The organism is Pseudomonas sp. H2_D02, assembly GCF_054677635.1.
Genome location: NZ_CP162816.1, coordinates 4,084,984 through 4,200,326, shown reverse-complemented (window position 1 = coordinate 4,200,326; position 115,343 = coordinate 4,084,984). Strand labels below are relative to the sequence as shown.

The following is a 115,343-nucleotide window of genomic DNA, read 5'->3' as shown; positions in this document are numbered from 1 at the left end:
GCCACAGCTCGATATCCGGTTGCGGGTTGAGCCGCACGTTGGGGTCCAGGCTGATCAGGCGCTTGCCGCTTTCCCGTTGCACGAGCGCCAGCAGCGTGTCGGCCACCGGTTGCACTACCAGGGAAAACGAGCCGACATGCAGGCCGCGCACCTCGGGACCTAGCGCCGGCAGATGTGCCAGGCTCAGTTGTCGGTCGGCGCAGCCTTCGCCACGAAAGCTGTAGTGCGGCGAACCATTGGCCCCGACGGCGACCATGGCCAAGGTCGTTGGCGCGTCGAAATCGTGGGCAAATTGTGTGTTGACGCCTTCATTGACGAGCACTTGCTGCAAGCGACGCCCCAGATAGTCCGTGGAAAGCCCGGTAAATAGCGCCGACTCGACCCCCAGCCGACGCAACCCCACCGCCACGTTGAACGGCGAGCCACCCGCGATCGCCTTGTAATTCACTTGCGACGCTGGCGCTCCAGCATCGTTTGCGCTGAAAAAATCAAACAGCGCCTCACCACACACCAAATACATAATTGCCTGCTCTCAAAGGGTTGCGACGTGTTGCCGGTAACGTTCGTAGGCGTGTTGCGACGCCGTGACATGTTCGGTGACGGGCCGGGTTTCGCTGGCCGGATCGAGCTTGACGCAGCGCTGGCACAACTCAGCCAGGGATTCTTGTGCATTGCCATGACACCACGCTGCCTGGATCGCGCCGCCGAGGGCGGCGGCCTCGCTCTGCTCGGTGCAGATGACCGTGGTGTCCATGATGTCGGCGACGATCTGCCGCCATACCGCACTCTTCGAGCCGCCGCCGATCAGGCGGATGCTCTCGGCCTTGAGCCCGTTGGCGCGTAGCAGGTCGAGGCCATAGCGCAGGCCGAAGGTCGTGCCTTCGACGACTGCGCGGCACAGATTGGCCCGAGTCAGGTTGGTGGTCGTCAGGCCGAGGAGGCTGCCGGTGGCATGGGGCAGGGCGGGGACGCGCTCGCCATTGAGGAATGGCAGCATGCAGACGCCCTCGGCGCCGATCGGTGCCTGGGTCACCAGGGTGTTGAAGCTATCGATATCCAATTCCAGCAGCTCGCGCACGGCCCCGGTGGCATTGGTCAGGTTCATGGTGCAGATCAGCGGCAACCAGCCGCCGCTCGAAGAACAGAACGTTGCCACCGACGCTTGCGGGCTGACGGTGGGATCCGCTGCATAGGCATACACGGTGCCGGAGGAGCCGAGGCTCATGGTGATGACGCCGGGCTGGATGTTGCCGGTGCCGATGGCGCCCATCATGTTGTCACCGCCACCGCTGGACACCACGGCTTCGGGGTTGAGGCCCAGGTGCGCGGCGATTTCGGGCAGGATCCTGCCGACGGGCTGGTGAGCCTCGATCAGTTCGGGCAGCGCCGATTGCAGCCGGCCGCTGGGGTCGATATGCCGTAGCAGTTCCATGTCCCATTGGCGGGTGCGCACGTTGAAATAGCCGGTGCCCGAGGCGTCGCCGTATTCGCTGCAATGGCGGCCGGTGAGCCAGTAATTGAGGTAATCGTGGGGCAACAGGACGCTGGCGATACGGTCGAAAATTTGCGGATGCTGCTCTTGGGTCCACAGCAGTTTGGACACGGTGTAGCCGGGCGCGATGACCACGCCGAGGCGTTCAAGGGCGCCGCCTTCGCCGCCGAGGTGCGCCAACAGACGGTCGTTTTCCGCCGTGGTCTCGGTGTCGCACCACAACTTGGCCGGGCGCAGCACCTCGCCTTGGTCATCCAGCAGCACCAGCCCGTGCTGTTGGCCGGACACCCCGATGCCAAGGATCGCGTTTCCATCGACCCCGGCGGCATTCAAGGCCTGATGAGTCGCCTGGGTGAAAGCGTCGAGCCACTGCTGGGTGTCCTGTTCACGGCGACCGTTGGCACCGCTGATCATGCTGTGGCCAGCGGCGCCCTGGCCGAGTACCTCGCCGCTGATCGCATCGAGGATCAGCGCCTTGGTGCCTTGGGTGCCGCAGTCGATACCCAGGAACAATTGTTGGTTTGCCATGGAAATCCTCGGGTCAAAAGAGCAAAACACAGAACCTGCGGTTAACGGCTTTACCTGTGGCGAGGGAGCAAGCTCCCTCGCCACAAAAGCGGATCGTACCTAGCCTTGGTCAGCCAGCACTCGCTCAAGCGTTCTCGTCACCCCATGCTCGCGCAAGCTGTTGCAGCACCACTCGAAGGCTGCCACGAATTCGGGTGAACGGGGAATCGCCGTGCCAAAAATTTCTTCCACGTCCAGCATCCGCTGGGTCACCAGCACATCGTCGGCCACCAACGCCTGGCAGAACGCCGCCCGTGGGTCGGGGATCGAATAGGTTGTGCCATTTTCATCCACGCCCTTCAGGTACACGGCCCAGGCCGCGACGACCAGTGCGGCACGGCGGGTCTCGCCCCCGTCGGCAATCAGCCGATTGATCGTCGGTACGGTGAATTTCGGGAATTTCGACGAACCGTCCGAACAGACCCGTTCCAGCTGGTCGGCGATGGCCTGGTTCGAGAAGCGCTCCACCAGGGTGTCCTTGTATTCCGTCAGGTCGATGCCGGGCACGGGCGCCAGTTGCGGCGTCACATCCAGGTCCATGTAGGCGCGGATATAGCGCACGAACAGCGGGTCATTCATGGTTTCGTGGACGAAGCGATAGCCCTTGAGGAAGCCCAGGTAGGTCAGGGCGAGGTGGCTGCCGTTGAGCAGCTTGATCTTCATCTCTTCATAGGGCGATACGTCGTCGGTGAACTGCACGCCGACTTTCTCCCAGGCCGGGCGACCGTTGACGAACTTGTCTTCCAATACCCACTGCACGAACGGTTCGCAGACCACCGGCCAAGCGTCATCGACGCCGTGCTCGTCATGCAATTGCAGACGATGGGCGCTGCTGGTCATCGGGGTGATGCGATCGACCATGGCGTTGGGAAAACCCACGTTCTGGCCGATCCATTGCCCCAGATCGGGGTCGCGCAACGCGGCAAAGGCGAGCAGTGCCTTGCGCGCGACGGCGCCGTTGTGGGGCAGGTTGTCGCAAGACATCAGGGTGAACGCCGGGATGCCCGCCGCGCGACGCTTGGCCAGGGCGGCGCAAAGAAAGCCGAACACGGTTTTCGGTTCGTCGGGGTGGCTCAGGTCGTGCTGGATCTGCGGCAGATGGGCCATGAACTCGCCGTTGCTGTCGTCGATGCAATAGCCACCCTCGGTGATGGTCAGCGAGACGATGCGAATCTGCGGGTCGGCCAGTTTGTCGATCAGCGCCTGGGCGCCGTCTTCGGCCAGCAGCATGTCGGTGATGGCGCCGATCACGCGGACTTCGGTGTCGTCGGTGTCGCCCAATTCATACAGGGTGAACAGGTAGTCCTGGCCGGCCAGGTCATCCCGGGCGCGGCGATCTTCGGCGCGCAGGCCTACGCCGCAAATGGCCCAGTCGAGACCTTCTCCAGTGTTCATCAGCGCATCGGTGTAGTACGCCTGGTGCGCCCGGTGGAAACCGCCGACGCCGATGTGGGCGATGCCTTGGCGACGGTCGCCCAGGTTGTAGGCGGGCAGGACGACCTCGGCGTTGAGGTTGTGCAGGTTCTGTCGGTTGAGTTTCATCGCAAAAAATCTCGGCAATCAGGCGGCGGCGCGCAGCGCGCGGGAAACCGCAACGCCCTCGGCATCGAATAAGTGGCAGTGTTCGGCGTCCAGGTGCAGGTCCAGTTGCTCGCCGAAACGGCTCGCCAGGTCGCCACGCACCCGCATGGTCAAGGCTTCGCCGGACGCGGTGACGACGTGGCAGAAGGTGTCGCTGCCCAGGCGCTCGCTGACATCGGCGGTGACGCGTAGCGTGCAGTCGCCCGGCTGGGCCAGGTTCAGGTGTTCAGGGCGGATGCCGAGGGTCACGGCACCGCCAACGCTCAGGTTGGCGCCACTGCGCGGCAGGTTGATGCGCGTGCCGGCATCCAGCAGCACTTCACAACCCTGGCTGTCCAGAGCAGTGACCTTGCCTTTGAGAAAACCCATCTTCGGCGTGCCGAGGAACCCGGCGACGAACAGATTGGCGGGCTGGTGGTACAGCTCCAGCGGCGAGCCGACCTGTTCGATGCGCCCGCCGTTGAGCACCACTACCTTGTCGGCCAGGGTCATGGCTTCGACCTGGTCGTGGGTCACGTAGATCATCGTCGCTTGCAGTTCCTTGTGCAGGCGCGCCAGTTCCAGGCGCATCTGCACCCGCAGGGCGGCGTCGAGGTTGGACAACGGCTCGTCGAACAGGAAAATCTTCGGATTGCGCACGATGGCCCGGCCGATCGCCACGCGCTGGCGCTGACCACCTGACAGTTGCTTGGGCTTGCGCTCCAGCATCGGCCCCAGTTCGAGGATGCGCGCCGCTTCGTTGACCTTCTTCTCGACGTCGGCCTTGGGCACGCCGGCCAGATCGAGGGCGAAGGACATGTTCTTGCGCACGCTCATGTGCGGGTACAAGGCGTAGGTCTGGAACACCATCGCCAGGTCGCGCTTGGCCGGGCTGACTTCGGTGATGTCGCGGCCGTCCAGTTCGATGGTGCCGTCGCTGACCTCTTCCAGGCCGGCAATCAGCCGCAGCAACGTGGACTTGCCGCAGCCCGATGGGCCGACAAAGACCACGAATTCACGGTCGTTCACCTCAAGGTCGATGCCCTTGATGATGGAAAATCCTTCGAAGCCTTTTTGCAGATTCTTGATTTTCAGGTTGGCCATGATGATGGGCCTCCACTTCTGATAATGGTATAGGGCGCGTTACTTCACCGCGCCGAAGGACAAACCGCGCACCAGCTGTTTCTGGCTGATCCAGCCGAAAATCAGGATCGGCGCGCAGGCCAGGGTCGAGACGGCGGACAACTTGGCCCAGAACAAACCCTCGGGGCTGGAATATGAGGCGATCAACGCCGTCAGCGGCGCGGCCTTGGAGGAGGTGAGGTTCAGCGACCAGAACGCCTCGTTCCAGCACAGGATCAGCGAAAGCAACACGGTGGAGGCCAGGCCGCCCTTGGCAATCGGCAGCAGCACGCGGACCATTTCCTGCCACAGGGTGGCACCGTCCAGGCGCGCAGCTTCGAGGATGTCGCGCGGGATGTCCTTGAAGTAGGTGTAAATCATCCAGACCACGATCGGCAGGTTGATCAGCGTGTAGATGATGATCAGCGCAATCCGGGTGTCCAGCAGGCCAAACTGCTTGGCGAGCAAGTAGATCGGCATCAGCACGCCCACCGGTGGCAGCATCTTGGTGGAGAGCATCCACAGCAGGGTGCCTTTGGTGCGCTGGGTTTCATAGAACGCCATGGAGTAGGCCGCTGCGGCACCGCGATCAGCAGGCAAAGGGCGGTGGCGCTGAAGGAAATCACCACCGAGTTCCAGGCGAAGCTGAAGTAGTTGCTGCGCTCGTTGATGTGCAGGTAGTTCTCCAGCGTCGGCGCGAAAATGAACTGCGGCGGCGTGGCGAAGGCGTCGATTTCGGTCTTGAAACTGGTCAGCACCATCCAGAAGATCGGAAAGAAGATCACGATCGCGATGGCCCAAGCCAGCGTGCCCAACAGCAGGCTTTGCAGGCGACGGGATTGTTGAAGAGTCATGGCGACGGCCTCAATGCTTGTCGGTGAGGTTTTTGCCGATCATCCGGACCAGGATGATGGCAGCGATGTTGGCGATCACCACGGCGATCAGGCCACCGGCCGACGCCATGCCGACGTCGAACTGCACCAGCGCCTGGTTGTAGATCAAGTAGGCGAGGTTAGTGGAGGCGTAGCCGGGGCCGCCGTTGGTGGTGGTGAAGATTTCGGCGAACACCGACAGCAGGAAAATGGTCTCGATCATCACCACCACGGCAATCGGGCGGGCCAGGTGCGGCAGGGTCAGGTGCCAGAAAATCGCTATGGGGCCGGCACCGTCGAGGCGGGCGGCTTCTTTCTGTTCCTGGTCGAGAGACTGCATGGCGGTCATCAGGATCAGGATCGCGAACGGCAGCCATTGCCACGACACGATGATAATGATCGACAGCAGCGGGTAATGGGCCAGCCAGTCCACCGGCTGCGCACCGAAGAGCTTCCACACCGAGGCGAGGATCCCGGAGACCGGATGGAAAATCAGGTTTTTCCAGATCAGCGCGCCGACGGTTGGCATGATGAAGAACGGCGAGATCAGCAGCACACGGACGATGCCGCGACCGAAGAATTCACTGGCTTCCAGCAGCGCGCTGATCAGTACGCCGAGGACGATGCTGATCAACAGCACGCTGCCCACCAGCAGCAATGTATTGGTGGCGCCGGGCATGAACCCCGAGTCGGTCAGGAAATAAGTGAAGTTCTCCAGCCCGACGAATTCGTTTTCGCCGGGATAGAGCAGGTTGTAGCGGATCATCGAGAAATAGACGGTCATGCCCAGCGGCACGATCATCCACAGCAGCAACAAGGCGACCGAAGGGCTGACCAGGAACCAGCCGGGGTTGGCCAGGCGGATCTTGCGGGCTGGCGGGGCTATTTCGATGGGGGCTTTGACTGTCGTTGTTGAAGTATTCATGGCATTGAACCGATTTAGACAGGCCTACGAAAATCCACTGTGGGAGCGAGCTTGCTCCCGATGGCGGAGCGTCAGGCAACAAAAATGTTGATTGTGCCGAACTCATCGCGAGCAAGCTCGCTCCCACATAAAGGCGAAAAGCGGATTACTTGGGATACCCAGCGCGCTTCATCTCGCGTTCAGTGGTGGACTGCGCGGCGGTCAAGGCCTGGTCCACGGTCTGCTGGCCGGTCAGCGCGCCCGAGAAGAATTTGCCCACCTGGGTGCCGATGGCCTGGAACTCGGGGATGGTCACCAACTGGATGCCGATGTAGGGCACGGGCTTGAGGGTCGGGGCTTTCGGGTCAGCAACTTTCAACGATTCCAGCGTCACCTTGGCAAACGGTGCGGCCTTCATGTATTCGTCGCTGTAGGTCGAGGTGCGGGTACCCGGTGGGACGTTGGCAATGCCGTCGGTCTTGGCGACCAACTGACCGTACTCCTTGGACGTTGCCCAAGTGGTGAAGACCTTGGCCGCATCCTTGGCTTTGGAGCTGGTCGGAATCGCCAGGGACCAGGAGTACATCCACGAGGTGCCCTTGTCGGTTTTCTCGTGGGGCGCGAAGGTGAACCCAACGTGATCGGCCACCTTGCTCTGGGTCTTGTCGGTCACGAACGAACCGGCGACGCTGGCATCGACCCAGACCGCGCACTTGCCGCTGTTGAACAGCGCCAAGTTCTCGTTGAAACCGTTGCTGGACGCGCCCGGCGGGCCGGATTTCTTCATGTTGTCGACGTAGAAGTTCAGCGCATCCTTCCACTCGGGTCCATTGAACTGCGGCTGCCACTTCTCATCGAACCAGCGCGCACCAAAGCCGTTGGCGAGGGTGGTGATCAGCGCCATGTTCTCGCCCCAACCGGCCTTGCCCCGCAGGCACAGGCCATATTGTTCCTTGGATTTGTCGGTGAGTTTTTCCGCGAACTCGCCAATCTGGGTCCAGGTCGGGTGTTCGGGCATGGTCAGCCCGGCATCCTTGAACAGGTCCGTGCGGTAATAGGTGATCGAACTCTCGGCATAGAACGGCAGGGCGTACAGCGAGCCCTTGACCGACAAACCATCGCGCACGGAAGGGAAGACGTCCTCCAGGTCGTAGGAAGCCGGCAGGTCTTTCATGGGTTCCAACCAGCCCTTGGCGCCCCAGAGTGCAGCTTCGTACATGCCAATGGTCAGCACGTCGAATTGCCCGCCCTGGGTGGCGATGTCGGTGGTCAGGCGCTGGCGCAGGACGTTTTCTTCGAGCACCACCCAGTTCAGCTTGATGTCCGGGTGCTCGGCCTCGAAGGTCTTCGAGAGCTTTTGCATGCGGATCATGTCGCTGTTGTTGACGGTGGCAATGGTCAGGGTTTGTGCGCCGAAACTGACGCTGCTGAGGGTCATGCAGGTGGAGACAAGCAGAGCTTTTACCGAAGGTTTCATCGCGCACTCCTTTTCCGCGCCCACGGGCTGCAGAAGGACAGTTATTGTTTTTGTGTCTTCCGGATGAGTGGAAGAATGTGCGCTGATTACAGCCCTCAATGAACGGTGTGACAAATCATCCGTCACACTTTTACTGATACTTTTTTGCACTGCTGGGCTGATGGGATTCATTTGTGGCGAGGGGATTTATCCCCGCTGGGGCGCGAAGCGGCCCCCGAGTCCTGTCTGATACAACGCACTGGCAGACATACATGGGGCTGCTGCGCAGCCCAGCGGGGCGGTGCGACGTTTCGCTAAATCCCCTCGCCACGGGAGCTGTCCCAGGGTGTTCAGCCCTGGTTCTGCTCGGTCAACCGTTGCACCGCCAGCCGCCGGTAATGAGAAGGGGTCATGCCCTTGAGTTGCTGGAAGCGCCGGTTGAAATTGGAAATATTGTTGAAACCCGATTCAAAGCACACGTCCGTCACCGGTTTGTCGCCATCGGCCAGCAGCTCGCAGGATTTGCTGATGCGCAGGCGATTGACGAACTCGATGAAGCAGCGCCCGGTGGCTTGCTTGAAAACCCGGCTGAAATAGGTGGGTTTCATGCCCAGGTGCTCGGCCACTTCCTCCAGGGGCAATTCGCGGGCGTAGTGGGCGAAAATGTAATCCACCGCGCGGTTGGTACGGTCAATGCTGTGCTCGTCCGCCGCCTGCGTGGAGGTGGCGCCTGAAAGCAATTGGTAGTCGTCGCAGCTCGCCAGCAATTCCATGAGGATGAAAAAATAGCCCAGTCGGCTCATGCCCTGGGAATCGGCAATGCGCTGCATAAGTATCATCGCCTGGCGGACTGTGCGCTTGCAGCGGAACTCGATGCCGTATTGAGCCCGTTCCAGCAGCGGCGCCAGGGTCTTGAGTTCGGCAAATACCTGGTTGCCGCTTTCGAACAGCTCATCGGTGAAATTCACCAGCATGTCACGCTTGGGCACCACTTCATCCTCCTCCACCTGGCTGATCCAGTTGTGGGGCAGGTTGGGGCCGGTGAGGAACAGCGACTGCGGGGAAAAGTTGCCGATGTAATCGCCGATGAAGACCTTGCCCGAACTCGCGACGATCAGGTGCAGCTCGTATTCCTTGTGGAAATGCCAGCGTACCAGCGGGCAGGGGAAACCGTGCTGGCGGTAGATGATGGACAGGCCGTTATGATCGTCCATCAACTCGTAGGAAGGGTCGGTGACTCTGGCTGTGCGGGTCATGTGCCTGGCGCTTTTGTTGTTATCGCCGCTGGATAATGCCCCCTTCGCCGTCCGGGTTCCAGCCCTGGCGAACGAAGGCTGGCTCAGCTGTTGCGGTTCTTTTCCTCGATCCATTGGGACATGTACTGGGTGCTCTTGTGCTGATGGTGGCGCAGCATGCTGCCGAGGAAGTTGTCCCGGCGGCGTCGTGCCAGGTCGGCGCGGCAGGCGTTGAGGCTGTCGATCAGCGCAGGAGCGTGGACCTGCCGACGGAAACGCTCCGCCAGCAAGGCCAGCCCCGCCTCTTGGGCATGGGCCCAGCGGGCCGGGTCGGTATACAACTGCACGGCGGCGTTGGCGATGTCCTCGGCGCTCTGTGCGATCTCACCGGGCCAGGGCATTGCGCCATGCATGGCTTCGGCGCCGATGGGCGTGGTGACGCTGGGTGTGCCGCAGAGCATGGCTTCGATCAGCTTGCCCTTGATGCCGGCGCCGAAACGCAGCGGCGCCAGGCAGATACGCGCCGCGGACATGACCTGCAAGGCATCCTCGGCCCAGTTCATGATATGAAAGCCCTGGGTCGGGTTGTGCAGCGCTGCGGCCTTGGGCGGCGTGTAGGCGCCGTAGAGATGCAGCTGGGCGCCGGGCAACCGTTGGCGAATCAATGGCCACACTGCGTTTTTCATCCAGAGCACGGCGTCCCAGTTCGGTGCGTGGCGGAAATTGCCGATGCTGAGGAAATGCGCCCGATCATCGAAGGGCACGAACGGTTCGGTGGGCAGGTCCAGCATCAACGGACACCAGAGCAGCAACTCGCGGGGCACCTTGAAGTGTTCAACCAGCAAATCGATCTCGAATTCGGAAACCATCAGGTTCAAGTCGCAACGCAACAGGGCGGCGATCTCACGCTTGGCCATGTCAGTGTCGGCCATCAGCTCGAACTCCTCGCGCAGGGCCGGGGCGAACAGATCGCGGAAATCCTGGCAGGCCTCGTCGACTTTCAAGCGATCCTTCAGGCGCTGATGCCGGGCATGACGCAGGCTCTGCAAGTCCGATGTTTCCAGCACTCGCAGGGCGTCGGGGCAGTGTTTTTCCACCCGCCAGCCAAACTGTTCTTCCATCATGAACTGATCGAACAGGACGATATCTGGCGCCAGCTCGTTGATGAAAGCGTCGAAACTGCTGTTGTTGAGCTCGATCGGTACTTCCCGGATGCCCAGGCCGATCAGGTCGGCGCGGTTTTCACCGGGCTTGGCGGGGCTGCTGAAGGTGATGTCCCAGCCTTGTCCGACAAAGGCTTCCAGCAGTTGCATGACATGCCCACCCGCCGCCGATGAGCGTGGCTCGGGCCAGACATAGCCGATAACCAGGACTTTGGTGGTGGGGTGAGGCATGGCGGGTAATCCTTGGAGCGTTTCAGGCGCAGTCGGCGCGCGGGGCGCCGATAGTGACCAAGAATGCGCCTGGGCTCAAGAAAGAATCCTTTTGACCTTGTCGCGCAATTGATCAATGGAGAACGGTTTGCCAATCACGTTCATGCCTTCCGGCACGTCGATGCTTTCGGCGTAGCCGCTGGCGAACAGGATAGGAAGGCCGGGGCGTACGCTGCGTGCTTCTTTGGCGAGTTCGCGACCGTCCATGATCGGCATGTTGACGTCGGTCATCATCAGGTCGATGGAGCGGTCCGTATCTTTCAACAGCGCCAGCGCCTTTTCGCAACCTTCTGCCTCCAACACCTTGTATTCCAGCTCTTCCAGAACATCGACAATCAACATGCGCACGATGCTGTCGTCTTCGACTACCAGAATGGTGGGAGGGGTGACAGGAGCGGGGACGGACATAATAGACTTCTCGGAAGATGGAATCGGGAGGGCGTGGCAAAGAACCGGCCGTATGCATGAGTAAGTCGCGAGGCGGCACAAGTTCCCGAACTTGTACAAGAAAGGATCTATAGTACAAGAGCTGACAAGGATAGTCGCATCCTTGAGACCCAGGCGAACGGCCCGGGGATTTGCGTCCTGGACTTGTCGGAAGTGTGGATCCAACCCGTGTTTTTGGGCAAACTCCACGGTTTTCAACTATTCACCAGGGCCATTTCCAATGCCTCTTTCGTCTTCGGTCGACGAGCACAGTTTTCGCAAGCTCCTGAGCCGCAATATCAGCCTGCCCCTGGGCATGGGCGCCCTCAGCGCCGTGTTTTTCATTGCGTTGATCACGTACCTGCTGTCGGTGATCCAGTGGGTCGGGCACACCGATCGGGTCCTCAACAACGTCAACGACGCCATGAAGCTGAGCGTGGACCTTGAAACCGGCATGCGCGGCTATTTGTTGAGCGGCGACGAGCACTTTCTCGATCCCTACGAGGTGGCCAAGCCGCGCATCGCGGTGGCACTGGATACATTGTTGGAACTGACAGCCGACAATCCCGTGCAGACTGACCGTCTGCACAAGATCCAGGCGCTCCAGGTGGAATGGGGCAACTACGCCCAGAGCATGATCGATCTGCAACGCAGCAGCGGTGATTACCGGGGCGCTGTAAAGGCCGGACGCGGCAAGCGATTGACCGACGAGATACGCAAGACCTTCGAGGACGTCGTCGAAACCGAACAGCAACTGCGCGCCCAGCGCAACGAGCAAGTGCGCACCACGACGGTCTGGAGTATCTCGCTGTACTTGCTGTTTGTCGTGGCCGTCAGTGGGCTATTGGCCTACGTTGGTCGCCGGGACCTGTTGAACCTGTCGCGCAGCTATAGCGCGACCCTCCAGGTCCAGCAGCAGAGCGCCGCCCACCTGGAAAAACAAGCGTGGCTGCGCAACGGGCAGACTCAGTTGGCCGAGCAGGTCCTGGGGCAACTGACCCTGAACCTGCTCGGCCGCAACATCCTGCAGTTCTGCGCGCAATACCTGGACACCGTGGTCGCGGCACTTTATGCGCGAGAAGAAAACGGCGTCCTCCGGCGCGTCGCTACCTACGGCATGTCCCGGGAGGATGACGAGCAGCAACAGGTCATCATCGACGGCGAAGGCATCGTCGGACAGGCCGTGCGGCAAGGCCGCGTCATTCGTCTTGATGATGTCCCGGGCGACTACCTGAAAGTCAGTTCCGGGCTCGGCAAGGGGCGACCCAACTGCGTGCTGGTGGTGCCGACCCGTGACGACGACCGGATCAATGGTGTCGTCGAGTTGGGCTTCCTGCGACCCTTGACCGAGCGGGACATCGAATTGCTGGAGCTGGTGGCCGGCAACATTGGCACCTCCATCGAAGCGGCTCGTTATCGCCAGCGCCTGCAAGAAGTATTGGCCGAGACCCAGCAGTTGAACGAAGAGCTGCAAGTGCAGCAGGAAGAGCTCAAGACCGCGAACGAGGAATTGGAAGAGCAGTCGCGCATCCTCAAGGAATCCCAGGCGCACCTGGAAGCCCAGCAACAGGAGTTGGAACAGACCAACGAGCAGTTGGCCGAACAGCGCGACGCCATGGATCAGAAGAACAGCGAGCTGAACCTGGCCCAGATCCAGTTGCAGGAGCGCGCCGAAGAGCTGCAGCGTTCGAGCAAGTACAAGTCCGAGTTCCTGGCCAACATGTCCCATGAACTGCGCACCCCGCTGAACAGCTCGTTGATCTTGTCCAAGTTGCTGGCGGAAAACCCCCACAAGAACCTCAGCGAAGAGCAGGTCAAGTTCGCTGAGTCGATCTACTCCGCCGACAATGACCTGCTGAATCTGATCAACGACATTCTCGATATCTCCAAGGTCGAGGCCGGAAAGCTGGAGGTGCGCCCGGAAAACACCGGCGTTGCGCGCCTGGTGGAAGGGCTGCGCGATCTGTTCACGCCGTTGGCGAGGGAGAAAGGCCTGGACTTCGACGTGCAGGTGCAGCCCGATGCGCCGGCGATGCTGTACACCGATCGCCAGCGCCTGGAACAGGTGCTCAAGAACCTATTGTCGAATGCGGTGAAGTTCACCGAACACGGCTCTGTCCGGCTCAACGTGGCGGGCCAGCCGGGTGGCGGCATCGCGTTCATGGTCCGCGACTCGGGGATTGGTATCGCCGCCGACCAGCAGCAGAGCATCTTCGAGGCGTTCCGCCAGGCCGACGGCACCACCAATCGCCGTTACGGCGGCACGGGGCTGGGGCTGTCGATTTCCCGGGACCTGGCGACGTTGCTGGGCGGTTCCATCTCGGTGACCAGCGCGCCAGGGCAGGGCAGTGAGTTCACGCTGGCAATGCCTGGGCGCTACGTTGAACCCGGGGACAACCCTATCGCGCCGATGACGTTCAGCCCGCTCGGCAGCGTCGCCGACACCGGTCCAGGCGCCCGCACCCGCGCCGGCGCCGTTGGTCGCCGAGGTGGAGGCGCCTGTCCCGCAATTCGCTGATGACCGCGAAAAGGCGCCTTTCGACAGCCGTTGCATCCTGGTCATCGAAGACGAGCCCAAGTTTGCCCGGATCCTGTTCGACCTGGCCCACGAGCTCGGCTATCAATGCCTGGTGGCCCACGGTGCCGACGAAGGGTTTGACCTGGCCTCACGGCTCAGCCCCGACGCGATCCTGCTGGACATGCGCCTGCCGGACCATTCCGGGCTGACGGTGCTGCAACGCCTCAAGGAACAGGCTGCCACCCGGCACATCCCTGTGCATGTCATTTCCGTCGAGGACCGCGTCGAAGCCGCAATGCACATGGGCGCCATCGGTTACGCGGTCAAGCCGACCACCCGCGAGGAGCTCAAGGACGTGTTCGCGCGCCTGGAGGCCAAGCTGACCCAGAAGGTCAAGCGGGTGCTGCTGGTGGAAGACGATGACCTGCAGCGCGACAGCATTACTCGCCTGATCGGCGACGAAGACATCGAGATCACCGCCGTCGGCCTCGCCCAGCAAGCCCTGGATCTGCTGCGCGACAACGTCTATGACTGCATGATCATCGACCTCAAGCTGCCAGACATGCTCGGTAACGATCTGCTCAAGCGCATGTCCAGCGAAGAGATCTGTTCGTTCCCGCCCGTGATCGTCTACACCGGGCGCAACCTGACGCGCGATGAAGAAGCCGAGCTGCGCAAGTATTCGCGCTCGATCATCATCAAGGGCGCACGTTCGCCGGAGCGCCTGCTGGACGAAGTGACACTCTTTCTGCACAAAGTCGAATCCAGGCTGTCACATGAACGGCAGCGGATGCTTCAGACTGCCCGCAGCCGCGACAAGGTTTTCGAAGGCCGCAAGGTGCTGTTGGTGGATGACGATGTGCGCAACATCTTTGCCCTGACCAGCGCCCTGGAGGCGAAAGGCGCGATCGTGGTCATCGGTCGTAACGGCTACGAGGCGATCGAACGCCTGAATGAAGTCGAGGACATCGACCTGGTGCTGATGGACGTGATGATGCCCGAGATGGATGGCTTTGAAGCCACCACGCTGATCCGCAAGGACCCGCGCTGGCAGAAACTGCCCATCATCGCGGTGACGGCCAAGGCCATGAAAGATGACCAGGAGCGGTGCCTGGCGGCCGGCTCCAACGATTACCTGGCCAAGCCGATCGACCTGGATCGCCTGTTTTCACTGATTCGCGTGTGGTTGCCGAATATGGAAAGAATTTAGTGGAACGTAACACTGACATTGAACTTCGTCTGTTGATCGAAGCGATCTACCTGAAGTACAGCTACGACTTCCGTGATTACTCCGGCGCTTCCATCAAGCGCCGGGTCCTGCATGCGTTGAGCCAGTTCGATTGCAAGACCATCTCGGCGCTGCAGGAGCGGGTGCTGCATGATCCGGGGGCCTTCATGCAATTGCTGCAATTGCTGACGATCCCCGTCAGCGAGATGTTCCGCGACCCCTCGCATTTCCTGGCGATCCGCGAGGAAGTGGTGCCGCTGCTCAAGACCTATCCCTCGATCAAGATCTGGATCGCCGGCTGCAGCACCGGGGAAGAGGTCTACTCCATGGCGATCCTGCTGCGCGAGGAGGGGCTGCTGGAGCGCACGCTCATCTACGCGACGGACATCAATCCGCGGTCGTTGGAAAAGGCCAAGCAAGGCATTTTCTCCTTGGAAAACGTCAGGGCCTACACGCAAAACTATCAGCGGGCGGGAGGCCGGCAGTCATTTGCCGATTACTACACCGCCGCCTACGATTACGCCATGTTCGATAAAACCTTGTGCCAGAACGTGACGTTTGCCGACCACAGCCTGGCGACCGATAGCGTTTTCTCGGAAACACAGTTAATTTCCTGTCGTAACGTATTGATATATTTCAATAAAAAACTGCAAGATCGTGCCTTCGGCTTGTTCCACGAATCCCTCTGCCATCGTGGTTTCCTGGTGTTGGGCAGCAAGGAAACACTGGATTTTTCGGTGTTTGGCAAGCAATTCGAACCGTTGGTCAAACAGGAACGGATCTATCGCAAGTTATGAAATCAATGACGGACAGGCCCAGGCCCGTGATCGAGGCCATTGTCGTCGGCGCGTCTGCCGCACGGCGTCGAAGCGCTGCTGAAAGTGTTCAGCCGATTGCGCCCAGGATTCAGCTTGCCGATCCTGGTGGTGTTGCATCTGCCGGACGAGCGTCATAGCCAACTGGCCCAAGTATTCGGTCATCGCCTCGCGGTACCGGTGGAGGAAGCCCGGGACAAACAGGACATCGTGCCCGGAACCTTATACGTTGCGACGCCCGGTTATCATCTGTCGATCGAGGCTGACCGTAGCCTGTCCTTGAGCCTGGAAGAACCGGTGCACCACTCTCGCCCCTCCATTGATGTGTTGTTCGAGTCGGCCGCCGATGTCTATGGCGGTCATTTGCTGGCAGTCGTGCTGACCGGTGCCAATAGCGATGGTGCACGGGGCCTGGCCAAGGTCAAGGCGCTGGGTGGCATCACGGTTGTCCAGGACCCGGAGGAGGCGCAGGTCCCAACCATGCCCGAAGCGGCACTTACCTTGCACGAGCCCGACCACATCCTCACTTTGCAGGGCATCGGCCAATTGCTGGCCGGCCTGGAATGAATCACATGCCAAGAGATATTCAAGCCAAACTGCTGATCGTCGATGATCTGCCTGAGAATCTGTTGGCCCTGGAAGCGTTGATCAAACGCGACGACCGTCAGGTCTATAAAGCGTTGTCGGCGGACGAAGCATTGTCCCTGCTGTTGCAACATGATTTTGCCCTGGCAATCATCGACGTACAGATGCCGGGCATGAACGGTTTCGAACTGGCCGAGCTGATGCGCGGCACGGAAAAGACCCGCAGTATCCCGATCATCTTCGTCAGCGCCGCCGGCCGCGAGCGCAACTACGCCTTCACTGGCTACGAGAATGGCGCGGTAGATTTCCTGCACAAGCCACTGGACAACCATGCGGTCAAAAGCAAGGTCAACGTATTCGTCGAGCTTTATCGCCAGCGCAAGGCGATGAAGGAGCAGGTGATTGCCCTCGAGCAGAGCCGTCGGGAGCAGGAGCAGTTGCTTCAGCAACTGCAAGCCACCCGCAGCGAGCTCGAACAGGCGGTGCGCATGCGTGACGACTTCATGTCGATCGTCGCCCATGAGGTGCGTACGCCGCTCAACGGGCTGATCCTGGAAACGCAGTTGCGCAAGATGCACCTGGCCCGGGACAACGCCGCGGCGTTCACGCTGGACAAGGTGAAGGCGATGGTCGAGCGTGACGAGCGCCAGATCAAGAGCCTGATCCGCTTGATCGAAGACATGCTGGACGTGTCGCGGATTCGCACCGGCAAACTGTCCATCCGTCCGACTCGCTTCAACTTGACGGCGCTGGTGCAGAACCTGCTGCATAACTTCCAGCCGCAGATCGCCGCCGCCGAATGCACGGTGACCTGTACCGCCGAATCATCGGTGGAAGGGCATTGGGATGAGTTTCGCATCGAGCAGGTGGTTTCGAACCTTTTGACCAACGCGTTGCGCTATGGCAGCAAGAGTCCGATCGAGGTGCGGGTCTACCAGACGCCCGATCATGCCTGCGTCGAAGTCCAGGACCATGGCATCGGCATCAGCGAAGAGAACCAGGCGCGCATTTTCCAGCAATTCGAACGGGTGTCATCCAAGGCTGCCGCGACGGGCCTGGGGTTGGGGCTGTTCATCTCCGAGCAGATCGTCACCGCCCACGGCGGTATCATCACGGTCAATAGTCGCCTCAACGAAGGGGCGTTATTCCGCGTTTGTCTGCCTTTTCAGAAAACTGGCGAACGGACGCAACCTCTGAGCGACCCCAAGGTCGTATCAGCAGCTATTGATCCAACAAAGGCTTCTCATGAGTGAAGATGCGCAAGACGTTGTACTGATCGTCGAGGATGACCCATCGATCCTGATGGTGCTGTCGGCCTACTTGTCCGGCGAGGGTTATCGGGTGTTGCAAGCCGAAAACGGTGAGCAGGCGTTCGAGATCCTGGCGAGCAAGCCTCATCTGGACATGATGATCACTGACTTCCGCTTGCCCGGTGGCATTTCCGGGGTGCAGATTGCTGAGCCTGCGGTGAGGTTGCGTCCGGACTTGAAGGTTATTTTCATCAGTGGTTATGCGCAGGAAGTGCGTGAGACTGACAGTCCGATTACGCGCAAGGCGCCGATTTTGGACAAGCCGTTTGATTTGGATGTGTTGCAGGGCATTATGCAGGGGATGTTGTCTTAGTTCTTTTGGTGCGGGTTGCGTATAGCCATTTCTGCGGTAACAGCTGATTGAGTACATATCCGTTTCTGCGGTAACGGCCGCTGGCGGTTCCGCCCTTACGGCGGGTCACTTTTTTCAGACGCCAAAAAAGTAACCAAAAAGGCTTTGCCCCACCACTCGGTGCCTCGCCTAGGCTCGGCATGCCCTCACTCCGGCCTTGCTCCGTGGGCCCGCCGCGATGGGCCATCCATGGCCCTGCGCGGCTATCCCGGCATCCATGCCGGGATGCCCACTCCACAAGGCCTGCGTTCGGCCAGCGTGGTTTTACGGGGCGCCAAGATCAAGATCAAGATCAAGATCAAGATCAAGATCAAGATCAAGATCAAGATCAAGATCAAGATCAAAAGCAAAGCAAGTCCGCTTCCACACTGGATTTCCAGCAGCCACAGCACTGATGTGGACCAGATTCCCTGTGGGAGCGAGCTTGCTCGCGAAGAGGCCAGCACATCCAACATCATTATCGACTGTTCCATCGCCTTCGCGAGCAGGCTCGCTCCCACAGGGGGGGACGCGATCATCAAAGAGCCCGGCCGGCCTCAAACCTTGATCATCTCCCGCACCTTCGCCGTCAGCAGATCAAACGTAAACGGCTTGGTGATCATCTGCATGCCCGAATCCAGGAAGCCACCGCGCACCGCCGCGTGTTCAGCGTAACCGGTGATGAACAGCACCTTGAGATCGGGGCGGATCTGGCGGCCGATTTCCGCCAGTTGCCGGCCATTCATGCCAGGCAAGCCCACGTCGCTGATCAGCAGGTCGATGCGCTGGCTAGACTGCAGGATCGGCATCGCGCCGTTGGCATCGCCGGCTTCGACGAAGGCGTAGCCCAACTCGCTCAGCACCGCGCTGACCAGGACACGCACCGCCGGATCGTCTTCGACGATCAGCACGGTTTCGCCATCTTGCGCATAAGGCGCCTGTTGGGCGTGGACCAGCGGTTCGTCTATCTCTTCGCCAATGAAGCGCGGCAAGTAGAGATTCACGGTCGTGCCTTTACCGACCTCGCTGTCGATGGTCACGTGGCCGCGTGACTGTTTGCTGAAACCATAGATCATCGACAGCCCCAGCCCGGTGCCCTGGCCGATGGGTTTGGTGGTGAAGAACGGGTCGAATGCACGATTGATCACCGCTTCGGGCATGCCGCAACCGGTGTCCTGCACGCTCAGCACGACGTAGTCACCGGGCTCCAGGTTGGTATAGGCGTCGGTGAAGCCGGTGTCCAGGTATTGATTGAAGGTCTGCACCACCAGTTTGCCGCCGTCGGGCATGGCGTCGCGGGCGTTGAGGACCAGGTTGAGCAGGGCGCTTTCCAGTTGGTTGGGGTCGGCTTCGGCGATCCAGAGTTGTTCGTCCAGGCGCATTTCCAGGCCGATGCTCTCATTGAGGCTGCGTTGCAGCAGCTCGCCCATGGACAGCACCAGGGTATTCATCTGCACGGCCTTGGAGTCCAGCGATTGCCGCCGGGAGAATGCCAGCAGTCGGTGGGTCAGGCCGGCCGCCCGATTCGCCGACGTCACGCCCAGGTCGATCAGGCTGTCGAGGTCTTCGGTGCGACCGCGGGCCAGGCGTCGGCGCAGCAGTTCGAGACTGCCGATGATGCCGGTGAGCATGTTGTTGAAGTCATGGGCGATGCCGCCGGTGAGCTGGCCGACCGCTTCCATTTTCTGCGATTGGCGCAAGGCTTCCTCGTTGTGACGCAATTGGGCGGTGCGCTCCTCGACTTGCTGCTCAAGGGTTTCAAGGGTGTTCTGCAGGCGCAGCTCACTGTTGCTGAGGTCGATCAGGCGGTCCCGTGCGTCATATTGCCTTCGACGCCCGCGCAAGGCCGTGGTGACCAGGCTGACCAGCGTCACCGGGTGGAAGGGCCGTTCCAGGAACGTCACGTTGCCCAACTGGGTGCCGATGCGTGCCACCGGGTTTTGCTCCGGTCCGCCATGATGCGTCAGCAGGACGATGGGCAGATCGGACCAGGCCGGTTGCTGTTCGATGTACTGGAACAGGGTTTCCAGGTCCGGCCCGACCAGGGCCTCCGAGGAAATCACCAGCAGGCCTGCGCCGTGCTCCAATTCCTCACACAAATGCCCCAAGTGACTGCAGACAAGGCCGCTGAAACCGGCTTCCTTGAGAATCATCAGGGCAATCTGGCTGTCCCGTCCCAGCGGCGCGAGAATCAGCGCCCGCTCGAACAAGGGTTCGGCCGACGTCACTGGGAATCATCCTCGAGCAGCGGATTATCCGCTCCCATATAAGTCGGTACTCCACGCAATACACCCTGGAATGCTTCCAGCGGCTCGCCAATGGTCATCCCCAGCTTGCTGATGCGGTATTCACGAATCGTCGATTCATGGCTGCCGGTCCGTTTCTTGATGATGGAAACCGCTCGGCGAACCTTGCCCAGCGCCTCGAAGTAGCGCAACAGGATGACGGTGTCGGCCAGGTAGGTGATATCCACCGGCGCCTGCATGTCGCCTACCAACCCGTGCTGCGCAACCGTCATGAACGTCGCCGCGCCCTTGCGGTTCAGGTAAAGCAGCAGCTCATGCATGTGCAGGACCAGGGCGTTTTCTTCCGGCATGGCGGCCTGGTAGCCGTTGATGCTGTCGATGACGACGGTCTTGATGTTCGCGTCATTGACGCAACGCCGTACCCGATGGGAGAACTCACCGGGAGACAGCTCGGCGGCGTCGACTTGCTCGATCAGCAAGTTGCCGGTCTTTTGCAGCTCCAGCAGGTCGATGCCGATATTCTTCATCCGCTCGAACAGCAAACCCAGCTCTTCATCGAAAATGAACAGCGCGGCTTTTTCGCCGCGATGTACTGCCGCCGCCGCGAAGATAAGGGAAATCAATGATTTGCCGGTACCGGCCGGGCCCAGGATCAGCGTGCTTGAGCCGGTCTCGATACCGCCACCCAAGAGGGCGTCCATTTCCGCGATGCCGCTGGAGAGTTGTTGGCGAACGTATTGGCCTCGATGTTCGGCGGCCACCAGGCGAGGGAAGACATGCACGCCGTCGCCCATGATCGTGAAGTCATGGTAGCCGCCCCGGTATTTCTGCCCGCGGTATTTCACCACCCGGAGTCGGCGTCGTTCGGCACCGTAGTTCGGGGTCAGTTCTTCGAGGCGGATGACACCGTGAGCCACGCTGTGCACGGTCTTGTCGAGGGACTCGGTGGTCAGGTCATCGAGCAGGAGCACGGTAGCGTCGTAGCGCACGAAGTAATGCTTGATCGCGAGGATCTGTCGGCGATAGCGCAGGGAGCTTTGCGCCAGGAGACGGATCTCCGAGAGGCTGTCCAGCACGACTCGAGTCGGCTTGAATCGCTCGACCACTTCGAAGATCTGCCGGGTCGCTTCTCCCAGCTCCAGGTCCGAGGAGTACAGCAGGCTTTGCTGGTGTTCGGCGTTGAGCAGGCTCTCGGGTGGGGTCAGCTCGAAAATGTGGATATTTTCATCCAACGTCCAACCGTGGGAGGCTGCGCCCTGGCGCAATTCACGCTCGGTTTCCGACAGCGTGATGTACAACGAGCGCTCGCCGGCTTCGGCGCCGGCCAGCAGGAAGTGCAACGCGACCGTGGTCTTGCCAGTGCCCGGTTCTCCCTCAAGGAGGAACACGTGGCCTCGGGACAAACCACCGGAAAGAACATCGTCCAGTCCTTCGATACCGGTGGCGGCTTTTGCGCTGATCAACTCGTTAGATGTAGTCAAAAATAACCCTCTCATGACTAGGGAAGTGGGCAGCAGGCGGGGGAGCGCCTGAAATGAAACTGCCTGAACACTTGACCTTTGACAGTGATGGCGGTTCCGCTTTCTTTGACAGAACGTGTACTGCTGCACAACTTTCCGAGCGCGCTTCCTTGGCTATAAACCCTGCTGTATCGCCGGGTCATCAGGGTTCAATTGTTCCAGCTGGGCCAACAGGACCTGGACGTGCTGCAACTGACCGGTTTCCTTCCAATAATTGATCAGCAACACCCGCGCGTTGCGGTCGGCGGGGTTGCGCTGGACGATTTCCTGCAGTTGTTTCTGCGCGGCTTCCACTTCCTGCTCGGCGTGCAGGGTGGTCGCCAAGTCGTAGCGATATTGCCTGTTGTCAGGTTCCAGTTCCACGGCCTTCGCCAAGCCTAGCACTGCATATTCACTCTGGCCGTGCTGCAGCAGCCACATCCCCAGCGCATGTTGCAGGTAAGCCGATGCGGGTTGGGTTTGCAACTCCCGGGCGAGCAATCGACGTGCAGCTTCCCCCTGGCCTTGTTTGTCCAGCACGTCGACCTGCATGACCAGCGCCGGCAGGTTGCCCGGTTGTAACTTCAGCACCTGTTCCAGCGCCTGCTGGGCTTTTTTCAGCTCGGCGTTGTGCGCATACAGCCGGGCGAGCTGATAGAGGGATTCGGGGGAGGGTGGATCGTCGTTCAATACCTGCTTCCAAGTATCGACGGCGATCTGCATCGCCCCGAAATACAGGCCCAGTTCGTCGGGCGACAGGCCCAGCAATGCGTTCACGGCGGCGAATCGGACGTCCGGCTCGTTGTCATCCAGGAGCGGGCCTAGCAACAGGCTGCGCTGGGCGTTTGGCACCAGTCCGACGATGCTGCCGATGGCCGCGCGGCGCACGTCCGGCGATTCGCTTTGCAGATCCGCCTGGGCCAGTTTCAACGCCTGGGGGCTTGGGTAGTTGGACAGTTCCGCGTGCAGCCGGACACGGCGCTTGGGCGACAAGTCCGGCCGTCCCAATTGCTGATACAACATTCGCGCGGCACCAGGCTGGCCATTGCGGGCGTGTTCCAGGGCTTCGCTGTAGCCGCGCTTGATGGCCTCGGGGATCTGCGGTGTGGTGCTGCGCAGCCATATCGCGACGAGACCGATCGCCAATACAACGGCAAGACTGAAAAGCACATAGCGGCGAGACGAAGGCATGCAGGTAATCCATAACCAGAAGCGCGAAATGTCGCAAGCTTCGGTCAGGCGGCGGCTTGAGTCAAACCTTGTAACAGCAGTCATGAACCTGTGGGAGCGAGCTTGCTCGCGATGGCGTCGGATCAGTGAGGTAGATATTGACTGACACACTGCTATCGCGAGCAAGCTCGCTCCCACAAAGGGCGTTTCCACAGCGGGCCTTGGGCGATAAACAAAAAAAGCCCCGCGTCCGAATGAGACGCGGGGCAAACATTTGGCTGGTTGCGGCCAACCAAAGGAGCTCGGTTGGGAAGGGGGTTATCAGTTGCTGGCGACGGTTTCCGGTTGCCAGCCGCCGCCCAGGGCCTTGTAGATCGCGACGATGCCGCGATACAGGTCCACTTCGGCCTGGGCCTGGCTGTCTTCGGCGGCCAGGCGTTCACGTTGGGCGTCGAGCAGCACGAGGAAGTCCTCGGTGCCTTCGCGGTAGCGAATCTCGGCCAGGTCTGCGGCGGCGCGGCTCGATTCGCTCTGGCGGATCAGCGAGATCAAGCGTTGCTGACGTTTGCCGTAATCGCTGAAGGCGTTTTCCGATTCTTCCAGGGCCAGCAGCACTTGCTGTTCATAGTTCGCCAGGGCGCCATCCGCTTCGGCGTTGGCACCGCGCAAGCGAGCCCGCACGCTGCCCAGGTCGAAAGCGGCCCAGGTGATGCTCGGGCCCAGCGCCCAGGCATTGGCCGCCGAAGAGCCGATCTGCGAGCCGCGTCCGGCGGTAAAACCGAGGAAACCGCTCAGGCTGACCCGCGGGAACAGGTCGGCCTTGGCCACGCCGATGCGCGCCGTGGCCGCAGCCAGTTGACGCTCGGCACTGAGGATGTCGGGACGGCGTTGCAACAATTGTCCCGGATCGCCAATGGGCAGAGCCTTGGCAATGGCCGGCAGCTGTCTAGGGCTCAAATCCACCGTCAACTTGTCCGGGCGCTCGCCCAGCAAGGTCGCGATGCGGTTGCGTTGACGGGCCTGTTCGGCCTGCAATTGCGGCACGCTGGCTTCCACCGCGGCCAGGCGGGCATCGGCGCGCACCACGTCGAGCTGATCGCCGACGCCGGCTTCGCGCAGGCTTTCGGTGATCTTGCGCGACTCCTGCTGGTTCTGCAGGTTCGCCAGGGCGATTTTCTCCCGCAGTTGCGCGCCGCGCAGTTGGCCGTAGGCGTCCACCAGCTCGGCGATCATGGTCACCTGCAGTTGGTAGAGATCGGCCTCGGCGGCTTGCTGGTCGGCATCGGTCGCTTCCAGGTTGCGCCGGATGCGTCCGAACAAGTCCAGTTCCCAGGCCATGTCCAGGCCCAGGTCGTAACGCTCGGAGTTGACCCGGTCGTCCGTCTGGCCCATCGGGTTCTGGCCTTTGCCGATGTTGCTGCTGGCGCGGCTGGTAATGGTCGGCATGACGTCGTTGCTGGCGTCGTCGCGAATCGCCCGGGCGGCCCGCAGACGGGCGAAGGCCACGCGCAACTCGCGGTTGCCTTCCAGCGAACGGGTCACCAGCGCATTGAGGGTCGGGTCGTCGAATTGCTGCCACCAGACGCCTTCGAAGCGGGCGCGGTCGAAGTTCTTCTGGCCGGCGGCGCCGTCGGTAGCGGTGGTGACGTTCGCCGCCTCCGTTTGTGGCGCCTTGTAGTCCGGGCCCACGGCACAGGCGCTTAACGCCAACACCAGCAAGCTCGGCAGGAACGCTTTCACACTCATTGTTGCGCCTCCAGTTTCAAGGCACGGGCCGCCTTGCGGGCCTCGCTGCGCTCGACGAAGTTACGGATCAAGACGTAGAACACTGGGGTGAGCAGCAGGCCGAAGAAGGTTACGCCAAGCATCCCGGAGAACACCGCGACACCCATGGCATGGCGCATTTCGGCACCGGCGCCGCTGGAGAACACCAAGGGCACCACGCCCATGATGAAGGCGAACGACGTCATCAGGATCGGCCGCAGACGCAGGCGGCAAGCTTCCAATACGGCTGCCAGCGGGTTCAGGCCTTCAAGCTGCTTGTCCTTGGCGAACTCGACGATGAGGATCGCGTTCTTGCAGGCAAGTCCCACCAGTACGATCAAGCCGATCTGGGTAAAGATGTTGTTGTCGCCACCGGACAGAATCACCCCGGTGATCGCCGACAACAGGGTCATCGGCACGATCAGAATCACCGCCAACGGCAGGCTCCAGCTTTCGTATTGCGCCGCGAGCACCAGGAACGCCAGCAATACGCAGAGCGGGAACACGAACAGCGCGGTGTTGCCCGAGAGAATCTGCTGGTAGGTCAGGTCGGTCCACTCATAGGTCATGCCGTTGGGCAGTTCGTCCTTGAGCAGTTTCTCGATGGCTTTCTCGGCCTGGCCGGAGCTGTAGCCCGGGGCGGCGGCACCGTTGATTTCAGCGGTGATGAAGCCGTTGTAGTGCATCACGCGGTCCGGGCCCGAGGTGTCGCTGACCTTGATGAAGGTCGCCAGCGGGATCATCTCGCCACGGTTGTTGCGCACCTTGAGCTGGCCGATCTGGTCCGATTCGAGACGGAACTGCTGCTCGGCCTGGACGTTGACCTGGTAGGTACGGCCAAAGCGGTTGAAGTCGTTGGCATACAGCGAACCCAGGTAAATCTGCAGGGTGTCGAAGATGTCGCTGACGGCCACGCCGTGGGTCTTGGCTTTTTCACGGTCGATGGCGGCATCGACCTGCGGCACGTTCACGGTGTAGCTGGTGAACAAACCGGCCAGTTCCGGCACGCTGCGGCTCTTGGTGATGATGTTCATGGTTTCTTTGTACAGCTCGTCGTAGCCCAGGTTGCCCCGGTCTTCGATTTGCAGGCGGAAACCACCGATCGTGCCCAGTCCTTGTACCGGCGGCGGCGGGAAGATCGCCATGTAGGCTTCCTGGATTTCCGAATATTTGCCGTTCAACGCACCGGCGATGGCGCCGGCCGACATGCTCGGGTCCTTGCGCTCGTCAAAGGGCTTGAGGGTGACGAACACGATGCCGGCGTTCGGGCTGTTGGTGAAACCGTTGATCGACAGGCCCGGGAAGGCCACCGCGCTTTCAACACCCGGTTGCTTGAGGGCCAGGTCCGACATGCGCTTGATCACGTCTTCGGTGCGGTCCAGGCTCGCGGCGTCCGGCAGTTGGGCGAAGGCCACCAGGTACTGCTTGTCCTGGCCGGGCACGAAGCCGGTCGGCGTGGTGGAGAAACCGAAGAAGGTCAGCACCATCAGGCCAGCGTAGAGCACCAGGGCGATGCCGCTGCTGCGGATCACCCGAGCGACCGTGCCCACGTAGCCATGGCTGGCACGTTCGAAGAAACGGTTGAACGGACGGAACAGCCAGCCACCAAAAATCTTGTCCAGGAACTTGGAGAAACGGTCCTTGGGCGCGTCATGGCCTTTGAGCAACACCGCGGCCAGGGCCGGCGACAGGGTCAGGGAATTGACTGCCGAGATCACCGTGGAGATGGCAATGGTCAGGGCGAACTGTTTATAGAACTGACCCGTCAGGCCACTGATGAACGCCGCCGGAACGAAGACCGCGCACAGCACCAGGGCGGTGGCGATGATCGGGCCGGTCACTTCGCCCATGGCGCGCTTGGTCGCCTCCACGGGGGTGAGTCCCAATTCGATATTTCGCTCGACGTTCTCCACCACCACGATGGCGTCGTCCACCACGATACCGATCGCCAGTACCAGGCCGAACAGCGACAAGGCGTTCAATGAGAAGCCGAACAAGTGCATGACCGCGAATGTACCGATCAGCGACACCGGTACGGCGACCAGCGGGATGATCGAGGCGCGCCAGGTCTGCAGGAACAGGATGACCACCAGCACGACGAGGATCAGCGCTTCGAACAGGGTGTGGACCACCGCTTCGATGGAGCCACGAACGAAGATCGTCGGGTCATAGACGATGCTGTAGTCCATGCCGGCCGGGAAGCCTTTCTTCAGCTCGTCCATTTTCGCGCGCACATCGTTGGAAATCTGGATGGCGTTGGAGCCTGGACGCTGGAAGATCGGGATTGCCACTGCCGGCTGATTATCGAGCAGCGAGCGCAGGGCGTATTGGCTGGAGCCCAGCTCTACCCGTGCGATGTCCTTCAGGCGGGTGATTTCACCGTTGGCGCCGGAACGAATGATGATGTTCTCGAACTCTTCTTCGTTTACCAGGCGACCCTGGGTGTTGACCGACAGCTGGAACGCCGTGGCGTTAGGGGCTGGCGGCGCACCCAGGGCACCGGCGGCAACCTGGCGGTTCTGCTCGCGGATCGCCGTGACCACGTCGGTGGCGGTCAGGTTGCGCGAAGCGGTCTTGTTCGGATCAAGCCAGACCCGCAGGGAGTAATCGCCCATGCCGAACAGCTGCACGTCACCCACGCCACCCAGGCGCGCCAGCTCATCCTTGATATTGAGCAAGGCGTAGTTGGACAGGTAGAGCATGTCGTAGCGTTTGTCCGGCGAGGTCAAGTGCACGACCATGGTCAGGTCGGGCGATGCCTTGTCCACCGTGATACCGATGCGGGTCACTTCCTCCGGCAACTTGGGCTCGGTGCGGGTGACGCGGTTCTGCACTTGCACCTGGGCGTTGTCCAGGTCGGTGCCCAGGGCAAAGGTGATGGTCAGGGTGATCTTGCCGTCAGCAGTCGACTGCGAGGACATGTACAGCATGTTCTCGACGCCGGTGATGGCTTGTTCCAGGGGCGCGGCAACGGTTTCGCCGATGACCTTGGGGTTGGCGCCCGGGAAGTTGGCGCGCACGACCACGGTCGGCGGCACGACTTCCGGGTATTCGCTGATCGGCAACTGGAACAGCGAAATGGCGCCGGCGATCAGGATCAACAGCGAGAGCACCGCTGCGAAGATCGGCCGCGAAATGAAGAACTGGGAAAATTTCATCTTGGATTCAGTCCCTTAACCGCGTGGGGACGCAGAGGCCAGTTTGCCTGCCGAGCTGGACGCTGCCTTGGACGGCGCGACTTGTGGCAGGTTGCTGGCTTCGAGCGCTTTACGTTGTTGTGCCAGGGCGGCGAGGGTTTGCTCGCTGGCCATCGGCACGGTTTCAGGCGTGACCGGCGAACCCGGACGGGCCCGTTGCAGCCCCTTGACGATGATGGTGTCGTCCTTGTTCAAGCCGTTGCGAACGATGCGCAGGCCTTCGATCTTCGGACCCAGCTCGACGGCGCGGTAGGCAGGCTTGTTCTCGGCGTCCATCACCAGGACGAATTTCTTGCCCAAGTCGGTGCCCACGGCTTCGTCGTTGATCAGCACGGCGGAATAGGTGCCGCTGCCCACCAGTTTCAACCGAGCGTAGAGGCCAGGGGTGTAGGCGCCGTCCTTGTTGTCGAACACCGCGCGACCACGGATGGTGCCGGTTTGCGGGTTGACCTGGTTGTCGACGAAGTTCATCTGGCCCAGGTGCGGGTTGCCCTCTTCGTTGGACAGGCCCATGTAGACCGGCGTGGCCTGGCCGCGCTGGCCCTGGCGGGCGAGTTGGGTGTACTTGAGGAACACGCGTTCGTCGGCGTCGAAATAGGCGTAGACCTTGTCGGTGGACACCACGCTGGTCAGCGGCGTGACATCGGCGGTCACCAGGTTGCCAGCGGTGATTTCCGCCCGGCTGACACGACCGTTGATGGGCGAGGTGACCCGGGTAAAGCTCAGGTTCAGCTTGGCCAGGTCCAACTGCGCCTGGATGCCCGCCACGGCAGCGCGGGCTTCCTGGGCGGAGGTGGTGCGCGAATCCGCCAATTCAGCGGAAATCGCATTGCTCAAGCGCAGGCGTTCGCCACGCTGGGCTTCGTTCTCGCTGCGAGTCGCGGTGGCGCGGGCCTGGGCCAGTTGGGCTTCGAGACGACGCACTTCAGCCTGGAAGGGGCGAGGGTCGATCTGGAACAGCAGGTCGCCTTTCTTGACCAGCGCGCCTTCGGTGAAGGCGACTTCATCGATCTGCCCCGAGACACGTGGGCGAATCTCGACGGTTTCCGGTGCTTCGAGGCGCCCGGTGAACTCATCCCATTCGTTGACGGGCTGCTCCAGTACCTTGGCCACACTGACTTTGGCCGCCGGCATGGAAGCTGCCGTTTCGGGGGTCTTGCCGCAAGCGCTGATCACCAGCACCGCCAACAGTGCGAGGGGAAAGCGCAATTTAGAAAGTGAATGTTCCATGGATAGCATCCGCCAAGTGTATTGAGATGGGCGGATGATGCGTGTCGAGGCGCAGAGGAACGAATCGAATGAAACAAAGGTAACTATCATTCGGAATGATATAAGCCATCGATGAGCCCTCTAGTCCGGGGCTTTCGTTAGTAGGCTATCAATTTGGCTGATGTCTCGTCAGGTTGGCCTTGTCATTTGTCACGGCAAGTAAATGTCATGGATTCGCTTGATTTCGCCTTCTTTGCGAAGGGCCTCCACGGCCCCCCGCAAGTCTTCGACGATTTTGGGCGAGCACTGCCGTGAACAGGCGAGGTAAAGCTCGGCGCTGCTGCCAACCGAACTCATCAGCAATTTGCGCTTGGACACTTTCGGCCAGATATAGCGGCTCTCGGGAACACCGTTGAACCAGGCATCGATACGCCCCATCAGCAGCAGTTGAGCGGGATTGTCGCCAATGGCCAGGGGGTAGATCTGCTCATCGCTGAAGCCCTCGGCACGCAGGATATCCTCTTGCGCGCTGCCGAGGCCGACCCCGATCTTGCGGTAGGTTTCTCTCGCTTGGGCGAAGCTGTTCACTCGCCGGTCAAGGCTGAAGAAGGCACGCTCCATGGGCATGATCGAAGCGATCCAGGTGAAACGATCCTCACGGGAGGGAATGCGCGAAAGAGGGGTGATCAGGTAGTCATGTTCCTCGCTGACGTGCTTTTGCGCCCGGGCCCAGGGCAATACATGGATTTTGACCGCGTAGCCGGCCTTGGCCATGGCCGCCACGGCAACATCGCCAGCAATCCCGTGGCCCCTGGGGTCGTCGACGAATGTCAGCGGAGGCGCATCGGGGATATGCAGCTCCAGCTCCAACGGCTCACCGCCCGCATGAGTCATGACCAACAGCGGCATCAATAGACAAAGCCCGCATAGCGCTTTGATGGGCAGATTCGAAACGCGCTTGCTTGGGGTCATGATGGGGACTTCAGGCATTGAAAAATAATGTGCCCATTCTACGGGGCGGCGCCGTAAACAGGTGCTTCAGGCCTATGTTATGTGATGCAGCACACCCAAAAGTGGTTCGCCGCGTTCGTTTCGTCCGGACACGTCATCTGTTACGTCGGCCTGACTGCGTGTCTATGAAAGGTATAGATCATTTGGGCGACAAAAGCCTGGGCCTTTGTGATCGGTCTTTCAAAATGGAGACCTCGAAGAATGTTTAAAGTCGCGTTGTTCCTAATCTCGCGTCTGTAATTCTTTTCCTACATAAGTTTTTTGTTGGAGTATTGCGCGTTCATTTCGCGTTCATTTCGCGTTTTTTGTAAGTTTTTTCTGTAGGGCCCCGTCCGCCTTTTTGTGAGCCTATTCCTTTTTATTCAAAGGGGTGGATTTAAGCTATCCGGCGTTGTATTTCGTCGCTACATTAAGACGGCGAAAAGCGTGAATGCAGGATGCGGGATGCAGGGTGAAGAGCAACGAAGATGTTCAATCATTGCCTGCCAACATTTCAAAGGAGCAAGTATGGCATCGTACAGTTTTCAAAATGAAGTGCCCAAAAGCAGGGTCAATATCAAACTCGATCTACACACTGGGGGCGCACAGAAAAAAGTTGAATTGCCGCTGAAGCTGATGGTGATGGGGGACTACAGTAACGGCAAGGAGCAGCGCCCGTTATCGGAGAGGGGGAAGGTCAATATCGATAAACACAACGTCGACAACGTCCTTGAGGAATTCTCCCCCCGCCTGGCATTCGCTGCGCGCAACACGCTGACGGGTGATGGGGCGGATATGTCGGTTGAACTGAGTTTTCAACGGATGAAGGATTTTGAGCCGGAGCAAGTGGCCCGCCAGATTCCGCAGTTACGGGCGCTGTTGGCCATGCGCAACCTGTTACGCGACCTTAAGTCGAACCTGCTGGACAACATGACCTTCCGTCACGAATTGGAGCGCATCCTCCAGGATGAAGCCCTCAGTGATGAACTCCGAACTGAGCTGGCGGCATTGGCGCCAAAAGAAGTCCGCTAATTCATTTCGCCGGCAGGCCATAAGAGTAACTATATATGTCTACTGAAAGTTCTAACGTGCAATCGCGCGGCGCTACAGTGTTGGCTGAAGATAAGGGCGTTTATGCGGCGCTGTTCAGCAAGATAAATTTGAACCCTGTCGCTGAGCTGGGAAGTATCGAAACTTTCCAGCACGCCGAGGCGTTGTCCGAGGCATCGGTTGATGAACGGGTCACTGCCGCTGTCAGTGTGTTCCTGAAGTTGCTCAAGGAATCACCGCAGAAAGTGGAGCGATTGGACAAAGTGCTCCTCGACGAGCATATCGCTTCGCTGGACACGCAGATCAGTCGTCAACTCGATGCGGTCATGCATCACCCGGACTTCCAACGCGTCGAATCAACCTGGCGCGGCGTCAAGTCCTTGATCGACCAGACGGATTTTCGCCAGAACGTGCGCATCGAATTGCTGGATATCAGCAAGACTGACCTGGTGCGGGATTTTGAAGACGCCCCCGAAATCGCCCAGAGCGGTTTGTACCTGCACACCTACACCCGCGAATACGACACGCCAGGCGGGGAGCCAATCGCGGCCGCCATTTCCAATTACGAATTCGATCGCAGCCCGCAGGACATTGCCTTGCTGCGCAATATTTCGAAAGTGGCCGCGGCGGCGCACATGCCCTTTATCGGTTCGGTGGGGCCGGCATTCTTTGGCAAGCAATCCATGGAGGAGGTGGCCGCCATCAAGGACATCGGCAATTACTTCGATCGAGCCGAGTACATCAAGTGGAAGGCCTTCCGTGACAGTGACGATGCGCGTTACGTCGGCCTGACCATGCCGCGGGTCCTGGGGCGCCTGCCCTATGGGCCGGATACGATTCCCGTGCGCAGCTTCAACTACGTCGAAAGCGTCAAGGGCCCTGATCACGACAAGTATTTGTGGACCAACGCGTCCTTCGCGTTTGCCGCCAACATGGTCAAAAGCTTTATCGCCAATGGTTGGTGCGTGCAGATTCGTGGGCCTCAGTCGGGGGGCGCGGTCACGGACCTGCCGATCCACTTGTATGACCTGGGTACCGGCAACCAGGTCAAGATTCCTTCGGAGGTGATGATCCCGGAAACCCGCGAGTTCGAATTCGCCAATCTCGGCTTCATTCCCCTGTCGTATTACAAGAACCGCGACTACGCCTGTTTCTTCTCCGCCAGTTCAGCCCAGAAGCCTGCGTTGTACGACACGCCGGATGCCACCGCCAACAGCCGCATCAATGCGCGCCTGCCCTATATCTTCCTGCTCTCGCGCATTGCCCATTACCTGAAATTGATCCAGCGCGAAAACATCGGGACCACCAAGGACCGTCGCTTGCTGGAGTTGGAACTCAATAAATGGATCGGCGGGCTGGTGACCGAAATGACCGATCCCGGCGATGCCCTGCAGGCCTCGCACCCCCTGCGTGATGCCAAGGTGACGGTGGAAGACATCGAGGACAACCCCGGTTTCTTCCGGGTCAAGTTGTACGCCGTGCCGCATTTTCAGGTGGAGGGCATGGACGTCAACCTGTCGCTGGTTTCGCAAATGCCCAAGGCGAAAGCCTGACTTAATCCCGAGGAAACGACGCCATGAAAATCGATCGTCCCTTGTGGACGTCCGGCACCCTATTGTCTGCGCAACAGTTTCAGCAACAAGCGCGCTGGGAAGCGTGGGTCAACGAGCAGCTCGCCAGCCTGGCCTTGGCCCACCCTTGGGGCGTGAAGGCTGTTGAGTTCGACACCGATGCATTGCGCCTGGGCAAGCTCAAGGCTACCCGCCTGAGCGTGCGCATGGCCGACGGCAGCCTGCTCGACAGTGAACGGGTGGATCGCCTGCCGCCGGGGCTGGAGTTGTCGCGGTTGATGAGCGACGACGCCGGGCAGGCGCTCGTGCTGCTGGCCTTGCCCTTGGAACAGGCCAACGGCAACAACTGCCTGATGCAGGAGGGCCGGGCTGACCGGCCAACCCGCTATCGCCAGGACTGGCGGCCGGTCCAGGATCTGTATGCAGACGAAGTCCAGTCGATCGCCGTGCTGGAACACGCGCTGACGCTGCGCCTGGATACGGACGACAACGGCGACTACCTGACCTGTCCCATCGCGCGCCTGGTGCGTGAAGGGCAGGGCAGGTGGAGTCTTGATCCGACCTATGTGCCGCCGCTGCTCAGTTTTGCCGCGCATCCGGGGCTGCTGGTCCAACTGGACAATCTGTTGACGCAGTTGTCCGCCAAGCGACAGCGCCTCATGGGCATGCGTCGGGAAAGCAACCAGCGCATGGCCGATTTCGCCGTCGCCGATGTGTCGTTGTTCTGGTTGCTCAATGCCTTGAACACCTACCAGCCGGTTCTGGCCGATCTCAAGGCATATCCGCAACGCCACCCCGAGCAGGTCTATCTGGAGCTGGCCAAGCTGGCCGGCAGCCTGCTGACGTTTTCGCTGGAACACGACATCGACAAGATTCCAGCCTATCGCCATGAACACCTGGAAACGGTGTTCCCGCCGCTGATGCGCTGTATCGCTACGTTGCTGGAAGCGAGCCTGCCGTCGCGCGTCATCGCCCTGGCGCTGGAGCACAGCGCCAATCGCTGGCAAGTGACGCTCAACGATGCTCGGCTTCGTGAGCCCGACGGGGCTGACTTCTACCTGTCGGTGCGCTGCCAGTTACCGGCGGCACAGCTTCAGGATCAGTTTCCTCGCCTATGCAAAATCGGCGCGCCGCAGCGGATGTCGACGAACTGATCAACGCGGCGCTCGATGGCGTCCCGCTGAAACCCCTCAACCATGTGCCGGCGGCCATCCCGCTGCGCCTGGAAAACCAATACTTCGCCCTCGACCTTGGCCATCCCAAGGGGCAAGCCATGCTGACTTCGGGGACTTTCGCTTGCTACGTGCCCAGCACCTTGTCGCAAGTCCAACTTGAACTGTTTGCGGTGCTACGCACATGACTCTGAATTTCTCGAAAAAACCAGGCGCACTGACGACGGATATCGACGCCTTGCTCCAGGACAGCTATCTGCTGGTGGTCCAGCTACGCCAGGGCCTGTCGGTGCCAGACACCAAGGCCCTGCAACAACTTTGCCTGAACCAGGTCGAGCAGGTCCGGGAGCAGCTTGAACAGATCGCCATGGACCCGCGCGACATCGAGCACATCAACCACGCCCAATGCGCACTGCTGGATGAGGCGGTGCTCCTCTGTACCAAGGGCGAGGTACGGACTGAATGGACCTGTGAACCGCTGCAGGCCAAGTTGTTCAACCGGCATCAGGCCGGTGAGTCCCTCTACGAGGAGATTCGCCTGGTGTTGCGCGAATTGTCACCGGATCCGCGGGTGCTGACGGTGTTTCATCGAGTCCTGATGCTGGGTTTCAAAGGTCGTTACGCGGACCTTGCCGACCCTGGGCGCGAGCAAATATTGGAGGCCCTTGAAGCACGGGTCACCTCGCTGAAAATCAGCGCAAACCTGGTGACCCGAAAGGGCGGTCGCCTGGCCCGGTACCGATCCCCCTGGATGCACGGCATGGCGGTGGCGCTACTGCTCGCCGGCGCCTGGTGGACGATGGACCGCTGGCTGACCGGCGTGGTTGCTTCCCTCATGCCCGGCCAGGCGTGAGGCGCCTTATGACAATCCAGTTGCAACGAGTCCTTTGGCTATGGGCCGGGATCCTTGTCCTGGCATTGCTGCTCATGCTCCCGCTTGCCACATGGATACGCGTGGTCGTCATGCTGGGCATGGTGAGTGTTACGGCGGTGGGTTGGGTCGTGGCCAACCGGCGTGTCGCGCGTTTGCGTGAATCGGTGAAACTCGCCGCCAACGTGTCCGTGCCCCCAGCCTCGTTTCGTCGGCCTGTGGTGCTGGTCTGCGGCGATGGCCTGGACGGTTTGTTCGGCAGTATCCCCGAACTGGAGTTGGTCGTACGGGTGACCCATCAAGGTTGCTATGTACGTGTACCAGGGCTCGATCAGCTCCCCAATGTGACCGAGAGCATCCTGGCGTTGCGTCCGGGATGGGGCGCTCAGCTCAGCGTCATGTTCATCATCAACCCCGCGGCACACAGCGATGAAGCTGAACTGGCGGGGCGGATACGGACGTTTCGTCATCAAGTCACGCTGGCGGGTCAGGGGACGTCAATGCCGCTGACGATGGTGAGCTATTTCCATGCACCGCGGGGCGAGGCTCCGTGGTTCTGTTGGACGGGTGGCCAGCCGAGTCCTCGCGTTCTTGATGCCGGAGCCAGCGTCGACCTGGCCTATTGGCTCCGGCAGCCCACCGACTCAGCCTTGCGGGCGATGCGGATGCAGGTCGGCGTGCAGTTGAACAACGCAGTGCAATGGCTGCACGAGAGTGTGCTGCCGCACTTCAATGCACGTGCCGTCGGTGCTGATCGAGGCTCGGCGGTGTGCTGGGTCATCAGGCCGGTACCCGCATCGACTGGGGGTGTGGAAGGGAATCTGTGGGAGCAGCGGCTACGCGACAAGGTGGCGCTGGTCGACCCCAGGCGAGCCATCACGAAGGCGGTGTTGCCGTTTCCGGATCCTGTGCTGAGCCTGATTCCATTGCGTGCCCAGCGTACGTCTCGACAGCACGCCAGCATCCTTGCGATGTGGATGTTCGGAATCGCTGGCGCGGTCGCCCTGGTCAATTCGGCATGGCAGAACACCTTGCTGGTGCGTCAAGTGACTGATGACCTGCGTCGTTATGCGCCGCTCCTGGCGGTGGAGTCGCAACTGCAACGAACCTCCCATCGGCGTCAGGAAGCCGAGGCCGTCCTCGGTGAAGCCGCGCATCGCCTGGACACCTATCACCGACATGGCGAGCCCCTGTCGTTGGGCCTGGGGCTGTATCGCGGTGCCCCTCTGCGTGAGCCGTTGCTGGCGGTTCTTTCCCATCGCCGGACGTCGTCCGGGCCCATGGCTTTGCCGGCTTCCCAGCCGGTAAGACTGGACAGCTTGTCGCTGTTCAGTCCGGGCAGCGCGCGGCTCAAGCCGGACTCCACCAAGGTGCTGATCAATGCGCTGGTCGGGATCAAGGCCCAGCCCGGCTGGTTGATCGTCATCGCCGGGCACACCGATGCCACGGGCGATGCCGCGCAGAACCTGCGGTTGTCCCGCGAGCGTGCTGCCGCCGTGCATGAATGGATGCTGCAGGTGGGCGGCATTCCCGACAGCTGTTTTGCCGTGCAGGGGTTCGGCGCCAGCCAACCGATTGCCGGCAATGATACCGAGGCGGGGCGCGCAGCCAACCGTCGCGTCGATATCCGTCTGGTACCTGAGGTGGGCGCTTGCGTATTCCCCACGACAGGGCCGGACAGTCACCCCCCGTCGCATCCCGCGACGATCTATGAAAAGGAGCTTCACATGGCAATTCCCGTTTACCTCTGGCTGCAAGATGACGGCGGCGCAGAGATCAAGGGTTCGGTGGATGTGCAAAAGCGCGAGGGCAGCATTGAAGTCATCGCCCAGGACCACAGCCTGTACATCCCGACCGACAACAGCACCGGCAAGCTGACGGGCGCGCGGGTTCACACGCCGTTCCTGTTTTCCAAGGAAATCGACGCTTCCAGTCCCTACCTCTACAAGGCCGTGACGACCGGCCAGACCCTCAAGAGCGCCGAGTTCAAGTGGTACCGCATCGATGATGCCGGGCAGGAAGTCGAGTATTTCATCACCAAGCTGGAGAACGTCAAGGTGGTGAAAGTCGCGCCAAAAATGCACGACGTCAAGGACCCGACCAAAGAGAAACACAACCACCTGGAACAGATTGAGTTGCGCTACGAGAAGGTCACCTGGACCTACAAGGACGGCAACATCATCCATTCCGATTCCTGGAGCGAGCGCCAAAGCGCCTGACGCGCGGGCATCGACAGGCCGCCTGCGCCTGTCGATTGCCGGTGTGCTGGGTTGAGCGTCCGTTCGCGGGCGCTCAGCCAAGCACATCCGTTTTTCGCCCATCGCTGCCCGATCACTACCGAAACCCGCACAAGGATGCCACCCATGGTACAGAGCCCCACGCGTCTGCTTCGCCGTCTGAATCCCTATTGCGCCCAAGCCCTGAGCGACGCGGCGTCGCTGTGCCAGAGCCGGGCCCATGCGCACATCACCATCGAGCATTGGCTGCTCAAGCTGCTGGGGCAGGGCGAGGGCGACCTGACCGTCATCGCGCGCCGTCACGAATTGGACCTGGAGGCGCTTTGGTGTGGCTTGCTCAGCCACCTCGATAACCTGCCGCGCAGCGTCCAGGCCAAGCCGCAGCTATCGGAGCCGTTGCAACAGTTGATCAAGAATGCCTGGCTGCGCGCCTCGCTGGATGATGACAACGAGCGGCTGCGTTCCGCCCATCTGCTGGGGGCGTTGATGGACGCGCCCGGCCTGCTGGCCTGTGAAGCGGCCTGGCCCTTGCTCAGCCTTGGCGAGCCGCAGTTGCAGCGGTTGTCCGGGTTGCTGGATCACATCTCCGAAGAGCGTCCCGATGCGCAAGCGCTCGTCGTCGGGACGGACGGGGCGTTGAGCGAGTCTGCCGCCGACGCTACCGCGATGCCCGACGCACGGCGGGCGCTGTTGGACAGATTCACCCAGGACCTCACCGCCCGGGCCGGGGAAGGGCAGATCGATCCGGTGTTCGGTCGCGATGATGAAATACGCCAGGTCATCGACATCTTGAGTCGCCGACGCAAGAACAATCCGATCCTGGTGGGCGAGCCCGGCGTGGGCAAAACCGCGCTGGTCGAAGGGCTGGCGCTGCGCATCGCCCAAGGCGACGTGCCTGACAGCCTCAAGTCGGTCAGCGTGCGGGCGTTGGACTTGGGCTTGTTGCAGGCCGGTGCCGGGGTCAAAGGTGAGTTCGAACAGCGCCTCAAGAGCGTGATCGATGCGGTGCAGCACTCTGAAACCCCGATCCTGCTGTTTATCGATGAAGCCCATACGCTGATCGGCGCCGAGCAACCAGGCGGGGGGCGCGGATGCGGCAAACCTGCTCAAGCCCGCCTTGGCCCGTGGCGAGTTGCGCACCATCGCCGCCACCACCTGGAGTGAATACAAGCAATACTTCGAACGAGATGCGGCATTGGAGCGACGCTTCCAGCAGGTCAAGGTCGACGAGCCGGATGACGCCAATGCCTGCCTGATGTTGCGCGGGCTCAAGGCCCGGTATGCCAGCCACCACGGTGTGCACATCCAGGATGCGGCGGTGCAGGCTGCCGTCAGCCTGTCGCGGCGCTACCTCACGGGACGCCAGTTGCCGGACAAAGCCGTCGACCTGCTGGACACTGCCTGCGCACGGGTGCGCATGAGTGTCGATTGCGAACCCCAGGCGCTGGTCCGGATCAAGGCGCGACAAGTCGCCCTCGAACTGGAGCGCCAGGCCCTGGACGCGGACCAAGGCCTGGGCGGTAGCGTCGACACCGAACGGCTGATGCAAATCGCTGCGCAACACGCCGAGCTGGAACACGCTCGGGTCGAGCTGGAGTGTCAATACAGCCAAGTGCTTAAGTTGTCCCAACAGCTGCTCGACGCTCGCGAGGCCGAGCCCATGCAACGGGCCGAGTGCGCGCGGTTGCAGCGGCAACTGGATGCAATCCAGGGCAGGCAACCTTTGTTGTTCCTCGACGTCGATGCCCGCAGCGTGGCTGAAGTCATCGCTGATTGGACCGGTGTGCCCCTGGGCAGCCTGCTCAAGGATGAACAAACCAACCTGCTGGAGCTGGAACAACAATTGGCCGAGCGCGTCATTGGCCAAGCCCCGGCACTCAATGCGCTGGCCCAGCGCCTGCGGGCGGCGAAGACAGGGCTCACCGATGACAAGGGGCCCCTGGGCGTCTTCCTGTTGGTGGGCACCAGCGGCGTCGGCAAGACCGAAACCGCCCTGGCCCTGGCCGACAGCCTGTTCGGCGGGGAAAAAGCGCTCATCACGCTCAACCTTTCCGAATATCAGGAAGCCCACACTGTCAGTCAGCTCAAAGGCTCGCCGCCCGGTTACGTGGGGTATGGGCAGGGCGGTGTGCTGACCGAAGCCGTGCGCCAACGGCCTTACAGCGTCGTGCTGCTCGACGAGGTGGAAAAAGCCCACCACGACGTGCTCAACCTGTTCTACCAGGTGTTCGATCGCGGTTTCATGCGTGACGGGGAAGGGCGCGAGATCGACTTTCGCAACACCGTCATCCTCATGACCTCCAACCTGGGCAGCGACGCACTGCAAGCCTGTCTGCAGGGGCAACCCGACGCACCGGACAGCACGCTGCATGAACTCATGCGGCCGATCCTGCGCGAACACTTCCAGCCGGCCCTGCTGGCACGCTTCCAGACGCTCATCTATCGCCCGCTGCACGTCGACGCCCTGCAATGCATCGTCGCCATCAAGCTCGACCAGGTGGCCAAGCGTTTGCAGCGCCACTACGGCTTGGCCTGTGACATCGATGACGCCCTGAGCGAGGCCTTGGTTGCGGCTTGCCTGCTGCCCGACACCGGGGCGCGCAACATCGACAGCCTGCTCAACGAACAGATCCTGCCGGTGCTGAGCCAACAATTGCTGCAACGTCGGGCCGCGCAGTTGCGCACACGCGGGGTGCACCTGGGTTATTGCCAGGAGGAGGGGATTACCCTGCGCTTCGTCGATGGCGCAGACGCCGCCGAGACTGTCGTCAAGGAGCCTGCGCAATGAACATGCCCATGCCGACCTTCTTCGACCACAGCCGCCACACCCTGCGAATCTCGGGCCTCGACGCTCACCTCGACGTCCTGGCCTTCACCGGCGAGGAGCACCTGAGTCGTCCCTACCTCTACCGCATCGAATTCACCTGCACCGAGCGCGACCTGGCGGCCACCGACGTGCTCAACCGGTGGGGTTATTTCAACCTGTACGCCGTGCCGCCACCGCCGACGCCCAAGGGTTTCACGCCGCCGGTCATCAAGCCGTTGCGCGCCTTTCATGGGGTGATCTCAGGCTTCAAGCGCCTGTCCGGCTCCAACGACGAAGCCCGCTATGAAATCACCTTGCAACCGCGTTTCGCGCGGCTTGGGCGCGGCAAACAGTTTCGCATCTACCAGCAGCAGTCGGTGCCCGAGATCGTCGAGCACATCCTGCGCACGCGCCACGATTTTCGTGGCGAGGAGTTCTATTTCAACCTGGTGCGCCAGTACCCCCGGCGCGAACAGGTCATGCAATACGACGAGAGCGACCTGGCCTTCGTCGAGCGCCTGCTGGCCGAGGTCGGCATCTGGTACCGCGTCACCAGCGACGATCGCCTGAACATCGACGTGGTGGAATTTCACGACGACCAGCGGCACTACCAGCGCGGCGTCACGTTGCCGTGCCGCCCGCCGTCGGGCTTGTCCGCCGATGGGCAGGATGCCGTCTGGAACCTGCAGACCGCCCACCGGATGGTCGAGCAAAGCATCAGCTTTCGCGCCTACCATCACCGCGAGGCCCACGCCTTCCTGGACGGCGAAGTCGACCACACCCGAGGCGCCAAGGGCACCTACGGCGAGGCCTATCACTACGGCGAACCCTACACGGTGCTGGGCGAGCGCTACGCCCTGGACGAGGACCTGCAAAGCGAAAGCGGTTTCTTCTACGCCCGCCTGCGCCACGAGCTCTACCTCAACGACCAAACCCGCCTCAGCGGCACCACCAGCAGCGCCATCCTGGCCCCGGCGCAGCGCCTCGACATCACCGGCGGCCCGCCGAAGGCCTTCGAGTCCGGCGCGGTGATCGTCAGCCTGCGCACCGAAGCGGCCCGCGACCGCAGCTTCGTCGCCCACTTCCAAGCCATTCCCTACTCGGAAACCGTGTGCTTTCGCCCCGCGCTGCTGCCCAAGCCGCGCATGAGCGGCACCATCCCCGCCCGCGTCAGCCACCCGGTCGTCAACCCGCCGTACGCCGACCTCGACTTCGAAGGCCGCTACAAAGTGCGCTTCCTGTTCGACCGCGACACCTGGCAACCCGGCCGCGAAAGCGCCTGGCTGCGCCTGGCCCGACCCTACGGCGGCGACACCCACGGCCTGCACCTCCCGCTGCAGGCCGGCACCGAAGTGGCGATCGCCTTCGAACACGGCGACCCCGACCGCCCCTACATCGCCCACGCCCTGCACGATGACCGCCACCCCGACCCGGTCACCGCCCGCAACGAACGCCGCAACGTCCTGCGCACCCCGACCAACAACAAACTGCGCCTGGACGACACCCGCGGCCAGGAGCACATCAAGCTCAGCACCGAACACAGCGGCAAGAGCCAGTTGAACCTGGGGCATCTGGTGGACGCCGCGCGCAAGAAACGTGGGGAAGGGTTTGAGTTGCGCACCGATGGCTGGGGGGCGATTCGGGGTGGCAGGGGGGTGTTTATCAGTGCGGATGAGCAGCCCCGCGCCCAAGGCCAGGTGCTCGATATGAGCGAGGCGACAGGTCGCTTGCAACAGGCCGCCGATCAGTTGGAAAGCCTTTCCAATGACGCGCAGGCGAGTCGGGCCGACCCCGCCGACGTGCAGGCGCAACTGGCCTTGCTCAGGCAAGACCTCGAACAGCTCAAGACTTCCGTCCTGCTGCTCAGCGCTCCGCAAGGCATCGCGCTGACCAGCGGCAAGCACCTGCAACTCGCTGCGCAACACAACCTGATGCTCAACGCGGGCGGCCAAGCCGACCTCAGCGTGGTCAAGCGCCTTTTTGTCGGCGTGGGCCAAGGGCTGAGCCTGTTCGTGCGCAAGCTGGGGCTCAAGTTGATTGCCAACCAGGGGCCGGTGATCGTGCAAGCGCAGAACGACAAGCTGGAACTGATGGCGCGTCATGGGCTGGACATCAGCAGCACCGAGGACGAGATCCGCATCGTCGCGAAAAAGAAAATCACCCTTAACGCAGGCGGCAGCTACATCACCCTGGATGAGGGCCTCATCGAGTCGGGGACGCTGGGGGATTTTGTCGTCAGGTCAGCGAATTTCGAATATGTGCAAGGCGCTGCCAGCATGAAGGCCGCACACCCGGACTACCCGCAGCGCTTGTTCAAACAACCGCTGCGCCTGCGCCTACCGCAAACGCCCAATGCATCGGGTCAAGGTTGGGCGGGCATGCCTTACACACTCAAGGCCGATGGCATACCGGTCCAGCAAGGCGTACTCGATGGCAGTGGGCAACTCATGATCGACCATCAAGTCGTCACCCGTGGCTACCGACTGACGTTGGTCAACGGCGTGAGCTACCAATTGCCGGTGCCCACCGAGTACCGCAACGCCGAGCAGGCGCACTTGGCCAATAGTGGTCTGCATAACCACCCCGTACAGACCAATGCCGAAGTGACTGTGCCCTCTGCGCACACGGACCACCGTGCGCTATACGCCGTCCTGACGAATGACCCCAACCATAACAAGGAAGAGACAGAGCAATGATGCAACCCGACATCGTGGTACCCATTTGCTTAAAGTACACCAACGAAGCCGTCTGCACCCCGCCCTGGTACGTCCACAACACTGAATACCATCCGGTGATCGCCAGCTATCAAGCGCTGGTCAATGGCGAGGAAACCTTCACCGCCGTGCACCAGGCCATTGCCCAGGCCCAAAAGAGCATCGACATCATCTGCTGGGGCTTCCAGCCGTCGATGTATTTCATCCGCGACGGCATGGCGCCGAGCATTGGCGAACTGCTCATGGCCAAGGCCCGGGAAGGCGTCGAGGTACGGTTGCTGGGCTGGGAAATGCCGTTCAATACCGCCGGCTTTGGCGGTGAGGCCAATTTGCCCGGCAAGGGCTCGATCCGCCTCATGGACCGGGTGATGCAACGCACCACCGAAGAACAATACGCCTTTGATCGCCAATGGTTTGCGACGTGCGCAGTCGCGGACCACGAGGCCGCGCAACGCACCGCCAGCGGACTGCCAGTGTTTGTCAGTCGCGGCTTCAACCTGGATGAAAGGGGGGAGATCGCCCATTGGGTGAAATACGCGAGCCTCGACAGCGAAATCAGCACCAAGATGCGCCAAACGCTGAGATGGACGGCCACCCACCACCAGAAAAGCGTGCTGGTCGACTATGAGTTACCGGACTGCGCGGTCGGTTTCATCATGGGCCACAACATGCTCGACGAGTACTGGGACACGGACAAGCATTCGGCACTGAACCGAAGCCAGGACAGCAAACCCGCCCCCAACCGTGGCCCACGCGGCGATACGCCGCGCCAGGACATTTCCTGCCGGCTCAGCGGGCCGATCCTGGAACACCTGCATCACAACTTCGCCGCTGCCTGGCGCAAGGAAACCGGCGAAGACCTGCTCGCCTCGCGCCAATCCATGAAGGTCGGGCCGCAACTGCGCACCCACGGCATGCCGCAAATGGCGCAGATCCTGCGCACCCAACCCCAGGCGGGCAAGCGCGACATCGAGCGGCTCTACATGCAAGCCGTCAACAACGCGACGCAGTTCATCTACATCGAAAACCAGTATTTCCGCTGGCCACCGCTGGCCGAGTTCATCAAGTCGGTCGCCGCCACCCAGACCCAGGGCGGGCGCGATCCCGGCCTGCACGGCGCATTGCACCTGTTCGTGATCACCAACGCCACCGACGATGGCATCGGCGCCGGCACCGTGAACACCCAGCGCATGCTCGAAAGCCTCGGGCGCGCCAACACCATCCCCGGCGTTACCAAGCTGCGGCGCATTCAAAAAATGGAAAAGGAATTCCCGCCCATGCCCCGCGCCGACCCGAAGGACCGTATCGGCCAAATGGAACAGGCCCAATGGAAGGCCGAGCTCGAACGCAAAAAACAGGAGATCCTCGACAGCACCGTTGTGCCCGAGGAAATACCCGGCTTGAAGGTGCACATATGCTCCCTGGTCGCCCCCGATTCACCGGCGGGCAAACCCTGGATGCCGGTGTACATCCACTCCAAGTTGATGATCATCAACGACGTATTCACCACCCATGGCTCGGCCAACATCAACACCCGGAGCATGCAGGTGGATAGCGAGCTGAACATTGCCCATGAATGGGAGAGCGTGACCCAGAAGTTGCGGCGGCGGTTGTGGGATCTGCATACGGATAAGAAGGGGGCGCAGGATGATGCGGGGGAAGCGTTTAAGGCTTGGCAGGAGATCATCGATAGAAACAAAAAACTTCAAACAGATAAGCGAGACGGGACGCCTTACGCCCCCTTAGTCGAGTTTTATTACGACAAAGCCATCTTGAAGGACCTCGATTGATGCGCCGGACTCTTGTGCTGTCCTGCCTGTTGCTGGTCGCTTGTGGCACCGGCGGCAGTTTTAATTTCCCAAAGAAGGACCCTTCCGTGAAGCCTTTAACCGAGATCAAGGCCAAGCTGGCCTTTACCTGCAAACACGAAACGATCCCTGCACCGTCCGCCGAGAGTGATGTGCTGTTCCAATACGCGCGCTGGTTGCAAAAGAACAACCAGCTCAAGCAGGACAAAACCGCTGACCTAGAGATTGAGCGGCTGTATCGCATCGCCGCCGAGAACGGCCATTACAAGGCCAATATCAATTTGCAGAACGGTGCTATGCGCGGTCGTTTCGAGCTGAGTGGCGCCCAACACTTGCGCATGAGCCAAATCTTGATCGACGCAGGTGTGGCGACCGGTTACTACTTCGTCGGGATTTTTCTGCAACAGGGCTCCGCGGGCCTGCATGAGGATGCTGACATGTCTTTACGTTACTTCCGTAAAGCAGCCGATGAGGGCAACGCCCAGGCTCAATATCTTGTTGGCGACAAGTTGGCACCCAGCGACATTGCGCCGGACCTCGCCCGGCAGATGCGCCGCTGTGCCGCCAAACAAGGCCAAGGAAGGGCAGCCTCCATGGAGTCAATCTACCTGCAAGATGAGGGGAAATATGATGAAGCGTTGGAAGTTTTGCAGTTAGGCGTTGCCGCAGGTGACGAAAGCGCGGCGGGCCGTCTATGGGAGGCATTTCGCACCCCTTCCAACATTAATGAGATGTACTACCTCGGCCAACAAGAAGACCTCGAACGCGCCGAACGCTACAAAACCATCTGGCGAATCCTGGCAAACTACTCCTACGCCAACCCCACCGTCCCCGAAATCAACGAAATCCTCCCCCTGCCACCCGCCAAGCTGCCTGAATGGGACGGCAAACTCCAATGGCTCGAAGCCCGCCTGGCCAATGTCCCACCGCAGAAGCCCAGCGAAGCGCTGATCAGCGAGCTGGCCGAGGCCAAAGGTCTCGAACCCGCCACCGGCAAACCCACGCCGAGCTCACCTGCGTTCATCACGATCCCCCAACCCGCACCGACCTGCCACAGCGGCCAGGCCTGCCCGCATACCGGCTACTGGATCGCCGGCGCTTACGACGTCATCCGTCGCTTCGAACAGGGCGAGATCCTGCCAACGCTAAACGTACGTAAGTGGGAGAGCCGTTTCCTGCTCCCGGATCGGGTGACGGTTGGCCCAGAAAAGGTTGAGTGGATGTTCCATGGATGATCTGCGGTTTTTGCGTAACAGGCATGCGGCATGGAAGGCCATCCACCGACCGTGCTGTGTCGAGCTTTATTACGAAAGCCACATTCCTCAAGGACTTCAAATGATGCGCTGGATCCTCCTGCTGCCCTGCCTGCTGCTCGTCGCTTGCAGCAACAGTGGCACTTTTAATGTCACCAAGAAGGACCCTTCCGTGAAGCCTTTAACCGAGATCGAAGCCAAGCTGGCCTTCACCTGCAAACACGAAACGATCCCAGCCCCCTCCGCCGAAAGCGATGTGCTGTTTCAATACGCGCGCTGGTTGCAAAAGAACAACCAGCTCAAGCAGGACAAAACCGTTGATCTAGAGATTGAGCGGCTGTATCGCATCGCCGCCGAGAACGGCCATTACAAAGCCAATATCAATCTGCAGAACGGTGCCATGCGTGGTCGTTTCGAGCTCAGTGGGGCCCAGCACTTGCGTATGAGCCAAATCTTGATCGACGCAGGTGTGGCGACGGGTTACTACTTTGTCGGAATTTTCCTGCAACAGGGCTCGGCGGGTCTGCATCAGGACCCGGAGATGTCGTTGCGCTACTTCCGCAAAGCAGCCGATGAGGGCAACGCCCAGGCTCAGTATCTTGTTGGAGACAAGTTGGCACCCAGCGACATTGCGCCGGACGTCGCCCGGCAGATGCGCCGCTGTGCCGCCGAGCAGGGCAGTGGCAAGGCAGCAGTCATTCTGGGTATCTACCTTAAAGACGAGGGCCGGTACCAAGAGGCGCTTGAAATACTCCAGATGGGGATCGCCGCGGGGGACGAAAGTGCTGCGGGCCGTTTGGAGGACGCATTTCGCGGACCTCTAGCCTCCAATCAGCTGGACTACCTCGGCCAACAAGAAGACCTCGAACGCGCCGAGCGCTACAAAGCAATCTGGCGAATCCTGGCGAGGTATTCCTACGCCAACCCCACCGTTCCCGAAATCAACGAAATTCTCCCCCTGCCACCCGCCGAGCTGCCCGAGTGGGACGGCAAGCTGCAATGGCTCGAAGCCCGCCTGGCCAACGTCCCACCGCAAAAACCCAGCGAAGCGCTGATCAGCGAGCTGGCCGAGGCCAAAGGTCTCGAACCCGCCACCGGCAAACCCACGCCGAGCTCACCTGCGTTCATCACGATCCCCCAACCCGCACCGACCTGCCACAGCGGCCAGGCCTGCCCGCATACCGGTTATTGGATCGCCGGCGCGTACGACGTCATCCGTCGCTTCGAACAGGGCGAGATCCTGCCAACGCTAAACGTACGTAAGTGGGGGAGCCGTTTCCTGCTCCCGGATCGGGTGACGGTTGGCCCAGAAAAGGTTGAGTGGATGTTCCATGGATGATCTGCGGTTTTTGCGTAACAGACATGCGGCATGGAAGGCCATCCACCGACCGTGCTGTGTCGAGCTTTATTACGAAAGCCACATTCCACAAGGAATTCAAATGATGCGCTGGATCCTCCTGCTGCCCTGCCTGCTGCTCGTCGCTTGCAGCAACAGTGGCACTTTTAACGTCACCAAGAAGGACCCTTTCGTGGAGCCTTTAACCGAGTTCGAGGCCAAGCTGGCCTTCACCTGCCAACACGAAACGATCCCAGCCCCCTCCGCTAAGAGCGACGTGCTGTTTCAGTACGCGCGCTGGTTGCAAAAGAACAACCAGCTAAAACAGGACAAAACCATTGATCTAGAGATCGAGCGGCTGTATCGCATCGCCTCAGAGAACGGCCATTTCAAAGCCAATATCAATCTGCAAAACGGCGCCATGCGCGGTCGTTTCGAACTCAGTGGCGCCCAGCACTTGCGCATGAGCCAAATCTTGATCGACGCAGGTGTAGCAACGGGTTACTACTTCGTCGGGATTTTCCTGCAACAAGGCTCGGCGGGTCTGCATGAAGACGCTGACATGTCTTTACGTTACTTCCGTAAAGCAGCCGATGAGGGCAACGCTCAGGCCCAGTACCTCGTAGGGGAAAAACTCGAGGCCATTGATGCCGCGCCGGAAATAGCGATACAAATGTATCGTTGCGCCGCCGAGCAAGGTCATGGTAAGGCCGCTGTTACGCTGGGCGTTTATCTTAAACACAAGGGGGAGTATCAACAGGCGCTTGAGGTATTTCAGAAGGGTGTCGTCGCAGGTCACGAAAGCGCTGCCGGGCGTTTGGAGGACGCATTTCGCGGACCTCTTCCTTCCAATCAGCTGGACTACCTCGGCCAACTGGAAGACCTCGAACGCGCCGAACGCTACGAAACAATCTGGCGAATCCTGGCGAACTACTCCTACGCCAACCCCACCGTCCCCGAAATCAACGAAATCCTCCCCCTGCCACCCGCCAAGCTGCCTGAATGGGACGGCAAACTCCAATGGCTCGAAGCCCGCCTGGCCAACGTCCCACCGCAGAAACCCAGCGAGGCGCTGATCCGCGAACTGGCTGAGGCCAAGGGTCTCGAACCCGCCACCGGCAAACCCACAGCCGATTCACCCGCCTTCATCAGGGCCGAGCAACCCTCGACAACCTGTCAAAGCGGCCAGGCCTGCCCGCAAATCGGCTACTGGATCGTCGCCGGGAACGCCGTCATCCGCCGCTTCGAAGAGGGCGAGACCCTGCCGACGCTGAACGTGCGTCACCGCGAGCACCGTTTCCTGCTCCCTGACCGGGTGACAGTCGGCCCAGAAAAGGTGGGTTGGATATTTTATGGATGACTTAGCAAACGCTGTTTGTGGTTGAGACCCAAAAAGGCATCAGTCAACTGGACTGTGCCGAACTCTGCCCATGGACGGGCTTTTTTGAACAAGGAAAGCGACATGAAAAACATCATCCGAATCGGCGACAAAACAACCGGAGGCGGTACCGTCCAATCAGGCTCAACCGTCATGAAATTCGGCGGCGTCGGGGTCGCTCGGGAAGGCGATCCAGTGGACTGCCCGATTCCAGGTCACGGCCGGACGGTCATCGCCGAAGGTCACCCTACATTTAAAGACAATGGTGTGCCGATGGCTTTTGACGGTCATCGTTGCGCCTGTGGTTGTGCGCTGATTTCGTCGATGCCTGGCGCGGGGGCACGTTGATCATGCCGGTCCGAATGGATGACGTCCCGGCCTTGGCGCCCAGGCCTGCGCGCCCCCGCGCCTGGCGGTGGCTCGGGTTATTGGCGTTTTGTTTGCTGCTAGGTGCTGGGGGCATGGTGTCGTTCGCCCCTGAAGCGTTACATCAGAGGCCTGAGGTTTTCTGGAGCCTGACCTTGGGTGTGCCCTTGCTGGGGTGGTGTGCCCTGGGGGGCGGGCGGGCGTTGCTGTATCTCGGCGAACGAGCGGTGGCCGATGGCTGGGATCAGGCACGCGAAGAGGATTTGATCCAGAAAACCCGTCAGGGACGTCGCTTTCTACGGGTGCTGAATGTCGACCTGCACACCGCCCTGCGCGTCCCAGGCGAAGAACCAGCGGTGCAACTGGAGGCTTTGCAGAGCGGCATCAAGGTGCAGAGGGTGCAACCTTCGAGGCTCGCCTCGTCGTCATGCCACAGCCGTCTACCGGGCGATGCGGTTGAAGAGCTCGAACCGGTGTTGCTGCATACGTTGCAACAGTTGCTTGGCGAGCTGGCCCCCACCTTGGCGCAACTGCCTGCCCATACACCGTTGGCGTTGTTGTTGGAGGGCGATAGCGGCTTGTCGGGCCCAGCGTGGGATCGGACATGGGCGCAGGCATGGCAAGCGTCCGCCATCCGCCAGGTGCCGGTCTCCCTCGAAGGCGATGGTTTGCATGTGTTGGACCATTGGCTCGACCAGCGCTTTGATGAGCGGACCGTGTTGCTGGTCATCGCGTTTCAATTAGCGCCGCGACAACCGGAAGGCACGGCGGAAGTGGTGGCCGGTTTGCTCCTGGGCAACCCCCTGGCGCAAACGATCTTGGCGCCGATCGCGTTTCTTCATCGCCCGGAACAGGAGCGGCAACCTTGTTCCGACGCATTGCGCGATGCCGCAACGCAGGCGCTTGCCTGGGTACCGTTGGAGGCTGAGTCGATCCAGCATGTCTGGCGAGCAGGTGTGAATGCACAACGTCATGCAGCCCTGACCAGCGTTTCAACCCAACTAGCGATACCGATGGAGCATGAACAAGGACTTCGTGATTTGGACGCGGTGCTGGGGAATCCTGGCAAAGCCTCGCCATGGCTGGCGATTGTCGCGGCGACGCAAGCCATTCAGGTGGGCGCGGGGGCGCAGTTCATTTTTAGCGGCAATGGTTGCGCTGACTCCAGGCTTTGGAACATGGCGTTGACGCCTGCGCCTTCATTATCGGAATAGGACATTCGAATGCAGATGCGAAGTTTTATAGTCGTGTGGGCGGTGGCCAGCGGTCTGTTGCTGATCAACGCGATCATGGGCGCCATGGTGTGGCGTTACCCCCAATGGCTGGGCATTCAGGCTGGCAGCGACCATCAGGCACTCTGGTTGCTGGGCATATCCGCAATGGCCCTGCTATCGGTGTTGTTCCTGGGCGTTTTCCATTTTCTAGGCAATGTGATGGGACGTTCGGCTTATCGAACGTATCAGACGGACAATGGCCCGACTGTCGATAAGGTCGAACCCCACTCGGTAAACGAAGAAGCATCGAGCGGATTGCGCGAGCACCTACGCTTCCAATACGGCCCCCTCTGGCGCCACAAAGTCCGTCTCCTGCTCATCGTCGGCGAACCCACCGAAATCACCGCCATCGCCCCGCATCTGGCGAAGAAGAAATGGCTCGAAGGCCAGCGCACTGTGCTGCTCTGGGGCGGCAGCCTCCAAGAGAACCTGGCAAACCCATTGCTGGATCATTGGCTTGGCTTACGCCGCTGGCGCGCTTTGGACGGAGTGGTCTGGGCACTGACCCCAGAGCAAAGCGCCGATGCAGTGCCGCTGGCCAAGGGCATGCGCCATTTGCAGGGGCTGGCTCGTCGGATGCGGCGGCAGGTGCCGTTGCACCTGTGGCAGGTGTGTGAGGCGACGTGGTCGCAGGAAGGTCGCGAGCGTCAGCCGGTGGGTTGTCTGCTGCCGGCCAAGGTCACGCCGGCGACGCTGGAGGATTGTCTGCAGGAATTGGTCGAGCCTTTGCGTCACCAGGGCATCGTGCAGATGAAGGTCAAGAAGCAGCTGCACCACGATTTTCTGCTGCGCCTGTCGCGGGATTTGCAGGCCGATGGCATTGCCCGTTGGCGCCAGGCGCTGGCGCCGTCGTTGAGTGGGTTCAATCCAGGGGTGAGGCTGCGTGGGCTGTGGTTCAGCCAGCCGCTGCGCGAGATCCGGAGCGCTGAAGATGAGCATTTCTGGTGGCCGGATCCGGTGTGGCAGGGCGTGCAGCGCGACAAGGCGGTCGGCGCGCGACTGGGCTGGGGCGCGCCGCGGGTCGCTTACGCCCTGTTCCTGGGGTTGGCCGTGGTGTGGGGCGTGGGAATGACGCTGTCTTTTATGAGCAATCGGGCGCAGATCGTTCAGGTGCAGGCGGTGTTGGCGGGGCTGGACGCGTCGTCGCGGGCCGATGAGCAATTGCTCGCCTTCAACGAGCTGGTCCACGTGCTGGCGCGCCTGGATCACCGTGCCGTGGCCGGTGCGCCATGGCATCAACGCTTTGGCTTGAACCGCAATCCCGTCCTGCTTGAAATGCTCTGGCCGCGTTACGTCGAGGCCAATCATCGCCTGGTGCGCGACCCGGCGGCGGCGCGCTTGCGCGAGCAATTGCAGGCGTTGGTCAAGCTGGCGCCGGGCAGTGCCGAGCGGGTCGAGCGCTCGGCGGTTGCCTACGATCAGCTCAAGGCGTACCTGATGATGGCGCGCCCGGAAAAAGCCGAGGCGGAGCTTCTGGTCAAGACGCTCGCCCATGTCGAACCCACCCGGGAAGAGGTTGCCCCCGCGCTCTGGCGAACGCTGGCGCCCGGCTTCTGGCAGTTCTACGCCGAGCAATTGCCAGCGCACCCCGACTGGCGCATCGAGGCCGACCCTCGGCTGGTGGCGCAGGTACGCCAGGCCTTGCTCGATCAACTGGGCCAGCGCAACGCCGAAGCCAGCCTGTATCAACAGGTCCTGGACGACGTGGGCCAGCATTATTCGGCCCTGGGCCTGGCGCAGATGGTTGGCGACACCGAGGCCGCCGGGCTGTTTTCCAGCAAGGCCAGCGTGCCGGGGGTGTTCACGCGCCAGGCCTGGGAGGGCCAGGTGCGCCAGGCCATCGACGACATCGCGCAGGCGCGGCGTGAGGAAATCGATTGGGTGCTCAGCGACAAACCCGGCGAGGTCGATCCCCGGTTGACGCCGGACGAGCTGAAGGCGCGCCTGACCGAACGCTATTTCCAGGACTACGCCAGCGCCTGGCTCGGGTTTCTCAACAGCCTGCGCGCCCGCCAACCGAAAAACCTGGAGGGGGTGATCGAGCAACTGACGCTGATGAGCGACGTGCGTCAGTCGCCGCTGATCGCGTTGATCAATACCCTGGCCTATCAAGGCCAGGCCGGCAGCCGCGCGCCGGCCTTGGGCGACTCGCTGATGAAGTCCGCGCACAAGCTGATCGGGCCGGACAAGGCGCCGGTGATCGATCAACTCGTGGAATTGCCCGGTGGACCGCTGGACGCCACCTTCGGACCGTTGTTGACCCTGATGGGCAAGGGCGCCGAAGACCGAAACGCCAGCGACCATCTGAGCCTGCAGGCCTACCTCACCCAAGTGACCCGCGTGCGCCTGAAGCTGCAACAGATCAGCACCGCCACCGACCCCATGGAAATGACCCAGGCGCTGGCGCAGACGGTGTTCCAGGGTCGCGGCATCGACCTGACCGACACCCAGTCCTACGGCCGATTGATGGCCGCCAGCCTCGGCGCGCAATGGGCCGGCGTTGGCGAGACGCTGTTCGTCCAGCCGCTGGATCAGGCCTGGCAGCGAGTGCTGCAACCGTCGGCGGCGGGCCTCAACAGCCAGTGGCAGCGCTCGATCGTCGAGCATTGGAACGCGGCCTTCGCCGGACGCTATCCGTTTGCCGCGACGGCCAGCGATGCGTCACTGCCGATGCTGGGGCAGATGATCCGCGCCGACACGGGGCGCATCGAGCGCTTCCTGCACAGCCAGTTGAGCGGCGTGCTGCGCAAGGAAGGCAACCGCTGGGTGGCCGATCCGCGTCATGGCCGTGGCTTGCGGGTCAATCCGCAGTTCCTGACGGCAATCAACCAACTCGGCGACTTGGCCGACGTGCTCTTCACCGACGGCGGCCTGGGCCTGAGTTTCGAGCTGAGCGGCAAAGGCGTGCGCGATGTGGTGCAGACCACCTTCATCCTCAACGGTGAAAAACACGAGTACTTCAACCAGAAGGAACGCTGGCAGCGCTTCGGCTGGCCGGGGCGCAGCGACTATCCCGGGGTCAGCCTGACCTGGACCAGCGTCCACACCGGCGAGCGGTTGTTCGCCGACTACGCCGGCACCTGGGGGCTGATCCGCTTGCTGGAACAGGCCAGGTTCACGCCACTGGACGATGGCGACAGCCGCTACCGCATGGTGCTCAAGGCCCCCGATGGCCTGGGCCTGACCTGGCACCTGCGCACCGAGCTCGATGCCGGGCCGATGACGCTGCTGAAGTTGCGCGGGTTCAAGTTGCCGGGGCGGATATTCCTCGCTGACGGCGGGGCAGAGGCGTCCCATGCGCGCAAAGAGGTTTTCGAATGAGCCTGCAAAGCTTGATCACCCGTTGCCTCGGAAAGCGCGACGCGGTGGCCGTTGCCCGTGAACAGGCCGCACGTTGGCAGCCCTGGTTGCAACCGATCAGCGAGGCGTCACCCGTCGGCGACGACCCTGGCTATGACGATGACTTCCAGCGTATGCGCGAAGAGGTCGACAAGTTGTCCGGTGCCGATGCCGAGCGAGTAGCCCAGCTGGCTGAAAAGCTGCTGACCCGGACCTGCAAGGATCTGCGCGTGGTCACCTATTACGTGTGGGCGCGCTTGCACCGGGACGGTGAGGCGGGGCTGGCCGACGGTCTGTGCCTGCTGGCGGCTTTGGTGGAGCGGTTCGCTGACAGCGTACTGCTCGGCGCGCGCCACCAGTCGCAAGGTGGCGCTGCAATGGCTGGCCGGCGCCAAGGTGCTGGACACCCTGTCGCTGTACCCGGAGGTGGTCAAGGCCGAGGCCGAGCGCACTGCCGCAGCGTTGGCCTGGCTGGAGCAGGGGCTGGAGGCTTGGCCGGAAGATCAACGTCCTTGCCTTGGCGCGCTGCATGCCGCGCTGTCTGCCCGCCTGGCTCAATCCGGCGGTGTGGAGGCGGTGGTGCCGCAGAATGCGGCCAGCCAGGAATCGAATGCCCAGGCAGGCACGCCGACCGTTCCAGCGATCAAGTCCGGTCGGGATCTGTTGGACCATGGCCGGGCCTTGGCCGGTTATTTGCGCGATCAACCCCACGGCTGGCTGGCAGGCCATCGACTGATGAAAAGCCTGCGTTGGGACACGGTGCATCAGGCGCCGCCCGAGGACGCCGACGGCAATACCCGGCTGACGCCGCCGAGGGCGGATTATCGGGCGCAGCTCAAGCGTTTGTACCTGCAACAGGCTTGGCGGCAGTTGCTTGATCAGGTCGAGCGGATCTATGCCGAGGGCGTGAACCATTTCTGGTTGGACTTGCAGTGGTACGCGTACCAGGCCTTGAGTAAACAACCTGCGCCACAGGATGGTTGGGCGGACGTCGTTCAGCGTGACTTGGGCATGTTCCTCGAGCGGTTGCCGGGGATCGAGCTGCTGCGCTGGAGCGACGGCACGCCCTTCGCCGATGAGGCCACCCGTGAATGGATCGCCCAACACGTCAGCGGCAATGGCCCTGGGCAATGGCTGCCGGCTCCATCGTCGACGCATGGCATCGGCGATGCCGACATCTTGTCGTGGGAGGGTGAAGCCTTGGCGCAGGCCGACAGGGAAGGGGTCGAGCCCGCACTGGCCTGGCTGGCGGCGCGTCCGGACATTCAGGGTGGGCGGCAACGTTGGCTGTTGCGTCTGCTGATGGCGCGGGTCGCCGAACAGTTCGGCAAGACCGATCTGGCGATCCACCTGCTGGGGGAGCTGGACGCCGCCGTTCAACACCACGATCTGCGCGGGTGGGAGCCCGAGCTGTATTTCGAAGTCAAGGCTCGTCTGCTCAAGCTGCTGCGCCTCAAAGCCCAACGCAATGACACCGACAAACCCGCCCTGGCTCGACGCATGGAAACCTTGCTGGCGGCGCTCGTAGCCATCGATCCGGTACGTGCCGCCGTGCTGTGCGGCTGACCCTCATTGATCAGGATGCTTTATGAACATGGACAATCTGACACTGCGCTATTTCGACGCCGAAATGCGCTACCTGCGCGAGGCCGGCAAGGAATTCGCCGAGGCGTTCCCGGACCGTGCGGCGCTTCTCAACCTGGACAAGCCGGGGGCGCAGGACCCCTATGTGGAGCGACTGTTCGAGGGCTTTGCGTTCCTGATGGGGCGCCTGCGGGAAAAGCTCGACGATGATCTGCCGGAGCTGACCGAAGGCCTGGTGAGCCTGTTGTGGCCGCATTATTTGCGGACCATTCCGTCGCTGTCGATCATCGAGCTGGTGCCCGATCTTGCCCAGATCAAACGCAGCGAACGGATCGCCCGGGGGTTCGAGATCCTCTCGCAACCCATCGGGCCGCAGCGCACCTGCTGCCGCTATACCACCACGCAAGACGTGACGTTGCAGCCGCTGGCGTTGGCGTCGGTGGCGCGTGACCACGAACCGGATGGTCGCTCGCTGCTGCGCTTGCGCTTTGCCCGCAGCGAATCCGTTCCCTGGGCAGAGATCGACCTGAGTCGCCTGCCGTTGTACTTGAATGCCGATGCACCGCTGGCCAGCGCGCTGCACCAAGCCCTGACCTTGAACCGGCAGGCTATGTACGTGCGCGTCGCGGAGCAGCCTGGCCGCACGCCTTTGGATGGTTACTTCGCGGCCAAGGGCTTTGCCGACGAGGATCGGCTGTGGCCCAAGGGCGACAGCGCCTTCAGTGGTTATCAGTTGCTGCTGGAATATTTCACGTTCCGGGAAAAATTCATGTTCGTCACCCTCTGCGGCTTGGATCAACTGGTGATTGAACCCAGTGCGCCCTGGTTCGACCTCGAAGTGGTACTGCGTGAACCCTGGCCCCATGCTTTTGACCTGAGCGCCGAACACATCCGCCTGCACGCGGTGCCGGTGATCAATCTGTTTGTGCTGGAGGCCGATCCGCTGGAGCTGGACCCTTTGCAAACCGATTACCTGCTGCGTCCGATGCGCTTGCAGGACGGCCATCTGGAAATCTATTCGGTGGACGAGGTCACCGCCTCAAAGGAAGAACAGCGCCTGGACTACGTGCCGTTCAGCAGCTTTCGCCACAAGGGCGGCATGCTGCGTGACGAAGCGCCGGAACGTTATTTCCATACTCGCTTGAAGCGCGCCGCCAATGGCTTGCACGACACCTGGTTGATCCTCGGTGGCGAAGGTTTCGACGAGGATCGGCTGCTGCGGCCCGATAAACGCTTGTCGCTGCGACTGACCGGCACCCACGGCCAACTGCCGCGCAAAGCGTTGCAGAGCACGGTGCTCGATACGGCGGTGCAGCTCACCCAGTTCGGCCTGCGGGTGCGCAACCTGTGTGCCCCGACGTTGCCCTGCTATCCGCCAAATCGCGACCGTTTTCATTGGCGCATCCTCAGCCACCTGGGCTCGAATTTCCTGCCGATGCTCGACAGTGCCGAGGTGTTGCGCGGGACGTTGGCGTTGTACGACTGGACGGGCAGCGAGCTGAACCGGCGTCGGCTGGCGGCGATCGTCGAGGTAAGTCATCACCTGGTCCAGCGCTTCGAAAAGGGCTTCCTGCTGCGTGGGGTGGATATCGAAATCACCCTGGACACCAACGGATTCGCGGGGGAGGGCGATATCAGTCTGTTCGGCGAGATGCTCAACCGCTTCTTTGCGCTCTACGCGGACGTCCATCTTTACACCCAGCTCACGCTGGTCCTTCAACCTACTGGAGCGTGCCTGCGATGGAGCGAGAATCACAGCCAGCGTATTCCCGGTTGAACACCGGCGGTTTGCTGAGCACAGTGCAGGAGCGGGTGGCCGAGGCCAGCCTGTACCGTTTTTGCCAGTTGCTGGAACAAGCGCTGCCCGGAAATCCTCTGCTGGGTAGCACCGCGCGTCCGGCGGACGATCCGGTGCGTTTTCGGCCCGATCCCGGCATGGGCTTCCCAGCCGGCGAGCTGAAAGCGATCGAACTCGATCCGGAGAATCCGGGGCGTCCGGCGACCGTACGCACTCGTGTGCTGGGGTTATACGGCGTCGACTCGCCGTTGCCGACTGCGTTCCTCGATGACATCGCCCAACGCCGGGAAGGGCATGAGGCGCTGGAGGCCTTCCTCGACATTTTCAATCACCGGATATTTACCCAGTTCTACCGGATCTGGCGCAAGTATTCCTACCCGGCCACGTTCGCAGCAGGCGGCACCGATGCGACGTCGCAATGCCTGCTGGGCCTGATCGGGCTGGGCATTCCCGGAAGCACGCGACGGGTCGCGACGCCCATTTCGCGTTTCCTTGCGTTGCTCGGCGTCATGCGCCTGCCGACCCGCAACGCCGAAGGCATCGAGGCGTTGGTCAAGCTGCTGGCGCGCAAGACCCAGGCGCGAATCAGCCCGCACTGGCCGCAGAAAATTCCTTTGGCGCATCCGGCCAGCCTTTGCCCGTCCCGTCCGGTCACCTTGTCCGAAGGCACGCCGCTGGGCAATGTCGGGCGGGACGTCAACAGCCAGTTGCACCTGATGCTTTGCACCGATGACGCGAAGGAGGCCAACGACTGGTTGCCTGGCGGAGCGCTGCACAGCGACTTGCTGGTACTGCTGCGGGTGTACCTGGGATGGCGTTGCAGCGCGACGCTGCAATTGACGGTCGCGCTGAGCAGCCTGCCGACCCCGGTCCTGGGCAATCCCCGGATTCGATTGGGCATGACCGGTGTGCTGGGCTTGGGCACAGACACCTGGCGGGCGAAAGAACACGAAACCCTCACGATCAATCTGGGCCGTTATCAAGGCCTCTCGATCCATTCTCGGAACAGGGAAACACAGCATGTCTCGTACCCTTTTTAATCTATCGATACTGGCAGTGATCGCCACTGCACTGGACGGGTGTGGGTTGACCCAGACCGTCACACAAGGCACTGCGTCCGCCGCCGAGACGATTTTCCATAAGCAAGTGAAGACCCTGCACCTGGACTTCAACGCGCGCACGGCCCTCAACACCGACGTTGCGGACATGAATGCGCTGTCGTTGCCAACCCTGGTCCGCGTGTACCAATTGCGCGATGGCAAAGCGCTGGACCGGGCGACTTACGAGGGGCTGGTGAGGGGTGACGAGCGGCTGCTCGACGGCGCATTGCTGGACAGGCGAGCCGTGGTGGTGAAACCCGGAGCAGGGGCACAGTTGAGCGTGCCGATGAATCCGCAGGCGAGAGTCGTCGCGCTGGTGGGCTTGTTTCGCAATCCCGATGCTCAACCCGACACCTGGCGCCTGCTGCTGACACGCGATGACCTGGACCCGGATCGGGCACGGCTCATCGAGATGGGAGACAACCAACTGACCTTGCGTCCCTTGGCGAAGGAATAAGCCATGACCGAGCCCAACCCCTCGCTCTACGAAATGTTGCTGCAAAACTTCGACGGAGAACTGGATGTGCATCGCGTCAGCGAGCAGGACCAGCACACGCTGTCGGTCCTGGACAACCTCCAACGCATCCTCAATTGCCGGGCGGGCGCACTCAGTCATTTGCCGGACTACGGACTGCCGGATATGGGCACGGTTCTGCAGGGGTTGCCAGCAACGGCGCATACCTTGATGAAGACCATGACCGACACCTTGCTCAAATACGAACCACGGTTGACGGAGCTCGCCATCGAACTGTTACCCCAGGTGCTGCCGGGGCATCTGGAATGTGCGCTGGACGTGCAGTTGAAAGGCGGGCGGCGGGTGAGTTTCGGGACCACCGTGGGGCCGGAGGGCAAAGTCCTTGTGCGTCACCTGACGCGGCAGAACTACTTTTCGACGCCTGGAATGGATCACCCAAGGGGCGGGCGATGAGCGCGTTGTTCGAGGTGCATGTTCGACTCGGCGGCGATCCGCGCGGTTATGCTGAGTTCGTCGCCCTGCGCGGTGAATTGGCGAAGCTGGGCCATAGCGCCTGTCCCGACGTGGATTGGCAGAAAGTGGAGCAGTTGTGCCTTGTGCTACTGCAATTGAACGGGGCAGAACTGCAGACCGTGTGCTTTTATGCGCTGGCGCGGGGGCAGCGTCACGGTTTGGATGGCATGGTCGAAGGCATGAGATTGCTCAAGACTCTCTGTGGCCAATGGTCCAGTCTTTGGCCGGCGTCGGTCTCCGTTCGCCTGGAGATGCTCGGGTGGTTGTTTGCCCAACTGCAAACGCTGCTGCGCAGCTGGGCGCTGTCGACCAACAACCTGCGCGCATTGCTTGAGTTGGATAATGCGCTTACCGACCTCAGTGAACGGTTGCCCTGCCAGGCGCCCGTACCGTTGACCACGCTGCAGGCCCTGCGACTGCAGGTCACGCACCTCATCCAGCGCTTGGAACGGAGCGACTTCGGCACCGAAACGGCATTGCTCCCCGTCCGGGTGGCGGAACCGGCATTGATGATGCCGATCGTGCTCGTGCCGCCGCCCGATACGACAAGCGGCAAACGACGATTGTTGCCATGGCTGTGCACCGCGGCGCTTCTGCTTGCCGTCGCCGCTGGGGTTGCCGGGTGGTGGAAGGGCGCGCAGACGGACGTCGCCTGGCCCGATCCGGTGCGCCTGGACAGCCTGTCGCTGTTCGACGCCGGCGAGCGCGGAGCTCAAGCCTAGCTCGACCTCTGTCCTGGTCAAGGCCCTGGTCGACATCAAGGCCCAGCCAGGCTGGTTGATCATCATTGCCGGGCATACCGATGCCACAGGTTCATCTGAGCAGAATCTCCGGCTCTCCCATGCCCGGGCGTCCGCGGTACGCGACTGGATGCAGAGCGTGGGCAGCATTCCCGCCGATTGTTTTGCCGTGCAGGGCTTTGCCGCCCATCAACCCATCGCAGGAAACGATACCGAGGCCGGGCGAATCGCCAATCGACGTGTCGACATCAGCCTGGTGCCGCAAGCAGGAGCTTGTGAGCTTCCAGCAAACCGCAGGCCAGAGAGGCTCCTTTGAAATTCCTCCTTAAGAACCGCAAGGATGTGCCGATACAGCGCGGTAGATCCGATTGTGCGGGCACTGCAGTAGTGTCCAAGAAAAGATATTCCAGGCGTTTGCGCGCCTGTGCCCTTTTGATTTTTTCCAGGTTTGACCCTAATCGGACCTCAGGGAATGAACCATGCCAGCCCACTCCAGGACCGAGTTGGAGGATGCCCTTGCCGCGTGCAAAAGCAGCTTTCTTTCCGTTGCCTTCTTCAGTTTTTTCGTCAACCTGCTGATGCTGGTTCCCTCGTTCTACATGCTGCAGGTCTATGACCGTGCGGTCGCCAGCGCCAGCCTGTCGACCTTGTTGATGTTGACGCTGATCATGTTGCTCCTGTTGACCACGATGGGCGGACTGGAGTGGGTTCGGTCGCGGATCATGGTGCGGATCAGCACGCGCCTGGATACGTTGCTGGGCCAGCGCCTGTTCGACGCGAGTTTCAAGCAGGCGCTGACAAGCTGCGGCATGAACGCCACGGCCCAGCCCCTGAGCGATTTGAACGCGTTGCGCCAGTTCCTGACCGGCAACGGCCTCTTTGCGTTTTTCGACACGCCCTGGATTCCGATCTACCTGGCCGTCATGTTCATGTTCCATCCCTGGTACGGCTGGATGGGGCTGTTGAGCGCGGTGCTGTTGGGTACGCTGGCCTACGTCAATGAAAAACTCACCCAGGCACCGCTGCATGCGGCCAACCGCGAGCAGATGGCGGCTACCGCTTTCACCAACAAGAGCTTGCGCAACGCCGAGGTGGTTGAATCCATGGGCATGCTTGCCAGCTTGCGTCAGCGCTGGAGCGAGCAGACCCACACCGTTCTTTCCCTGCAGAGCCTCGCCAGTGACCGCGCCACGACGGTCGCGACCGTCTCCAGGACGTTCCGCCAGGTCGTCCAGTCGCTGGTGCTGGGCTTGGGTGCGTACCTGACGATCAATCACGAGATTTCGTCTGGGCTGATGATCGCCGGCTCCATTCTGCTGGGGCGAGCCCTGGCGCCCATCGATCAATTGATCGGCGTCTGGAAAGGCTTCCTGGGCGCACGATCGCAATATGCAAGGCTGCACCATTTGCTGGCAACGATCGCCGCCGAACCTGAGCGCATGTCCTTGCTTGGCACCCGAGGGCGCGATCCGGGTGGAAGGCCTTTCGGTTGGCGCGCCCAACCAGCGCAAACCGATTATCCGGAGCCTGACGTTCGAGGTGCCGGCAGGTTCCGTGGTGGGCATCATTGGTCCGAGCGGCGCGGGCAAGTCGACGCTGGCCAGGGCATTGCTCGGCATCTGGCCAAGCCTGGCGGGTACGGTGCGCCTGGACGGTGCGGACATCAGCCAATGGCGGCGGGACGAACTTGGCCCCTACATCGGTTACCTGCCGCAGGACATCGAGTTGTTCGAAGGCACAATCAGCCAGAACATTTCACGCTTCGGTCCGGTGGACGCACCAGCCGTGGTCGCTGCCGCGCGCATGGCCGGGGTGCATGAACTGGTTCTGCAATTGCCTGATGGCTACGACACCTTGATCGGGGCCAATGGCGGTGGCCTGTCCGGCGGCCAGCGCCAACGCATCGGCCTGGCCCGCGCGCTGTACGGCGAACCGCGCCTCGTATTGCTCGATGAACCGAACTCCAACCTGGACGATGCGGGCGAAAAGATGCTCGCCGAGGCGCTGCAAAAACTCAGGCAGAGCCGCGCCACGGTGTTTGTCATCACTCATCGGTCCGGCGTGCTGGCGCAGGTCGACAAACTGCTGGTCCTCAATCAGGGCGAACTGAGCCTGTTCGGGCCGCGCGACAAGGTCCTGGCGCGACTGCAGGCTGCCACGCCCGCGGCGCACCCGGCCGCCGCCATTGAATCGTAGGAAGCGGATGAGCCATTCGATGCAACAAATCAAGCCATCATCCGCCCCTGTCACCGGGTTTTCCATTGACGACAAACCGATACGGCGCATCGGCTATCTCATGTTGCTGGTGACATTCGGCCTGTTTGGCGGCTGGGCCACCCTGGCGCCGCTTGACAGCGCGGCACTGGCGCCGGGCGTGGTCACCGTCAAGAGCTACCGCAAGACCGTGCAGCACCTGGAAGGCGGCATCGTGCGCGAGCTGCGCGTGCATGACGGCGACCTGGTGAAGGCCGGTGATGTGCTGCTGGTGCTCGACAACACCCAGGCGCGCTCTGAAATGGAAGCGATGCGCAGCCAGTTGATCGCAGCGCTCGAGCTCGAAGCCCGACTGGTGGCCGAGCGTGATGGCTTGCCCGAGCCGCTGCCCGTCCCCGCCCTGGACCTCGCTGATGCTCGGGTGCGCGAGGCGCGCGACAGCGAAGCACGGATCTTCCAGACCCGGCGGACCTCCTTGCTCGGGGAAATCGCGTTGCAGGAGAAGTCCATCGGGCAAATCGAGGAACAGATTCGTGGCTACAGAGCGGTCGTCGCCAGCAAGCAAATGCTCGCGGCTTCCTATCAAGAAGAAATTGTCGATTTACGCGCGTTGTTGTCCGAAGGCTACGTGGACAAGCAGCGTTTGCGCGAGCAGGAGCGCAGCCTGGCCCGGCTGCAGGCCGAAATTGCGGAAAGCCAGTCCGCCAGCGCGCGGGCCAGGGTCCAGGCCGACGAAGCGCAGTTGAAGATCTTGCAGCTGAAAAAGACCTTTGCCAGTGAAGTCGCGGGTTTGCTGGGCGATGCCCGGACCAAGGTCTACGAACTGCGCGAGCGGTTGGCCACCCTGCAGGATCGCGATCAGCGCACCGATATCCTCGCGCCGGAATCCGGAAAGGTCATGGGCTTGACCGTGCATACCCTGGGCGCGGTGGTCAGCCCCGGGACGGCGCTGCTCGACATTGTCCCGGCCAACGAGGAGCTGATCGTCGAGGCCCAGGTTTCGCCAATGGACATTGACCGCATCGCGCCGGGCAAGCTGGCTGGCATCCGCTTCAGTGCGTTCAAAAGCAGTACCACGCCGGTCATCGAGGGCCAATTGGTACAGGTGTCTGCCGATCGGCTGGTCAACAAGGACACTGCAACCCCGTATTACCTGGCACGCGTGGCCTTGACCGATAAGGGGAGGCAGGCATTGGGCGGTCTTACCCTGGTGCCCGGGATGCCCGTCGAGGTGTTGATCAATACGGGGTCGCGAACGTTGTTGGAATACCTGATGCAGCCGGCCAGCAATGCATTTGCCCGTTCGTTGATCGAGGATTGATATGAAATCTCTGGTCGCGCTGTGGTTGGTCGCCCTGTCGTTTGGCGCCCTTGCGGACAATGGGCAGGTGTCTACCTATGTCGATCTCTGGCAGTTGCATCAAGAGGCGCAGGGCGCCGATCCGCGTGTCCTGCGGGCGCAGGCCTTGACTCGCAGTGGCGAAGGCAACGAGCGTGCGGCCTTCGGTCAATTGTTGCCGCAGCTCAATGCCAGCGGCAGCGTCAACCGCAGCCGGCGCGACGATGAGCTGAGCCGTATCCAGTACAACGGCAAGCGCATGGCGGTGATGCTCAACCAGGTCATCTACGACCCGCAGGTCTGGCGCAGTTATCAGCGCTACGTGGAGCTGGCGCGCCAGAGCGAATTTGAGTCCGATGACACGCGAGTGCAGGCCAGCGTTGACCTGTCCGAGCGCTATTTCGCCGTGCTTGCCGCCGAGGACGAATTGGCCCTGGTGCGCAGCGAGCTGGGCGCGACCGAGCGCAATCTCAAGCGCGTCAACGCCCTGTATGCGCGGCAGATGGCAATGGTGACCGACACGCTGGACCTGGAGGCGCGTGTGGATGCGCTCAAGGCTGACGAGATCGAAGCCGTCAACAAGGTCGAGGTCAGCCGCGAAGCCATTTCCGAATTGGTGGGGCGCGAGGTTCGCGAGCCGTTCAAGCGCATCGCCGAGAGTCCGGCGTTCAGTCTGCCGGCCCAAGCGCAGGATTACTGGGTGCAGACGGCGCTGGACAGCAACCCGGCGCTGCACGCTCGCGAACACAGCATTCGCGCCGCCGAAGCCGCCATCGGAGAAGCCAAGGCTGGCCATCTGCCCAAGCTGGGCCTGAACCTGATGGCGCAACGCAGCGACATCGGCTACGAAGGTGCGCTGGCGCCTCGTTCGGACAATCTGGTCGCGTCCCTGGACTTGCAGATGCCGCTCTACAGTGGCGGCACCACCCGCGCCCGGGTGTCGACTTCCGAGAGCGACAAGGAGGCCGCGCAACAAGAACTCGAGGCGTTACGGCGCCAAGTCATCAAGGAGACTCGCACGGCCTACCTGGGCATGACCGCCGAGCTAAGCCGTATCAAGGCGACGCATCGCGCGCTCGAATCGGCCGAGAAGTCGCGACTCGCCACGGAGAAGGCCTTTTCCTATGGCGTCAAGAATGCCGTGGACGTACTGGACAGCATCAAGGAGGAGTTTCGCGCGCGGCGTGATTTCTATCAGTCGCAGTACCGCTTCGTGACCAGCCTGCTTGTCCTGCATCGTTGGAGTGGCAGGTTGGGGGAGGGTGATATACGCAAGGCCAACGACTGGCTGGCTACCCCCGGTTCATCGGATGTGCGGTAGAAAAAATGATGGCCAAGTAATATTATTGGCGCCATTTTTCAGGCAATATTAACGACTTGTAGCGGCCGCATCCGGGAAGGGCCGCAGATCGCTCATAGGAAGCTTGTATGCCCAGTCCCCTTGGTTACTCCTCCGTTTCGTCTGCGAAATTGACCACTAACGTGCAGGTCAACAGCCTGCTATACGGCACTTATTGGACCGGTAGCGCGACCACGGGCACGTCGTTGACGTACAGCTTCCTATCGATGAACTCTTATTTCGCCAGGGATTACAGCGGGGATCAGGAATTCCGGTCCAGTTATTTCCTCACCTCGGCGCAACAGAACAGCATTACTAGCGCGCTCGGCACTTGGAGTTCGGTTTCCAATATCAAGTTTACGAAAGTCAATGACTCAGTCACCAACGCTGGTGACTTGCGGTTTGGCGGCTACATGGACATGCCCGATGGCTTTGCCGCCTGGGGCTATTTCCCTTCCAAGACCCCCAGTGGCGGCGACGTATGGATCGGTCCGGTCACCAACGACCCGAATCCCGTCAAGGGCACGTACGACTACATGACGTTCATGCACGAGATCGGCCACGCGCTGGGTCTCAAGCACCCGTTCTCGCCAAGTGCTACGAACAGCACCGTGTTGTCCTCTCAGTTCGATGACGTCCGTTACACGATCATGAGCTACAACAACAACTATTCGTATGAGCCCACCACACCGATGTTGCTGGACATCGCTGCCATCCAAAGCCTGTATGGCGCGAACAAGCAGTGGCAGGTCGGCAACAACAGCTATAGCTGGGCGGCCGATCAATCGGTTTTCGAGACTATCTGGGACGCCGACGGTGTTGACACCATCGATGCGAGCAACCAGGCGCAAGCTGTGCGTATCAACCTCAATGAAGGCCAGTTCAGCAAGATCGGCGCGACTTTCCAGAATCTCACTACCCAGACTGACTTCAACGAAGGGCTGGCGATTGCCTACGGTACCAAGATCGAAAACGCGATTGGCTCGGCCAACGACGATACGCTTATCGGCAACGCGTTGGACAACGTACTGAACGGTCGCGCTGGCGCAGACGTCATGATCGGTGGGTCAGGCAACGACACTTATGTCGTCGACAATATCAATGACGTCATCCAAGAAACCAGTGCGCTGAACAGCGGAGTCGACACTGTCCAGGCTTCCAGCAGTTACGTCCTGAGTGCCAATATCGAGACGTTGATCCTGACTGGCTTCGGCAACATCAACGGCACCGGCAACGCACTGAACAACCGCATCACCGGAACGCTTGGCGCCAACGTCCTGGACGGCGGCGCTGGCATCGACACGCTGGTCGGCGGCACCGGCAACGACACCTACGTGGTCGACAACCTCAAGGACGTGATCAGCGAAACCAGCACCCTGGCCAGCGAAATCGATACGGTGCGCGCCTCCTTGACCTGGAGCCTGGGCGCCAACCTGGAAAACCTCACGCTCACCGGCACCGCCAACCTCAACGGCAGCGGTAACGCGTTGAACAACGTGCTGACCGGCAACGCTGGCAACAACCTACTGGACGGCCTCGCCGGGCGCGACACCTTGGTCGGTGGCGCCGGTAACGACACGTATACCCTCGACAACGCGGGTGACAGCGTTGTCGAACTCGCGGACGAAGGCATCGATCTGGTCCGGACAGCGGTCAGCCATACCTTGTCCGCCAACGTCGAGAATGCAGTGTTGCTCGGCGTCGCCGCGCTCAACCTCACCGGCAACGCATCAAATAACAGCCTGATCGGCAACGCCGCCGCCAACGTGCTCAACGGCCTGGACGGTGCGGATACCCTCGACGGCGGCGTCGGTATCGACACCCTCATCGGTGGCACTGGCAACGACACCTACGTAGTCGACAACCTCAAGGACGTCATCAACGAAACCAGCACCTCGGCCTTGGAAATCGACAGCGTCCGCTCCTCGGTGAGCTGGACCCTGGGCAACAATCTGGAAAACCTCACGCTGACCGGTGTGGCCGCGATCAACGGCAGCGGCAACGCGCTGGACAACGTGCTGATCGGCAACGCCGCCGCCAACGTGCTCAACGGCCTGGGCGGCGCGGATAGCCTGGACGGTGGTGCCGACAACGATACTTACTACGTCGACAACCTCGGCGACACGGTGATCGAGCGCGGCGCGGCGCTGACTGAGATTGACAGCGTTGTTTCGTCCATCAGCTATGCGCTGGGCGCCAACCTCGAAAACCTGACACTCAGCGGTGCCGGCAGCATCAACGCTACCGGTAACGCGCTGAACAACCGCATCACCGGCAACGCTGGCGCCAACATCCTCGACGGTGGCCTCGGCATCGACACGCTGGTCGGCGGCACCGGTAACGACACCTACGTGGTCGACAACCTCAAGGACGTCGTCAGCGAAACCAGCACCCTGGCCGCTGAAGTCGACAGCGTACGGGCCTCGGTCAACTGGGTGCTGGGCGCCAACCTGGAAAACCTCACGCTGACCGGCAGCGCCAACCTCAACGGCAGCGGCAACGCGTTGAACAACGTGCTGACCGGCAACGACGGAAACAACCTGCTGGACGGCCTCGCCGGGCGCGATACCTTGGTCGGTGGCGCGGGTAACGACACGTATACCCTCGACAACGCGGGTGACAGCGTCGTAGAGCTTGCGGATGAAGGCATCGACCTGGTCCGGACAGCGGTCAGCCATACCTTGTCCGCCAACGTCGAGAATGCAGTGTTGCTCGGCGCCGCCGCGCTCAACCTCACCGGCAACGCATCAAATAACAGCCTGATCGGCAACGCCGCGGCGAACGTGCTCAATGGCATGGACGGTGCGGATACCCTCGACGGCGGCGCCGGTATCGACACCCTCATCGGTGGCACCGGCAACGACACCTACGTGGTCGACAACCTCAAGGACGTCATCAGCGAAACCAGCACCTCGGCTTCCGAAATCGACAGCGTTCGCTCCTCGGTGAGCTGGACCCTGGGCAGCAATCTGGAAAATCTCACGCTGACCGGCGCTGCCGCGATCAACGGCAGCGGCAACGCGCTGGACAATGTGCTGATCGGCAATGCCGCCGCCAACGTGCTTAACGGCCTGGGCGGCGCAGATAGCCTGGACGGTGGCGCCGGCAACGACACTTACTACGTCGACAACCTCGGCGACACGGTGATCGAGCGCGGCACGGCGCTGACCGAGATCGACAGCGTCGTTTCGTCCATCAGCTACGTGCTGGGTGCCAACCTCGAAAACCTGACACTCAGCGGCGCCGGCAGCATCAACGCTACCGGTAACGCGCTGAACAACCGCATCACCGGCAACGCTGGCGCCAACGTCCTCGACGGTGGCCTCGGCATTGACACGCTGGTCGGCGGCACCGGCAACGACACCTACGTGGTCGACAACCTCAAGGACGTGATCAGCGAAACCAGCACCCTGGCCGGTGAAGTCGACAGCATACGGGCCTCGGTCAACTGGGTGCTGGGCGCCAACCTGGAAAACCTCACGCTGACCGGCAGCGCCAACCTCAACGGCAGCGGCAACGCGTTGAACAACGTGCTGACCGGCAACGACGGAAACAACCTGCTGGACGGCCTCGCCGGGCGCGATACCTTGGTCGGTGGCGCGGGTAACGACACGTATACCCTCGACAACGCGGGTGACAGCGTCGTAGAGCTTGCGGATGAAGGCATCGACCTGGTCCGGACAGCGGTCAGCCATACCTTGTCCGCCAACGTCGAGAATGCAGTGTTGCTCGGCGTCGCCGCGCTCAACCTCACCGGCAACGCATCAAATAACAGCCTGATCGGCAACGCCGCCGCCAACGTACTCAACGGCATGGACGGTGCGGATACCCTCGACGGCGGCGCCGGCGATCGACACCCTCATTGGTGGCACGGGCAACGACACCTACGTGGTCGACAACCTCAAGGATGTGATCAGCGAAACCAGCACCTCGGCCAGCGAAATCGACAGCGTGCGTTCCTCGGTGAGCTGGACCCTGGGCAACAACCTGGAAAACCTCACGTTGACCGGCGTTGCCGCGATCAACGGCAGCGGCAACGCGCTGGACAACGTGTTGATCGGCAATGCCGCCGCCAACGTGCTCAACGGTGGCGCAGGCAACGATCGTCTCGATGGCGGTGCTGGCAACGACACTCTGATTGGCGGGGCGGGGACCGACACCCTGACGGGCGGCGTCGGAGCTGATCGTTTCGTTTTCAGTTCGTTGAGTGAGTTGGGCAAGGACGGGGCGGGCGACGTCATCCTCGATTTCAGCCGCCTGCAAGGCGACAAGATCGATCTGTCGAAACTGGATGCCAATGCGCTGACGCCACTGTTCAACAAGTTCAGCTTTGTCGATGCAGGGGATTTCACTGGCGCGGGGCAGTTGCGCTTCGTTGATCATGTGCTCTACGGCAACGTCAACGATGATCTGGGCGCGGACTTCGAAATCCAGTTGGTTGGTGTCAATACCTTCAACGCCAACGATCTGGTCGCCTGAAAACAAGTTCGGGGCTCGGTGAAAACACACCCGGGCCCCGAACATTCCCTTCGGGATTCGGATCAGAACAGTTGGGTGAACAACCAGTAAAGGCTGCCGGACAACAGGATGGCGGCTGGCAGCGTGAGCACCCAGGCCATCAGCAGGTTGCGGATCGTGCGCATCTGCAGGCCACCGCCGTTGGCGACCATCGTGCCGGCCACGCCCGAGGACAGCACATGGGTGGTGGACACCGGCAGGCCGAACACGTCGGCAGCGCCAATGGTCAGCATCGCGACCGTTTCAGCCGAGGCGCCTTGGGCGTAGGTGAGGTGCGACTTGCCGATTTTCTCTCCCACCGTCACCACGATGCGTTTCCAGCCGACCATGGTGCCCAGGCCAAGGGCGATGGCCACGGCGATCTTCACCCATAGCGGAATGAACCGCGTCGAATTGTCGATCTGCTGCTTGAACAGTTGCAGCTTGTCCCGGGTGTCGGCATCAAAGTCGCCGACCTTGTTCTTGTCCATCAGGCGAATGGTTTCGCTGGTCAGGTACATGTCGTTGCGCACGTTGCCCACGGCTTCGACGGGCACCTTCGCCAGCGAGCCGTAGCCTTTGACCTCGGCACCGATGCTGCCGGTCATCGCGGCAAGGGCCGGCACCAGTTGTGGCGTGGCCTGCTTGCTGCTGACGTAGGCAGACAGGATAGGGCGCGGGTCGGCCGGCGCCGGCGAGGGCGAGTGCTTGACCAGGGCTTGTTGCGTGACTTCAGCCACCGCGGCGAATTGAAGTGCCTGGTCGGCAGGCATCGTGCGGTTGAGTGCATACGCCATCGGCAGGGTGCCCACCAGGATCAGCATGATCAGGCCCATGCCTTTCTGGCCGTCGTTGGAACCGTGGGCGAACGAAACACCGGTGCACGTCAGGATCAGCAGGCCGCGAATCCACCAAGGTGGCGGTGTGTTGCCTTCAGGTGCCTTGTACAGCGCGCGATTCTTGACGAAAGCCCGCAGCGCCAGCAACAGCAACGCGGCGCAGCCGAAGCCTACCAGCGGTGACAAAAGCAGCGCGTAGCCGATCTTGGTCGCCTGGGCCCAGTCCACGCCGCTGGTGCCATCGCGACCGTGCATCAGCGCATTGGCGACGCCGACGCCGATGATCGAACCAATCAGCGTGTGGGAAGACGAGGCCGGCAGGCCCAGCCACCAGGTGCCGAGGTTCCAGAGGATCGCGGCGATCAGCAACGCGAAGATCATGGCGAAACCGGCGGAGGAACCGACCTGCAGGATCAGCTCCACCGGCAGCAAGGCGATGATGCCGAAAGCCACCGCGCCACTGGACAGCAACACCCCAAGGAAATTGAAGAAACCCGACCAGGCCACCGCGAAATTGGGGGCCATGGAGTTGGTATAGATAACCGTGGCCACGGCGTTGGCGGTGTCGTGGAAACCGTTGACGAACTCAAAGCCCAGCGCGATCAGCAGCGCGACACCCAGCAGCAGGAACGGTGTCCACGTGGTCACCACGGTGCCGAGCTCGTTCATGTCGTGCATCAAGCTGTAGGCAGTGAACAAAAGGCCGATGCCCAGCACCGCGAAAAAAATCGCCAGGGTCATCATGCTCGGTTTGCGATCCAGCTGCGGTCTCGAAGGGGAGGCGACCGAGCCCGACAGGTTGGAAGCCAGGGTAGGCGTTGTCATGGTGGGAAACTCGCGAAATAGGAGGCATTCCCGATCCTAGTCGCACTTTGTTACAAAGCGGTGATGGTGGTAATTCCGGGATTGTTTCATCGGTGAAACGTTTTTTTGCTGATGATCGCAGCAAGTTCAGTAACGGTTCCGGTGAAGCCTGTCGGACAGACTACGGTTCTGGCGAACAAAGCATGGCGTGATCAATTAGATGTCGATCAAAATCAAAACTGTTGACGTTTATGATTATGCTCATCATCATAGATTTGCCCGACACGCTTCGATGCCGGCCCCGACCCTGCTGCCCGAGGAAAACTTCATGACAATCCACAAACCCGTAGCATTGGTAACAGGCGCTTCGTCCGGTATCGGAGAGGCCATCGCCGTCAAGCTCGTTGCGGCGGGCTACAAGGTCTATGGCACCAGCCGCAGAGGCGTCCAGTCGGATCAACGGCCGTTTGCCATGCTGGCGCTGGACGTGACCGAGGATGCCTCTGTCGAGCACGCTGTGCAGGAGTTGTTGCAGTTGGAGGGCCGTATCGATCTGCTGGTCAACAATGCCGGTTTCGGGCTCGCGCCTGCGGCGGCGGAAGAGAGCTCCATCGAGCAGGCCAAGGCGGTTTTCGATACCAATTTCATGGGCGTTGTCCGGATGACTCGCGCTGTTGTGCCCCACATGCGGCGCCAGGGCAGCGGTCGCATCATCAACATCGGTTCGATCCTCGGCGTCGTGGCCGTGCCTTATGTGGCGCTCTACGTCGCGAGCAAACATGCGGTAGATGGCTATTCTCAAGCCCTGGACCACGAACTGCGCACCCATGGCATCCGGGTCACTGTGATCGAACCCGGCTATACCCGGACCTCGTTCGAAAGCAACAGCCTGGAGGCTGACGCCAAGCTGGACCTGTACGAAGATATTCGCGTAAAGGTCACCAAAGTCGTCAACCAGGCGATGGCGACCGCCGAAAGCGCAGATGTGGTGGCTCACGTGGTGCTCAAGGCGGCGCGGGCCGAGCGTCCCAAGCTGCGCTATACCGCTGGCAAGGCGGCGGCGCAGTTGCAATGGATGCGTCGCTTCGCCCCGGCTGGCGTTCTGGATACGGGTATCCGCAAAGCCATGCAGCTTGCGTGAGTCTGCCCCGTCCAGCCGCTTGCCCGTAGTCCCAATCCTTCAATCGAACAGGAAACATGACAATGACTTTCAAGGCGCTGCTCACCACTAAAGCCGACGATGTGATTTCCACCCGCCTGGTCGATTTCAAGGATGAGGACCTGATGGCCGGCGACGTTACCGTGGCGATCGAGTACTCGACGGTGAATTACAAGGACGCCATGGCCCTCAGCGGGCGTTCGCCGGTCATCCGCCAGTTCCCGTTGATTCCGGGCATCGACTTCGCCGACATCGTCGAAACGTCGAGCCACGCCGGTTTCCAAACTGGTGATCGGGTGCTGGTCAATGGCTGGGGGCTGAGCCAGACCCACCACGGTGGCTTTGCCCAGAAGGCGCGGGTGAGTGGCGACTGGCTGGTGAAAATCCCGGAGGCGTTTTCAACCCAACAAGCCATGGCCATCGGCACCGCCGGCTACACGGCGATGCTCAGCGTCCTGGCGCTGGAACACGGCGGCCTGACACCCGAGCGTGGCGATATCCTGGTGACCGGTGCCAATGGCGGCGCCGGCTCGGTGGCGATCGCGTTGTTGTCCGGCCTGGGTTATCGGGTGATCGCCTCGACCGGACGGCAGGAAGAGGCCGATTACCTGCGCGACTTAGGTGCGGCCGAAATCATCGATCGCCGCACCTTGTCAGAGCCCGGCGCGCCGATTGCGAAGGAGCGTTGGGCGGGTGTCATCGACTCGGTCGGCAGCCATACCTTGGCCAATGCCTTGGCCCAGACCCAGTACCGCGGGGTTGTCGCTGCCTTCGGCCTGGCCCAGGGCGCGGACCTGCCCGGCTCGGTGCTGCCGTTTATCCTGCGCAACGTGACCCTGGCGGGTATCGACTCGGTAAACGCTCCGCAAGCTGCGCGCTTGCAGGCCTGGTCGCGACTGGCCCGGGATCTTGATGTCAACAAGCTTGCCCGCACCACCCAGGTGATTGGCTTGGCCGAGGTTCCGGCAGTGGCTGCCCGGGTGTTGCAAGGGCAGGTTCGCGGGCGCACGGTCGTCGACGTGAACGCATGAACACTCGATAAGGAGGCATTCCATGACGGTGCCAAGGCCCCTGGTCGTCACAGCATGCGGCGTAAGACGTCGCTGCGAGGGTCACGGTCGAAGAACCGGTGCTTGAGGGCGCCGGCGATGTGCACCAGGACCAGGCCGAGCAGGGTATAGGCGAGTACCTTGTGCAGCCACTGGAAGACCACGAACCAATCGTCATTCTTGCCAAGAAGCTCCGGAAGGTTCACGCCAAAAAAGAACACCCCATCGCTCATCGTGTAGGTGCTCGACATCGAATAGCCCATCAACGGCACGATCACCAGCAGGGCATACAGGGTGCGGTGCGCCAGCCTTGATGAAACTCTCTCATACCGCGCCAATGTCTCCGGCGGTTGCGGCAGCCTGGGCGTGCTTATGCGCAGGGCGATCTGGATCAGGACCACCAGGAACACCAACACCCCAAAGGATTTGTGCCACGGGTAGTACAGCTCATATTTGCTTGCCACTTCGTCATTCAGCCCGGTCATGTGCCAGCCGGCCCAGAGGAGGCCTGCGACGAGCAAGGCGCGCACCCAGTGCAAAATACGCAGGGACGTCGGATACCGATCAATTATTGTTTGATTTGCCGGACTCATCGCAGTCTCTCCAAGGATCATCAACGCATCGAAATGCACCTCGAACGGTCCCTGCCAGCTCGCATTGCAGGGCCGTTCGGTCAGTGCGGGTTTTGTTCTCAGCCGGGCAGCAACACGGTGATGACCTTCTCTTCGGTGTAGGCCTGTGCGCCGCTGAACCCACCTTCACGCCCGATGCCGCTGGACTTGACGCCGCCCCAAGGCAGGTTGGCGTCCAGTGGGCTCCAGCAATTGACGCCGACGGCACCGGCCTTCACCGCGGCGGCCACGCGATGGGCTCGCACCAGGTCGGCCGTCCAGATCGTGGCCGCCAGGCCGTAAGTGGAGTCGTTGGCCAGCGCGATGGCCTCTTCTTCGCTGTCGAACGTGATCACCGTGCCTACGGGGCCGAAGATCTCGTCCCGGGCGATCGCCATGTCATTGCGGGCATTGGCGAAAATCGTCGGCTGGACGAACCAGCCCTGGCCAGCATTCGATACGCCGCCCGCCAATAGCGAGGCGCCTTGTTCGATGCCCAGTTGGATGTAGCGGTTGACGCGGTCGAATTGCGCCTTCTTGGCCACCGGGCCCATCTGGACGCCAGGCTGGCGTGGGTCGCCGACCTTGACTGCGCGCGCGGCGTCGGCGAGCGCGGCGGCGAAGCGTTCGGCGATGCCGCGCTGGACCAGGATGCGCGAGCCGGCCGCGCAGATTTGTCCCTGATTGGCGAACAGGCCGAGGGAGCAACCGAAGAGCGCGTCGTCGAAGGAGGCATCGTCGAAGACAATCTGCGGACTCTTGCCGCCCAGCTCCAATGCCACGCGCTTGAACAACACACCGGCGGTGCGCTGGATCTCGCGCCCGGCCTCGGGGCTGCCGGTGAAGCTGATCTTGGCCACGTGCGGGTGCTCGCACAGGGCGCGGCCGACCTCGTCGCCGTAGCCGGTGACGACGTTGATGACACCGTCGGGGAAGCCCGCTTGCTGAGCCAGCGCCGCCAGGTGCAGGGCTGATTGTGGCGTTTCTTCCGACGGCTTGACGACCACCGTGCAGCCCGCCGCCAACAACGCGGCGAGCTTCCAGACGGTGATCATCAGTGGTGAGTTCCAGGGAACGATGGCACCGACCACACCCACCGGTTCCCGCACCGTGTAGGACAGGGTCTTGGTGCCGAAATAGCCACCAGTGGGAATGGTGCGCCCTTCGAGCTGATTCGCCCAGCCGGCGGCGGCACGCAGGTTGGCGATCGCGTTGGGGATGTCCAGCCGGCGTGGTTCGACCGGTGAACGGCCGATGGCGTTGGCGTCCAGGTCGGCCAGCAATTCGGTGTCGCGCTCGACCAGGTCCGCCAGTTTCGACAGCAGCCGACCGCGCTGGGCTCCGTCGAGTTGGCGCCAGGCGCCATGCTCAAGTTGCTGGCGTGCCGCGCTCACGGCGCGGTCCACATCCTCGGCGGTGCCGCGGGCGGTGCTGCCGTAAGTCTGTTCTGTCACCGGATCGACGAGCGCGATGCGACGACCGTCCGAAGCTTCGAAGGTCGTGCCTTCGATGAAGTGATTGAAATGCTGGGTCATTTTTGCGATCCGTAATGAGGTGAGATGGACACTCAAGCCTTCAAGGAGGCCAGGGCATCGCCAAAAATGTCCAAGGCCTTGAAGAACAGCGAACGAGGGATCGTCAGCGAGGGCATGACCCGCATCACGTTGCTGTAGCGACCGCAGGGAATCATCAGCACGCCGTGGTTCAGCAAGTAGCCCATGATCTGGCCGATCTTCGCCGGCGCCAGTGGCGCCTTGGTGATTGGGTCCTCCACCAGCTCGATTCCGATCATCAGGCCGCGACCGCGCACTTCGCCGATGAGGGGGCTGTCGAAGCCACGGATGCGCTCCTGGGCTTCGAGCCCGAGGGTGTGAGCACGGTTGAGCAGATCGAGTTCTGGATCCTGGAGAATGCTGATGTTGGTCAGGGCCACAGCGGCGGACAGCGAGTTGGCGGCAAAGGTGTTGGGCACCGATCCATCGGGAATCGCGGCCGCCAGGTCCGAGCGCATGATCAGGCCGGCCATGGGCAGGTCGCTGCCGATGCCTTTGCCGAAGGTGAGCATGTCGGGCTTCACGCCTGAGTGCTCGACCGCCCACATCTTGCCGGTGCGCCCGGCGCCGGACTGCACTTCGTCGACGATCAGCAACGCACCGCTGCGGTCGCAGGCCTGGCGCAACAACTGCAGGAACTCCGGTGAGGGAGGCACGTAGCCGCCTTCGCCCTGTACCGGTTCCACGATCACGGCGGCTACATCATCGGCGGCGGTGTAGGGCGTGTTGAGCAGGTAGTCCACGTATTCGCCGGCAATCTGCTCGGCGCTTTTGTGCGTGGTGTCGAACGGGAAACGATAGGCATAAGGGTAGGGCGCATGAATGACGCCACCCATCTGGGCACCGTAGCCCTTGCGGTAGGCCGTGCCCGTGGTCAGCGCGCCCGATGCGTTCCAGACGCCGTGGTAGCCGCCATGGAAAGCGATGATCTGATGGCGTCCGGTGATGCGCTTGGCGAACTTGATCGCGGCTTCCAGGGCATCGCTGCCGCTTTGCGTGAAGAAGGTGATGCAGTCGCCGCGCAGTCCGTCGGGCGCGATCTCGGCGATCTTGGCGGCCAGTTCGGTGCGCCGGGTGCTGTTGACTTCCAGGGCGTGCATCAACACTTCGGACTGTTCACGGATGGCCTGCACGACCTTCGGGTGGCAGCGGCCTACGCTGCTGACGCCCACGCCAGCGGACAAATCGATGTAGGTATTGCCATCCGGGTCCTTGAAAGTTGCGCCAAAGGCACGGTCCATGGCGACGGGCATGCGTGCGCCGCCGCGCGCCATCGACTCGGTACGCGCCGACAATGCCAGGGCCTCGGTGGTCTTGGGGCCGGGGATGGTGGAAATGATCCGCGGGGCGTCCGCGAAATGTAGGGATTCAAGTTTGGCTTCACTCATGACGGTCTCTCAGGATGTCGATTTTCAGTGTCTCGATCATCCCCGCCGCCTGTTCGCAGCCGTTAGCCCGAATCGGCACATTGCCAGCGTCGTTGGAGCACTAAAGTGAGCGGTGTACTTTTCAAGCCGCGTCGCCATTGACGCCTGATCCCTGTCGCGAGGGAGCTTGCTCCCGCTCGGTGGCGCAGCCGCCGCAAAAGTGAGCGATGCCGTGTGTTGGCGGCGTCGTTTGGGACTGCTCCGCAGCCCAGTTGGAGCAAGCTCCCTCGCCACAGGGATCGGTTGCGACAGGAACCTGTTGGTAGCAGTCTTGGTGCATTCACAGAGAAGGCTGTAGCGATCAAACAAGATTTGCTGAATTCTCTTATTGTGAGAATATCGGCCAGGAAGGCGCTCAAACAACAAGAACATTGGCCGAGGCGTTCGTCACCATGAAGCATCTCAACATCAGCCGGTTCCATGACATTCATGTTCATGCCGCCACCGTCCAGGAATGGAGCCAGGACTACAACCAGTTGACCGCCGGCTCGGCCGAGAGCTCGCTCATCCAGTTGACGACGGCGCGTTGCCATGTTTTTCGCGAGCAGATCAACCAGCGCGTCGTGCAGCACGGCGTGGCCCCACGGGGCAAGATGTGTTTTGCCGTGCCCATCACCGTCCCGGGTTCGGTCCGGATGCAGGGAAGGGAAGTGGACGACAGCAGCCTGTTCTTTCTCCACGGGGGCGAGGAGTTCATGTTCCATATGCCGATGGGCATGGAGCTGCTGGCCATTACGTTCGAGCGCGAGCTGTTCGAACAAGCGTTGGCGCAAACCGAATCGGCCAAGGACATCGGCCAGTTGCTGCGGCAACCGGTGATCAGGGTGTCGACCCAGCGCTACGCAGGTGCTCGCCGTCGAATGCTGGCGGCATTTTCCCAGGCGCTGTTGAGCGAAGAAGATGACGTTGCCCAGGACCGGGAATTGCAGCTGGAACAGACCATGCTCGGCGAGTTGCTGCAACTGATGACCGACCCCGCTTGCGACAAACAGCAGCGCACGCCAAGTTCCACACGCAGTTACATCGTCGAAAAGTGCCATCGCTTGGCGACCGCGCAGCTGAACAACGTGCCCAGCGTCGATGAGTTGTGCCAGCGTCTCCAGGTAAGCCGGCGCACCGTGCAGAACAGCTTTCGCGCGGTCGCCGAGACGACGCCGATCAATTACCTGCGCTCCGTCAGGCTCAATGGCGTACGCCGGACGTTGATGTCGACCCGGGCGTCCCATCTATCGATCGGAGATGTCGCCGCCCAGTGGGGCTTCTTTCACCTGAGTCATTTTGCGGCCGAGTACCAGGCCCTGTTCGCAGAGTTGCCATCCCATACCGCCCGCGCCGCCATTGCCGATTACGCGCGTGCCGATTTGGGTTAGTGAGGCATCGAGGGAGAGGCATAGGATCGAATCCGGCGTGCGACACCCACGATAATGCGATCCCGCCGTGGCCCGCGCCGATCCTGCAGCGAATACCTCATCCCATAAGGTCAACAAGACATGAGCGTACCTCTCCCGGTCAACAGCTCCACCGAGCTCAAGCGTGGCGCCCTGGGTGTCGGCTTCATCATCTTTTTCGTGGTCTCGGCGGCGAGCCCGTTGAGCGTCATTGCCGGCGGCTTTCCCATCGGCATCATGCTCGGCAACGGCGCGGGTACGCCGGCACTGCTGATCCTGGCCTTGTTGGTGTTACTGGCGTTTTCGGTGGGCTACACCACCCTGGCCCGGCATCTCACCCACGCGGGCGGTTTCTATGCCTTTACCTCCGTGGGGCTGGGCGGAATGGCCGGTGGCGCGGCGGGGGTGCTGGCGATGTTTGCCTACAACATCCTCCAGGTCGGCTTGTACGGTATGTTCGGCGGTGTCGTCAGCGGCACGATGCAAAATGCGTTTGGCCTGCTGTTGCCCTGGTGGGCATACTCGCTGATGGCCATGGCCAGCGTCGCGATCCTCGGCTACCGCAAGATCGATCTGTCTGCCCGGGTGCTGTCAGTCATCGTCATTGCTGAATACCTGGCAATCCTGGTCCTGGATTTCGCCATCCTGAAGTCCGGGGGCGACAGCGGCATCAACCTGGATGCATTCGATCGCAGCCATGTGTTCAGTGGCACACCGTCCATTGGCTTGTTGTTCTGCTTCGCGGCGTTCATCGGTTTCGAAGCCACCACCATCTACGGCGAGGAGGCGAAGAATCCCCAGCGAACCATTCCGATTGCCACTTACTGCTCGGTGTTGCTGATCGGCGGCTTCTACGCGCTGTCGGTCTGGTCGATGGTGGTGGGCGTAGGCGCGGACAAGATTGTCGCCACGCTCCAGGCCTTGCAGGACCCGACGACATTTATCTATGGCATGTCCGACCACTTCGTCGGCCCCGGGTTGACCCAGGTCATTCGTGTGCTGTTCATGGTCAGTATCTATGCCGGATTGCTCGCCTTTCATAACGCCGCAGCCCGTTACTTCTTCGCCATTGGCCGCGATGGGTTGCTGCCGAGCCGGTTGGGCACCACCCACCGTATCCACCAGAGCCCCCACATGGGCTCGGCGTTGCAAAGCTTGATCTCCGCCGTGGTCGTGCTGGTTTTCGCCGCGATGGACGCAGATCCGATCCTGCAACTGTTCGCCTGGCTGTCCAACCTGGCGACGCTGTGCGTGATCCTGCTGATGGGGCTCACCTCCGCCGCGGTCGTGGTTTTCTCCCAGCGTCATCCGGAGCTCAAGTTGGGGCTCTGGCGAGGAGGCCTCTTTCCCGGTTTTTCATGCCTGGTGTTGTTGGCGGTGCTGGTGATCGCCGTGGTGCACTTCGATGTGCTGACGGGTGCCAGCAAGGCGCTGTCCTACAGTCTTTGCGCCATCATCCCGGCTGCCTTACTGGTGGGCGTGTTCCTGGCGGCTCGCCTGCGGGAGGCGGCGCCGCAGCGGTACCTGGCATTGGGTTGCCACAAGCTGTAACGGCTCCGATGATCCGCAAGCAAAATTAATGAACATTTTCAGCACCGGGATATCGACTCTGTAACTGAACATTTCCGTCCAGGCATTCGGCCCTCACGTTTCGTTGGGCCGCTGTCACGGCGGTCGGTCGGCCAATGGGGGCGAGTTTCCATGAGCGTCAATAACCAGTGCTGCGTCGAGTACAACGGTCGGACCTTGAGGGGTAAAGCAGACCAGCCGCTGATCGATTTCCTGGCCGAGCAGGGCATCGACCTGCCTCGCGTCTGCTATCACCGCGCCCTCGGGCTGATCCAGACCTGCGATGTCAGTTGGATCGAACACGATGGTGAGATGGTTCGTGGCTGCACGTGGGGGTTCTGGGTGTTTCGCGGTAAGGTCAAGGCTGAGTTACCGCGGGAGTAGTCAGTTGATTTTGGCTTGAGGTCCAGCATGTTGAGAGCGTTCAGCAGCCCCCGGATGGTGGCTGCCGTTGATGATGAGCTCTTTTTCAGGGCTTGGTCTTGCCGAGTTGCTTGCCCGTCTCAGTGACGATAGCTTGGAGACCCAGCTCGTTAATCTTCTTCCAGTCGCTGTCTGTGGCCAATTGCATGCTGTCACGAGTGTTGGTTGTCACTTCCAGCGGCACGGTGCCCGGCGCTTCGATTTTCAGATGGGCTTTGTTGTTCACGGCCACGGTGAACGCGCCAGGAGAGAACCACGACCAGTATTCAATGATGTGCACATTGACCGGTGTAGCGCTCGGCGTTGGCGTGGTCACGATTTGATAGCCAGCCTGCTGATAAGCTGTGGCCACAGCATTCCCTACCAGTTGTGACACGGTCCGCCCGGAAGGAAGCACCACATCACCAAGCCCTTTACCAAAACCGTTGCGTTTGCGACCGATGGCTCGCTCGGTGACGCTGGTGTCGTTTACTTCATCGTTTTTCAGCGAAGGAATATCAGCGCTGCGTGGCTTGATTTCGAATACCCGTTCATCCAATGCATTGATGTAAATCTGCTGGCCTTGGCCTGAAGCGGCCACTTGCGGTACCGGGCCGGTTACATCCACCTCGGAACGGTTGGTCACGCATCCTGCGAGTGAAGCGAGAACGATAACGGCGGCGGTGGTTTTGAAATACGACATGAATGCTCCTTTGCGGTGGGGTCTTCCTTGGGCCCTGGCCGTTTTCGGGCGCCAGGGCATAAGAGTCTTGCGGTTTGCGAGATGGTTGAGCGCGCGGCGCTACAGGCTATCAGGGTCGCCAAAAAACATCTGAATCCGCGAACGCAACCAGCGTTCGCCCGGATCGTTGTCCTGTGACCCGCGCCAGGCCATGTGCAGTTCGAAGCTGCGCACCGGGATCGGCGGGTCTTCGGCACGTACGCCGCCGCGCGGCGGTCAGTGCGTCGGCGGTGTAGTCGGGCACGATGGCTATGATGTCGGTGCCTGATAACAGTGTGCTCAATCCGTTGAACTGCGGCACGGCCAATACCACATGGCGCTTGCGGTCGAGTTTTTCCAGCTCTTCATCGATGAACCCGCTCAAGTCACCTGCGAAGGACACCAGGGCGTGGGGGCGGGCGCAGAATTCATCCAGGGTCAGCCGTCCCGGCGCGGTATCGGCCCGCAGCACTTTGGGCATGCTGCGCCGCAGGACCTTGCGCTTGGCGTTGGCCGGCAGGTCTTCGGTGTAGCTGACGCCAATGGAGATCTCGCCGGACGCCAGCAAGCCCGGCATCAGGATGTAATTGACCCGGCGCACCACCAGCACGATGCCTGGCGCTTCGGCCCGCAGCCGCTTGAGCAGCATCGGCAGCAGGGCGAACTCGGCATCGTCCGACAGACCGATGCGAAACACCGAGGTGCTGGTGGCCGGGTCGAATTCCGCCGCCCGGCTGACCGCCGTTGAAATCGAATCCAGGGCCGGAGAGAGCAGGGCGAAGATCTCGACCGCCCGAGCCGTGGGTTCCATGCTGCGCCCGGTGCGCACGAACAGAGGATCATCGAACAGGCTGCGCAGGCGCGACAGCGCGGCACTGATGGCCGGCTGGCCGAGGAACAGTTTCTCGGCGGCGCGGGTCACGCTGCGTTCATGCATCAATGTTTCGAACACGATCAACAGGTTCAGGTCGACACGACGCAGGTCATTACGATTCATCTGGGGTCCTGGCAGATTCGGCAAGCTTGACGTGGACGGCCATATGGGAACAATGGCCGGCATGAATCTTACGGGGAAAGGCTGGTACTCTGCATCGGGTAAATGCATTTTCTTCAGGATAAGGCTTACAGGACTGGTTCGGTTTTCTTGCTGCGGAATCAATGACAGGCATGTCGACTATTAATAGCCACTGATGGTCTTGGGTACAAAGCCCGGATAGAGTTCATGGCATTAGAGGTTACTTTGACCAGGTTTGCGATGTCCCGCACGATCCGTTTTCACAAGTTTGGTGGTGCCGAGGTGCTCAAATGCGAAGAGCATGCGGCGGCTCTTCCTGCGCCAGGAGAAGTGCAGGTCCGTGTCGAAGCGATCGGCATCAGCTGGTATGACACCCTTTGGCGCCAGAACCTGGCGTCTTCCCAGGCCCGCCTGCCATCAGGGCTGGGACATGAAATGGCCGGCGTGGTAACTGCCGTCGGCGAGGGTGTCGACGATCTGGCCGTGGGCGACAAAGTCGCCAGCTTCCCCGCCGAGAGCCCGAACGATTACCCGGTGTATGGCGAAGTCATCGTATTGCCGCGCACCGCCCTGACCCGTTATCCCGACGTGCTCAGCCCGATCGAAGCCGCCGTGCATTACACGCCGCTGCTGATCGCCTATTTCGCCTACATGGACCTGGCCAGGGTCAAGCCTGGGCAATTTGCCCTGGTGACCGACGCCAGCCATTGCGCCGGCCCATCCTTCGTACAGTTGGGCAAAGCCTTGGGTGTGCGGGTGATCGCAGCCACCAAGACGGCCGACGAGCGTGAATACCTGCTGTCGCTGGGCGCTGAAAAGGTCATTGTCACCGAAGAGCAGGACTTGCTGATGCAGATCAACAAGCTCACTGACAGCCGTGGCGTCGATGTTGTGTTCGACGGCCTTGGCGGGCCGCAGATGTCGCTGCTCGGCGATGTGTTGGCGCCCCGTGGCAGTCTGGTGCTGTATGGCCTGCAAGGCGGCAACCAGACGCCATTCCCGGCCTGTGCGGCGTTCCAGAAGAACATCCAGTTCTTCGTGCACTGCATCGGCAACTTCACTGGCAAGCCGGAACTGGGCATTGTCCAGGACCAGGTGGCGTTGCAACGCGCGTTGCGCGACATCAATCAACTGACCGCCGACCGCGTGCTGTTGCCGCTCAAGACTCGGGTGTTCCCGTTCTCCGAGTTCGTCGAGGCTCATCGCTACATGGGTGAATGCCCTTGCCGTGAGCGCGTTGCCCTTCAGATCGTCGATCCCGCCTGATCTGTCCCCTTGCGCAAGAGTCATTGTCTACGGCTCTTGCGCGGTCTCCGGCCGAATCGGCCCTGTATTCTCTCTGTCATCGCGTCCGCTTGACGCCGAGCGTAGCTACGCCTGGACGCGCGATGTCGAGGCTGCTGCCCAATCGCCCAGGATCAACGACCCGCAAACCCAACTGAACTGGTTTTTGCCGTCAATCTGTATCTTCTAATCATTATTTAAGTCTTGATAATTGAGCGCTTGTTTCTATCAAGGAAGAAATCATGGTGCGATATAAATATCTAAAGTTCATTCCTGTTAGTGCATGGTCTGGCCGCATTTGCATGCTTTAAACCTATCTATCAACATTTGGAGGGCATGACCCGGCGCATGCGGAGTTGCGGCTAGGTTTGTTCTTTATTTTATGTATCCATTGTCTGTGGGACGCTGTAAGAAATTTCCTAGGACGCATTCTTGAATGCGGCGATGCTCAATGAAATAAGGGGAGCAAGGAGAAGTGTGTCAAGCAGGTAGGACGACTTTTACATGTGTGACAAATAATTACCAGAGGCAAGGTGTGAGCGGACTGCTAATACTGTTTGCAATAACAAAGTCTTTCATCCAGGCCAACCCGCCCTGCAATCAAGTCGGTGCGGGTGTGGCGCCGATAATCGAATTTCCAGGTAGATGGCTATGAGTGCAATTCATGAGCAGGCAATGACCTACGTATACCAACAGATGTTGCAACGCTTGCTGGATTTCTATTCCCGCGCGGAACGCACCGCAATACAGCTTTTGGTTCAGCGTCTGATCGTGGCAGCTGGCGGCGCTGAGCGAGTTGGCGATTATCGAGTGCTGATGGTCCAGAATGGCAGTCGGGAAAGCTTCTACGTCCTGACGGCCTTGCGGGCGGCGCAGTTGACCATCGCGGGCCGGTATCCAGCGACGTTCGGCCTGCGCGTCGTGACTCCCCGTATGGGCGATATCTCACAAGCCACCCTGGAAAATATTCATCACTGCTACAGCGCGCTGTTCGTCTACGACGACCCTCGCGTGGAGCTGTTGATGGCCGACAACCGTGAAGTGACCTCCTTCAATCATCGGAAGCCGTTATCGACGGCAGCGCGAGATGCCAACCGTACGGACTTGTTGATGTTCGGCCATCTTCGCTCGCCTGATAGCCTCTTGGGCCTGGGGGATGAGGGCTACCTGGCGATGGCGGAGTTCTACAGGAACATGGCGCGCTGGGGAACGGGAGTGGATTCGTGGGTCAGCAGCGACACGCCACGGCAGCAGAAGCAGTTCATGGCCGGGCTTCAGCGTGCGTCCAGGAGGTTCGGCCTGGTCATTGAACCGGGCGGTGGTTTCGATGGCCTCTTTGCACAACTCGATGCCATGGGGGGCGAGCTTTTCCGACAGTTCTACGGCCAGGAAAACATCGAGCCATGGCGTCCCGAAGGACGTTTCGAGGCGTGTCGACGGTTGGGGCGCGTCAGCATCGATGATCTGATCGTCGATCGGCTGGAAGAGAGCAGTTGGGCGTTGTTCGGCGAGTTCCTGGGAGTGCGACCCGATGGGCTCATCGCACCGACGCTGGATCATGAATACCTCAGCCCGTACCTGTCGGCTCATTTGTATGGCCTGCAAGCCTGTTACCTGCAAGGACGCAGCTATGAGCATGGGTATGGTGACTACGTCCAGCGCACGATCATGCTCATGCATCGCAAGCAATTGCCCATGCATGTCTGCCAGCAGGTCCAGGAACTGTTCGGTTCGCCTTCGGTCATGCCTGAGCGCCGCGCCCAGGCCGCCGCCGAAGCACAGGAAACCCTGGGGCTTAGCGAAACGCAATTGGTGTGCATGTTGTATGCGCCCTTTATTGAAAACGGCGCGGGCCTGGAAAATTACCTGCGTTGTTGCCATCCCGACATGCTGTTCGCCCTGCCGGAGCTGCGCAACGCCATAGAGGATGGGCCCGCCACTGAGGAGGCGAAGCAATGGTTGTACGAGATCAGCGGCCTGTCCGTCGCCTTGCTCAACAAGGTATACCAGTCCCCCATTGCTGTGTCGGAGCAGCCAATCGTGACTGTGTCCGCCCGCCGGTCTGTGCCTGAGGCGCCCGACTCGAGCGAGGACGAGCAAGGCGCCCATGAACTGTACGAACGCTGGGCGCGCTGAGGAAGGAGGCTTGAGGGATTTCGTTTTCAGCACCGAGGCAGGACCGGCAGTGGCACGTTTCATTGGGCTTGCCTCATGAAGGGAAGTCGTGAACCCGATTTTGCCTACCAGGCGGTCTACAGGTACCTGACAAACCTGATCAATGAACTGGGCGCTGATCCTCGGGTGCGCTTGCCGTCGTTGCGCCAATTGGCCGAGCGATTGAGCGTGTCCATATCCACCATCCAGTACGCCTATTCCTTGCTGGAAAAGGAAGGGCGAGTGTATTCGATCGCCAAATCCGGCTATTACGCACTGCCAGCGCCTTCTGCGACCGCCCTGGGCGACGGTGGCGACTTGCTCGAAACCTTTTACGTCAATGCCCGTCGGCCAGGCATGCTGATGCTGGGTGCTGATGAGCCGGCGTCATTGCAGTCGCTGGACAGTCCGCTCCTGTTGCTTGAGCGCGAGTTGTTGCGCCAGTACCCGCGTGCATCCCAGATGCCCTCGCAACCCTGGGGCGAGCAGGAGCTGCGCATGGCGCTGGCGGCTCGCTACACCTCTTCGCCCGCCCGATGCTGGAGCGCCGATGACGTCTATATAGGCGCTGACCTGCGCGGGGTGTTGGAAATCCTGATTGCCGTGCTGACGTTGAAAGGTGCGACTGTCCTGGTTGAGTCGCCCTGTGACTGGACTGTCTTGCGTTTGCTCCAGGCGGCCGACATCCAGGTTGTCGAGCTGCCCTTGATGGCGGACAGGGACGTTGATGTCGAACAACTGGAACAGTTGCTGGCGAGCGAAACGGTACGGCTGGTGGTGCTGTCTTCGGTCCTGAGCATGCCCATGGGCACGGTGAAAAGTGAAGCCAACCGTCGAGAGGTGGCGCGTCTGTTGGAGCAGTGCGGTACCTGGGTGCTGGAGAACGACAGTTACACCGATCTGGTATTCGAGCCAGGGAGCCCTCCGTTCCGGGATTTGGTCGATCCGGACAGGCTGATTGTCTACTCCACGTTTGAAAAGACCATTGGTCCCGAGGCGCCCTATGGTTATGTGCTGTCGCGGCAACTGACACTGGTGTTGCAACGGCAATTCCTTTTGCGTGCGTTTCGTCTGTCGCCGATCCGCCAGAAAGCGATCGCGCGCTTGTATGGCAACGGTCGGATCGACCAGCACCTGCTGGTGCTGCGGCGCCTGCTGCGGGAAAACGCTGCTTCGACAATACAATTGATGCGTGATCGGCTGGGCGACTGCCTGCAATGGGTCGAGCCCGAAGGTGGCGCAACGGTGTGGGCTCGATCATCGCGACAGGCAGATATGCGTGGGGTATTCCAGCGATTGCTTGGCAGGCGCATTGTCATCGCCCCGGGGGAGTTGTTCAGCATTCAGGGCCTCTACAGCCAGCATTTGCGCCTGACTCACGCATTCCAGGGAGCGGATGATCCGGACGCCGCGTTCTATGCGTTGGCCGAAGCATTGAGGCATGAGCAATCATGATCGCAGGGTTATGGATCGAACCCGTCGCGTCATGGTCGAACTGTCAGTAAACTGCACCCATTCGAGCCACTCCATTCCGAGGTTTTGCATGACAGTCAGTCCATTTGCGGGCAAGCCGGCACCGGCAGAGTTGTTGATCGATATCCCGCGACTGGTGACGGCCTATTACACCGGCCGGCCCGATGCCTCGGTTGCGACCCAGCGCGTGGCTTTCGGTACTTCAGGGCATCGAGGCAGTTCCTTCGAGTTGGGCTTCAACGAGTGGCACGTGCTCGCCATCAGCCAGGCAATCTGCCTGTACCGTGAAGCCCATGGCATCAACGGGCCATTGTTCGTGGGTATCGACACCCATGCACTCTCCACGCCTGCCGGCGCCAGCGCATTGGAAGTGCTGGCCGCCAATGGCGTGACCGTGATGATCGCCGAAGGTGACGAGTACACCCCCACGCCAGCGGTTTCCCATGCCATCCTGTGCTACAACCGCGGCCGCACCACTGGCCTGGCCGACGGCATCGTCATCACGCCGTCCCATAATCCACCGCAGAGCGGCGGCTACAAGTACAACCCCACCAATGGTGGCCCGGCAGATACCCATATCACCAAGTGGATCGAAGCCAAGGCCAACGAGTTGCTGGCCAACCAATTGGCGGGTGTCAAGCGCATCAGCTACGAGCAGGCGCTCAAGGCCGAGACCACCCACCGCCACGATTTCCTCAATACCTACGTCGCCGACCTGGTCAATGTCATTGATTTCGATGCCATCCGCGAAGCCGGCTTGCGCCTGGGCGTAGATCCATTGGGCGGAGCAGGGGTGCGCTATTGGCCTGCGATCGCCGAGCACTATCGCCTGGATCTGGAAGTGGTCAATACACAAGTGGATTCGACGTTCCGCTTCATGACCGTCGACTGGGACGGGCAGATCCGCATGGACCCGTCGTCCAGCCACGCCATGCAAGGGTTGATCGGCCTGAAAGAACGTTTCGACGTGGCCTTTGCCTGCGACCCGGATCACGACCGTCACGGCATCGTGACGCCAAGCGGCGGCCTGTTGGCGCCGAACAATTACCTAGCGGTGTCCATCGATTACTTGTTCCAGAATCGTCCCCAGTGGCGGGCTGACGCCGCAGTCGGCAAGACGGTGGTCAGTAGCGGCCTGATCGATCGGGTTGCCAAGCGCCTTGGCCGACGCCTGTATGAGGTGCCGGTGGGCTTCAAATGGTTCGCTGATGGGCTGTTCGATGGCTCCCTTGGCTTCGGCGGCGAAGAAAGTGCCGGGGCTTCGTTCCTGCGCAAGGACGGCGGGGTGTGGAGTACCGACAAGGACGGCCTGATCCCGGCATTGTTGGCTGCTGAGATGACGGCTCGCACCGGTCGTGATCCAAGCCAGGCCTACCGCGCCCTGACGGATGAATTGGGTGAACCGTTCTCGGTGCGTGTCGATGCCAAGGCGAGTCCTCAACAGAAGGCGCTGCTGAGCAAGCTATCGCCGGATCAGGTCCAGTCCACCGAATTGGCGGGCGAGACAATCCAGAGCATCCTCAGCCATGCGCCAGGCAATGAGCAGGCTATCGGCGGATTGAAAGTCATGACCGAGAATGGCTGGTTTGCGGCGCGTCCGTCCGGTACCGAGGACATTTACAAAATCTACGCCGAAAGCTTCATTAGCGACGATCACCTGAAACAATTGGTGGTTGAAGCCCAGGCATTGGTGGACGGTGCCATTTCCGGGCAGTAACTGAGCGTCGTATCGCGAGCAAAGCCCGCTCCCACGCAGCAATGCATATCCTTGTGGGAGCGGGCTTGCTCGCGAACGCGTCTCCACGAAGCGCCGCGATACCAACCTGCCATACTACTTTCACTTCATCGCCTAAATCCCTGAGATAAAAGCTTTTGGCTGGAAACCGGTAGCAAATCCAGACACCATAGTCGCCATGGTTCTGAACACCGGAGTCCCCAGCGTGTCGCTACACAATCCCGATCTTCCCCCTGATCTCCTGCCCTTGGCCCAGATGTCCTGGTTCAAACGCCTGGCTGCGCGTTTTTTCGGTCATGGCCTGACGCGCCTGCGCGCCCAACACCGCGCATCGTGGCTGCACGGGCAGGCCGACGGATTTCGCAGCGGTCATACCGCCGGTTTTGACTATGGCTACAAGGAAGGCAGGGCCGAGGGGCTCGAAGCGGGGCGTCAGGTCCTGTTGATCCGCGACTCCCGTGGTACCGAGCACCCGGCCCCGCAAGTCGATGACCTGCTGTTTGACGATTGGCGATTGCCGCTGACCACCGAGCTGAAGAAACGCATCAAGGCGGATGTGGCGCGACTGCTACCGGCCCATGCGCAGCCCAGCAGCGGCCAATGGAAGATGATTTTCAGCGACACGCCGGCCACTTCGGTGGTGGCGGGCGCAGGTGCGGGCAAGTCAACGACCCTGGTGCTGCGTATTGTGTTGCTGTCGCAATACCTGGGGTTCGAACTGGATTCAATGACCGTGGTGACGTTCACCCGGGAATCGCGAAAGGACTTTGTCCAGAAACTCATCGAAACGTTTGCCCTGTGGGGGCGCGCGGTCAGCCAGAAGGAAGCCCGGGATCTGGTGCGCACCTTCCACTCGCGTATCTTGCCCATGGTCCGCAGCCTGCCGGGATTCGAGCGGCTCCAGGCCTTCGAGACCTTGAGCCACCGCGCCGGAGCGGATGAGGATGACGCCCAGGGCAACCCGTTCGACTTGCGCATCAACGATGCCCAGCGCCAGCAGCTCAATGCCTGTTATTACAACCTCTATCAGCGTGACGAGCGTTTCCGCGAGTTGATCCAGCCGCTTTCCCGTCATGCCCTGCAGCTCAAGGAGCTGGAGCGCGACCACCCGGATGTGCAGAAGCGTGTGGCCGTGACGGAATTGGCCGCCCAGCGCGATGAAGCACTCTGCGACGCAATCGAAGACCTGTGGTTCCGGGCGGGGGCTTGGCCGATTAAAGGTATTGAACCGAAACGCCAGGTATTTGAAATCAACGGGGCGAGATTTCATTGCCATGGCTACATCAAATCCCTTGATACCTGGGTGATGCTGGGATTCGATCCACGGGAGAACCCGCAGCTCAGCCGTCCCGGTGCCAAGCTGAGTGTGCGTGCGGAATGGGCCGTAAAGCGCACCTTGTTTCAAGCTTTCTGTCGTAAGCCACTGATTTGGATTGATAAGTATGAAGACTCAAAACGCCTGTTGTCCGCCGTGGCTGGGGATGTCAGTGCGGGTCCCGGGTTCGACTACAAGGTCAAGGGCGAGCTGACGTCGGCCCCTTTGCTGGACTGTTTTGTCGCAGCGGCGGGGTTTATCGAAAATCTTGGCCTGGATGTACCTGAAGCCGTGGGCAGGATGTGTTTCTCAAGCAATGACCCGGATCGTTATTTCTTCGAGGCGTTGAGTCGTTTCTGGCGTGCGTTCGAAGATCATCTGCTGGATCAATCGCCTCCGGTCATGACCTATAACCGGATGTTTGCGTTGTTCAGCGAACACTCCCCGGAAAACTTCAAGCTGCTTGATGACGCCCTGTTGAGGCCGTTGTCGCATTTGATGATCGACGAATTCCAGGACGTTTCGCCCCAGATCGTGTCTTGGCTGAGGGCGAGCCTGCGTGAAGTGCGCAGGCGTGGCGCTGCCCTGCATACCGGGCGCGGCGCCCAGCGTTCTTCCTTGTTGTGCGTGGGTGATGACTGGCAGTCGATCTATGGCTGGCGCGGCAGCTCGCCGAGTTTTTTCATGGATTTCAACAAGCAGTTCCCGTCACCGGCCCACACTCGGGTGATGCTCACCGACAACTACCGCAGTCACCAGCACATCATTGACGCGGCTGAGCACATCGTACGCGGAGCGGCAGCCGTCCCCGGCAAGAAAGGCAAGGCCAGCGGCACGCCTCGTTCGCCAAGCCCGGTGACGGTGTTGGACAGGGACGATGAAGGCTTGGGGCGGCGGCTCGATGAACACTACCGCAACGGCGATTCTATCTTGATGCTGTATCGAAAAAGTAGCGATAAGTTACTGATAGATAAGCATATTAATTCGATAGTTAATGTGGATTCTAGCTTGCCCTATCCGCAACGCCGCCTCAGGCAAATGACTTATCACAGCGCCAAGGGGCTTCAAGCAGATGCGGTATTCCTGCTGGGGGATTGCCAGCACCTGACCAGTTCACCCTACAAGAATCAGGTCTACCGGATGGCCGGGTTGGGACAGGACGGTGACGCCGAACCCTATGATGCTGCGCAAAAGGATGAAATCCTGCGCCTGGCGTATGTAGGCATCACCCGGGCGGTTCAGCATTGCTATTGGTACGTCGACGGCCAGGATAGCCAGGCCGCCAATGCACCCAAGGCGTCGGACCGGATCGGGGTAGGCAAGCCGTTTTTCAACGATCGTCGCCGTGCTCGCGGCTGACGCGCTGGCGACCGTTCGGTGATCCACAAAAAAGCCCACATGAAAATGTGGGCTTTTTTTGTCAGGAGGCAAATCGTCGCAAGCCAACCGGCGGCACAAAGGCTTCAAGCTCGGCTTCCACCGCTTCGATGATTCGCTCCACGTCGGGGGCATTCATCACTGTCGCGCAGGGGATGCCGGCGATTGCGATCATGGTTTCGCCGCTGGCACGGTCAAACAGCCGGGCGACCATACTGCCTGGCGCGTCCATGCTGGCCTCGAAACCCATGGGATGGAAATGCCAGCGCATCAACTGGCAGGCGTTGGGGAACGTAACCTTGCTGAAAGATCCTTTATTCATCTGTAGCCCGCCTTCTTCATCAAGCGCTTCCGTTTGCTCATGTCAGGAAGGAAGAGCCCTCATGGCTCTACCAGTGAGAACTAAAAATAGCACCTGAAAATGAACGCCACGTGGATTTTTTCAGTCCGTTTGGCGATTGGTTCATTTTATTTGATCTGCATCATGACCTAAGTACAAATGCTCAGAGTGCCATCATGGTCGTCCTGCAGTGTCCTGAAGAGTAGCCAATGGCTCTGGCTCGCGGTATTCGAAGGCGATGAAGCCTGCCAGCACCACCAGGGAAAGGGCGACGATGAAGGTGACGTGCAGCCCGTCGGCAACAGCCTCGGGAGTGGCGGAGGGAGTACCGTTGGTCGGCAACATGGCCGCGAAGACCGCGCCGAGCACCGCTGCGCCACTGAAGAAGCCGAGGTTGCGCGATAAATTGAGCAATCCGGCAATCACGCCGCGTTGGTTGGCGGGGATCTCGGCCATGACCGCCGCATTGTTTGCTGTCTGGAACATCGCGTAGCCCAAGGTCGTTACCATGATCGCCGTGACGTAACCGGCGATGCCAAGCGTCGGGGGAACCAGCGACAGCAGCAGGCAACCGCTCGCCATGGTCGCCAGCCCCAGGAGCCGCATGGGACGCACCCCGAACCGATCGGCGAGGCGCCCAGCAGGCATGCCGGCGAGGGCGGCGACGCATGGCCCGACGGCCAGTACCAGGCCGACAATGGCCGACGGGAGCCCCAGCGCGATCGACAAGTAGAATGGCCCCACGAGCAAGGTCGCCATCATGACCGTTGCCACCAGCGCGCTCGTCGCCAGGCCCGATACCAGCAAGCGATCGCTGAACATCGTCAGCGGGATCAGCGGCGATGGGCGCCGATGCTGCGTCCGGACGAACAATCCACCGCTCAGAATGGCCGCCGCCAGCAAGCTGATATTCAGCCCACCAAAATGCCCGCCACCCAAGGTCATGGCCAAGGCGTAGGCGCCAAGGGCCGTCGCGAGCAAAAGCGTGCCCGTGATGTCGAAACGTACCTTCTCGGCGTTGGCGGCTTGCCCGGCGGGCAGGGACCGCCAGGCCAGCAGCAAGGTCAGCAGTCCGAGCGGTACGTTGACCAAGAACAACGCCTGCCAGCCAAACCCGGTCATCAATACGCCGCCCAGGAAAGGGCCTAGTGCGGTGCCTACCGCGGACAGCGTGGCGAGCAGCCCCATGGCGCTGCCCGCCCTGGTCTTATCGACCGTTTCGCCGACCAGGGCCAGCGTCAGCGTCATCATGATGGCGGCCCCCAGCCCTTGCAGTGCCCGGGCGGCGATCAACAGGCCCAGCGACGGCGCGAGGCCGCACAAGGCTGACGCTAGCGTAAACAGCGCGATTCCCGCCAGTAACAGCTTGCGTCGGCCAATCAGGTCGCCCAGGCGTCCGAGACTGACGATCAGTGTGGTGATCGCCAGGAGATAGGCCAGCACCACCCATTGAACGTGCTGGAATGAGGCATCAAACGCTTGGGCCAACACAGGCAATCCCACGGCGGTGACGCTGGCCCCCAGCGACGCCAATAACGTTGACAGCGCCAGGCTGGCCAAGGCCCGGCGCGCGGGAGCAAGCGGTTGAGGGCCGCTCGCGGGTGACAGGCTTGGTTTCATATTGGCTGGTTTCATCATGTTTCCTCGCAATCCGGTTCGCCTATAAAGCGCTGCGAGAACGGTACGCGGTGGCATAACATGGCGGAAGACGCACGAGTTGCATGTTATAGCTGCATGAAACGCTATCCATCCTATCCAAGGGCCCGATGATGTCCGCTACCGATCTCAACTTGCTTGTCACGCTGGACGCGCTCTTGTCTGAAGGCAGTGTGGCCGGTGCCGCCCGGCGGCTGCAGCTCAGCCCTTCGGCCATGAGCCGGGCCTTGGCGCGGTTGCGCCAGGCCATTGGTGATCCATTGCTGGTGCGGGCGGGGCGCGGTCTGGTTCCGACCCCGCGAGCGATCGAGTTGCGTGAGCAAGTCAGCCAATTGGTGCAGGGCGCTCAGGCCGCGCTACGTCCGGTGCAGGCCACGGACTTGCGGAGGGTGAATCGAACCTTCACGTTGCGCACCCGGCAAGGCTTCGTGGAAAACTTCGCGATCGAGCTAATCGAGCGGATTGCCCGGCAGGCCCCGGGAATAAGGCTGCGGTTTGTCGAAAAGACCGACAGGGACAGCACGGCGCTGCGCGAGGGCAACGTGGATCTGGAGACCGCCGTTGTAGACGAAGACACCAGTCCGGAGCTGCTGACGCAAGGGTTGTTCGGTGACCGTATCGTTGGCGTCGTGCGAGCAGGGCATCCCCTGAGCAGGATCGAAGTAAGCGCCGCTGATTATGCGGCGGGCGAGCACATTGGCATTTCCCTGCGTGGCTTGGAGCACGGCTCCATCGACCAGGCCCTTGGCGCCTTGGGTTTGTCCCGAAACCTCATCACCACCGTGCCGGGCTTTTCCACCGCGCTGGGGCTGGCGCGGTCCAGTGACATGATCGCCAGCGTGCCGGAACGCTACAGCACCCGTTTGCGCCTTGGCATGCACACGTTCGCATTGCCGTTCGTGCTCCCCGGGTTTACGGTAGCCATGCTCTGGCATCCGCGCATGGACGCCGACCCTGTACACCGCTGGATAAGGAGCTGCCTGCGAGAAGTGTGCGCGGGCACGATCGAACCGTTGTGAAAGGAGATGTGCAGGTGACTAAAAAAAACACGATCGCAGCACTGATAGGCTTGCTGGCTTGCGCCAGCGCGATGGCGGAACTACCGGATCAGTCCATTCTCAGCCGCTACGGCATTGCCTCGGATCAATTGCCGGCCGGACAGGTTGATAAATCCGTTGAGACGCCTTCCGGAAAGTCATATTTCAAGGTGCCCCCAGTAGGATCATGGGGCGCAGTGATCCCGAGCGATGCAATGAAGCCGCCCATGACCGGAAATATAAGCATCGACCAATCAGCCCAGCAGGACCATGAGCGCTGCTGGCGCACGCAGAACCAGGCACTGCGTCGAAACGGCGGCTGGGGAGGATGGGCAGGATGCCCGAGCATGAGTATCGAGCCGGAGATCAGTACCGGTTTTACCCGGTGAACCCCAGGCCAGCCCTCTCGTCGAGAGGGTGCGGAGTCCATCAGTCTCCCTTGCGTATGGTGGCCACTTCGTCGGCGCGGACCCGGACTTTCTTGCCCGAAATGTCTTCGAACTCGTAGAAGCCATCGGCGGTACGGGTATTGGGCGTGTCCTCGGTCAAATACTGGGTACCGTTCTGCAGCGTCACCACGGTGGGTGTCGCACAGCCGGCCAAAGCCAGGAACGCGATGGCAGCCAGGGGCAGGCCCAGAAACCTGATGTTCATAATCCATAACCTCTTGATCAGAAGGGCGTGGCCGGTCTGATTCGACCGGGCCATCACTGAGTTAACCGCCATTTGTCCCGCTTGCCGTAGGAAAGTTCATCGCCGCTTGAGGGATTTCACCTTTAATAGTAGGAGACCGCTCATCTTTTGCAGTTGCCTGGGGTCTCGGTAACTGATATCTGTACGCATAACCAGTATCCAGCTTTTGTGGCCCCGCTCCCGTGACAGCCAACCCCCTCGACGATCCCTTCTATTACCTGAACAACTTCCAACGCGTACTCGCCTGGCTGAGCCAGCGTTACGGTGATGTGCTCAGCGTTGAAGAACAGCAATTCATCGATGCTTTCGCGGCCCTGCCGCGTTCGTCCCAAGGCCTGTTGGTGCGGTTGGTGATGCGTAAGGGCCTGCATTTTCGCCACAGCAAGCTTCACTACGCGGAGATCGGCGAGATCAGCGCCGCCGTAGCGCCGTTGTTGGCGCTGGGTTGGGTCGAGGAGCACGCCAATCTGAGCCTGGTCGAGCTGTTCGATGTGCTGCTCAAGCCGGAAATCCTCCTGTGCCTGGGGCACTTGATCGAGCAGCCCAAGGCAAGAAAGACCGAGTGGTTGCTGGCCCTGGCCGATTGCTTCAGCGAACCCCAGCCATTTCGCGACTGGTGCCCACAGCTTGAAGAACGGCTGTTCAGTATCACGGTCATGGACCTGTGCGATCGTCTGCGACTGATGTTTTTTGGCAACCTCTACCAGGATTGGTCGGAGTTCGTGCTGGCGGACCTGGGCATCTTTACCTATGAAACCGTCGAGTTCAGCGCTGAATCCCGGGGGTTGCGCAGCCGCGAGGACATCGATGCCTGCCTGTTCCTGCATGAATGCCAGCAACGCTTCGAAGCCGGCGAACCGCTCGAAACGATCGCCGATCACGTCAGCGCGTTGGTCTTGGACAATCCTTGGCTGGAGCGACGCCGAGGCAAATTGCTGTTCCAGATGGGCCAGCATGGCGAGCGCATCGGCGATTTTGCCTTGGCGTTGTGTATTTATCGCGACTGCACTTATCCCGGCGCGCGGCTGCGGATGATTCGTGTGCTGGAGCGCATTGGCGAATACACGCTGGCCCTCGAATTGGCCGAGACGGCGGTGCAATCGCCGCAAAGCGCGGCGGAGTGCCAGGCCTTGCTGCGGATCGTGCCCCGGCTGCGGCGCAAGCTGGGTGGCCCGCCGGTGCCGCGAGCCGTCGCCCGGGAAGTGGAACGGTTGGATCTGCAGTTGCCTCGCGTCGATCCCATGTTGTCGGTGGAATATTGCGTCCAGGCCCACCTGCATGAAGAAGCCGCTCCGGTGCATTACGTCGAGAACAGCCTGGTCAATTCGCTGTTCGGCCTGCTGTGCTGGCCGGCGATTTTCGCGCCGCTGCCGGGGGCTTTTTCCATCCGTTCCAGCGCGGGCCGGTGGACCTGCTCAACGAAGATTTCCATGAGCGCCGCGCCGAGCTGTTCGCGGTGTGCTTCGCCGAGTTGGATGACGGTCGCTACCGGGACACCATCCGCCGTCGTTACGTGCAAAAGTGGGGCGTACAGTCACCGTTCGTATTCTGGGGCTCGCTGTCCGAGGCGCTGCTGGATCAGGCCCTCGACTGCCTCCCGGCGGAACACCTCAAGCACTGGTTCAACCGCCTGTTGCTGGACATCAAGGCCAACCGCGCCGGCATGCCCGACCTGATCCAGTTCTGGCCGCAGCACAAGACCTATCGCATGATCGAAGTCAAAGGCCCCGGCGATCGCTTGCAGGACAACCAACTGCGCTGGCTGGAGTTTTGCCATGAGCACCGGATGCCCGTCGCCGTCTGTTACGTGCAATGGGCGGAGCAGGGTGCATGACCGAGGTGCCGAGCTACAGCATTGCCGTGCGGGCGTTGTGTGAGTTCACCGCCAAGGTCGGCGACCTGGATTTGCGCTTCACGCCGTCTCCCACCGCGCTGGAGGGGATTGTCGGCCACCGCACCGTGGCCTCGCGGCGCAGCGAGGGCTATCAGGCCGAGGTGAGCCTCGAAGGCATTTACCACACCTTGCGGGTCAAGGGCCGGGCAGACGGCTACGATCCTGGGCGTAATTGCCTCGAAGAGGTCAAGACCTACCGGGGCGACCTGGGCAAGCAACCGGACAACCATCGCCAGTTGCATTGGGCCCAGGCGAAGATCTACGGCTGGCTGATGTGCCAGAAATTGCAGTTGTCACAGATTGACGTCGCATTGGTGTATTTCGACATCGTCAGTGAAAAGGAAACCTGCCTGACCCACAGCTTCGAAGCATCGCAGCTCCAGGTATTCTTCGAGCAGCAGTGCGCCCTGTTCCTGGCCTGGGCCGAACAGGAATTGCACCATCGCCAGGCGCGCAACCGCGGCGCCCAGGCTCTGGCCTTTCCCCATGCCGGCTTCAGGCCCGGGCAACGGCACTTGGCCGAGTCGGTGTTCAAGGCCGTCAGTACCGGTCGTTGCCTGATGGCCCAGGCGCCGACCGGGATCGGCAAGACCGTTGGCACGCTGTTCCCGATGCTCAAGGCTTTGGCGCCCCAGCGACTGGACAAGGTGTTCTTTCTCACGGCGAAAACCCCAGGACGCAAATTGGCCCTGGACGCGGCCCGGCTGATTACGGACAGCGCCCCGGCCATGCCGTTGCGGGTATTGGAAATGATCGCCCGGGACAAGGCCTGCGAGCATCCGGACAAAGCCTGCCATGGCGAATCGTGCCCGTTGGCCCGTGGTTTTTATGATCGCCTGCCACAGGCCCGTGCGGCGGCGAGCCAGGTAACGCTGCTGGATCAGGCCGCCTTGCGCGACATTGCGCTGGATCACGACATCTGCCCGTACTACCTGAGCCAGGAAATGGCCCGTTGGGCCGACGTGGTGGTGGCTGACTACAACTATTACTTCGACTTCAGTGCCTTGCTCTTCGGGCTCGCCCAGGCCAATGGCTGGACCGTCGCCACCTTGGTGGACGAAGCCCACAACCTGGTGGAGCGCGGACGGCAGATGTACAGCGCGACCCTCGACCAGGCCGCGTTGACGGCGCTGTTGAAGACGGCTCCCGAGCCGCTGAAGAAAGCCCTGCAAAAGGTCAATCGCCAGTGGAACGCTCTTCATGCGCCACAGGTTGCCGCTTACCAGGCCTATGAAAAACCGCCGGACAAATTGCTCCAGGCATTGGGAGCCTGCACGACCGCTATCGGTGATTACCTCAACGACCATCCGCAGGGCTTGGATAGCGGCCTGCAAGCCTTCTATTTCGACGCCTTGCAGTTCGGCCGGGTCGCCGAGTCGTTCGATGAGCACTTCCTGTTCGACATCCACAAGCGCGAATCCGCGCGCCAACGCAGCTTCTCCGCGCTGTGCCTGCGCAACGTGGTGCCGGCTGGTTTCCTGCGGCCCCGGTTCACCGCGTCGCGCAGCAGTGTGCTGTTTTCCGCGACCCTGAGCCCCCGACGCTACTACGCCGACATGTTGGGTACGCCAGCGGACACGGTGTGGATCGATGTCGAATCGCCGTTCCAGGCCGAACAGCTGGATGTCCAGGTGATCAGCCGGATTTCCACCCGGTTTGCCCATCGCCAGGCCTCCCTCGAACCGATCGTCACGTTGATGGCCCGCCAGTTTGACGAGCGTCCCGGTAATTACCTGGCGTTCTTCAGCAGCTTCGATTACCTGCAGCAGGTGGCGGGATTGTTTGCCGAGCGATTCCCGCACATTGCCACCTGGAGCCAATCGCGTGGCATGGGGGAAGCGCCCCGGCAAGCGTTTGTCGACCGGTTCATGGAGCACAGCCAGGGCATCGGCTTTGCGGTGCTGGGCGGTGCGTTCGGCGAAGGGATCGACCTGCCGGGCTCGCGCCTCATCGGCGCATTCATCGCGACCCTGGGGCTGGCGCAGTTCAACCCGGTCAACGAACAGATCAAGCAGCGCATGGCGGCCATTTTTGGCGATGGCTACGATTACACCTACTTGTATCCCGGCCTGCAGAAAGTCGTGCAGGCGGCTGGCCGCGTCATTCGCACCCAGCAGGATCGCGGGGTGGTGATGCTGATCGATGACCGGTTCGCAGAGACCAAGGTGCAGCGTTTGCTGCCGCTGTGGTGGTCAGTCAGGCCAGAACAACGCCCCCCAACCTGCGAGCTTGCTCGCGAAAGCGGTGGGTCAGCTGCAGTGATGTTGGATGTGCGGACGCCTTCGCGAGCAAGCTCGCTCCCACAGGTTTTGCGGTACACATGAATTTTGTGCCTGCTGAAGATCCATTGTGGGAGCGAACTTGCTCGCGAAAGCAGAGGGTCAGTTTGCAGTGATGTTGGATGTGCGGACGCCTTCGCGAGCAAGCTCGCTCCCACAGGTTTTGCGGTACACATGAATTTTGTGCCTGCTGAAGATCCATTGTGGGAGCGAGCTTGCTCGCGAAAGCAGAGGGTCAGTTTGCGTGATGTTGAATGTGCCGACGCCTTCGCGAGCAGGCTCGCTCCCACAGGTTTTGCGGTACACATGAATTTTGTGCCTGCTGAAGATCCATTGTGGGAGCGAGCTTGCTCGCGAAAGCAGAGGGTCAGTTTGCAGTGATGTTGAATGTGCTGACGCCTTCGCGAGCAGGCTCGCTCCCACAAGGATTTCCATTACCCCACGTAAATCAGGTTTTTCCTGACGCGACACTTGTTCCATACTCCACGCAAATTCCCTCGGATGCCTCGGCCGACATGCTTGAGAACGACCCCAAGACCCTCCGCATCAACGAAGAACAGCGCTTTCGCCTGTTGATCGACGCGGTGGTCGACTATGCCATCTACATGACCGATCCGTCGGGGATCATCACCAGTTGGAACTCCGGCGCCCGGCGCTTCAAGGGCTACGAAGAGTCGGAAATCCTGGGGCAGCATTTTTCGCGCTTCTACACCGAGCAGGACCGTGCCGACGGCCTTCCGCAGCGGGCACTGGACACGGCAGTGCGCGAAGGGCGCTTTGAAGGCGAAGGCTGGCGCGTGCGCAAGGACGGCACATTGTTCTGGTCCCACGTGGTGATCGATCCGATCATCGACAGCCAGAGCGGCACATTGCTCGGCTTCGCCAAGATCACCCGCGACCTGACCGATCGCAAGATGGCCGAGGAAACCCTAAAGCAAAGCGAACAACAGTTTCGTCTGCTGGTGCAGAGCGTCACCGACTATGCCATCTACATGCTTGACCCTGACGGCCGCGTGACCAACTGGAACCAAGGCGCGCAGCGCATCAAGGGATATCTGCCGGCCCAGGCCATCGGCCAGCATTTCTCGATGTTCTATACCCCCGAGGACCGCGAAGCGGGTGAGCCGCAGCGCGCCCTGAGTGTCGCCGCCACCGTGGGGCGTTTCGAAAAGAGGGGGTGGCGGGTGCGTAAGGATGGCACGCGGTTCATGGCCCATGTGGTCATCGATGCGATCCGCAGCGACACCGGCACCTTGCTCGGATTTGCCAAGATCACCCGCGATATCACCGACGCCACGAAGGCCCAAGAGGCACTGGAGCAAGCCCGCGAGGCCCTGTTCCAATCGCAGAAACTACAGGCCATCGGACAACTCACCGGGGGCATTGCCCATGACTTCAATAACCTGTTGACGGTGATCCTCGGCAACCTGGAAATCGTCCGCAAGCGCATGCCCAACGAGCCGAAGCTCGCCCAGTTGCTGGACAACGCCACCCAGGGCGCGCTGCGGGGTGTTTCGCTGACCCAGCGCATGCTGGCCTTTGCCCGTGCGGCAGAAACTGACCTCCGAGCCGGTGGAATTGGTCGCGCTGGTGCAGGGCATCAGTGGCTTGCTGCAAAGCTCACTCGGGCCGTCGATCCATATCCAGGCCCAATTTGCCGAGGCCTTGTCGCCGGTGCTGGCCGACGTCAACCAGTTGGAACTGGCGATCCTCAACCTGGCGACAAACGCCCGGGACGCCATGCCGCAAGGCGGTCGAATACTGATCCAGGCGCAGGAACGGTTGGGAGAGGAGGTCGGAGCACCGGACAGGCCGCTGGCGCCTGGACGCTATGTCTGCCTGGCGATCACCGACGAAGGCGAGGGGATGGATGAGGCGACACTGGCCTTGGCCGTCGATCCGTTTTTTACCACCAAGGGCGTCGGCAAGGGCACCGGCCTGGGGCTGTCCATGGTCCACGGCCTGGCCGAGCAGTTGGGCGGTCGGCTGCTGCTCAAGAGCGAAAAAGGCGTCGGTACCACCGCTGAGCTGTGGCTGCCGGTCGCTGGCGACGCGGTAGCGGACAAGCCTCCGACCATCGAAACCGCGGCCCCGCCGGTCAATGGGCTGAGGGTGTTGATCGTGGATGATGACAGCCTGGTCCTGACCAGTACTCGGTTGCTCATTGAAGACCTCGGCCACCAAGTTCTCTGCGCGTCATCGGGCGCCCAGGCGTTGGAGCTGTACGAGCGCAACCAGGATTTCGACCTGGTGATTACGGACATGGCCATGCCACAGATGGACGGGGCGCAACTGGCGAAGCTGCTGCGCGACCGTCAGCCGACCCTGCCGATCATCCTGGCTACCGGGTACGCCGAACGGCTGGAGGGCTTCGCCACGCAACTGCCACGGTTGATCAAGCCGTTCAAGCAAATTGATCTGGTGCAGGTCATCGGGCAGACGATGAAATAAGTGTCCATCAGCGGCTACTGGGTGTTTTTCCTGAACCCGCGCAAGTTCATCGCGCACAGGCAGAACTGCAGGACGATCAATGCGTAGGCGTTTGTGTGCAGGCCCCAGATCACCCAGAGGATGTTGCTGACGATAAAACAACTGAACCCCGCCACTCGTCGACGGGGCTGGCGCGAGCCGATCAGCCAGGCGGCCAGCACCGTGACGGCCATCGCTGGCCATTGAACCCATCCCAGATAATCCACGCTTTTTTCCTCTTGCCTTTGATGCTCTACAGACCTTGGCGATGGCGTGAAATGCGTTTTTTTTAGCGCTTTCAGAACGGACCCAGTTTGAGCGGGTATTGAATGACGATGTACACCCTGTCGATGTCATCGCCGGCCTGGGCGCTGTTGGCGCGGTGGGTGACGTGGGAGAGCTGCAGCGACAGGTCCTTGGCCGGGCCTGACGGCACGATGTAGCGCAGATCGAGGTCGCGTTCCCAATGGCGACCGCCGTCACCCTGTTGCGGGCTGAAGGTTGCGGAATAGGCGCCGCCTTGGGGGGCATGGCTGCCATCGATACCGCTTCCCCTCACGTAGCGGGCCATGAAATTCAGGCCGGGGATGCCTAGGGCGCCCAGATCGAAGTCGTAGCGCGCTTGCCAGGAGCGTTCGCCCGGGCCGTTGAAATCGGCATACTTGATCGAGTTGGCGAGGTAGATGGAGTCGCCGCCGACGAAATCGAAAGGCGTGTCGCCGTGGACTTTCTGATAGGCCAGGGTGAACGCCTGGGCGTCGAGCCGGTATTTGCCGGAGAGGCTGAAAGCGGTGTTGTCGATGCTGCCTGCACTGGCCTGACCATGGTCGCGGGTGTAATACAGGTTGCCGTCCAGGAACAGGTCGCCAACCGTCGAATGCAGGTTGCCGTAGTACTGGCGCCAGGTGTCGCTCAGTTCCGAGGCATAGAGCGCGCCGCCCACCGTGCTGCCGCTGAACAGATCGGCGCCGATGAAATCGATGCTGGCGTGGCGGGTGGTCGCCCCGTAGCCGGAAAAATCGCCCCTGGCGGTGGACGCGTCCTGATTCTTGAACGCACTGAAATGGCCGGCCTGCAAATCGACCTCATCGAATTCCCGACTGGTGAGCAGCGCGCCGCTGGCGTATTCCGGTTGCAGGCGTTTGTCCGCTGTATCGAATACCGGTGTCGCCACGGTCATTTCACCGAGTGCCAGGGTGGTGCGCGATACCTTGAGTTTCAGCGCGCCGCCCGCACTGGAATATTCATCCTCGCTGCGACCGTCGTCGTCCAGCGGCAACAACCCGGTGCCGGCATGGCCCTTGCCACCGTCCAGCTTCAAACCCAGGAAACCATGGACGTCGACGCCTACGCCGACGGTGCCCGGCGTGAAGCCCGACTCGAATGTGGCGATGAATCCCTGGGCCCATTCCTGCTTGTAGTTCTTGCCCGACGGGCTCGGGGAGCGGTAGTCGTTATTGAGGTAGAAGTTACGGCTGAGGATCTCTAGCGATGCCCCGTCCAGGAATCCCGGCGCGGTTTGTGCGGCAATCGCCGGGGCATGCCCGGCGAGCAAGGCGAGGAGCAGGAGCGGCTTCGAAGCGGTTGTCGTTTGCCTGGCTGCGCAGGTGTTTTTTGAGGCGGGCGGCATGCGTGCTTTCCGTGTGAAAGAATTGAAGAGTCGGACTAGGCGGGCTGCGCGCGTAGCACCCGCGACCGCCAGGCAAACGGACTGATGCCTTCGCTGTCGGTGAAGATGTGGCAGAAATGCGCCTGGTCGCAAAAGCCGCATTCCTGACTGATTTGCGTCAGGGTCAGGTCGCTGGTCTGCATCAGGTGCTTGGCCCGGATGATGCGCTGGGCACGGATCCAGGCTTGTGGGGACTGCCCGGTGCTGCACTTGAACGCCCTGGAAAAATGGCTGCGGGACAGGGCGCAGGCCTCGGCCAGCCGGGCAATTTCCAAGGTGTCGCTCAGGCCGTCCAGGATCATCGCCTTGACCCGTTTTTCTCGCCAGGGCGAGAGGCCACCCGTGGTGGTCCGGCGTGCGGGACTGATGGGGGCGCTGTCGGCGACGAGCGATGCATGGGCCATGAGATGAATTCCGTGTCCACGGGAGACGTGCAGGCGTACCGCACGATCGGGTATGCGCCTCCCGCTTCAAAAAAGTCTGAACGAAGAGGCATTCTTGGTGAGGTCACGTGGACGTGCGAGTTAAACGTTGTTAATTGCGTTTCACCTCAGCGTCGCCGGGCCGCAAGTCAGCACATGGCTGCAATTTCCCAGGGGCAGGCGCGTGCATGATCGGCACCGTCTGGCTGCTGGAAGGGTGGCCGTTTGCTGACTTGGTCAAGGTGAATGATGAAACGATCTCTGGTACGCACATTACGCGGGGCAGGCCTGGCATTGGCACTGGCGTCCGACGTCGCCATGGCCCAGGCGCCGCTCCAAGGCACCCAGGTGCCCGGCTACTACCGGTTGGCGGTGGGCGATTACGAAGTGACGGCGCTGTTCGACGGCTATAACGATCTGTCGCCCAAGCTGCTCCAGGGGATGACCCAGGATCAGGTCCGCGCGTTGCTGGCCCGCCGCTCGATTGAAACGCCCGGCGTACAGACCGCGTTTAACGCGTTCCTGGTCAATACCGGCAAGCAATTGATCCTGGTGGACACCGGCGCCGGCCAATGCATCGGCGCCACCGCCGGGATGCTCTCGGCCAACATGCGTGCCGCTGGCTATCGCCCGGAGCAGGTCGACGCCATCCTGCTGACCCATTTGCACCTGGACCACGTCTGTGGCCTGGTGGATGACAAGCAACAACCGATATTCGCCAACGCCACGGTCTACACGGCTAAGGCCGAAGCCGACTACTGGCTCGATCCACAAGCGCTGGCCAAGGCGCCCGCCGGTGCCCGCGAGTTCTTCAAGATCGCCCAGGATTCCACCGCGCCCTACGTCGCGGCCGGTCGCTTCAAGACGTTCGCCAATGGTCAGGCACCGGTGCCTGGCGTCGATGTCCAGCTCGAGGCCGGGCATACCCCGGGCAGTACCACTTATCGCTTCACGTCCAATGGCCAGAGCATCCTGTTCATGGGGGACCTGGTGCATAACCTGGCGGTGCAGTTCGAACACCCCGAGGTATCGATTCGTTTCGACGTCGACAATCAGCAGGCGATCAAGAGCCGCGCCAAGGTGTTCAAGGACGCGGCGACCAGCAAGACCTGGGTCGCGGCGGCGCATCTGCCGTTTCCGGGCGTGGGCCACATCACCGCGGTCGACAAGCATTTCCAATGGGTGCCCGTCGAATACGGGCCTTACCAGCGGGCGGCAAAGGTGCCGATGATCGAATAAGCATTTGATTTGCGACAGCGGTCACACGATCAACGGGCCTGACGGCACTCCAGAAAGCGGGGCCCGTGCCGACTCAGAGGGTATTGCCTATAGTTTCTGCTTCACAGGGACGCCCGCTGCCGCGACGGAACATGATCATGACCCCACCTTCATCCTCTCCAACCTTCCGGTCCCTTGGTTGCGCTGAATGCCGCGACCATGAGGCGCTGGGGTTCGATTTCACCATGGCATTCCAGCCCATCTTCAATGTCCGCACGCGGTCCGCGTTTGCCTATGAGGCGCTGGTCCGGGGCGTGAACGGCGAATCGGCAGCCCACATCCTCGGGCTTGTGAACGACAGCAACCGTTACCGATTCGACCAGGCGTGCCGTGTGAAAGCGATCGAAGAGGCCGCGCGGCTGGGGATCCTGGACATTCCCGATTGCCTGCTCAGCATCAATTTCCTGCCCAACGCCGTGTATCGGGCCGAGACCTGCATACGGGCGACGTTGGAGGCGGCGCGTCAAAGCAATTTCCCGTCGAACCGGCTCATGTTCGAAGTCACGGAAGGCGAACGGGTCGATGATCCCGACCATCTCAAATCGATTTTCCAGGAGTACGAACGCCAGGGTTTTACCACCGCCATCGACGATTTCGGTTCCGGCTACTCCGGGCTGAACCTGCTGGCACTGTTCCAACCCCAAGTGCTGAAGATCGACATGGCGTTGACCCGAGGCATCGACCAGGACCCGGTCAAACGGGCCATCGTCGATGGGATCCTCCTGGTCGCCAATCGGTTGGGGATTACCGTCATCGCCGAGGGCGTCGAGACGCCGGAAGAAAGCGCCGCGCTGCTGGCGCTGGGCATCGAGCTGATGCAGGGGTTTCTGTATGCGCGGCCAGAGATCGGTCGGCTGGCGGTGGGGCGGTTCGAATAAGCGTGCGTTCGTCCCCGTAGGAGCTGCCGAGCGAAGCGAGGCTGCGATCTTTGGATCAAAAGATCGTCCGAACGCGGCCCGAGGCTTCGCCAGCTCCTACAGGGTATGTTTCAAGGTCGGGATTGTGCTGACGGTGCTGGCGACAACGGCGGCGTCCGCGGCGGAGTCATCCGTTTCGATCCCAGCGACTCGAAGGCCGAAGCCAGTTGCAACAGTTTCGAGTCGTCATAGGCCCGGCCGGCGAACGTCAAGCCGACGGGCATGCCGATGTCCGCCATGACGCCCATCGGCACGGTGACGGTGGGCACGCCCAGGTGGCGGATGGCGAGGTTGCCATTGGCGACCCAGACCCCGTTGCTCCAGGCGATGTCGGCGGACGCTGGGTTGACGTCCGCATCCGCTGGCCCGACATCCGCCACGGTGGGGAAGATCACCGCATCCAGGCCCAGCCGTGCCATCCAATCCTCCAGATCGATCCGGCGGGTCTCTTCGAGGCCGCGCAAGCCCTCGGGCAGGGTGGGGATCTGGTCCCACGGCGTGATGCCGCGCTGGGCCATCTTCACGTACTCGTCCATGCCGGCGGCCAGGTCGTCCTCGCGGTTGGGCAGGGTGCCGGGGTCGTGGGGGAAAATCAGCGGTCCGTCGACGTCCGCCAGGCGATTGAGTTTCGGATCGCCGTTGGCCCGCAGGAAGTCATCGAACGCCCAGGCCGACAGGTCCCACAACTCATGGTGCAGGAATTCCTTGGACACCAGGCCACGGGTGAACACGGTCGGCGCGCCGGGACGGTCGCCCTCGCAGTTGGACACCAGCGGGAAATCCACCTCGATCACTTCGGCGCCTCGGGCCTCCAGGGCCTTGCGTGCGGCTTCCCACAGGGCAATCACCGAGGGGCGCGTGATGATGCGCTGCCCCGTCGGGCCACCGATGCCAGGTTTCTCAGCGGTGCCCGCCTCGGGATCGGCATTGATGTACATGCGCGGAACGCCCAGGCGCACGCCCGCCAGCGTTTCCGGTTTGGCGGCAAGGCTTGGATAGGAGGCGGGACGAACCGAATCGACGGGAGGAATCGGCACCCAGGGTTGCAGGCGCCACAGGTCGCCTCGGGTCTCAGGGTCGTTTGCCACCACCACGTCCAGCACTTCGAGCAGGTCGGCCATGGTCCTGGCGTAGGGCACGACCACGTCCATGGTCGGTGTCAGCGGCCAGTTGCCACGCACCGAGATCACCCCGCGCGACGGCGTGTAGGCACACAAGCCATTGTTCGAGGCCGGGCCGCGTCCGCTGGACCAGGTTTCTTCAGCCAGGCCGAAGGCGGCGAAGCTGGCGGCGGTGGCGGTGCCCGCACCGTTCGAAGAGCCCGAGGCGAAAGGCGCCGTGAGGTAGGCGGCGTTGTAGGGGCTTTCGGCCCGGCCATACACGCCACGCTGCATGCCGCCGTTCGCCATGGGCGGCATGTTGGTCTTGCCCAGGCAGATGGCCCCGGCGGCGCGCAGCCGCTCGATGGTGAAGGCGTCGCGATAGGCGATCAGGTCCTTGAAGGCCGGGCTGCCGGAGGCGGCGGTCAGGCCCTTCACCAGGTAACTGTCCTTGGCCGTGTAGGGAATGCCGTCGAGTGGACCCAAGGTCTGGCCCGCGGCGCGACGGGCATCGGAGGCCTTGGCTTCTTCCAGTGCAGCGGGGTTGCGAACCACCACGGCGTTGAGCGCGGTGGGCGTTTCGGGGCCGTCGTAGGCATCGATCCTGGCCAGGTAGGCCTGGACCAACTCGACCGCCGTGGTCTGGCCGGATTCGAGCGCAGCCCGGAGTTGGGCGATGGAGACTTCGGTGATTTCAATCATGCTGTGACCGCTGCGGCTGGTGAATGACGTGAGGCGAGGCTCGGTTCGAACGGAGTTCTGTTGGCTTCACGTCTTTCGAAATGGATTCTGACATCGGGTGGAGACTGTACTACGAGCGTGACTTGAGGGCACAGCCATTCACAAGATTAACGGTTATCCGTGGCGAGGGGATTTATCCCCGTTGGGCTGCACAGCAGCCCTTCAAGCAGTTTTTCTGAGGCATCAGGCTGTCACCATCAGGGCCGCAGCCCAGCGGGGATAAATCCCCTCGCCACGAGGTTATGCGCCGGTAAAGATGCTCGACAAAAAGCGGGTCTTTCGCTCGTATGCGGAAAACCCTATATTCGCGCCACCCTCTATGAGCCCCTACCATGACTATCAAAATCGGCATCAACGGTTTCGGCCGCATCGGGCGCCTTGCCCTGCGTGCGGCCTGGGGCTGGCCTGAGTTCGAATTCGTGCAGATCAATGATCCGGCGGGCGACGCGGCGACCCACGCCCATCTGCTCAACTTCGATTCGGTGCACGGTCGCTGGCACCGTCAGGCCGACGCCGAGGGCGACAAGCTGGTCATCGACGGCCAGCGGATCAACGTCACCGCCAACAAGGCGATCACCGACACCGACTGGTCGGGTTGCGACGTGGTGATCGAGGCCAGCGGCAAGATGAAAACCGTCGCGGTGCTCCAGGCTTATCTGGACCAAGGCGTGAAGCGCGTGGTGGTCAGCGCCCCGGTGAAAGAGCCGGGCGCGTTGAACATCGTCATGGGCGTCAACCACCAACTGTTCAAGCCAGAACAGCATCGCATCGTCACTGCCGCTTCGTGCACCACCAATTGCCTGGCGCCCGTGGTGAAGGTGATCCACGAAAAACTCGGTATTCGCCACGGCTCGATCACCACCATTCATGACCTGACCAATACCCAGAGCATTCTTGACCAGCCGCACAAGGACCTGCGCCGCGCCCGGGCCTCGGGCATGAGCCTGATTCCCACCAGCACCGGCTCGGCCACCGCCATCGCCGAGATCTTCCCGGAGCTGCGCGGACGCCTCAACGGCCATGCCGTGCGCGTGCCGTTGGCCAATGCGTCGCTGACCGATTGCGTTTTCGAGGTCGAGCGCGCCACCACGGTCGAGGAAGTGAACCGCTTGCTCAAGGACGCCGCTGAAGGCGAGCTCAAGGGCATTCTCGGTTTCGAAGAGCGACCACTGGTGTCCATCGACTACCGCACCGATCCGCGTTCCTCGATCATCGATGCGCTGTCGACCCTGGTCATCAACGGCACCCAGGTCAAACTCTATGCCTGGTACGACAACGAATGGGGCTACGCCAACCGTACCGTCGAACTGGCCCGGATGGTCGGCCTGGCGGGCTGAGGAGGGGCGATGAAAGTCTTGTCGGCCCTTGCGCCAGAAGTGCGGCAGTACTTGCTCGTCACGGGCAATTACTGGGCGTTCACCTTGACCGACGGCGCCCTGCGCATGCTGGTCGTGCTGCACTTCCACGCGTTGGGCTACAGCCCTTTGCAGATTGCCGCGCTGTTCCTGTTCTACGAGTTCTTTGGCGTGATCACCAACCTGCTGGGCGGCTACCTGGGCGCACGACTGGGCCTGAACCGGACGATGAACATCGGTTTGGGCCTGCAGGTTGCAGCGCTGCTGATGCTGACGGTGCCTTCCGCGCTCCTGACCATCGCCTGGGTGATGAGCGCCCAGGCATTGTCCGGCATCGCCAAGGACCTGAACAAGATGAGCGCCAAGAGCTCGATCAAGCTGTTGGTGCCGGATGGGCAGCAGGGCACGCTTTATCGATGGATCGCGATCCTCACCGGCTCGAAGAACGCGCTCAAGGGCGTTGGTTTCTTCCTCGGCGGAGCGCTGCTCGCCGTGCTCGGTTTCCAAGGGGCGTTGCTGGCGATGGCGGCGGTGCTGGCGCTGATCTGGGCCGGTAGCCTGATCCTGCTGAAAAAAGACCTGGGCAGGGCGAAAGCCAAGCCGAAGTTTCGCGACATCCTTTCCAAAAGTCGGGCGATCAACGTGCTGTCAGCGGCGCGGATGTTCCTGTTCGGCGCCCGGGACGTGTGGTTCGTGGTGGCCTTGCCGGTTTACCTGAGCAGTGTCTTTGGCTGGGATTTCTGGACAGTCGGCGGTTTTCTCGCCACCTGGGTCATCGGCTACGGCATCGTGCAGTCCCTGGCGCCGAACCTCACTGGAAAGAAGCGCGGGCAAGTGCCGGATGGACGCGCCGCTTGCCTCTGGGCGCTTGCGCTGGCGGGTCTCCCGGCAATCATTGCGCTGGGGCTGTCTCATCAAGCGGTGCTGTTGGGCGGGCTCATGGTCTTTGGTGCGCTGTTCGCGGTGAATTCGTCGCTGCACAGCTATTTGATCGTGGCGTATGCCAAGGAAGACGGTGTGTCGCTGGACGTGGGTTTCTACTACATGTCCAACGCCCTCGGTCGGTTGGCCGGGACGGTGCTGTCCGGCTGGGTGTACCAGGCGCACGGATTGGGGGCGTGCCTGTGGCTGTCGAGTGCATTCGTGGTGGTGGCCGCCCTGGTTTCCCTCGCATTGCCTCGGCATGGGCAGCCCACGACGGTCAATCCTTGATGCCCTTCAGACTCCGTTAAGAAACGGGCTCGATACTCCTCCCCATCAGCCTTGGGGAGAACGTCGGCTCATGCCCGATTTCGATTGGAACATCCACTTGCCACTGGCCTTCGGCGACGCCGGCCAAGGGCTCCGCCATTTGCACAGGGGCCTGCCGGCGACACCCTCGGCGCGGCGAATTCGAAACTTTTATCCAGCAGCGTTTCCGCCAGGTCCATGGCGCCGACATTCGGCACTTCCTGCCGGAGCTGTTCGGGCTCGATGACCCCAGTGGAGCGCTCTGTGCCGTGGCGGGCGTACGCCGCGCCGCGCAAGGGGCGCTGTTCCTGGAGCGCTACCTGGACGAGCCCATCGAACCCTTGATCAGCGCCGCGGCCGACCGCCCGGTGGACCGTGCCGGCATCGTCGAGGTGGGCAACCTGGCCGCCAGCGACACCGGCAGCGCTCGGTTGAGCATCATCGCGATCACTTATCTGCTGGCCATGGGCGGCCTGGAGTGGGTCGCGTTCACCGGCAACATCGGCCTGGTCAACAGCTTCCATCGCCTCGGCCTCAAGCCCGTGACCTTATGTTCGGCCGATCCGCAGCGCCTCGGCGAGGAGCGTCACCTCTGGGGCCGCTACTACGACAGCCAACCGTGGCTCCATGTTGGCAATATTCGCGCCGGCTTCATCCATCTGCGCAACACCGGCCTGTTCAATCGCCTGGGACTGCCAACCCATCTTGGGGAAACCTGCCATGTCGCCTGAAATGGAGCGCTTCAAGAACACGTTGCGCGGCCATGCGCAGCGGCGGGGGCATGCGATCGCGTTGTGGGGCGATGGTTCGCAGCTCGACTACGCGACGCTTTACGCTGAAGTGGTCTACCGCCAGCAACGTCTGCGCGAGGAAAACGCCCAGGTCGTCGCCCTGGCCCTGGACAATGGCATCGAAGCGATCCTCTGGGACCTTGCGGCGCTGTTCGAAGGGCTGACCTGCGTGATCCTGCCCGGGTTTTTCAGCCAGGCGCAGCGGCGTCACTGCCTGGAGCAGAGCCAGGCTGAACGGGTGCTCGCCGAGCCCGGGTTCGATGTCGAGTTGCGAGCTGCCGGCTACCGGCACAGCGGCGAATTCTGGCGCCGGACGTTCGACGGCCCAGGTCGCATGCCGGCGGGCACCGCCAAGTTGACGTTCACCTCCGGCACCACCGGCACGCCGAAAGGAGTGTGCCTGAGCGCCGAAAATTTGTTGCGCGTGGCGCGGGAACTGGAGCAGGCCAGCCAACCGGTCGAGGCCAGGCATCACTTGGCGTTGCTGCCCCTGGCCATCCTGCTGGAAAACCTCGGCTGTTACGCGGCGTTGTATGCCGGTGCAATGGTGAGCCTGCCAAGCCAGAAGACACTCGGCATCCAGGGTGCCAGCGGGGTCGAGCCGGCGCGGCTGTTGAGTTGTCTGGCGGAACGGCGTGCGCAGAGCCTGATCCTGGTCCCGCAATTGTTATTGCTGCTGGTCACGGCTGCCGAGCAGAAGATGTTCAACCCTCATGTGCTGCGGTTTGCCGCCGTGGGCGGTGCGCGGGTGTCCCACGATCTGCTGCAAAGGGCCCAGCGTCTCGGCTTGCCGGTCTATGAAGGTTATGGACTGTCGGAATGCGCCTCGGTGGTGTGCCTGAATCGACCACAGGCCCATCGCGCCGGCAGCGTCGGCCAGCCGTTGCCCCATGTGCAGGTGCGCCTGGCCGAGGACGGCGAAGTCCTGATCAAGGGTTCGACCCTGCTCGGTTACTTGGATGAGCCGCCGCGCACCAGCCAGTGGTGGCCCAGCGGCGACCTGGGCGAATTCGACGAGGACGGGTTTCTTTACCTGCGCGGCCGCAAGAAGCATCAGTTCGTCACCAGTTTCGGGCGCAACGTCAATCCCGAATGGGTTGAAGCCGAACTCACCCAGGGCGGCGACATCGCCCAGGCCTTCGTTTATGGCGAAGCCATGCCCCACAACCATGCGCTGCTCTGGCCCAACCGTGCCGACTGCTCCGACCAGGCGCTTGCGCTGGCTGTGGCCAAGGCCAATGACACGCTGCCCGATTACGCCCGGGTCCATCGCTGGACGCGCCTGGACCAACCTTTCAGCGCCGCCAATGGCCTGCTCACCGCCAACGGCCGTCCGCGCCGCGAGGCCATTGTCGAGCAGTACCGAGCGCTGCTCACCGACCCCGTTCAGTCCGAGGAATCCTGATCATGAGTTTTTTCGACACCCTGCAAGAAGCCACCCGCCAGGAACGCCAGACGCTGTTCAACCTGCCGATCATCCGTGACGCCCTGGAGGGCCAGGTCAGCCTGGGGAGCTACCGCAGCTTCCTGATCCAGGCTTATTACCACGTCCGTCATACCGTGCCGTTGATGATGGCGTGCGGAGCGCGCCTGCCCACGCACCTGGAATGGCTGCGCAAGGCTGTCTGCGAGTACATCGAGGAAGAATACGGCCACGAGCAATGGGTGCTGGATGACATCGCCGCGTGCGGTGGCGACAAGGACGCGGTGCGCAACGGCCAGCCGTCGCTGCCCATCGAATTGATGGTCAGCTACCTCTATGACCTGATCGCCCGAGGCAACCCGGTTGGCCTGTTCGGCATGGTCAACGTGCTCGAAGGCACCAGCATTGCCCTGGCGACGCATGCCGCCGACAGCATCCGCCAGCGCCTGGAACTGCCCGCGACGGCGTTCAGCTACCTCAGTTCCCACGGTTCGCTGGACATCGAGCACATGCAGACCTACCGCGCCTTGATGAACAGGCTGGACGATCCGGCGGATCAGGCGGCGGTGGTTCACGCCTCCAAAGTGGTGTACCGCTTGTACACCGATATGTTCCGGGGCCTGCCTCACCATGGGGAGTCTGAACATGCGCCTGTGTGATGCACGTGTGGTGCTGACCGGGGCCAGTGGCGGGATCGGCCTGGCGATCGCCACTGCCCTGTGCGCCAGTGGTGCGCGGGTGCTGGCCGTGGCCAGGCACAACGAAGCCTTGCTGCCGCTGATCGAGCGCTACCCCCGGCACTTGTGCTGGATCGGCGCCGACCTGACTTTCCTGGCCGATCGACGCAAGGTGCTGGCCGCCGCCGAAGCCATCGGCGGCATCAACCTGTTGATCAATGCCGCCGGCGTGAATCACTTCGCCATGCTCGAACAACTCGACGACAGTGAGATCACTGCCATGCTGGCGGTGAACATCAGCGCGCCGATCTGCCTGACCAAGCTGCTGCTCCCGCTGCTCAAGCAAGCGGACAGCGCCATGGTCGTCAATGTCGGCTCGACCTACGGCTCCATCGGTTATCCCGGCTACGCCAGTTATTGCGCCAGCAAGTTTGCCTTGCGCGGGTTTTCCGAAGCCTTGCGCCGGGAGTTGGCCGATACCCGTGTCGGCGTGCTCTACGTGGCGCCACGGGCCACCCGCACCTCGATGAACAGCCCGGCGGCCGACGCGCTCAATCGTGCGCTCAAGGCCAATGTCGACGACCCGCAAACCGTTGCGTCCGCGGTGATCCACGCGATTATCGGCGACCGTCGCGAGCTCTATCTGGGCTGGCCCGAACGCTTCTTCGTCGGCCTCAACAGCCTGCTGCCCAACCTGGTGGACCGTGGCCTGCGCAAGCAACTGCCGCTGGTTCGCCGCCTCAGTCACAAACCCGAGAACGAGCACCTCAAGCCATGAAAAAAATCCTCGCTTGCCTGTTGATCAGCGCCTTGAGCCAAAGTGTCTGGGCGCTGGAAGCGGCTGACCAGCAACGCCTCAGTGACATCCAGCAGCGCTGGGCGCACATCCAATACGAGTTGCCCGAAGGCCAGCGCGCCGAAGCGTTCGAACAACTCGCCACCCAGGCGTCGGCATTCACACAGCAACGCCAATCCGTGGCCGAGGCGTGGATCTGGTCTGGCATCGTCAACAGCAGTTGGGCCGGCGCCAAGGGTGGTATCGGTGCTCTTGGCAAGGTCAAGGACGCCAAGGGCGACCTGGAAAAAGCCTTGGCCCTCGATCCCAAGGCACTGCAAGGTTCCGCTTACACCAGCCTCGGCGCACTTTACGACCGAGTACCGGGCTGGCCCCTGGGCTTCGGTGATTCGGACAAGGCCGAGCAAATGCTCAAGCAGGCTTTGCAACTCAACCCCAACGGCATCGACAGCCTGTACTTCTGGGGCGATCACCTCTACCGTCAGAAGCGCTACAGCGAAGCCAAGGTGGCGCTTGAAAAAGCCTTGCAGGCCGCGCCGAGGCCAGGCCGGGAAACAGCCGATGCCGGGCGCCGCAAGGAAATCGACGCTTTACTGGTGGATGTGAACAAACGGCTGAACTGACGGGAGCGTGCGTTGCGTTTATTACTGATCGAAGACGACGTGGCCTTGGGCGAAGGCATCCGCCAGGCGCTGGTACGCGAGGGCTATACCGTCGATTGGGTGCAGGACGGCGGCAGCGCATTGCATTCACTGCTCAGCGAAGCCTTTGACCTGGCGGTACTTGATCTCGGCCTGCCGCGGATGGACGGGCTGCAAGTACTGCGGCGCTTGCGCGACAGCGGCTCCAACCTGCCGGTGCTGATCCTCACGGCGCGCGACGCCACCGAAGACCGCATCGCCGGGCTGGATGCCGGCGCCGACGATTACCTGGTCAAGCCTTTCGACCTGGCGGAACTCAAGGCCCGGCTCAGGGCCTTGTTGCGCCGCAGTGCCGGACGCGCCCAGGCGTTGATCGAACATGCCGGCATCAGCCTCAACCCGGTGACCCAGCAAGTCAGTTACCAAGGCAAGCCGGTGGCGCTGACGCCCAAGGAATATCAACTGCTCCATGAGCTGCTCTCGCCGCCGGGCCGGGTCATGACCCGTGACCATCTGATGCAACTGCTCTACGGCTGGAGCGAGGAAGCCGAAAGCAACACCCTGGAAGTGCACATCCATCACCTGCGCAAGAAATTCTCCACCGACTTGATCCGCACCCTCCGGGGTGTCGGTTATCTGGTGGAGGAGCGCCGATGAGCTCGATCCGGCGGCGTACCCTCACGCTGATTCTCGGCCTGTTGTTCCTTGGGCTATTGATCATCACTGTCTTCAACCTGCATGACAGCAATCATGAAATCGCCGAGGTCTACGATGCCCAGTTGGCGCAGAACGCCCGGCTGCTGCAAGGCGTCATGCGCATGCCGATGGCGAGCCAGGAACACGCGCAGTTGTACCAGGCGTTCAATTCAGCCCTGGGACAGGCGGCGCCCAGGGTCGATGGGCATCCCTACGAAAGCAAGATCGCTTTCCAGGTCTGGAATGCCCAGGGTTCGGTGCTGGTCCATACCTCCAGCGCACCGTCGTTCACCTCACCTCCGGGTGCCCCCGGTTTCAGCGAGGTCGTGGACCAGAAGAACCGCCGGTGGCGGGCATTCGTCCTCGACGACACGCAATACGGCTTGAAGATCTGGGTCGGTGAACGCGACGACGTGCGTGCCGACCTGGTCGATCGGATCGTGCGTCACACGGTTGTGCCCAACCTGATCGGCAGCGTGATTCTGGCCGCGGTGATCTGGCTGGCGATCGGCTGGGGCCTCAAGCCGTTGGTGGACATGGCGGCCAAGCTGCGCGCCCGGCATCCGGGCTCCCTGGAACCTTTGCAGTTGATGCCACTGCCGACGGAGCTTGAACCCATGCAAGCAGCACTCAATCGGGTATTGGCGCAGATCCAAGAGGT

80 protein-coding genes and 10 pseudogenes (2 of these 90 only partly in view) are annotated in these 115,343 nt (G+C 61.6%); 60 read left to right on the top strand and 30 right to left on the bottom strand.

Features of this window, described 5'->3' with window-relative positions:
- From AB4N42_RS19180 to AB4N42_RS19135, 10 genes and pseudogenes are all read right to left on the bottom strand, one after another.
- Window positions 1–520, bottom strand: partial view of a carbohydrate kinase family protein gene (locus AB4N42_RS19180; RefSeq protein ID WP_460115176.1) — the 5' portion only. The gene continues 419 nt to the left of window position 1, outside the view; 520 of the gene's 939 nt are visible here — the first part of the coding sequence; its start codon is at window positions 518–520; its stop codon lies off the left edge, out of view.
- A gap of 12 nt (window positions 521–532) precedes the next feature.
- On the bottom strand, window positions 533–2,020 hold the full coding sequence (gene xylB / locus AB4N42_RS19175) for a xylulokinase (RefSeq protein WP_334597527.1): 1,488 nt from the start codon (window positions 2,018–2,020) through the stop codon (window positions 533–535).
- 99 nt (window positions 2,021–2,119) lie between these two features.
- Window positions 2,120–3,601 carry a mannitol dehydrogenase family protein gene (locus tag AB4N42_RS19170; protein ID WP_217861881.1) on the bottom strand — a complete coding sequence of 494 codons (1,482 nt, stop codon included), beginning with the start codon at window positions 3,599–3,601 and terminating at the stop codon, window positions 2,120–2,122.
- 18 nt (window positions 3,602–3,619) lie between these two features.
- Window positions 3,620–4,723 carry an ABC transporter ATP-binding protein gene (locus AB4N42_RS19165; RefSeq protein ID WP_198796947.1) on the bottom strand — a complete coding sequence of 368 codons (1,104 nt, stop codon included), beginning with the start codon at window positions 4,721–4,723 and terminating at the stop codon, window positions 3,620–3,622.
- 39 nt (window positions 4,724–4,762) lie between these two features.
- Window positions 4,763–5,595 (bottom strand): annotated as a pseudogene (locus AB4N42_RS19160) (carbohydrate ABC transporter permease).
- A gap of 10 nt (window positions 5,596–5,605) precedes the next feature.
- Window positions 5,606–6,538 (bottom strand): carbohydrate ABC transporter permease, encoded by a 933-nt coding sequence (locus tag AB4N42_RS19155; protein ID WP_030142680.1) that lies wholly within the window; start codon window positions 6,536–6,538, stop codon window positions 5,606–5,608.
- A 145-nt stretch (window positions 6,539–6,683) separates the two neighbouring features.
- Complete coding sequence (locus AB4N42_RS19150; protein ID WP_030142679.1) at window positions 6,684–7,994, bottom strand: ABC transporter substrate-binding protein; 1,311 nt, start codon at window positions 7,992–7,994, stop codon at window positions 6,684–6,686.
- A gap of 329 nt (window positions 7,995–8,323) precedes the next feature.
- Window positions 8,324–9,229 (bottom strand): AraC family transcriptional regulator, encoded by a 906-nt coding sequence (locus AB4N42_RS19145; RefSeq protein WP_030142678.1) that lies wholly within the window; start codon window positions 9,227–9,229, stop codon window positions 8,324–8,326.
- Window positions 9,230–9,312: 83 nt separating this feature from the next.
- Window positions 9,313–10,602: a glycosyltransferase family 4 protein gene (locus tag AB4N42_RS19140; protein WP_030142677.1), complete on the bottom strand. Its 1,290-nt coding sequence runs from the start codon at window positions 10,600–10,602 to the stop codon at window positions 9,313–9,315.
- Window positions 10,603–10,677: 75 nt separating this feature from the next.
- The gene (locus tag AB4N42_RS19135; RefSeq protein WP_460115175.1) at window positions 10,678–11,049 is read right to left on the bottom strand and encodes a response regulator; all 372 of its coding nucleotides are present in this window, start codon (window positions 11,047–11,049) and stop codon (window positions 10,678–10,680) included.
- Between the two features lie 259 nt (window positions 11,050–11,308).
- On the opposite strand from AB4N42_RS19135, the pseudogene AB4N42_RS19130 reads away from it, so the two are divergent.
- From AB4N42_RS19130 to AB4N42_RS19105, 6 genes and pseudogenes are all read left to right on the top strand, one after another.
- A pseudogene (locus AB4N42_RS19130) lies at window positions 11,309–14,795 on the top strand (response regulator).
- Window positions 14,795–15,610: a CheR family methyltransferase gene (locus tag AB4N42_RS19125; RefSeq protein WP_030142674.1), complete on the top strand. Its 816-nt coding sequence runs from the start codon at window positions 14,795–14,797 to the stop codon at window positions 15,608–15,610. The pseudogene AB4N42_RS19130 and the gene AB4N42_RS19125 overlap by 1 nt, the downstream one beginning before the upstream one ends.
- Window positions 15,607–16,195: pseudogene (locus tag AB4N42_RS19120) on the top strand (chemotaxis protein CheB). The gene AB4N42_RS19125 and the pseudogene AB4N42_RS19120 overlap by 4 nt, the downstream one beginning before the upstream one ends.
- 5 nt (window positions 16,196–16,200) lie before the next feature.
- On the top strand, window positions 16,201–17,466 hold the full coding sequence (locus AB4N42_RS19115) for a hybrid sensor histidine kinase/response regulator (RefSeq protein WP_198796943.1): 1,266 nt from the start codon (window positions 16,201–16,203) through the stop codon (window positions 17,464–17,466).
- A complete protein-coding gene (locus AB4N42_RS19110; protein WP_030142671.1) occupies window positions 17,459–17,836 on the top strand; it encodes a response regulator in 378 nt (125 codons plus the stop codon). Before AB4N42_RS19115 ends, AB4N42_RS19110 begins: the two co-directional genes overlap by 8 nt.
- A 228-nt stretch (window positions 17,837–18,064) precedes the next feature.
- Window positions 18,065–18,529, top strand: a complete 465-nt coding sequence (locus AB4N42_RS19105; RefSeq protein ID WP_460115174.1) for a hypothetical protein — start codon at window positions 18,065–18,067, stop codon at window positions 18,527–18,529.
- On the opposite strand, the gene AB4N42_RS19100 is transcribed toward AB4N42_RS19105, so the two are convergent.
- The 7 genes from AB4N42_RS19100 to AB4N42_RS19070 form a co-directional block, all read right to left on the bottom strand.
- Window positions 18,412–20,082, bottom strand: coding sequence for a response regulator (locus AB4N42_RS19100; RefSeq protein ID WP_258650823.1), 1,671 nt, complete (start codon window positions 20,080–20,082; stop codon window positions 18,412–18,414). The two genes, AB4N42_RS19105 and AB4N42_RS19100, sit on opposite strands and share 118 nt — an antisense overlap.
- Window positions 20,079–21,581: an ATPase domain-containing protein gene (locus AB4N42_RS19095; RefSeq protein WP_030138660.1), complete on the bottom strand. Its 1,503-nt coding sequence runs from the start codon at window positions 21,579–21,581 to the stop codon at window positions 20,079–20,081. The genes AB4N42_RS19100 and AB4N42_RS19095 overlap by 4 nt, the downstream gene beginning before the upstream one ends.
- A gap of 153 nt (window positions 21,582–21,734) precedes the next feature.
- A complete protein-coding gene (locus AB4N42_RS19090) occupies window positions 21,735–22,790 on the bottom strand; it encodes a tetratricopeptide repeat protein (RefSeq protein WP_030138661.1) in 1,056 nt (351 codons plus the stop codon).
- A 300-nt stretch (window positions 22,791–23,090) separates the two neighbouring features.
- Window positions 23,091–24,515, bottom strand: coding sequence for an efflux transporter outer membrane subunit (locus AB4N42_RS19085; protein WP_030138662.1), 1,425 nt, complete (start codon window positions 24,513–24,515; stop codon window positions 23,091–23,093).
- Complete coding sequence (locus AB4N42_RS19080) at window positions 24,512–27,691, bottom strand: efflux RND transporter permease subunit (RefSeq protein ID WP_030138663.1); 3,180 nt, start codon at window positions 27,689–27,691, stop codon at window positions 24,512–24,514. The genes AB4N42_RS19085 and AB4N42_RS19080 overlap by 4 nt, the downstream gene beginning before the upstream one ends.
- A 15-nt stretch (window positions 27,692–27,706) precedes the next feature.
- Window positions 27,707–28,960 (bottom strand): multidrug efflux RND transporter periplasmic adaptor subunit MexE, encoded by a 1,254-nt coding sequence (mexE, locus tag AB4N42_RS19075; RefSeq protein ID WP_460115173.1) that lies wholly within the window; start codon window positions 28,958–28,960, stop codon window positions 27,707–27,709.
- 189 nt (window positions 28,961–29,149) lie between these two features.
- Complete coding sequence (locus AB4N42_RS19070) at window positions 29,150–29,911, bottom strand: substrate-binding periplasmic protein (protein WP_030138665.1); 762 nt, start codon at window positions 29,909–29,911, stop codon at window positions 29,150–29,152.
- A gap of 546 nt (window positions 29,912–30,457) precedes the next feature.
- Here AB4N42_RS19070 and tssB point away from each other — a divergent pair.
- The 28 genes and pseudogenes from tssB to AB4N42_RS18930 all read left to right on the top strand — a co-directional run bounded on the left by tssB (window position 30,458) and on the right by AB4N42_RS18930 (window position 68,685).
- Window positions 30,458–30,961, top strand: a complete 504-nt coding sequence (gene tssB / locus AB4N42_RS19065) for a type VI secretion system contractile sheath small subunit (protein WP_030138666.1) — start codon at window positions 30,458–30,460, stop codon at window positions 30,959–30,961.
- 35 nt (window positions 30,962–30,996) lie between these two features.
- The gene (tssC, locus tag AB4N42_RS19060) at window positions 30,997–32,532 is read left to right on the top strand and encodes a type VI secretion system contractile sheath large subunit (RefSeq protein WP_030138667.1); all 1,536 of its coding nucleotides are present in this window, start codon (window positions 30,997–30,999) and stop codon (window positions 32,530–32,532) included.
- Window positions 32,533–32,555: 23 nt separating this feature from the next.
- Window positions 32,556–33,910 (top strand): annotated as a pseudogene (gene tssK, locus AB4N42_RS19055) (type VI secretion system baseplate subunit TssK).
- Window positions 33,907–34,575, top strand: coding sequence for a type VI secretion system protein TssL, short form (gene tssL / locus AB4N42_RS19050; protein WP_460115172.1), 669 nt, complete (start codon window positions 33,907–33,909; stop codon window positions 34,573–34,575). Before tssK ends, tssL begins: the two are co-directional and overlap by 4 nt.
- A gap of 8 nt (window positions 34,576–34,583) precedes the next feature.
- Window positions 34,584–36,149 (top strand): annotated as a pseudogene (locus tag AB4N42_RS19045) (OmpA family protein); the annotation flags it as partial.
- Window positions 36,150–36,320: 171 nt separating this feature from the next.
- Window positions 36,321–36,812, top strand: coding sequence for an Hcp family type VI secretion system effector (locus AB4N42_RS19040; protein ID WP_030138671.1), 492 nt, complete (start codon window positions 36,321–36,323; stop codon window positions 36,810–36,812).
- A gap of 144 nt (window positions 36,813–36,956) precedes the next feature.
- A complete protein-coding gene (locus tag AB4N42_RS19035; RefSeq protein ID WP_460115171.1) occupies window positions 36,957–37,994 on the top strand; it encodes an AAA family ATPase in 1,038 nt (345 codons plus the stop codon).
- Window positions 37,948–39,618, top strand: coding sequence for an AAA family ATPase (locus tag AB4N42_RS19030; protein WP_460115170.1), 1,671 nt, complete (start codon window positions 37,948–37,950; stop codon window positions 39,616–39,618). Before AB4N42_RS19035 ends, AB4N42_RS19030 begins: the two co-directional genes overlap by 47 nt.
- The gene (locus AB4N42_RS19025) at window positions 39,615–42,332 is read left to right on the top strand and encodes a type VI secretion system Vgr family protein (RefSeq protein ID WP_460115169.1); all 2,718 of its coding nucleotides are present in this window, start codon (window positions 39,615–39,617) and stop codon (window positions 42,330–42,332) included. The genes AB4N42_RS19030 and AB4N42_RS19025 overlap by 4 nt, the downstream gene beginning before the upstream one ends.
- Complete coding sequence (locus AB4N42_RS19020; protein ID WP_460115168.1) at window positions 42,329–44,140, top strand: phospholipase D-like domain-containing protein; 1,812 nt, start codon at window positions 42,329–42,331, stop codon at window positions 44,138–44,140. The genes AB4N42_RS19025 and AB4N42_RS19020 overlap by 4 nt, the downstream gene beginning before the upstream one ends.
- On the top strand, window positions 44,140–45,393 hold the full coding sequence (locus AB4N42_RS19015) for an SEL1-like repeat protein (protein ID WP_460115167.1): 1,254 nt from the start codon (window positions 44,140–44,142) through the stop codon (window positions 45,391–45,393). Before AB4N42_RS19020 ends, AB4N42_RS19015 begins: the two co-directional genes overlap by 1 nt.
- Window positions 45,394–45,496: 103 nt before the next feature.
- On the top strand, window positions 45,497–46,750 hold the full coding sequence (locus AB4N42_RS19010) for an SEL1-like repeat protein (protein ID WP_460116407.1): 1,254 nt from the start codon (window positions 45,497–45,499) through the stop codon (window positions 46,748–46,750).
- On the top strand, window positions 46,743–48,107 hold the full coding sequence (locus tag AB4N42_RS19005) for an SEL1-like repeat protein (protein ID WP_460115166.1): 1,365 nt from the start codon (window positions 46,743–46,745) through the stop codon (window positions 48,105–48,107). The genes AB4N42_RS19010 and AB4N42_RS19005 overlap by 8 nt, the downstream gene beginning before the upstream one ends.
- A 102-nt stretch (window positions 48,108–48,209) precedes the next feature.
- Complete coding sequence (locus AB4N42_RS19000) at window positions 48,210–48,473, top strand: PAAR domain-containing protein (RefSeq protein ID WP_460115165.1); 264 nt, start codon at window positions 48,210–48,212, stop codon at window positions 48,471–48,473.
- A gap of 113 nt (window positions 48,474–48,586) precedes the next feature.
- Window positions 48,587–49,705 (top strand): hypothetical protein, encoded by a 1,119-nt coding sequence (locus AB4N42_RS18995; protein WP_460115164.1) that lies wholly within the window; start codon window positions 48,587–48,589, stop codon window positions 49,703–49,705.
- 9 nt (window positions 49,706–49,714) lie between these two features.
- Window positions 49,715–53,086 carry an ImcF-related family protein gene (locus tag AB4N42_RS18990; protein WP_460115163.1) on the top strand — a complete coding sequence of 1,124 codons (3,372 nt, stop codon included), beginning with the start codon at window positions 49,715–49,717 and terminating at the stop codon, window positions 53,084–53,086.
- A pseudogene (gene tssA / locus AB4N42_RS18985) lies at window positions 53,083–54,670 on the top strand (type VI secretion system protein TssA). The gene AB4N42_RS18990 and the pseudogene tssA overlap by 4 nt, the downstream one beginning before the upstream one ends.
- Window positions 54,671–54,692: 22 nt before the next feature.
- Complete coding sequence (gene tssF / locus AB4N42_RS18980; protein ID WP_460115162.1) at window positions 54,693–56,465, top strand: type VI secretion system baseplate subunit TssF; 1,773 nt, start codon at window positions 54,693–54,695, stop codon at window positions 56,463–56,465.
- Entirely contained in the window at window positions 56,429–57,526 is a 1,098-nt protein-coding gene (gene tssG, locus AB4N42_RS18975; RefSeq protein WP_460115161.1) for a type VI secretion system baseplate subunit TssG, read from the top strand. The genes tssF and tssG overlap by 37 nt, the downstream gene beginning before the upstream one ends.
- Complete coding sequence (gene tssJ, locus AB4N42_RS18970; protein ID WP_460115160.1) at window positions 57,507–58,043, top strand: type VI secretion system lipoprotein TssJ; 537 nt, start codon at window positions 57,507–57,509, stop codon at window positions 58,041–58,043. The genes tssG and tssJ overlap by 20 nt, the downstream gene beginning before the upstream one ends.
- Window positions 58,044–58,046: 3 nt before the next feature.
- Complete coding sequence (gene tssE, locus AB4N42_RS18965) at window positions 58,047–58,514, top strand: type VI secretion system baseplate subunit TssE (protein ID WP_460115159.1); 468 nt, start codon at window positions 58,047–58,049, stop codon at window positions 58,512–58,514.
- Entirely contained in the window at window positions 58,511–59,296 is a 786-nt protein-coding gene (locus AB4N42_RS18960) for a type VI secretion system ImpA family N-terminal domain-containing protein (RefSeq protein ID WP_460115158.1), read from the top strand. The genes tssE and AB4N42_RS18960 overlap by 4 nt, the downstream gene beginning before the upstream one ends.
- Window positions 59,190–59,630 (top strand): OmpA family protein, encoded by a 441-nt coding sequence (locus tag AB4N42_RS18955; protein ID WP_460116406.1) that lies wholly within the window; start codon window positions 59,190–59,192, stop codon window positions 59,628–59,630. The genes AB4N42_RS18960 and AB4N42_RS18955 overlap by 107 nt, the downstream gene beginning before the upstream one ends.
- Window positions 59,631–59,793: 163 nt before the next feature.
- A pseudogene (locus tag AB4N42_RS18950) lies at window positions 59,794–61,510 on the top strand (type I secretion system permease/ATPase).
- A 19-nt stretch (window positions 61,511–61,529) separates the two neighbouring features.
- On the top strand, window positions 61,530–62,849 hold the full coding sequence (locus AB4N42_RS18945) for an HlyD family type I secretion periplasmic adaptor subunit (protein WP_460115157.1): 1,320 nt from the start codon (window positions 61,530–61,532) through the stop codon (window positions 62,847–62,849).
- Between the two features lies 1 nt (window position 62,850).
- Complete coding sequence (locus tag AB4N42_RS18940) at window positions 62,851–64,188, top strand: TolC family protein (protein ID WP_460115156.1); 1,338 nt, start codon at window positions 62,851–62,853, stop codon at window positions 64,186–64,188.
- Window positions 64,189–64,295: 107 nt separating this feature from the next.
- Window positions 64,296–68,390: a M10 family metallopeptidase C-terminal domain-containing protein gene (locus AB4N42_RS18935; RefSeq protein WP_460115155.1), complete on the top strand. Its 4,095-nt coding sequence runs from the start codon at window positions 64,296–64,298 to the stop codon at window positions 68,388–68,390.
- The gene (locus AB4N42_RS18930) at window positions 68,284–68,685 is read left to right on the top strand and encodes a M10 family metallopeptidase C-terminal domain-containing protein (protein WP_460116405.1); all 402 of its coding nucleotides are present in this window, start codon (window positions 68,284–68,286) and stop codon (window positions 68,683–68,685) included. The genes AB4N42_RS18935 and AB4N42_RS18930 overlap by 107 nt, the downstream gene beginning before the upstream one ends.
- 62 nt (window positions 68,686–68,747) lie before the next feature.
- Here AB4N42_RS18930 and AB4N42_RS18925 read toward each other — a convergent pair whose 3' ends face one another.
- Entirely contained in the window at window positions 68,748–70,367 is a 1,620-nt protein-coding gene (locus tag AB4N42_RS18925; protein WP_030138690.1) for an inorganic phosphate transporter, read from the bottom strand.
- 307 nt (window positions 70,368–70,674) lie between these two features.
- Here AB4N42_RS18925 and AB4N42_RS18920 point away from each other — a divergent pair, with 307 nt between their 5' ends.
- Complete coding sequence (locus tag AB4N42_RS18920) at window positions 70,675–71,487, top strand: oxidoreductase (protein ID WP_460115154.1); 813 nt, start codon at window positions 70,675–70,677, stop codon at window positions 71,485–71,487.
- A 62-nt stretch (window positions 71,488–71,549) separates the two neighbouring features.
- The gene (gene acuI, locus AB4N42_RS18915) at window positions 71,550–72,536 is read left to right on the top strand and encodes an acrylyl-CoA reductase (NADPH) (RefSeq protein ID WP_460115153.1); all 987 of its coding nucleotides are present in this window, start codon (window positions 71,550–71,552) and stop codon (window positions 72,534–72,536) included.
- 47 nt (window positions 72,537–72,583) lie between these two features.
- Here acuI and AB4N42_RS18910 read toward each other — a convergent pair whose 3' ends face one another.
- The 3 genes from AB4N42_RS18910 to AB4N42_RS18900 form a co-directional block, all read right to left on the bottom strand.
- Window positions 72,584–73,147: a cytochrome b gene (locus AB4N42_RS18910; protein WP_217861905.1), complete on the bottom strand. Its 564-nt coding sequence runs from the start codon at window positions 73,145–73,147 to the stop codon at window positions 72,584–72,586.
- A 98-nt stretch (window positions 73,148–73,245) separates the two neighbouring features.
- Window positions 73,246–74,700 (bottom strand): aldehyde dehydrogenase family protein, encoded by a 1,455-nt coding sequence (locus AB4N42_RS18905; RefSeq protein ID WP_460115152.1) that lies wholly within the window; start codon window positions 74,698–74,700, stop codon window positions 73,246–73,248.
- 32 nt (window positions 74,701–74,732) lie between these two features.
- On the bottom strand, window positions 74,733–76,106 hold the full coding sequence (locus tag AB4N42_RS18900; protein ID WP_030138695.1) for an aspartate aminotransferase family protein: 1,374 nt from the start codon (window positions 76,104–76,106) through the stop codon (window positions 74,733–74,735).
- 431 nt (window positions 76,107–76,537) lie between these two features.
- Between AB4N42_RS18900 and AB4N42_RS18895 the strand changes: the two genes are divergently transcribed.
- From AB4N42_RS18895 to AB4N42_RS18885, 3 genes are all read left to right on the top strand, one after another.
- Window positions 76,538–77,515, top strand: a complete 978-nt coding sequence (locus AB4N42_RS18895; RefSeq protein ID WP_030138696.1) for a helix-turn-helix domain-containing protein — start codon at window positions 76,538–76,540, stop codon at window positions 77,513–77,515.
- A gap of 120 nt (window positions 77,516–77,635) precedes the next feature.
- Window positions 77,636–79,084, top strand: coding sequence for an APC family permease (locus AB4N42_RS18890; protein ID WP_460115151.1), 1,449 nt, complete (start codon window positions 77,636–77,638; stop codon window positions 79,082–79,084).
- A 150-nt stretch (window positions 79,085–79,234) separates the two neighbouring features.
- Complete coding sequence (locus AB4N42_RS18885) at window positions 79,235–79,486, top strand: 2Fe-2S iron-sulfur cluster-binding protein (protein ID WP_460115150.1); 252 nt, start codon at window positions 79,235–79,237, stop codon at window positions 79,484–79,486.
- A gap of 85 nt (window positions 79,487–79,571) precedes the next feature.
- Here AB4N42_RS18885 and AB4N42_RS18880 read toward each other — a convergent pair whose 3' ends face one another.
- Entirely contained in the window at window positions 79,572–80,207 is a 636-nt protein-coding gene (locus AB4N42_RS18880) for a YajG family lipoprotein (protein ID WP_030138699.1), read from the bottom strand.
- Between the two features lie 109 nt (window positions 80,208–80,316).
- The gene (locus AB4N42_RS18875; protein ID WP_460115149.1) at window positions 80,317–81,222 is read right to left on the bottom strand and encodes a LysR family transcriptional regulator; all 906 of its coding nucleotides are present in this window, start codon (window positions 81,220–81,222) and stop codon (window positions 80,317–80,319) included.
- Window positions 81,223–81,480: 258 nt separating this feature from the next.
- On the opposite strand from AB4N42_RS18875, the gene AB4N42_RS18870 reads away from it, so the two are divergent.
- The 5 genes from AB4N42_RS18870 to AB4N42_RS18850 all read left to right on the top strand — a co-directional run bounded on the left by AB4N42_RS18870 (window position 81,481) and on the right by AB4N42_RS18850 (window position 90,560).
- Window positions 81,481–82,506 (top strand): zinc-dependent alcohol dehydrogenase family protein, encoded by a 1,026-nt coding sequence (locus AB4N42_RS18870; protein WP_030138714.1) that lies wholly within the window; start codon window positions 81,481–81,483, stop codon window positions 82,504–82,506.
- A 669-nt stretch (window positions 82,507–83,175) separates the two neighbouring features.
- Entirely contained in the window at window positions 83,176–84,660 is a 1,485-nt protein-coding gene (locus AB4N42_RS18865) for a hypothetical protein (protein WP_323155043.1), read from the top strand.
- A gap of 75 nt (window positions 84,661–84,735) precedes the next feature.
- A complete protein-coding gene (locus AB4N42_RS18860) occupies window positions 84,736–86,133 on the top strand; it encodes an aminotransferase-like domain-containing protein (RefSeq protein WP_217861926.1) in 1,398 nt (465 codons plus the stop codon).
- 88 nt (window positions 86,134–86,221) lie between these two features.
- The gene (gene pgm / locus AB4N42_RS18855; protein ID WP_030138717.1) at window positions 86,222–87,868 is read left to right on the top strand and encodes a phosphoglucomutase (alpha-D-glucose-1,6-bisphosphate-dependent); all 1,647 of its coding nucleotides are present in this window, start codon (window positions 86,222–86,224) and stop codon (window positions 87,866–87,868) included.
- Between the two features lie 223 nt (window positions 87,869–88,091).
- Window positions 88,092–90,560, top strand: a complete 2,469-nt coding sequence (locus tag AB4N42_RS18850; RefSeq protein ID WP_431145563.1) for a UvrD-helicase domain-containing protein — start codon at window positions 88,092–88,094, stop codon at window positions 90,558–90,560.
- Window positions 90,561–90,621: 61 nt separating this feature from the next.
- On the opposite strand, the gene AB4N42_RS18845 is transcribed toward AB4N42_RS18850, so the two are convergent.
- Together AB4N42_RS18845 and AB4N42_RS18840 are read right to left on the bottom strand one after the other, a co-directional pair.
- Complete coding sequence (locus tag AB4N42_RS18845) at window positions 90,622–90,900, bottom strand: DUF1652 domain-containing protein (protein ID WP_003201764.1); 279 nt, start codon at window positions 90,898–90,900, stop codon at window positions 90,622–90,624.
- Between the two features lie 192 nt (window positions 90,901–91,092).
- A complete protein-coding gene (locus AB4N42_RS18840; protein WP_460115148.1) occupies window positions 91,093–92,553 on the bottom strand; it encodes an MFS transporter in 1,461 nt (486 codons plus the stop codon).
- 134 nt (window positions 92,554–92,687) lie between these two features.
- On the opposite strand from AB4N42_RS18840, the gene AB4N42_RS18835 reads away from it, so the two are divergent.
- Together AB4N42_RS18835 and AB4N42_RS18830 are read left to right on the top strand one after the other, a co-directional pair.
- Complete coding sequence (locus tag AB4N42_RS18835; RefSeq protein ID WP_407683723.1) at window positions 92,688–93,593, top strand: LysR family transcriptional regulator; 906 nt, start codon at window positions 92,688–92,690, stop codon at window positions 93,591–93,593.
- A gap of 14 nt (window positions 93,594–93,607) precedes the next feature.
- Window positions 93,608–94,000: a hypothetical protein gene (locus AB4N42_RS18830; RefSeq protein ID WP_460115147.1), complete on the top strand. Its 393-nt coding sequence runs from the start codon at window positions 93,608–93,610 to the stop codon at window positions 93,998–94,000.
- A 40-nt stretch (window positions 94,001–94,040) separates the two neighbouring features.
- On the opposite strand, the gene AB4N42_RS18825 is transcribed toward AB4N42_RS18830, so the two are convergent.
- Entirely contained in the window at window positions 94,041–94,265 is a 225-nt protein-coding gene (locus AB4N42_RS18825; protein ID WP_460115146.1) for a YgdI/YgdR family lipoprotein, read from the bottom strand.
- 221 nt (window positions 94,266–94,486) lie between these two features.
- Between AB4N42_RS18825 and AB4N42_RS18820 the strand changes: the two are divergent.
- The 3 genes and pseudogenes from AB4N42_RS18820 (at window position 94,487) to AB4N42_RS18810 (ending at window position 100,928) form a co-directional block, all read left to right on the top strand.
- Window positions 94,487–96,138: pseudogene (locus AB4N42_RS18820) on the top strand (VRR-NUC domain-containing protein).
- Window positions 96,135–98,522, top strand: a complete 2,388-nt coding sequence (locus AB4N42_RS18815; protein WP_258650845.1) for an ATP-dependent DNA helicase — start codon at window positions 96,135–96,137, stop codon at window positions 98,520–98,522. The pseudogene AB4N42_RS18820 and the gene AB4N42_RS18815 overlap by 4 nt, the downstream one beginning before the upstream one ends.
- Window positions 98,523–98,992: 470 nt before the next feature.
- Window positions 98,993–100,928: pseudogene (locus AB4N42_RS18810) on the top strand (hybrid sensor histidine kinase/response regulator).
- A gap of 14 nt (window positions 100,929–100,942) precedes the next feature.
- On the opposite strand, the gene AB4N42_RS18805 reads toward AB4N42_RS18810, so the two are convergent.
- The 3 genes from AB4N42_RS18805 to AB4N42_RS18795 form a co-directional block, all read right to left on the bottom strand.
- A complete protein-coding gene (locus tag AB4N42_RS18805; protein WP_030138726.1) occupies window positions 100,943–101,173 on the bottom strand; it encodes a hypothetical protein in 231 nt (76 codons plus the stop codon).
- A 71-nt stretch (window positions 101,174–101,244) separates the two neighbouring features.
- A complete protein-coding gene (locus AB4N42_RS18800) occupies window positions 101,245–102,576 on the bottom strand; it encodes an OprD family porin (RefSeq protein ID WP_460115145.1) in 1,332 nt (443 codons plus the stop codon).
- Between the two features lie 35 nt (window positions 102,577–102,611).
- Window positions 102,612–103,019: a helix-turn-helix domain-containing protein gene (locus AB4N42_RS18795; protein ID WP_407683718.1), complete on the bottom strand. Its 408-nt coding sequence runs from the start codon at window positions 103,017–103,019 to the stop codon at window positions 102,612–102,614.
- 267 nt (window positions 103,020–103,286) lie between these two features.
- Here AB4N42_RS18795 and AB4N42_RS18790 point away from each other — a divergent pair, with 267 nt between their 5' ends.
- Window positions 103,287–104,276, top strand: coding sequence for an MBL fold metallo-hydrolase (locus tag AB4N42_RS18790; protein WP_460115144.1), 990 nt, complete (start codon window positions 103,287–103,289; stop codon window positions 104,274–104,276).
- Between the two features lie 137 nt (window positions 104,277–104,413).
- Window positions 104,414–105,193 (top strand): EAL domain-containing protein, encoded by a 780-nt coding sequence (locus AB4N42_RS18785; RefSeq protein WP_030138730.1) that lies wholly within the window; start codon window positions 104,414–104,416, stop codon window positions 105,191–105,193.
- A 110-nt stretch (window positions 105,194–105,303) separates the two neighbouring features.
- On the opposite strand, the gene AB4N42_RS18780 is transcribed toward AB4N42_RS18785, so the two are convergent.
- A complete protein-coding gene (locus tag AB4N42_RS18780; protein WP_323155034.1) occupies window positions 105,304–107,034 on the bottom strand; it encodes an amidase in 1,731 nt (576 codons plus the stop codon).
- Window positions 107,035–107,405: 371 nt separating this feature from the next.
- Between AB4N42_RS18780 and AB4N42_RS18775 the strand changes: the two genes are divergently transcribed.
- The 9 genes and pseudogenes from AB4N42_RS18775 to AB4N42_RS18735 form a co-directional block, all read left to right on the top strand.
- On the top strand, window positions 107,406–108,410 hold the full coding sequence (locus tag AB4N42_RS18775) for an ArsJ-associated glyceraldehyde-3-phosphate dehydrogenase (protein ID WP_198797312.1): 1,005 nt from the start codon (window positions 107,406–107,408) through the stop codon (window positions 108,408–108,410).
- 9 nt (window positions 108,411–108,419) lie between these two features.
- Window positions 108,420–109,640 carry an organoarsenical effux MFS transporter ArsJ gene (gene arsJ / locus AB4N42_RS18770; protein WP_407683715.1) on the top strand — a complete coding sequence of 407 codons (1,221 nt, stop codon included), beginning with the start codon at window positions 108,420–108,422 and terminating at the stop codon, window positions 109,638–109,640.
- Between the two features lie 70 nt (window positions 109,641–109,710).
- Window positions 109,711–110,389 (top strand): annotated as a pseudogene (locus AB4N42_RS18765) (thermostable hemolysin).
- Window positions 110,379–111,854, top strand: a complete 1,476-nt coding sequence (locus AB4N42_RS18760; RefSeq protein WP_460115143.1) for an AMP-binding protein — start codon at window positions 110,379–110,381, stop codon at window positions 111,852–111,854. The pseudogene AB4N42_RS18765 and the gene AB4N42_RS18760 overlap by 11 nt, the downstream one beginning before the upstream one ends.
- A 2-nt stretch (window positions 111,855–111,856) precedes the next feature.
- Complete coding sequence (locus AB4N42_RS18755; RefSeq protein WP_460115142.1) at window positions 111,857–112,531, top strand: TenA family transcriptional regulator; 675 nt, start codon at window positions 111,857–111,859, stop codon at window positions 112,529–112,531.
- The gene (locus AB4N42_RS18750) at window positions 112,518–113,327 is read left to right on the top strand and encodes an SDR family oxidoreductase (RefSeq protein WP_030138737.1); all 810 of its coding nucleotides are present in this window, start codon (window positions 112,518–112,520) and stop codon (window positions 113,325–113,327) included. The genes AB4N42_RS18755 and AB4N42_RS18750 overlap by 14 nt, the downstream gene beginning before the upstream one ends.
- Complete coding sequence (locus AB4N42_RS18745) at window positions 113,324–113,968, top strand: tetratricopeptide repeat protein (protein ID WP_460115141.1); 645 nt, start codon at window positions 113,324–113,326, stop codon at window positions 113,966–113,968. The genes AB4N42_RS18750 and AB4N42_RS18745 overlap by 4 nt, the downstream gene beginning before the upstream one ends.
- Before the next feature lie 12 nt (window positions 113,969–113,980).
- Window positions 113,981–114,643: a response regulator gene (locus tag AB4N42_RS18740; protein ID WP_030138739.1), complete on the top strand. Its 663-nt coding sequence runs from the start codon at window positions 113,981–113,983 to the stop codon at window positions 114,641–114,643.
- Window positions 114,640–115,343: the 5' portion of a sensor histidine kinase gene (locus AB4N42_RS18735; RefSeq protein WP_460115140.1), read on the top strand. Its footprint extends 664 nt past the window's final position; the window shows 704 of its 1,368 coding nt (coding positions 1–704); its start codon is at window positions 114,640–114,642; its stop codon lies beyond the right edge, outside the window. Before AB4N42_RS18740 ends, AB4N42_RS18735 begins: the two co-directional genes overlap by 4 nt.

Excerpts from the sequence above, each read along its gene's own strand:
- AB4N42_RS18795 (WP_407683718.1), bottom strand. The coding sequence starts at position 103,019 with ATGGCCCATGCATCGCTCGTCGCCGACAGCGCCCCCATCAGTCCCGCA.
- tssE (WP_460115159.1), top strand. The coding sequence starts at position 58,047 with ATGACCGAGCCCAACCCCTCGCTCTACGAAATGTTGCTGCAAAACTTC.
- AB4N42_RS19110 (WP_030142671.1), top strand. The coding sequence starts at position 17,459 with ATGAGTGAAGATGCGCAAGACGTTGTACTGATCGTCGAGGATGACCCA.
- AB4N42_RS19155 (WP_030142680.1), bottom strand. The coding sequence starts at position 6,538 with ATGAATACTTCAACAACGACAGTCAAAGCCCCCATCGAAATAGCCCCG.
- AB4N42_RS18790 (WP_460115144.1), top strand. The coding sequence starts at position 103,287 with ATGAAACGATCTCTGGTACGCACATTACGCGGGGCAGGCCTGGCATTG.
- AB4N42_RS18935 (WP_460115155.1), top strand. The coding sequence starts at position 64,296 with ATGCCCAGTCCCCTTGGTTACTCCTCCGTTTCGTCTGCGAAATTGACC.
- AB4N42_RS18750 (WP_030138737.1), top strand. The coding sequence starts at position 112,518 with ATGCGCCTGTGTGATGCACGTGTGGTGCTGACCGGGGCCAGTGGCGGG.
- AB4N42_RS18945 (WP_460115157.1), top strand. The coding sequence starts at position 61,530 with ATGCAACAAATCAAGCCATCATCCGCCCCTGTCACCGGGTTTTCCATT.
- AB4N42_RS18995 (WP_460115164.1), top strand. The coding sequence starts at position 48,587 with ATGGTGTCGTTCGCCCCTGAAGCGTTACATCAGAGGCCTGAGGTTTTC.
- AB4N42_RS19070 (WP_030138665.1), bottom strand. The coding sequence starts at position 29,911 with ATGACCCCAAGCAAGCGCGTTTCGAATCTGCCCATCAAAGCGCTATGC.
- AB4N42_RS18775 (WP_198797312.1), top strand. The coding sequence starts at position 107,406 with ATGACTATCAAAATCGGCATCAACGGTTTCGGCCGCATCGGGCGCCTT.
- AB4N42_RS19090 (WP_030138661.1), bottom strand. The coding sequence starts at position 22,790 with ATGCCTTCGTCTCGCCGCTATGTGCTTTTCAGTCTTGCCGTTGTATTG.
- AB4N42_RS19025 (WP_460115169.1), top strand. The coding sequence starts at position 39,615 with ATGAACATGCCCATGCCGACCTTCTTCGACCACAGCCGCCACACCCTG.
- AB4N42_RS18845 (WP_003201764.1), bottom strand. The coding sequence starts at position 90,900 with ATGAATAAAGGATCTTTCAGCAAGGTTACGTTCCCCAACGCCTGCCAG.
- tssB (WP_030138666.1), top strand. The coding sequence starts at position 30,458 with ATGGCATCGTACAGTTTTCAAAATGAAGTGCCCAAAAGCAGGGTCAAT.
- AB4N42_RS19040 (WP_030138671.1), top strand. The coding sequence starts at position 36,321 with ATGGCAATTCCCGTTTACCTCTGGCTGCAAGATGACGGCGGCGCAGAG.
- AB4N42_RS18875 (WP_460115149.1), bottom strand. The coding sequence starts at position 81,222 with ATGAATCGTAATGACCTGCGTCGTGTCGACCTGAACCTGTTGATCGTG.
- AB4N42_RS18780 (WP_323155034.1), bottom strand. The coding sequence starts at position 107,034 with ATGATTGAAATCACCGAAGTCTCCATCGCCCAACTCCGGGCTGCGCTC.
- mexE (WP_460115173.1), bottom strand. The coding sequence starts at position 28,960 with ATGGAACATTCACTTTCTAAATTGCGCTTTCCCCTCGCACTGTTGGCG.
- AB4N42_RS18885 (WP_460115150.1), top strand. The coding sequence starts at position 79,235 with ATGAGCGTCAATAACCAGTGCTGCGTCGAGTACAACGGTCGGACCTTG.
- AB4N42_RS18960 (WP_460115158.1), top strand. The coding sequence starts at position 58,511 with ATGAGCGCGTTGTTCGAGGTGCATGTTCGACTCGGCGGCGATCCGCGC.
- AB4N42_RS19165 (WP_198796947.1), bottom strand. The coding sequence starts at position 4,723 with ATGGCCAACCTGAAAATCAAGAATCTGCAAAAAGGCTTCGAAGGATTT.
- AB4N42_RS18835 (WP_407683723.1), top strand. The coding sequence starts at position 92,688 with ATGTCCGCTACCGATCTCAACTTGCTTGTCACGCTGGACGCGCTCTTG.
- AB4N42_RS18920 (WP_460115154.1), top strand. The coding sequence starts at position 70,675 with ATGACAATCCACAAACCCGTAGCATTGGTAACAGGCGCTTCGTCCGGT.
- AB4N42_RS19085 (WP_030138662.1), bottom strand. The coding sequence starts at position 24,515 with ATGAGTGTGAAAGCGTTCCTGCCGAGCTTGCTGGTGTTGGCGTTAAGC.
- AB4N42_RS18910 (WP_217861905.1), bottom strand. The coding sequence starts at position 73,147 with ATGAGTCCGGCAAATCAAACAATAATTGATCGGTATCCGACGTCCCTG.
- AB4N42_RS18825 (WP_460115146.1), bottom strand. The coding sequence starts at position 94,265 with ATGAACATCAGGTTTCTGGGCCTGCCCCTGGCTGCCATCGCGTTCCTG.
- AB4N42_RS19105 (WP_460115174.1), top strand. The coding sequence starts at position 18,065 with ATGGCCCTGCGCGGCTATCCCGGCATCCATGCCGGGATGCCCACTCCA.
- AB4N42_RS19000 (WP_460115165.1), top strand. The coding sequence starts at position 48,210 with ATGAAAAACATCATCCGAATCGGCGACAAAACAACCGGAGGCGGTACC.
- AB4N42_RS19170 (WP_217861881.1), bottom strand. The coding sequence starts at position 3,601 with ATGAAACTCAACCGACAGAACCTGCACAACCTCAACGCCGAGGTCGTC.
- AB4N42_RS18865 (WP_323155043.1), top strand. The coding sequence starts at position 83,176 with ATGAGTGCAATTCATGAGCAGGCAATGACCTACGTATACCAACAGATG.
- tssJ (WP_460115160.1), top strand. The coding sequence starts at position 57,507 with ATGTCTCGTACCCTTTTTAATCTATCGATACTGGCAGTGATCGCCACT.
- pgm (WP_030138717.1), top strand. The coding sequence starts at position 86,222 with ATGACAGTCAGTCCATTTGCGGGCAAGCCGGCACCGGCAGAGTTGTTG.
- AB4N42_RS18880 (WP_030138699.1), bottom strand. The coding sequence starts at position 80,207 with ATGTCGTATTTCAAAACCACCGCCGCCGTTATCGTTCTCGCTTCACTC.
- AB4N42_RS18870 (WP_030138714.1), top strand. The coding sequence starts at position 81,481 with ATGTCCCGCACGATCCGTTTTCACAAGTTTGGTGGTGCCGAGGTGCTC.
- arsJ (WP_407683715.1), top strand. The coding sequence starts at position 108,420 with ATGAAAGTCTTGTCGGCCCTTGCGCCAGAAGTGCGGCAGTACTTGCTC.
- tssL (WP_460115172.1), top strand. The coding sequence starts at position 33,907 with ATGACTCTGAATTTCTCGAAAAAACCAGGCGCACTGACGACGGATATC.
- AB4N42_RS18860 (WP_217861926.1), top strand. The coding sequence starts at position 84,736 with ATGAAGGGAAGTCGTGAACCCGATTTTGCCTACCAGGCGGTCTACAGG.
- AB4N42_RS18755 (WP_460115142.1), top strand. The coding sequence starts at position 111,857 with ATGAGTTTTTTCGACACCCTGCAAGAAGCCACCCGCCAGGAACGCCAG.
- tssC (WP_030138667.1), top strand. The coding sequence starts at position 30,997 with ATGTCTACTGAAAGTTCTAACGTGCAATCGCGCGGCGCTACAGTGTTG.
- AB4N42_RS19115 (WP_198796943.1), top strand. The coding sequence starts at position 16,201 with ATGCCAAGAGATATTCAAGCCAAACTGCTGATCGTCGATGATCTGCCT.
- AB4N42_RS18760 (WP_460115143.1), top strand. The coding sequence starts at position 110,379 with ATGTCGCCTGAAATGGAGCGCTTCAAGAACACGTTGCGCGGCCATGCG.
- AB4N42_RS18990 (WP_460115163.1), top strand. The coding sequence starts at position 49,715 with ATGCAGATGCGAAGTTTTATAGTCGTGTGGGCGGTGGCCAGCGGTCTG.
- AB4N42_RS19010 (WP_460116407.1), top strand. The coding sequence starts at position 45,497 with ATGCGCTGGATCCTCCTGCTGCCCTGCCTGCTGCTCGTCGCTTGCAGC.
- xylB (WP_334597527.1), bottom strand. The coding sequence starts at position 2,020 with ATGGCAAACCAACAATTGTTCCTGGGTATCGACTGCGGCACCCAAGGC.
- AB4N42_RS19145 (WP_030142678.1), bottom strand. The coding sequence starts at position 9,229 with ATGACCCGCACAGCCAGAGTCACCGACCCTTCCTACGAGTTGATGGAC.
- AB4N42_RS19150 (WP_030142679.1), bottom strand. The coding sequence starts at position 7,994 with ATGAAACCTTCGGTAAAAGCTCTGCTTGTCTCCACCTGCATGACCCTC.
- AB4N42_RS19140 (WP_030142677.1), bottom strand. The coding sequence starts at position 10,602 with ATGCCTCACCCCACCACCAAAGTCCTGGTTATCGGCTATGTCTGGCCC.
- tssF (WP_460115162.1), top strand. The coding sequence starts at position 54,693 with ATGAACATGGACAATCTGACACTGCGCTATTTCGACGCCGAAATGCGC.
- AB4N42_RS18905 (WP_460115152.1), bottom strand. The coding sequence starts at position 74,700 with ATGACCCAGCATTTCAATCACTTCATCGAAGGCACGACCTTCGAAGCT.
- AB4N42_RS18815 (WP_258650845.1), top strand. The coding sequence starts at position 96,135 with ATGACCGAGGTGCCGAGCTACAGCATTGCCGTGCGGGCGTTGTGTGAG.
- AB4N42_RS19020 (WP_460115168.1), top strand. The coding sequence starts at position 42,329 with ATGATGCAACCCGACATCGTGGTACCCATTTGCTTAAAGTACACCAAC.
- AB4N42_RS19135 (WP_460115175.1), bottom strand. The coding sequence starts at position 11,049 with ATGTCCGTCCCCGCTCCTGTCACCCCTCCCACCATTCTGGTAGTCGAA.
- AB4N42_RS18895 (WP_030138696.1), top strand. The coding sequence starts at position 76,538 with ATGAAGCATCTCAACATCAGCCGGTTCCATGACATTCATGTTCATGCC.
- AB4N42_RS18785 (WP_030138730.1), top strand. The coding sequence starts at position 104,414 with ATGACCCCACCTTCATCCTCTCCAACCTTCCGGTCCCTTGGTTGCGCT.
- AB4N42_RS18925 (WP_030138690.1), bottom strand. The coding sequence starts at position 70,367 with ATGACAACGCCTACCCTGGCTTCCAACCTGTCGGGCTCGGTCGCCTCC.
- AB4N42_RS18840 (WP_460115148.1), bottom strand. The coding sequence starts at position 92,553 with ATGAAACCAGCCAATATGAAACCAAGCCTGTCACCCGCGAGCGGCCCT.
- AB4N42_RS18890 (WP_460115151.1), top strand. The coding sequence starts at position 77,636 with ATGAGCGTACCTCTCCCGGTCAACAGCTCCACCGAGCTCAAGCGTGGC.
- AB4N42_RS19005 (WP_460115166.1), top strand. The coding sequence starts at position 46,743 with ATGGATGATCTGCGGTTTTTGCGTAACAGACATGCGGCATGGAAGGCC.
- AB4N42_RS19080 (WP_030138663.1), bottom strand. The coding sequence starts at position 27,691 with ATGAAATTTTCCCAGTTCTTCATTTCGCGGCCGATCTTCGCAGCGGTG.
- AB4N42_RS18900 (WP_030138695.1), bottom strand. The coding sequence starts at position 76,106 with ATGAGTGAAGCCAAACTTGAATCCCTACATTTCGCGGACGCCCCGCGG.
- AB4N42_RS19035 (WP_460115171.1), top strand. The coding sequence starts at position 36,957 with ATGGTACAGAGCCCCACGCGTCTGCTTCGCCGTCTGAATCCCTATTGC.
- AB4N42_RS18745 (WP_460115141.1), top strand. The coding sequence starts at position 113,324 with ATGAAAAAAATCCTCGCTTGCCTGTTGATCAGCGCCTTGAGCCAAAGT.
- AB4N42_RS18800 (WP_460115145.1), bottom strand. The coding sequence starts at position 102,576 with ATGCCGCCCGCCTCAAAAAACACCTGCGCAGCCAGGCAAACGACAACC.
- AB4N42_RS19015 (WP_460115167.1), top strand. The coding sequence starts at position 44,140 with ATGCGCCGGACTCTTGTGCTGTCCTGCCTGTTGCTGGTCGCTTGTGGC.
- acuI (WP_460115153.1), top strand. The coding sequence starts at position 71,550 with ATGACTTTCAAGGCGCTGCTCACCACTAAAGCCGACGATGTGATTTCC.
- AB4N42_RS18940 (WP_460115156.1), top strand. The coding sequence starts at position 62,851 with ATGAAATCTCTGGTCGCGCTGTGGTTGGTCGCCCTGTCGTTTGGCGCC.
- tssG (WP_460115161.1), top strand. The coding sequence starts at position 56,429 with ATGGAGCGAGAATCACAGCCAGCGTATTCCCGGTTGAACACCGGCGGT.